This is a genomic window from Streptomyces sp. WG7, assembly GCF_049975785.1.
Lineage (GTDB): Bacteria > Actinomycetota > Actinomycetes > Streptomycetales > Streptomycetaceae > Streptomyces.
In genome coordinates this window covers 1-114322 of sequence record NZ_JBNGGE010000016.1, presented here as the reverse complement: position 1 = coordinate 114322, position 114322 = coordinate 1, and the positions used below count along the sequence as shown (strand labels likewise).

The window sequence follows — 114322 nt, the reverse complement described above, 5'->3', positions numbered from 1 at the left end:
TGGCGTTGGTCGGGTCGGGTGGGCCATCGGTCGCCCGTCACCGGTCGCCGGTCGCCGGTCGCCCGGCACCGGATGTCCGTCGCCGGTGGCCGGTCGTCCGCTGCGCGTCACCGGTCTTCCGGCACGGTCTTCCGGCACGGTCGTCCGTCATCCGTCCGCGGACGGCGCGGTGCCGCCCCGTCGCAGGACGAGCGCCGAGTTGGACCCCATGAGCCCGCGGCCGAGGACCAGGGCCGTGCGGGTCTCGGCGGGGCGGGCGCGGCCGGCCACCACGTCCAGGTCGTGGCACACGTCGAACACGTGCGGGGTGGGCGGGATCAGCCCGTGCTCCATGGCGAGCACCGCGGTCGCCACGTCCAGCACCGGTGCCGCGCAGTACGCCCGCCCGGTTCCGGTCTTGGGCGCGGTGACCGGCACGCGCCGGGCGTGCGGGCCGAGCGCGTCGGCGAGGGCCAGGGCCTCGGCCCGGTCGGCCTCCGGGACACCGAGGGCGTCCGCGAACACCACGTCCACCTCCTCGGGCCGGCAGCCGGCCTCGGCCAGCGCGCCCTGGATCGCGTGGGCCAGCCCGGCCCGGGACTCCGCCCACCGGGAGGGACCCGTGAAGGTCGCCGCGTGCCCGGCCACCGTCGCCCGCACGTCGGCCCCGCGGTCCCGGGCCGCCGCCTCCTCCTCCACCAGGAGCACGGCACCGCCCTCGGCCGGCGCGAACCCGCAGGCCGCGCCGGTGAACGGGCGGTAGGCCCGGTCGGGTTCGGTGGCGCGGCTCAGCTCGGGATAGCCCAGCTGGCAGACGATCGAGTACGGGGCCAGCGGTGCCTCGGTCGCGCCGCAGACCACCGTGTCCGTGCCGTTGCGTACGGCGAGCGCCGCGTGCGCCAGGGCGTCCAGGCCTCCCGCCTCGTCGGCGGCGACGACCCCGCAGGGGCCCTTGAAGTCGTTGCGGATGGAGACCTGGCCGGTGCTGGCCGCGTAGAACCAGGCGATCGACTGGTACGGGCCGACGTACCGCGACCCCTGACCCCACAGGTTCTGCAGCTCCCGTTGCCCGAACTCGCCGCCGCCGGACCCCGCGGCGGTGACCACGCCCACCGAGTACGGCGACTCGACGTCGGCGCGGCCGAACCGGGCGTCGGCCAGGGCGAGGTCGGTGGCGGCCAGCGCGAAGTGGGTGAACCGGTCGGTCTGGACGAGGTAGCGGTCCTCGACCGTGTCGGCCGCGTCGAAGCCGCGTACCTCGCCCGCGACCCGCAGCGGCAGGTGGTCGCAGCCCTCGCGGGTGACGGGACCGAGGCTGCTGGCGCCGTCCTCGACCGCCTTCCAGAACGCCTCGACCCCGATGCCGTGCGGGGACACCACACCGAGTCCGGTGACGACGGCCCGCCTGCGTCCGTCCTGCCGACGGCGCGTGGTCCGTTGTGGTCCGCTCATCGCAGCCCTCCTTCACAGCCGCTCAGTACGACGGCGGACTGGAAGCCGCCGAAGCCGCTGCCCACCGACAGCACGTGCCGCAGCGTCCGCTCGCGTGCCTCGCGCGGCACGTAGTCCAGGTCGCACTCCGGGTCGGGGGTCGTGTAGTTGGCCGTGGGCGGCACCACCTGGTGGGCCATCGCCAGCACGCACGCGGCCAGCTCTATCGAGCCGATCGCACCCAGCGAGTGGCCCACCATCGACTTGATCGAGCTCATCGGTGTCGCGTAGGCGTGCTCGCCCAGCGACCGCTTGACGGCCGCGGTCTCGTGCCGGTCGTTCTGCTGGGTACCGGAGCCGTGCGCGTTGACGTAGTCGATGGCGGTGCCGTCCAGCCCGGCCATGTCGAGCGCCGTGTCGATGGCCCGCGCCATCTCCAGGCCCTCCTTGGTGAGCCCGGTCATGTGGTAGGCGTTGCCGAAGGTGGCGTAGCCCGAGATCTCGCAGTACACGGCGGCACCACGGGCCCGGGCGTGCTCCAGGTCCTCCAGGACCAGCACGGCGGCGCCCTCTCCCATGACGAAGCCGTTGCGGTCGGCGTCGAAGGGGCGGGAGGCGTGCGCGGGGTCGTCGTTGTTCGGGGAGGTCGCCTTGATGGCGTCGAAGCAGGCCATGGTGATCGGGGATATCGGCGAGTCCGCCGCGCCCGCCAGACACACGTCGACGCGTCCCTCGGCGACGGCGTGATAGGCGTACCCCACCGCGTCCAGACCGGACGTGCACCCGGTGGACACCGTCTGCACCGGACCGTGGACGCCGAACTCCTCGGCGACGGCAGACGACAGCGTCGCCGGGGTGAAGGCCCGCTCCAGGTGCGGCTCGGCCCGCCGGTCGTCTACGTCCCAGCGGGAGCCGCGCTCGCTGACGAGAACGTAGTCGTGCTCCAGCCGGGTGGTGCCGCCGACCGCGGTGCCCAGCGTGGCGCCGGCCCGCCAGGGGTTCTCACGTGACATGTCGAGGTCGGCGTCCCGGACCGCCTCGGCGGCGGCGACGAGCGCGAACTGCACGTACCGGTCGCACCGCTGGACCGTGGCGAGGTCGAGCCCGTGCTCGGACGGTTCGAAGTCGCACTCGGCGGCGATCTGCGAACGCAGCCCGGCCGGGTCGAACAGGGAGATGCGGCGCGTCGCCGTACGGCCGTCGGACAGCAGGCTCCAGAACTGGGGCACGCCGATCCCGCCAGGGGCGACGACGCCTATGCCCGTGACGGCGACCCGACGCCGGCTCATGACACCGCCTCGGCCGCGGCGGCGGGACGCTCCTGACCGGCGTGACCGCCGTGCCCGCCGTGCCCGGCGCACCCCGCCCGGTCCGGATCGTGGGGGAGGGCGTTGCCCGCCGCGTCCTCGGTGTCGACATGTCCCAGCTCCGGCCGCGGGGCCAGCGGCCCCAGGTGGAAGACGATGCGTGCCTCGACGTCACCCACGTTGCGGAAGCGGTGGCGCATGTCCTGCGGGATCAGCAGCCCCTGCCCCTCGGAGAGGGTGTGGGGGACGCCGTCCAGGTCCACCTCGAGCGTGCCGTCGGTGACGTACACGAACTCCTCGGAGTACGGGTGGTAGTGCTCCGCGATGCGGTCGCCGGGCTGCACGATGGCCACGCCCATGAAGCCGCTGGTCGACCCGGCGGTGGTGGGCGTGAGAAGGGCGCGGAGGTCTCCGCCGCGGCGGCGGTTCGGCGCGATGTCGCCGAGGGAGACGATGCGTACCTGCTGGTCTGTCATGTCGTTCACTCCGGGATGACGGGAGGCGATGGGACGTCGGAGGGGTCGGAGAGGCGGGGAGGGTGAGGGGCGGAGAGGCGGGGAGGGTGAGGGGAGGAAGAGGTGCGGAGAGGTCGGAGCGGATGAGGGGAGGAGAGGTCTGAGATGTCGGAGCGGATGAGGGGCGGGGAGTTCGGGGAGGCCGGGGAGGCCGGGGAGGCGGAGAGGTCCGCGCGGACCAGCGGGCGCGCCGTCGGGCCCGGCCCGGTCCGCCCCGGTCACCCTCGGTCCACACCGCTTCGCCCCGGTTCGATCCGTTCCGCCCGCTTGATGCGCGCCTGGCTCAGGGGTCGTCCGAGCGCCGGTCGGTCAGGAGGGTCATACGGGCCCGCGCCAGCAGCAGCGACAGCGTGCGTTCGTCCGTCAGGGGCCCGTCGACGCCGGCGGCGGCGGTGTCCAGCAACTGCTCGGCCTCGGCGACTTCTGCGGCGGGGGTGGCCCCGGACGTGCCGGCGGACGCGTGCAGGCCCAGGACGAACGCGGGTGCGTCGGCCGGCTCGCCGACCACGTCGACGAGCCGTATGACGAAGTCGTCGCGGTGGAAGACGGTGGCGGCGCGGACCGGGCTGTCCGGGTCGTGCGCGGCCGCCGCGTCCCGGCCGGCCAGCAGCCGGGCCAGTTCCGGACCGGCGCCGGCCCGGGCCGGGTAGAACAGCGCGAGCCGCATGTCGCGCGCGTCGGCGCGGACGCAGGACGTCATGTGGTGGACGGCCGGCATGGCGGCCCGGGTGAAGAACCGCCGGGCGGACCGGGGATCGTGGAGGTCCCGGACCTGCTCCAGATACGGGTTGAGGGCCTCCTCGACGGCCCGCACCCCGGGCTGCCGGGCGACGTGGCGCAGCGCGGTCTGCAGGTCGCCCTGCACCTCCACGGCGCGCACGACCCGGTTGCCGTGCAGGAAGACCGAGGTGCGCAGCAGCCGGCCGGAGTCGTCGACACGGGCGTCGGGCGGCGCGTAGTCGGCCAGCAGCCGGGCGACCTCTCCTTCGCTGCCGGGCCGTACGGTGAAGGTCAGGGCGTGCCGTACGACGTCGCTCCCGATCCGGGGAGCGGCCTGCGGCGGCTCACCTGCCGTCGCGGACGGGTGCCGTTCGCCGGGGGTCTCCCGCAGGACGCTGTAGCGCAGGGAGTGCGTGTCGCGCACGAAGTCCTGCAGGGGCTCGACGGTGTCGAGGTGCTCTTCGCTGTTGACCCAGGCCAGGAAAGGTACCGCGCTCTCCCATTCGCTGGTGAGGAGCCACTGGGTGGGATTGTCCACAGACTGGCACAGCTGGTCGCTGACGTGTCCCGGAACGGCGGCGACCCGGTCGCGGATGCCGTCGTAGGCGTTCAGGAACTCCTGCTGCATTCCGTCGTGGATGTCCAGCATCAGGACGACCCGCACGCGGGATCCGTCGAACGCGGATATCGACACGCCGACCGCGTCCGCGGCGGCCGATGCCGCCGCTGCCGCCGTGGCGTCCGTGGCGTCCGTGGCGTCCGTGGTCCGGGCATCCGCCGACCCGGTACCCGTCGCTACGACGGGAGAGACCGTCATGCGGCCCACCTCTTCTCGGGGAACTTTCTCGTCGACTGGGCGCGATCGTCGCGGCGCGGGCCATGACTTCGGCGGCGCGGCGGTCGCAGTAAGCACGATCGTGAGCCGTGCCCGCGAGGACCGCGAACCGGGAGGGTTAAGCGGGTGAAGCCTGAGCCGCCGCGGGCCTCATCGGGCCGCACGGGGCATGCATGAAGACCCCCGGCGCACTCTGCCGCGGGGCGAGTCACGCGACGACGGTCCGGCACACGGAGGGCGAACGTCCGTCACGACGGAGGACCACGTCCGTCACAACGGAGGACGGCGACCGCCACGACGAAGGACCGCGTCCGTCGCAACGGAAGACGACGTCCGTCACGACACAGGACGAACGTGCGTCACAACGGAGGACGAACAATGAACGCAAGAGCCGACCGGTCCGGCGGATCCGCCCCCGGGGTCCACCGAGTCCCGGTCCTCATCGTCGGCGGATCCCTGGTGGGCCTGTCGACCTCGGTCTTCCTGGGGCGGCTGGGCATCCGGCACACCCTGGTGGAGCGCCACACCGGCACCTCCATCCACCCCCGCGGGCGCGGCAACAACGTCCGCACGATGGAGATCTTCCGCGTGTCCGGCACCGAGCCGGACATCAGGAAGGCCGCCGCCACCCTGGCCGGGAACCACGGCATCTTCCAGACACCCACCCTGGTCGGCGACGCGGGGGAGTGGCTGTTCAAGGAGATGGACGCGGGGGGCGGACTGGCCCGCTTCAGCCCCAGCTCCTGGTGCCTGTGCTCCCAGAACGACCTGGAGCCGGAGCTCCTCACCCACGCCACGAACCTCGGCGGCGACCTGCGCTTCGGCACGGAACTGCTGTCGTTCGAGGCCGACGCCGAGGGCGTCACCGCGATCGTGAAGAGCCGGGAGACCGGCGAGCACACCACCATCCGCGCGGACTACCTGGTCGCCGCCGACGGCCCCCGCAGCCCCGTCCGCGAGCAACTCGGCATCGGCCAGAGCGGCCCCGGCGACCTCTTCCACAACGTCAGCATCACCTTCCGCTCCCGCCGCCTCGCCGACATCGTGGGCGACCGCCGCTTCATCGTCTGCTACCTGACCAACGAGGACGCCGACGGAGCCCTCCTCCCGGTGGACAACCGGGAGAACTGGGTCTTCCACGCCCCCTGGCACCCCGAACAGGGCGAGACCGTCGAGGACTTCACCGACGACCGCTGCGCCGACCACATCCGCCGCGCGATCGGCGCCCCGGACCTCGACGTGGAGATCACCGGCAAGGCTTCCTGGCACGCGGCCCAGCGCGTCGCCCGCAGCTACCGCTCCGGCCGCGTCTTCCTGGCCGGCGACTCGGCCCACGAGATGTCCCCCACCGGCGCCTTCGGCTCCAACACCGGCATCCAGGACGCCCACAACCTCGCCTGGAAACTGGCCGCGGTCCTGGAGGGCTGGGCGGGCGACGGCCTCCTGGACACCTACGACGCGGAACGCCGCCCCGTCGCGGAGGCCACCAGCGCCCGAGCCGCGGGCCGCTCGGCGGAACACAGCCACCCGGGATTCGCGCCTCCGCCGGGCATGGGAGGCGGGGGGCCGGGTGCGGGGCCGGCCGGTGGCCCCGGAGGCGGTCCGGGCGGAGCACCGGCCGGCGGCCCGGGCGGTCCTGGTGCTGCTCCGGGCGGAGGTCCTGGCGGAGGCCCCGGTGGTCCCGGCGGTCCTGGTGCTGCTCCGGGCGGACGTCCTGGTGGTGGCCCGGGCGGTCCCGGCGGCCCTGGCGGCGCTGGCGGCCCTGGCGGCGCTGGCGGAGGCCCCGGTGGCGGCCCGCAGGCCGGCATCCTCAACGTCGCCCTCGGCTACCGCTACACCCAGGGCGCGGTGGTCGGCGCCGACCCGGGAGCACCGGTGGTGCCGGACGGCCTGGACCTCACCGGCGCCCCCGGCAGCAGGGCTCCCCACCTCTGGCTCCGCCACGGCGACGACGCCGCCCGCATCTCCACCCTGGACCTCTACGAGGACTCCCTGGTCCTGCTCAGCGACGCGGCACAGCCCACCGGCTGGCACGAGGCGGCGACGCGCCTGGCGTCCGACATGCGGGTCCCGCTGAAGTCGTACCGCGTGGGCGGGACACCGGAGGCGGACCTGACCCCGGACGACGAGGACACCGACTGGGCGAGGGCCCACGGAGTGACCCACGGCGGCGCGGTCCTGATCCGCCCCGACGGCTTCGTGGCGTGGCGCTCCCCGGGCCCGGCCCCGGACCCGGAGTCGATGCTGCGGCAGGTGGTGGGGACGGTACTGGCACGGCCGTGACGTGACTGGCTGCCCCGCCCGGACACGAACGTGGACCACTCCCCGGTCAACCTGCGGCCTCTCGTTCCGAGGCGAACCGGGGAGTGGTCTCCGTGGTGACGGTCGGTGCCGTGAGACGACTTTTACCTGACGAACCGTCAGAGCTGAGCCGTACGGACTACCGGGCGAAGGAGCCGGTCGTCCGACACCTCTGCCGAGTCATGACGTCAGAGCGTGATCATGAACTTGCCCTGGTCCCAGTAGGTGCCGTGGTTGGTGCGGACCGCGACCCTGCCGTCCTTGGTGTGGACGAACATGTCGGCCTTGCCGTCGCCGGTGGCGTCACCGAACTTGAGGGTGCCCAGCTGGGTGCCGTCGATGAAGAGTCCCCAGCCGCCGGACCAGTGCGTCCCCTGGTCCCAGTAGGTGCCGTGGTTGGTACGGACGGCGATCTTGCCGTCGTTGGTGTGGACGAGCATGTCGGCCTTGCGGTCGCCGTTGACGTCGGCGAAGTACAGCCGGCCCAGGTCCTTCCAGGTCACGAAGCGTCCCCAGCCGCCGGACCAGTGGGTGCCCTGGTCCCAGTAGGTGCCGCGGTTGGTGCGCACCTCGATGTTGCCGTCGTTGGTGTGGACGAGCATGTCGGCCTTGCCGTCGCCGTTGACGTCGGCGAAGTACAGCCGGCCCAGGTCACTGCCGTCGATGAAGCGTCCCCAGCCGCCGGACCAGTGCGTGCCCTGGTCCCAGTAGGTGCCGTGGTTGGTGCGCACCTCGATGTTGCCGTCGTTGGTGTGGACGATCATGTCGGCCTTGCGGTCGCCGTTGACGTCGGCGAAGTACAGCCGGCCCAGGTCCTTCCACGTCACGAAGAGGCCCCAGCCGCCGGACATGACCCGGCCCGGGGCGAAGGTGTCCCCCTGGTTGCGGTGGACCGCGACGTCGCCGTTCGAGCGGAGGACGACCAGGTCGGCCTTGCCGTCGCCGTCGACGTCGGCCGAGTGGCTCCGGTCGCGGTTGCGGACGTCCTTCACCCAGCCCGCCAAGCCGTCGACCCTGGCGTCCACGGCGCCGGTCCGGGTCTCCGTCCCGCCGAAGCACCCGCCCTGCCAGGAACGGCTGTGGATGGCGGTCAGCTCGACCCCACTGTCCGTGCGGCGCAGGGCAGGGCCCCCGGTGTCACCGGCGCAGACGGACACGCCGTCCTGACCGGTCAGCGCCACGGTGGTGTCGGTGGTGGAGTCCACCAGGAACTCACCGGTGTGCAACTGGTTCGGGACCCACTCGGTGCGGGTCCGTCCGAATCCGGCACCGAGCAGGGTCTCACCCGCCTCGGGGGCGTCGGCGGCCAGCCCCGCCGGCGCGACCGTGGTGACGGGCTCGGCGAGCCGGACCATGGCCACGTCCCGGTCGTCGCGCGGGACCACCTCGACGATGCCGAGGGTCCGCGTGCCCAGGGTCGCCGTGGTCTTCATCGCGGGCTTGCCCGACTTGACCTCGCCGCCCGGGGTGGCGGCGAAACAGCTCGTGGCGGTCAGCAGCCACTGCTGGTGCACCAGCGCGGCGGAGCAGCCACGCATGGCGTCACCCTCGCCGATGACGAGCCGGGCGGTGAAGGCATGTTCACCCGCGGCCGCGGGCTCGCCGGACACCGCCTGCGCGGTCGGCGCCGTGGTGAGCAGGCCGGCAGTGGCCGCCAGGACGATGCCGGCGGTCATGGCGCCGCGAGCCTGCCGGGTGCGGATTCTTATGGTGGGCAACGTACTTCACTCTCCTGTTGCGCAACGTTCACACTTGTCGGTTGATCGTAAAGGTGATCAGGACGATGTGACCCGCGGCCCGTCGAACTCGCGCGATGGCCACTGCGAGGTGGGATGCACACGTCCGCAAGAGAGTTGAGTCCAGCGAACGGCTACTGAGGCCGAACTCGTGATGTCGCGTCGCTCCCGTCCAGGTGACTCTGACGGACAGGCCCGCCTCGACGAGGCGGCCGTCCACGAGCCCCGACGGCCACGGAGTGGGGCTGAGCGACCGTCACGCACAACCGGGTGCGACGAACTCCTCACACCTGGCCCCTGGGAGGCCGGAACGACAGGTTGCCGCAGTCGGCCCCCGCCCGCCCGCTCAACGACCGTTCCGCATGGATGGACGGAGCGTGGAGACTCCGATCTCGGCCTTGACGGGGTGGATCGGTCAGATTCTGACGACGGTGACACGTCCACCGCACAGGGCGATGAGGTCCTCGGGGTCGGAGGTGAGGATCGTGACCGGCCCCGGTGCGGTCAGGGCGGTGGCGGCGAGCATGGCCTCGATGGCGTACTTGTGGCCGTGCAGACCGGCGGCAGCGAGGAGGGTGGCGGCGTGGCGGGCGATCGGTTCGGTGATCGGTTCGACGGCCAGGCGGGAGAGCGTCCACTCCAGGGCCGGGCGGTTGATGCGAGGGTGGACCACTTCGACGAGGGTGGCCGCCGAGGTGATCACGCGGAGGTCGTCGGCGCGGCCAGGGCGAGCCAGCCGGTGACCGTGCGGTCGCGCAGGACGGCCTTGGCCAGTCCTTCGCTGTCGAGGACGAGAGTGCCGCCGGGGACGCGTGCGACGGTGGGGAATAACCAGGCCGGTGCCGCGGTAGCCGCCGTCGGCGATCGTGGTGGTCTTCCCGACCGCCGCCTTGGCGCCGGACTCCTCCCATGCCCTGCAGTCGTTGCGGTTGCCCGTCGCGGGCCGACCGACCGCGACGACCAGGCAGGAGTCCGCGTCGATGACGACCTGGTGGTTGGTGGAGTACCGGTAGTTCTTCGACTGCTCGGCGACGGTGTGGTCGCGGGTGGGGACCAGGGTGCCGTCCACGATCAGCACGGTGTCTTTGCGGTAGCGGCGGCGCTGCTGCAGCGCCAGGCGCGGGCCGAGGTCGTTGATGATCCGGTCGGCGGCGGACTTCGAGACGCCGAACAGCGGGGCGAGCTGCCGCAGGGTCAGGTTGGTGCGCCAGTAGGCGGCGACCAGCAGGGCCCTGTCCTCCAGTGGCAGGCTCCACGGCCGGCCGCGCCGTACCGCATCAGCGCCCTCGCGGCGCAGCCCTGTCACCAGCTTCTGGAACAGCCGTGGGCTCAGCCCGGTGCACGGGGCTATCCAGGAAGGCTCCGACGCCGTGATCACACCAGTCACGCCAAGAGCTTCCCACGCAGCGGTGGTTGGCCTCTGGACCGCTCACGGACGTCGGTGCGCCTGCCTCCTCGCATGGTGACGGCGCGCCGCTGTCGCCAGTAGGGCGGCACCTGCAAAGCCGACCAGGAGGGTTCCCCACTCAGGCACGTGGGCTGCCCGCAGAAGGCCGGCGACACCGAAGCTTGTATCCCACCCGGCCTCCGTGATGGCGGAGCCGAACCCCTGGATGGCCAGGATGGCACCGAACAGCCAGAGCAGCCCCTCGCCTGAGCTGTTGTTCGACTTCTTGAGCTGCTTCCCCATGACAGGCTTCCTCTCCGCAGTGCGCACATCGTCCCGATGCGATCGCATCACATCGTGCAGCGCAGCCGGATACGATGCAAGTGCATCGGAAAACAGGAGGAGCTGAGCGTGCCCAAGCAGGTCGACTACGAGGACCGACGCCGCCGGATCGCCGAGGCAGTCTGCACTCTGATCGCGCGTTCCGGCATGGAAGCCGTCAGCCTCCGCGACGTCGCCGCTCAGGCGGACGTGTCCATGGGCGCCGTCCAGCGGTGTTTCCGCACCAAGGAGGACATGCTGCTCTTCGCGCTGGAGCACGTCTGCCAACACGTCAGCGAACGCGCCAGCCAGCGCATCGCCACAGCCTCCGCCCCTCAGGCCGCATCCACTTTGCTGTCACACACTCTGGCCGAACTCGCCTTGCTGAATGAGAAATCGAAGACGCAGGCGCACGTCTGGCTGGCCTTCGTCGCCCACGCACCGGCCAGCGAGAAACTAGGCGCCGTCCTGCACGACACTTATGCCAAGCTCCATGACCTCATCGCGTGGCTCATCCGCTATGGCCAGGACACCCAGGAAATCCCACAGCGCCTCGACCCCACCCGCGAGGCCCACACCCTCCTCGCTTTGGCTGATGGCCTCACGGTCCACGTCCTTGCAGGCCACCACTCTCCGGAGATGGCGCTGGCCATCCTTCAACGCCACATCGACCACCTGCTGCAAAGAGCATCCAGCCACGGATGACGCGCCCAGCCCCAATGTGTTGCGCACCGCACGCTTCTGACGCCCACAGCTTGCTCGGGGCTGGTCAGCAGATACGGGACAGCCCTTAGGAGTTGTTCACTATGATGCTCGCCCTGGCAGAGCGCTCAGCTGCCCGTGCCCTGGATAGAGAGGCCTGCGTGGAAGATATCTCGGAGTACGACGAAGACCTCTGGGAGGACTTCGAAGATGATTGGTTTGCGCCGCCTCCAATCACTTACCGGGAGGCTGTCGAACGCCTTCAGAGCCTCGCGAGTAAACGCACCGACGTCTGTGTCGAGTGGGATGGCAAACAGGAGCGGGACGGCCGGCGTTGGCGCAGCGATGTACGTGTCGTCTTTCCCGAGGCGGATGGTCTGCGTACGCATCTGAAGTCGGCAGTGCAGCTTGGCCACTTCGAGCGCATCGTCAGCGCAGGAATCCCGCTGCCTGAGCGCCACGCTATCTGGTACCCACAAGAAGGAGTGATCAAAGCTCGGCTTGTCGGCGACTTCGACCAGTTCCACAGTGCTCTGGTACGCAGCCTCATCCCACGGCAGAAGCGAGCCGCCGATCTGGAGGGTCCTCTGGGCGCTGACCTGGTCGCCATGCTTGCCTCGACGGGGGCGTTCTGCGTGAGCGAGGCGGCAGACGGCTCAGGTCGCTCGTTGCGGTTGGTCTCCGTCCCACCTGAGCTGTCCCTGCTGTACAACACGCGCCATGGAGGTGGCCTCTCGCCGAGTCTGGAACTCTCGGGGGTCTCGGTCTCGAACGCAACTGAGGCTCAGAACGTGCTGGTCGCGTACGGTACCTCGTACCTCTTCGGTCTCGCCAAGGCGCAAGGAGCGTCGCTGCGCCTTTGGGACACCGGGTATCGACTTGGGAGTCGGAGGGGACCCTCTTACTCAAAGAAGATTCGTTTCCCGCAGCGACAATACGACGCAGAGGCCGCCGAGCTTTATGGAGCGGGTAATACTACGGGGCGCCACCCTGTCGAGCGATACCTGAAGTACTACCAAGTACTTGAGTTCTACATGCCCAAAGCCGTCGACTGGGAGGTAACCCAACAAGGAGTCTCCGGACGGAATCAGGCGCAATCTCCGTATATGCGCCCTCAGAAGGACGGTAGCCTGAGGATCGAGCAGAACCAACTCGACGCCGTGATCAACCTGGCGGTGACACAGGCAGAAGTCGCAGGACTTCTGCGCGATCGGGAACTGTTCACGACGCTAAGTAACTCCCAGATCATCCAGCATGTCGAGACGCTCGAGCACGACGGCTCCGGTGCCCCGCTGCCCGGCAGTGACTACCGCAGAGCCATCTCTTCACGGGTGTACGGGATCCGAAACAGGATCGTGCACATGAAGGAGGGAGGTGGCGTGAAGGGCGCTCCTCTCCTCGGTCTGCACAGCCGAGAGGCACGAGACCTGGCTGCTGACCTCAGACTGCTCCGCTACCTGGCCGAGAAGGCCATGGAACGTTGGGCCACAGCGCTGCCGTAGGACTGTGGAGGTTGCTCCGCGAGCACCTGGACGAGTTCGGCACGGCGGATGACGGGCGGCTGTTCTCCTGCGAGCGGGGCAACGTGATCGCCGCGTCGTCGTACTCCCGTGCCTGGAAGCAGGCTCGGGAACTGGCGCTCCTCCCCGATCAGGTCTTCTCGGTCCTGGCGTTGCGGCCGTACGACCTCCGGCACGCGGGCGTCTCCCAGTGGCTCAACTCGGGTGTGCCCGCCCCAGAGGTCGCCGCGCGGGCCGGCCACTCCGTGGACGTGCTCCTAAAGATCTACGCCAAGTGCATCGGCGGCCAGGAGCAGGAGATGAACGACCGGATCATGCGAGGGCTGGAGGAGGACGACACCGAGAACTGAGGACAGTCACGATCAAAGGGCCGGGAGCCCCGGAGAAAACCGGGGCTCCCGGCCCTTTGGCGTCTGGTGTACAAAGCTGCGCCGAGGGCCCTTCGGGGGCCCGCTGACCTGCTGTAAAGCACTCCAAGATCAACACGCTATTACAACGTGATCACTGGCAAACGCCTGCTTCCGACCGCATCCGCCATACGCGAAGACCCCGTTCTCAGCGAACTCGCTGATGGCGGGGTCTTTGAGCACCTCATGCAAGGTGCCCCCGGCAGGATTCGAACCTGCGCACACGGCTCCGGAGGCCGTTGCTCTATCCCCTGAGCTACGGGGGCGTGTCCGCCGCGTTCGGTGTTGCTCGCGGCGACGGGTAGAACACTACCAGCTTCCCCGGGGTGGTCATGAACGGGTTTTCGCGGGTCGTGGGGTGTCTCGTGGGTGTCCCGTGGGTCTCCCGGGGCGTCAGCCGCGCGGGCGTTGTCCCTCGCACGGGGTGGAAGTGGGGAAAACCCGGACGCGGTGGCCGGTCCGGACCTACTCTCGAGTTGTGCCTAGGGCGTCTGGCCGAGTTCTTGTTGTGGACGACAACAAGGTCATCCGGCAGCTGATCAGGGTCAATCTCGAGCTGGAGGGCTTCGAGGTCGTGACCGCGGCCGATGGTGCCGAGTGTCTTGAAGTCGTCCATCAGGTGCAGCCCGACGCCGTCACGCTGGACGTGGTCATGCCCCGGCTCGACGGGCTCAGGACCGCCGCCCGGCTGCGTGCCGATCCGCGGACCCGGGATCTTCCGATCGCCATCGTCAGTGCCTGTACCCAGTACGAGGTCGACGCCGGCTTCGACGCCGGGGCCGATGCCTTCCTCTCCAAGCCCTTCGAGCCCGCCGAGCTCGTCGGCCTGGTCCGGCAACTGGTCGAGCGGAAGGCCTCGTCTTCCTTCACCAGCGTCCTCGGCCTCGCCGGGGAGAGCGAATCGCCTGCTCAGGCCTAGTCGGTCCCGGACGGGTGGGTGGCTCGCGGCAACGGCTGACGCGTGCGGGGCCGTCTCGACACGCCCGTTCCCGCACGGTCTCCGTCCACATCCCGGGACTGCCGCAAACCGGTTCGCCTACCCACCCCCCTCCTCCCATACGCTTGACCCGTGACCCCCGTAGAGCTCTCCCGTACCGTGCTGCACGCGGTGCGTCGCGCTGTCGACGCGGGTGAGCTGAACGTGAGCGTCCCGGAGCGAGCCGTGGTCGCGCCGCCGGGGCCCGGAGGGTGCGGGGACTACGCCACCAGCATCGCCCTCCAGCTCGCCCGGCCGGCCGGGCAGCCGCCCCGCCGGGTCGCCGAGGTGCTGCGGCCGTACCTCGTCGACGTCGACGGGATCACCGACGTCGTCCTGACCGGCCCCGGGTTCCTCAACATCAGCCTCCACGGCACCGCGCCGACCGACCTCGTCGAGGAGATCCTGCGGTGCGGGGCCCGGTACGGGCACGCCGACGGGACTGACAGGGCCAGCAGGGCTGGCAGGGCCGGCACGGCCGACAGCCGCATCGTGCCCCTGCACTGCCCCCACGACCTCCGTGCCGTCGTCGTCGCCGACGCCGCCGCGCGCATCCTGCGCTCCCAGGGCGCCCCGGTCCGCACCAGCTGTGTCGCCCCGCTCGAGCCCGAGTGGACCGCCATCCTCGGCGTACGCGTCGACGCGGCCGGCCCGGCGGTCGCGGCTCTGCCGGTGGACGTGCGGCCCGTCCCGGCCCCCGCCGACCCGCTGCCCCTCGGCCGTGACGCCGGCCGCTGGGCCCTGCTGCACCCCGCCGCCCACGACCGGCCCCGGATCGGCGACGAGCACCTCGTGCAGCGCGAGGGCAACCCCCTCTTCCGTGTGCGGTACGCCCATGCCCGCACCCGTGCCCTGACCCGCAACGCCGCGGATCTCCGCTTCGCCGCCGAGCCCGGCCCGGTGGCCGGCACGGCGCGGGACGTCCTCGCCGCCCTCGCCGACCACCCCCGGGTCCTCGCCGCCGCCGTGGCGCACCGCGCACCCGACCGGGTCGCCCGGCACCTCGTCACCGTCGCCGACGCCGCGCTGCCCCTCCTGCCGGCCGTGCTGCCCCGCGGTGGGGAGAAACCCTCGGCCGCCCACCGCGCCCGGCTGGCCCTCGCCGAAGCCGTCGGGGCGGTGCTGGCCGGCGGCCTGTCCCTCCTCGGTATCGACGCACCCGACCATCTCTGAGAGAGCGCAGTAGACGACATGAGCCGTTCCGCACACCCCGCCGGGCCCCGTCACGCCGACGTCCTTCCCGAGGGGCGCTCCGCGTCGAGCGCAGCCCCGCCCGCCGACCTCAACGCCCTCGACGCCAAGGTCTGGTCCCAGACCGTCGGCCGGGACGCGGACGGTGTCGTCACCGTCGGCGGGATCCCCGTCACGCGGCTCGCCGAGGAGTACGGCACCCCCGCCTACGTCCTCGACGAGGCCGACTTCCGGGCCCGGGCGCGGGCCTGGCGTACCGCCTTCGGCGCGGATGCCGACGTCTTCTACGCGGGCAAGGCCTTCCTGTCGCGCGCCGTCGTGCGGTGGCTGGACGAGGAGGGGCTGAACCTCGACGTGTGCTCGGGGGGTGAGCTGGCCACCGCGCTGTCCGCCGGGATGCCCGCCGACCGCATCGCCTTCCACGGCAACAACAAGTCGCCCGAGGAGATCGAGCGGGCCGTCCGCGCCGGCGTCGGGCGGATCGTGCTCGACTCCTTCCAGGAGATCGTGCGCGTCGCCCACATCGCCCAGTCGCAGGGCAAGCGGCAGCGGGTGCAGATCCGTATCACCGTGGGAGTCGAAGCCCACACGCACGAGTTCATCGCCACCGCCCACGAGGACCAGAAGTTCGGGATTCCGCTGGCCGGCGGGCAGGCGGCGGAAGCCGTGCGGCGGGCGCTCCAGCTCGACGGGCTCGAGGTCATCGGGATCCACTCGCACATCGGGTCGCAGATCTTCGACATGTCGGGGTTCGAGGTCGCCGCCCACCGGGTGGTCGGGCTGCTCAAGGACATCCGCGACGAGCACGGTGTCGAGCTGCCCGAGATCGACCTCGGCGGCGGACTCGGAATCGCGTACACCAGCGACGACGACCCCCGTGAGCCGCACGAGATCGCCAAGGCGCTGACCGAGATCGTCACGCGGGAGTGCGAGAGCGCCAGGCTGCGCACGCCCCGTATCTCCGTCGAGCCGGGACGTGCCATCGTCGGGCCCACCGCCTTCACGCTCTACGAGGTCGGCACCGTCAAGCCGCTCGACGGGCTGCGTACGTACGTCTCCGTCGACGGCGGCATGTCGGACAACATCCGCACCGCGCTGTACGACGCCGAGTACAGCGTCGCCCTCGTCTCCCGCACCTCCGACGCCGAGGCCATGCTCGTGCGGGTCGTCGGCAAGCACTGCGAGAGCGGGGACATCGTGGTCAAGGACGCCTTCCTGCCGGGCGACCTGGCACCCGGTGACCTCATCGCCGTACCGGCGACCGGGGCGTACTGCCGTTCCATGGCCAGCAACTACAACCACGTGCTGCGTCCGCCCGTGGTCGCCGTACGGGACGGCGAGGCGCGGGTCATCGTGCGGCGGGAGACCGAGGAGGACCTGCTGCGGCTCGACGTCGGGTGAGCAGCCGGGTGAGAACCGGCAGACGGACGGGCGGACGGGCGGACGTGCGGACGGACGGACGGGCGCGCAGGCGGACAGAGGACGAACCGGGCGGAAGATCTTCCGTCATCCGCCCGGCGAAAATGAAATAAACGTCTCACGATTCGGACGAAAGGCAGAAAGTCCCGTCCGGTGCGTGAGACTGGTCCAACCGTAGACGGTATGAGGAAACGAGGTCGGATGATGCGTACGCGTCCGCTGAAGGTGGCGCTGCTGGGCTGTGGAGTGGTCGGCTCAGAGGTGGCGCGCATCATGACGACGCACGCCGACGACCTCGCCGCCCGGATCGGGGCCCCGGTGGAGCTCGCGGGCGTGGCCGTACGGCGGCCCGACCGGGTGCGCGAGGGCATCGACCCCGCCCTCGTCACCACCGACGCCACCGCCCTGGTCAAACGCGGGGACATCGACGTCGTCGTCGAGGTCATCGGCGGGATCGAGCCCGCCCGGACCCTCATCACCACCGCCTTCGAGCACGGCGCGTCGGTCGTGTCCGCCAACAAGGCGCTCCTCGCGCAGGACGGCGCCACGCTGCACGCCGCGGCGGACGCGAACGGCAAGGACCTGTACTACGAGGCCGCCGTCGCCGGTGCCATCCCGCTGATCCGGCCGCTGCGCGAGTCCCTCGCCGGCGACAAGGTCAACCGGGTGCTCGGCATCGTCAACGGGACGACCAACTTCATCCTCGACGCCATGGACAGCACCGGCGCCGGGTACCAGGAGGCGCTCGACGAGGCCACCGCCCTCGGGTACGCGGAGGCCGACCCGACCGCCGACGTCGAGGGCTTCGACGCCGCCGCCAAGGCCGCCATCCTCGCCGGGATCGCCTTCCACACGCGCGTGCGCCTCGACGACGTCTACCGCGAGGGCATGACCGAGGTCACCGCCGCCGACTTCGCCTCCGCCAAGGAGATGGGCTGCACCATCAAGCTCCTCGCCATCTGCGAGCGGGCCGCGGACGGGGGGTCGGTCACCGCGCGCGTGCACCCCGCGATGATCCCGCTCAGCCATCCGCTGGCGAACGTGCGTGGCGCCTACAACGCCGTCTTCGTCGAGTCCGACGCGGCCGGTCAGCTCATGTTCTACGGGCCCGGCGCCGGCGGTTCGCCGACCGCGTCCGCCGTGCTCGGCGACCTCGTCGCCGTCTGCCGCAACCGGCTGGGCGGCGCCACCGGACCCGGCGAGTCCGCGTACGCGGCGCTTCCCGTCTCGCCGATGGGCGACGTCGTCACGCGCTACCACATCAGCCTCGACGTGGCCGACAAACCGGGCGTGCTCGCCCAGGTCGCGACCGTGTTCGCGGAGCACGGTGTCTCCATCGACACCGTGCGGCAGTCCGGCAAGGACGGCGAGGCATCCCTCGTCGTCGTCACCCACCGTGCGTCCGACGCCGCCCTCGGCGGTACGGTCGAGGCGCTGCGCAAGCTCGACACCGTGCGGGGTGTCGCCAGCATCATGCGGGTTGAAGGAGAGTAACCAGCAATGACCCACCAGTGGCGCGGAATCATCGAGGAGTACCGGGACAGGCTGCCCGTCTCCGACAGCACGCCCGTCGTGACGCTCCGCGAGGGCGGCACGCCGCTCGTGCCCGCGCAGGTGCTCTCCGAGCGCACGGGCTGCGAGGTCCACCTCAAGGTCGAGGGGGCGAACCCGACCGGGTCCTTCAAGGACCGCGGCATGACCATGGCCATCAGCAAGGCCAAGGAGGAGGGTGCGCAGGCCGTCATCTGCGCGTCCACCGGCAACACCTCCGCCTCCGCCGCCGCGTACGGCGTGCGGGCCGGGATGGTGTCCGCCGTCCTCGTGCCGCAGGGCAAGATCGCGCTCGGCAAGATGGGCCAGGCCCTCGTGCACGGCGCGAAGATCCTCCAGGTCGACGGCAACTTCGACGACTGCCTCACGCTCGCCCGCGCGCTCAGCGACAACTATCCCGTGGCGCTGGTCAATTCGGTCAACCCGGTGCGTATAGAGGGGCAGAAGACGGCCGCCTTCGAGATCGTGGACATGCTCGGCGACGCGCCCGACATCCACGTCCTGCCGGTGGGCAACGCGGGCAACATCACCGCGTACTGGAAGGGGTACAAGGAGTACGCCGCCGACAAGGTCAGCACGAAGGCGCCGCGCATGTGGGGGTTCCAGGCCTCCGGCAGCGCCCCGATCGTGCGCGGCGAGGTCGTCAAGGACCCGTCGACCATCGCCACCGCCATCCGCATCGGCAACCCCGCCTCGTGGGACTTCGCGCTCGCCGCGCGGGACGAGTCGGGCGGCGCCATCGACGAGGTGACGGACCGTGAGATCCTGCGCGCCTACCGGCTGTTGGCCTCGCAGGAGGGCGTCTTCGTGGAGCCCGCGTCCGCCGCGTCGGTCGCCGGTCTGCTGAAGGCCGCCGAGCAGGGCAAGGTCGACCCGGGGCAGCGGATCGTGTGCACCGTCACCGGCAACGGGCTGAAGGACCCGGACTGGGCCGTCGCCGGCGCCCCGCAGCCGGTCACCGTCCCGGTCGACGCGGCGACGGCGGCCGAGCGGCTCGGTCTGGTCTGAGGGACCCCGTCCCCGTCCCCGTCATCCCCGTCATCCGTCCCAGGGGTCCCGGGGTCCCGGGGTCCCGGGATCCTGTGGTCCCGTAGTCCCGTGATCCGGTGGTCCCGTGATCCGGTGGTCCCCGCGAAAACGCGCCCAGCGTACGGGGGCGTAAGCGACGTCCAGCCGGGCATGTCACTGACGGGGGGTGCACAGGGGGCTTACGACACGCATCGTGCGCCTCCTGTGCGCCCTATGTCGCCACAGAACCTTCCTTCGATAGGCTGTACCGAACCCGCCCGCCGCATATGCCGTGGTGCCGCGCCGTCTCCGCGGTCGGGAAGCGGCCGGGAGTCGTCGGGCAGGCGGTGGTCGGCCGTTGGGCAGGCAGCGGCGAGCCCGGGTTCCGTAAGTCATCGAATCTCATTCGACAGTCACGCAGCTCAAGGAGAGTCATCAAGCGATGGCCGGTCCAGCGTTCCGCGCCGCCGCCGTCCGGGTGCGCGTCCCCGCCACCAGCGCCAACCTCGGCCCGGGCTTCGACGCCCTCGGCCTCGCGCTGGGCTTGTACGACGACGTGGTCGTCCGGGTGGCCGACTCAGGGCTGCACATCGACATCGCGGGCGAGGGCAGCGAGACGCTGCCGCGCGACGAGAAGCACCTCCTCGTCCGCGCCCTGCGCACCGCCTTCGACCTCCTGGGCGGACAGCCGCGCGGCCTGGAGATCGTCTGCGCCAACCGCATCCCGCACGGCCGCGGCCTCGGCTCCTCCTCCGCCGCCATCTGCGCCGGCATCGTCGCGGCGCGCGCGGTGACCATAGGCGGCGAATCCCGCCTCGACGACGCCGCGCTGCTCGACCTCGCCACCGAGATCGAGGGCCACCCCGACAACGTGGCGGCCTGTCTGCTGGGCGGCTTCACCCTGTCCTGGATGGATTCCGGCGCCGCCCGGGCCATCAGGATGGAGCCCGCCGATTCCATCGTTCCGGTGGTTTTCGTGCCCGGAAAGCCGGTACTGACGGAGACCGCACGAGGTCTCCTCCCGCGCAGCGTCCCGCACGTCGACGCCGCCACCAACGCCGGCCGCGCCGCGCTGCTCGTCGAGGCGCTCACCAGGCGCCCCGAGCTGCTGCTGCCGGCCACCGAGGACCGCCTGCACCAGGAGTACCGCGCGCCGGCCATGCCGGAGAGCGCGGCGCTGGTGGAGCGGCTGCGCGGCGACGGCATCCCCGCGGTGATCTCGGGTGCCGGACCCACCGTGATGGCCCTGGCCGACGCCGACACGGCCGACAAGGTCGAGGCGCTGGCAGGTACGGACTGGGCGGCCAACCGGCTCAGCCTGGACCAGCAGGGCGCGAGCGTCCTGCCGCTGGCGCCCTCCAGCGACATTTAGAGGCATACGGTTGCCGGATTTCGAGAGGGGGAATATTTGTTGGATCCGGTAGTGTTAATCTCAAGTCTGCACCCGACCCCACCATGGCGAGGTGCCTCGTGTCCCCGTCCGGGACAGACATTCTTCCGGGAGCCCCCCAAGCCGCCTTGTGCCGTGGACGTCGTACGTGATCAGTACGGCCGACGCGGACACTGAGCGGCCCGCCGGGCACGCTTCGGAACCGGTGCGACCACGCCGCATGGCACAGACACTGGGTGCCACGGCTAGGGGAAGCGCCATCACCAGATATCTCTTCCGCCGTTCAGGCGGACCACCGCCCCGGCACGGTTCGCACAGCAAGGACCGAAGCCGGACAGCACAACCGGTCGCCGAGCCAGACAGGCCGACGTCCGCTCCAGGGAAGGACCCTTCGTGAGCGACACCACCGATCTGATGGGCGCACGTGTCGAGGAGACCGCTGCCGCGCCCTCCACGGACGCCTCCGCGCCTGCCACCGGTGCCGGCTCCCGGCGGCGCCGTGGTACCGGCCTCGAGGGCATGGTGCTGGCCGAGCTGCAGCAGGTCGCATCCGGCCTCGGCATCAGGGGCACCGCGCGTATGCGCAAGAGCCAGCTGATCGAGGTCATCAAGGAGGCGCAGGCCGCGGGCGGCGCCCCCGCCAAGGCCGCGCCCGCCGCGGCGGACGCCGCCGGCGAGACCAAGCCGAAGCGCCGCAGCACCTCCCGGGCCCGTACGGGTGACGAGGCCCCCGCCGAGAAGGCGGAGAAGGCCGGCCGGGCCGAGAAGAAGGCGGACAAGGCGGCCGCCGACAAGGCAGCCGCCCAGCAGCAGATCGACATCCCCGGCCAGCCGACCCCCAAGGTCTCGCCGACGGCCGACAAGGCCACCGACGACGCCCCCTCCGAGCGCCGTCGCCGCCGGGCCACCGCCGACGCGGGCAGCCCGTCCGCCGCCACCGAGACGGTGGCCGTCGAGACGAAGAGCGAGCCGAAGACCGAGCCCTCCGGCCAGCAGCAGGGCCAGGGCGACGCCCGCCTCGACGGTGAGGGCGGCGAAGGCCGCCGTCGCGACCGCCGTGACCGCGGCGACCGCGACCGTGACCGTGGTGACCGCGACCGCGGCGACCGCGGACGCGACCGCGACCGCCGGGGCAAGGGCGACGACCAGCAGAACCAGGGCGGCGGCCAGCAGCGCCGGCAGCAGGGCGGCGGCCAGGACCGCCAGCAGCAGGACGACGACGACTTCGACGGCGGACGCCGCGGCCGCCGTGGCCGCTACCGGGACCGCCGGGGCCGCCGCGGACGCGACGAGATCCAGGAGCCCCAGGTCAACGAGGACGACGTCCTCATCCCGGTGGCCGGCATCCTCGACATCCTCGACAACTACGCGTTCATCCGGACCTCCGGCTACCTGCCCGGCCCCAACGACGTGTACGTCTCCCTCGCCCAGGTCCGCAAGAACGGCCTGCGCAAGGGCGACCACCTCACCGGTGCCGTGCGCCAGCCCAAGGAGGGCGAGCGCCGCGAGAAGTTCAACGCGCTGGTGCGCCTGGACTCCGTCAACGGCATGGCGCCCGAACACGGCCGCGGGCGGCCGGAGTTCAACAAGCTGACGCCGCTCTACCCGCAGGACCGCCTCCGTCTGGAGACGGACCCCGGCGTCCTCACCACCCGCATCATCGACCTCGTCGCGCCCATCGGCAAGGGACAGCGCGGTCTGATCGTGGCCCCGCCGAAGACCGGCAAGACCATGATCATGCAGGCGATCGCCAACGCGATCACGCACAACAACCCCGAGTGCCACCTGATGGTCGTCCTGGTCGACGAGCGTCCGGAAGAGGTCACCGACATGCAGCGGTCGGTGAAGGGCGAGGTCATCTCCTCGACCTTCGACCGCCCGGCCGAGGACCACACCACGGTCGCCGAGCTCGCCATCGAGCGCGCCAAGCGCCTCGTGGAGCTGGGTCACGACGTGGTCGTCCTGCTCGACTCGATCACCCGTCTGGGCCGCGCGTACAACCTCGCCGCCCCGGCCTCCGGCCGCATCCTGTCCGGTGGTGTCGACTCGACCGCCCTGTACCCGCCGAAGCGCTTCTTCGGTGCGGCCCGCAACATCGAGGACGGCGGCTCGCTGACCATCCTCGCCACCGCACTGGTGGACACCGGGTCCCGCATGGACGAGGTCATCTTCGAGGAGTTCAAGGGCACCGGCAACGCCGAGCTCAAGCTCGACCGGAAGCTCGCCGACAAGCGCATCTTCCCGGCGGTGGACGTCGACGCGTCCGGCACCCGCAAGGAGGAGATCCTGCTCGGCAGCGAGGAGCTCGCCGTCACCTGGAAGCTGCGCCGGGTGCTGCACGCCCTCGACCAGCAGCAGGCGATCGAGCTGCTCCTCGACAAGATGAAGCAGACCAAGTCGAACGGCGAGTTCCTGATGCAGATCCAGAAGACGACCCCGACGCCGGGCAACGGCGACTGAGGGCCGGACTCCCGGCACGCATCGACGAAAGGGCCGCTCCCGCACCGGGAGCGGCCCTTCCGCGTCCGCCCGCCCACTCCACCCGCACACCGGCCGTTGCCGAAACGAGACCTTTGCCACACGCAACGTCACTGCGCTGATGACGGCCGTCAGCGGACACCCGGAGCAAAAGCGCAGGTGAAGGCCATGCGCGCGCGGCCCCCGCACAGCGCCCGGACGCGACTCGAACACACTCCGTACCCGTTCCGTGTCCGCTCCGTGCCCGCTGCGCACCGGGAGCCCACAGGGCGCTGTGCAACCCTGTGCCGGGTTTCTCCGTCCCTCCACGGAGGGACGATGGTGAGGTACCGGCCATATCGCCGGCGCCGGCCGGCCCGACCCCGAGCCCAGGGGGTAACCGACCGTACGAGAGCCGAGGAGCACATGTCCGCCGAGAGCACGCCGGATCCCGCCATACCCGGGAAGGCTTCCGGGTCCCGCCACCGGGGCAAGGGCCGCCGCCGCAGACCGCGCAGCGGGCGGCGCAAGGCCCTGCTGGTCGCGGCCTGGACCGCCGCGGGCGTCGTCGTCCTGGGCGGCACCGGCGCCGGGGTGCTGTTCTTCAAGCTCAACGGCAACCTCCAGAGCGTCGACATCGACCAGGTCCTCGGCACCGACCGGCCCGAGAAGGCCGGCAACGGCTCCGAGAACATCCTCGTCCTCGGCTCCGACACCCGCGCCGACGGCAACAAGGAGCTCGGCGGCGGCACCGACGACGGCACCGCCCGCTCCGACACGGCGATGGTCGTGCACGTCCACAAGGGCCACAAGAAGGCCAGCGTGGTCTCCATCCCGCGCGACACCCTCGTCGACCGCCCCGCGTGCACCGACACCGACGGCAATGAGCACCCCGCCGCCGAGGAGGTGATGTTCAACTCCGCCTACTCCACCGGCGGCGCCGCCTGTGCCGTGAAGACCGTGGAGTCGATCAGCGGTCTGCGCATGGACCACTACCTGGAGGTCGACTTCAGCGGCTTCCAGCAGCTCGTCGACGACCTCGGCGGCGTCGAGGTCACCACCACCGAGGCCATCAAGGACCCCGACAGCCACCTCGACCTGCCCGCCGGCACCCACACGCTGACCGGTGAGCAGGCCCTCGGCCTGGTCCGCACCCGGCACGGCGTCGGCGACGGCTCCGACCTCGGCCGCATCCAGCTCCAGCAGGCCTTCGTCAAGGCCCTGGCCGACCGGGTCAAGGACATCGGCCTGCTCGGCAACCCCAAGAAGCTGTACGACATCGCCGACACCGCCACCAAGACGCTGACCACCGACTCCGACCTGGGCTCGGTGAACTCCCTGATGTCCTTCGCGAGCGGCCTCAAGGGCATCGACGCCTCGAACATGAACATGGTCACGATGCCGGTCGTCTACGACCCCGCGGACGCCAACCGCGTCCTGGTGGAGAAGACCAAGGCCGAGCAGGTGTGGACCGCCCTCAAGAACGACAGGCCGGTCCCGGCGGCGGCGACGCGGGGCACGGCGTCGGGCGGCGCCGAGGGCGTGGTGAACAGCGCCCCGTAGGGGCGTCGGCAGGCCCGGGGAATAGACGGCCGCGGCCCCCGGTTTTGGGAGAGGACGCCAGTCCTGGCAGACTGGTACGTCGGCCCCGGTTCACGCCCCCGCAGCCCGCGGCGGCGACCCGGCGCCCTCCCGGAACAGTAGGAGACACCTTGAAGCGCGACATCCACCCCGAGTACGTCGAGACGCAGGTCAGCTGCACCTGTGGCGCGTCGTTCACCACCCGCAGCACCATCGAGTCCGGCACCATCCGGGCCGAGGTCTGCTCCGAGTGCCACCCGTTCTACACGGGCAAGCAGAAGATCCTCGACACCGGTGGCCGTGTGGCCCGCTTCGAGGCCCGCTTCGGCAAGGCTGCCGCCGGCTCCAAGAAGTAGCGAGCCTCCAACCGCCGGTCCACGGCCGCGCCCCCAGCCGGGGGAGCGCCGGGACCGGCGTTTTTGGTCGCCCGTCTTCCCCTTCCCAAGCAGTAGCAGGAGCCCAAGATGTTCGAGGCCGTCGAGGAACTCGTCGCCGAGCACGCCGACCTGGAGAAGAAGCTCGCCGACCCGTCGGTCCACTCCGACCAGGCCAACGCGCGCAAGCTGAACAAGCGGTACGCCGAGCTCACCCCGATCGTCGCCACGTTCCGCTCCTGGAAGCAGACCGGCGACGACATGGAGACCGCGCGCGAGCTGGCCGCGGACGACCCGGACTTCGCCGCCGAGGTCAAGGAGCTGGACAAGCAGCGCGAGGAGCTCACCGAGAAGCTCCGCCTCCTGCTCGTCCCGCGCGACCCCAGCGACGACAAGGACGTCATCCTGGAGATCAAGGCGGGCGCGGGCGGCGACGAGTCGGCGCTCTTCGCCGGCGACCTGCTGCGCATGTACCTGCGCTACGCCGAGCGGGTCGGCTGGAAGACCGAGATCATCGACGCCACCGAGTCCGAGCTGGGCGGCTACAAGGACGTCCAGGTCGCCGTGAAGACCAAGGGCGGCCAGGGCGCCACCGAGCCCGGACAGGGCGTCTGGGCGCGGCTGAAGTACGAGGGCGGGGTGCACCGCGTGCAGCGGGTGCCCGCGACCGAGTCCCAGGGCCGTATCCACACCTCCGCGGCCGGTGTGCTCGTCACGCCCGAGGCCGAGGAGATCGACGTCGAGATCAACCCCAACGACCTCCGCATCGACGTCTACCGGTCCTCCGGCCCCGGCGGCCAGTCCGTCAACACCACCGACTCCGCCGTGCGCATCACGCACATTCCGACCGGAGTCGTCGCCTCCTGCCAGAACGAGAAGAGCCAGCTGCAGAACAAGGAGCAGGCGATGCGTATCCTGCGCTCGAGGCTGCTCGCGGCGGCGCAGGAGGAGGCGGAGAAGGAGGCCGCGGACGCCCGCCGCAGCCAGGTCCGCACCGTCGACCGCTCCGAGAAGATCCGTACGTACAACTTCCCGGAGAACCGCATCTCGGACCACCGCGTCGGCTTCAAGGCGTACAACCTGGACCAGGTCCTGGACGGCGACATCGACCCGGTGATCCAGGCCTGCGTCGACGCGGACTCGGCGGCCAAGCTCGCCGCCGCGTAGGCACCGCCGCACCACCCGCACCGGACCACAGCTCAGCCCCCGGAGGACCAGCGTGAACCTGCTGCTCGCGGAGGTGGCCCAGGCCACCCAGCGGCTGGCCGACGCCGGCGTGCCCTCGCCGCGCACCGACGCCGAGGAGCTCGCCGCCCATCTGCACGGCGTCAAGCGGGGCGAGCTGCACACCGTGCCGGACGCGGACTTCGACGCCCGGTACTGGGAGGTGATCGCCCGCCGCGAGGCGCGCGAACCGCTCCAGCACATCACCGGACGCGCCTACTTCCGCTACCTGGAGCTCCAGGTAGGCCCCGGCGTCTTCGTGCCCCGCCCCGAGACCGAGTCCGTCGTCGGCTGGGCCATAGACGCCGTACGCGCCATGGACGTCGTCGAGCCGTGCATCGTCGACCTGTGCACCGGCTCGGGCGCCATCGCGCTCGCGCTCGCCCAGGAGGTGCCCCGCTCGCGGGTGTACGCCGTGGAGCTGTCCGAGGACGCCCTGGTGTGGACGCGGAAGAACATGGAGGGGTCCAGGGTCGAACTGCGCCAGGGCGACGCCCTGACGGCCTTCCCGGACCTCGACGGCCAGGTCGACCTGGTGGTCTCCAACCCGCCGTACATCCCGCTCACCGAGTGGGAGTACGTCGCCCCCGAGGCCCGCGACCACGATCCCGAGCTGGCCCTGTTCTCCGGCGAGGACGGCCTCGACCTCATCCGCGGCCTGGAACGCACCGCGCACCGCCTGCTACGCCCCGGCGGAGTGGTCGTCGTCGAGCACGCCGACACCCAGGGCGGCCAGGTGCCGTGGATCTTCACCGAGGAGCGGGGCTGGGCCGACGCGGCCGACCACCCCGACCTCAACAACCGCCCGCGGTTCGCGACCGCCCGCAAGGCGCTGCCGTGACCGTCCCCCTGACTTCAACCCCGCAGTACGTGTACGAGGAGGCCCGCTAATGGCACGGCGATACGACACCAACGACGCGACCGACCGTGTGACCGGTCTGCGCGAGGCCGCGTCCGCCGTCCGCCGTGGCGAGCTCGTGGTGCTGCCGACGGACACCGTGTACGGCATCGGAGCCGACGCCTTCACCGGGGAGGCCGTAGCCGACCTGCTGGACGCCAAGGGCCGGGGACGCAACATGCCCACCCCCGTCCTCATCGGCTCGCCGAACACCCTGCACGGCCTGGTCACCGACTTCTCCGAGCTGGCCTGGGAGCTGGTCGACGCCTTCTGGCCGGGCGCGCTGACGCTCGTCGCCAAGCACCAGCCGTCCCTCCAGTGGGACCTCGGCGACACCCGCGGCACGGTCGCCGTCCGCATGCCGCTGCACCCCGTCGCCATCGAGCTGCTCACCGAGGTCGGCCCCATGGCCGTCTCCTCCGCCAACCTCACCGGCCACCCGGCGCCCGAGGACTGCGACGCCGCCCAGCAGATGCTCGGCGACTCCGTCTCCGTCTACCTCGACGGCGGCCCCACCCCCGGCAACGTCCCGTCGTCCATCGTCGACGTCACCCGCGAGGTGCCCGTGCTGCTGCGTGCGGGCGCGTTGTCGGCGGAGGAGCTGCGCAAGGTGGTACCCGACCTCGAGGTGGCGAATTGACGGCCCCTGAGACGGGGCGTGGCATAGGCGACGGGGAACGCGCCGCGGAGATCACGACGACGTTCGGCTTCCCGCGCGACAGCTTCCGCATCCTCCACGTCAGCACCGGCAACGTCTGCCGCTCGCCCATCACCGAGCGGCTGACCCGGCATTTCGTGACGGAGCGGCTCGGCGTGCTGGGCGGCGGACTCATCGTGGAGAGCGCGGGCACCTGGGGCCACGAGGGCGCGCCCATGGAGTCGAACGCGGAGACGGTCCTCGCGGACTTCGGCGCGGACGCGGCCGGCTTCACCGGGCGCGAGCTGCTCGACGAGCACGTCATCCGCGCGGACCTCGTGCTGACCGCGACCCGGGACCACCGGGCGCAGGTCATCTCCATGGGGCACTCGGCCGGCCTGCGCACCTTCACCCTCAAGGAGTTCACCCGCCTGGTGAACGCCATCGACCCGGCGACGCTGCCGCCCCTCGAGGACGGGGTGGTCGCCCGTGCGCGCGCCCTGGTCCGCGCCGCCGCCGCGCTGCGCGGCTGGCTGCTGGCCCCCACGGTGGAGGCGGACGAGGTGTACGACCCGTACGGGGCGCCGCTGCCGTTCTTCCGGTCGATCGGGGACGAGATACACCAGGCGCTGGATCCGGTGGTGACGGCGCTGACGGGGGTCGCGGCGCGGACGTAGCCGGGACGCCCCGCGACGCCGGGCGGCTTCGGTCCTCCGGGCCTACATTGGTCGTACGTCACCGTCGACGCACGCCCGGAGCGCACCATGTCGGTCACCCGCGACCTCATCGAGGCCGATGACAGCATGCTCGGGGTCCTGCTGCGCCAGGACCCCGAACTGGCGGAGATCCTGCTCGCCGAACGCCGCCGGCAGTCGACGACGCTCCAGCTGATCGCCGCCGAGAACTTCACGTCCCCCGCCGTGCTCGCCGCCCTCGGCTCCCCGCTGGCCAACAAGTACGCCGAGGGCTACCCGGGCGCCCGGCACCACGGCGGCTGCGAGATCGTCGACGTCGCCGAGCGGCTCGCCGTGGAGCGGGCCCGGGACCTCTTCGGCGCCGAGCACGCCAACGTGCAGTCCCACTCCGGCTCCTCCGCCGTCCTGGCCGCCTACGCGGCGCTGCTGCGCCCCGGCGACACCGTCCTCGCCCTCGGCCTGCCCTACGGCGGACACCTCACGCACGGCTCGCCCGCGAACTTCTCCGGCCGCTGGTTCGACTTCGTCGGCTACGGCGTGGACGCGGAGACCGGACTCGTCGACTACGACCAGGTGCGCACCCTGGCCCGCACGCACCGGCCGAAGGCGATCGTGTGCGGTTCCATCGCCTATCCCCGCCACCTCGACTACGCCTTCTTCCGCGACGTCGCCGACGAGGTGGGCGCCTACCTCGTCGCGGACGCCGCGCACCCGATCGGGCTGGTCGCCGGGGGAGCGGCGCCCAGCCCGGTGCCGTACGCCGACATCGTGTGCGCCACCACGCACAAGGTGCTGCGCGGCCCGCGCGGCGGCATGATCCTGTGCGGTGGCGAACTGGCCGAGCGGGTGGACCGGGCCGTCTTCCCGTTCACCCAGGGCGGTGCGCAGATGCACACCATCGCCGCCAAGGCGGTCGCGTTCGGCGAGGCGGCGACCCCCGCGTACGCCGCGTACGCCCATCAGGTGATCGCCAACGCCCGGGCGCTGGCGGCGCACCTGGCCGCCGAGGGCCTGGTCGTCACCACCGGCGGCACCGACACCCACCTGATCACCGCCGACCCCGCCCCGCTCGGTGTCGACGGGAAGACCGCGCGGGGCCGGCTCGCGGCGGCCGGGATCGTCCTGGACTGCTGCGCGCTGCCGCACGGCGACGCCCGCGGGCTGCGGCTGGGCACGGCGGCCGTGACCACGCAGGGCATGGGGGAGCGGGAGATGCGGGCGGTGGCCACGCTGCTCGCGGAGGTACTGCGGGGCGGGGCGGACGCCGCCGCGGCACGGAACGACGTACGGGATCTGGTCACGGAATTCCCGCCCTACCCGGAGTGAGTCAGGGTAGGCGCACACGTGTGCACAGCCACACGTGCAACCATCGTCGATACCCGGAAGTCCTCAACCGTATGCGCGCATCGCTAGGGTGTGGGGTCGAGGATGGCCAGCGAGACCTGTGGGGAAGCCTGTGCGTGAATACCTGCTGACGCTCTGCATCACGGCCGCGGTGACGTATCTGCTCACAGGGCCGGTACGGAAGTTCGCGATCGTGGCGGGGGCGATGCCGGAGATCCGGGCCCGTGACGTGCACCGGGAACCCACTCCGCGGCTCGGCGGGATCGCGATGTTCTTCGGACTCTGCGCGGGCCTGCTGGTCGCCGACCACCTCACCAACCTCAGTGAGGTCTTCGAGAACTCCAACGAACCCCGGGCCCTGCTGTCCGGAGCCGCCCTGATCTGGCTGATCGGCGTCCTGGACGACAAGTTCGAGATCGACGCCCTGATCAAGCTGGGCGGTCAGATGATCGCCGCCGGCGTGATGGTGGTGCAGGGTCTGACCATCCTGTGGATTCCGGTGCCCTGGGTCGGCACGGTGGCGCTCACCCAGTGGCAGGGCACCCTGCTGACGGTGGCGCTGGTCGTCATCACCATCAACGCGGTCAACTTCGTGGACGGCCTGGACGGTCTCGCGGCCGGCATGGTGTGCATCGCGGCGACGGCGTTCTTCATGTACGCCTACCGGATCTGGTACTCGTACGGCATCGAGGCCGCGGCGCCCGCGTCGCTCTTCGCGGCCATCCTCATGGGCATGTGCCTGGGCTTCCTGCCGCACAACATGCACCCCGCCCGGATCTTCATGGGGGACTCCGGCTCGATGCTGATCGGGCTCGTCCTGGCGGCCGGCGCGATCTCGGTCACCGGCCAGGTCGACCCGGACCTGATGAACCTGTTCTCCGGTTCCGAGCGCGCCTCGGTGCACCAGATGGTGCCGGTCTACATCCCGTTGGTGATGCCGCTGACCATCATCGCCATCCCGGCCGCCGACCTGATCCTGGCGATCGTGAGGCGCACCTGGCGCGGCCAGTCGCCGTTCGCCGCGGACCGGGGGCACCTGCACCACCGGCTGCTGGAGATCGGCCACTCGCACAGCCGCGCGGTGCTGATCATGTACTTCTTCTCGGCGCTGATCGCCTTCGGCGCGCTCGCCTACTCCGTGAACGCCGCGTCGATGTGGATCGTGCTGAGCGTCGTCTTCCTCAGCGCGATCGGCCTGGTCCTGCTCCTGACGCCGCGCTTCACCCCCCGTGCCCCCCGCTGGGCCGAGCGCTTCGTGCCTCCCCGCTACCGCCGCCGCAAGGCGGCCGTCGCCGCGGTGGAGCCCGCCGTGGTCGTGGACGAGGGCGAGGGTGGGACCGATCAGGGCGCGAGTGACGAGGTCACGGCCGACGAGGCCACGACCGGCGACCGTGTTCCGGTCCCGGCGGGGGTCTCGGGCGTCAACGGGGCCACCGCCGTCGGCCCCCGTTCGCGCACAAGGTAAGAATCTGACTAGAGCATTGCCAACCCATGGGGAAGCGAATCGCCGCAATACCAGATAAAGCGGCGCTGTACTTGCACAAACGCGCACCGTCACTCTCATGTGTGACGGCCAGCACACCCTCAGGTAAAGACCTCATCAAATAGTTTGTGATACCGTTCACGAGAACCCCGGATGGAGCCGAAGGGCCGCAGTGCGACGGCCCATTGGTGAGAGTTCTGCACTCGACCCGGGGGACTACGCTCGTCCATGACGACACCCCCTGCCCCCTGAAAGCGGAGCTGCCGCCATGCCCTCCAACGACGTCCGGATCCTGGTCCAGGCTGCCGTGCCCACCGCTGTCGTCGGTGCGGTCGCAGTCGCGATCGGCGGTGCCGTCGAAGGGGGCAAGGGTGCGGTCGGGGCGGTCGTCGGAGCGGTCGTCGTGATCCTTTTCATGGGCGCGGGACTGTACGTCCTCCAGTGGACCGCGAAGTCGTTGCCGACGCTGTTCCAGGCAATGGCGCTGATGATGTACATGGCGCAAATTGCGCTGATGTTCATCTTCATCGTGCTCTTCAGGGACACGACGCTGTTCCATCCCAAGGTCTTCGCTCTCTCGTTGCTCGCCGGCACTCTCACCTGGGTCGCCGCGCAGGCGCGCGCCCAGATGAAGGCCAAAATCCTTTACGTGGAGCCCGAGTCGACGACGGGCGAGAAGAAGGAAACCCCGGGGCGTCCGTCGTGAGACGTAGGGGCGGGATAAAGGCGCATGAGAGACCCTGCTATCGTCCGGTGCCAACTGCGGCATCGCGGGCGCGGGCATCCCAGCTGACGCCTGCCACATCGCGAGGCGAGATGCCCCCCGGCCGCCCCCATACCCGTAACACCAGTCCCGTGCCGATCCGCGGCCCCGTGCCGCGCCGACACCACGAGGTTGCCGAATCCATGCGCCACGCTGAAGGAGCCCGCGGTGAGTGCTGACCAGACACAGGTGCTCGCCTTCGAGACCGACTGCCACATCTTCGACGGCTGTGGCTTCCCGTCTCCCGGGCTGCACTCGTTCCTGTTCGAGCCCATGTGGGGCGACGGCGACAGCAACGTGTACTTCAACAAGACGATGCTGCTGGCGCTGCTCGGCTCGATCATCATCGTCGGCTTCTTCTGGGCGGCGTTCCGCCGGCCCCAGGTCGTCCCCGGCAAGCTCCAGATGGTCGCCGAAACCGGCTACGACTTCATCCGCCGCGGTGTCGTCTACGAGACGATGGGCAAGCGCGAGGGCGAGAAGTACGTCCCGTTCGTCGTCGCCCTGTTCTTCTTCATCTGGATGATGAACCTCTGGTCGATCATCCCGCTCGCCCAGTTCCCGGTGACGTCGATCATCGCGTACCCGATGGTGCTCGCCCTGCTCGTCTACGTCGTCTGGGTCTCACTGACCTTCAGGAAGCACGGCTTCGTCGGCGCCCTGAAGAACTTCACCGGCTACGACAAGTCGCTCGGTGGGGCCCTGCCGGTCGTCATGCTGATCGAGGCCTTCTCGAACCTGCTCGTGAGGCCCTTCACCCACGCCGTGCGACTCTTCGCGAACATGTTCGCGGGACACATCCTGCTGGTGCTGTTCACCATCGCCAGCTGGTACCTGCTGAACGGGATCGGGATCGCCTACGCCGGCGTCTCGTTCGTGATGGTCATCGTGATGACCGCCTTCGAGCTCTTCATCCAGGCCCTGCAGGCATACGTCTTCGTCCTGCTGACCGTTACCTACATCCAGGGCGCGCTCGCCGAGCACCACTGAGCGTCCCGCCCCGCCCCCAGTCGTCCGGTGGCCCACCCCCACCGGCCCGTGAAGAAAAGGAAGAACTGGCATGTCCCAGCTTGCTGCCGTCAGCGGTTCGATCGCTTCCATCGGTTACGGCATCGCCGCCTTCGGCCCCGGCATCGGCGTCGGCATCATCTTCGGTAAGGGCACCGAAGCCATCGCCCGTCAGCCCGAGGCCGCCGGCCTGATCCGCGCCAACCAGATCCTCGGCTTCGCCTTCTGTGAGGCGCTCGCCCTGATCGGCCTGGTCATGCCGTTCGTCTACGGCACGTGATCATCTGATCCGCGACCGGCTCACTAGACGAAAGGCACTCTGATATGAGCCCACTGCTTCATATCGCGGCCGAGGAGGCGCAGAACCCCCTCGTCCCGCCGATTCCCGAGCTCGTCATCGGCCTGCTCGCCTTCGTCATCGTCTTCGGCTTCCTCGCCAAGAAGCTCCTCCCGAACATCAACAAGGTTCTGGAGCAGCGTCGCGAGGCGATCGAGGGCGGGATCGAGAAGGCCGAGGCCGCTCAGACCGAGGCCCAGAGCGTGCTGGAGCAGTACAAGGCTCAGCTCGCCGAGGCCCGGCACGAGGCCGCGCGTCTGCGCCAGGAGGCGCAGGAGCAGGGCGCCGTGCTCATCGCCGAGATGCGCGCGGAAGGCCAGCGGCAGCGTGAGGAGATCATCGCCGCCGGACACACGCAGGTCGAGGCCGACCGCAAGGCCGCCTCGCAGGCGCTGCGCCAGGACGTGGGCAAGCTCGCCACCGACCTGGCCGGCAAGCTCGTCGGCGAGTCCCTCGAGGACCACGCCCGGCAGAGCCGTGTGATCGACCGCTTCCTCGACCAGCTCGAGGAGAAGGCCGAGGCCGGACGATGAACGGAGCGAGCCGCGAGGCCCTGGCAGCCGCACGCGAGCGGCTCGACGCGCTGACGGACTCCACGTCCGTGGACGCCGCGCAGCTCGCCGACGAGCTGGCCGCCGTCACCGCGCTGCTCGACCGCGAGGTCAGCCTGCGGCGGGTCCTCACCGACCCGGCGCAGGCCGCCGACGCCAAGGCCGAACTGGCCGGGCGCATCTTCGGCGGTCAGGTCGGCGGTCCGGCCGCCGACCTGGTGGCCGGTACGGTGCGCTCCCGCTGGTCGCAGTCGCGCGACCTGGTGGACGCGCTGGAGGAGCTGGCCGCCATGGCCGACTTCACCGCGGCCCAGAAGGCGGGCACGCTCGACGACGTCGAGGACGAGCTGTTCCGGTTCGGCCGGATCGTCTCGTCCGACACGGGGCTGCGCTCCGCGCTGACCGACCGCGCGGCGAGCGCCTCGGCCAAGAGCGAGCTGCTGCACAGCCTGCTCGGCGGCCGGGCCAAGGCCACGACCGAGCGTCTGGTGACGCGGCTTGTGACCGCGCCCCGGGGACGTAGCCTGGAGACGGGAATCGAATCCCTGTCCAAGCTCGCCGCCGAGCGTCGCGAGCGCACGGTCGCCGTCGTCACCTCGGCGGTCCCGCTGAGCGACACGCAGAAGCGGCGCCTCGGTGCCGCGCTGGCGCGGCTGTACGGCCGGGCGATGCACCTCAACCTCGACGTGGACCCCGAGGTCCTCGGCGGAATCCGGGTGCGGGTCGGCGACGAGATCATCAACGGCTCGCTCGCGGACCGGCTCGAAGACGCCGCCCGCCGCATGGCGAGCTAGCACCAACCGCATACGTAGGACTACGGCCCGGGTTGGGCCGTGCAGAGGATTCACCTCTTTCAGGGGGGAGTCCCCATCCCCCCAAAGTGAAACTTCGGGCCCAACAAGGAGAGCAGGGAACTCAGATGGCGGAGCTCACGATCCGGCCGGAGGAGATCCGGGACGCACTGGAGAACTTCGTCCAGTCGTACAAGCCGGACGCGGCCTCGCGCGAGGAGGTCGGTACGGTCAGCCTTGCCGGCGACGGCATCGCGAAGGTCGAGGGTCTTCCGTCGGCCATGGCCAACGAACTGCTGAAGTTCGAGGACGGCACCCTCGGTCTCGCCCTCAACCTCGAGGAGCGCGAGATCGGTTGCGTCGTCCTCGGTGAGTTCAGCGGTATCGAGGAGGGCCAGCCGGTCACCCGCACCGGCGAGGTCCTGTCGGTCGCCGTGGGCGAGGGCTACCTCGGCCGCGTGGTCGACCCCCTCGGCAACCCGATCGACGGCCTCGGCGAGATCGAGACGTCCGGTCGTCGTGCGCTGGAACTGCAGGCCCCCACGGTCATGCAGCGCAAGTCGGTGCACGAGCCGATGGAGACGGGCTACAAGGCCGTCGACGCCATGACCCCGATCGGCCGTGGTCAGCGGCAGCTGATCATCGGCGACCGCCAGACCGGCAAGACCGCGCTGGCCGTCGACACGATCATCAACCAGCGTGACAACTGGCGCACCGGCGACCCGAGCAAGCAGGTTCGCTGCATCTACGTCGCCATCGGTCAGAAGGGCTCGACCATCGCGTCGGTCCGCGGCGCGCTCGAGGAGAACGGCGCGCTGGAGTACACGACCATCGTGGCCGCCCCGGCGTCCGACCCGGCCGGCTTCAAGTACCTGGCGCCGTACACCGGCTCGGCCATCGGCCAGCAGTGGATGTACGAGGGCAAGCACGTCCTGATCATCTTCGACGACCTGTCGAAGCAGGCCGACGCCTACCGCGCCGTGTCGCTGCTGCTGCGCCGCCCGCCGGGCCGCGAGGCCTACCCGGGTGACGTCTTCTACCTGCACTCCCGTCTGCTGGAGCGCTGCGCGAAGCTCTCCGACGCCGAGGGCGCCGGTTCGATGACGGGTCTGCCGATCGTCGAGACCAAGGCCAACGACGTCTCGGCGTTCATCCCGACCAACGTCATCTCCATCACCGACGGCCAGTGCTTCCTGGAGTCGGACCTGTTCAACGCCGGTCAGCGCCCCGCGCTGAACGTGGGTATCTCCGTCTCCCGAGTCGGTGGCTCCGCCCAGCACAAGGCGATGAAGCAGGTCTCCGGCCGACTGCGCGTGGACCTCGCCCAGTTCCGTGAGCTGGAGGCGTTCGCCGCCTTCGGTTCCGACCTGGACGCCGCGTCGAAGTCGCAGCTGGAGCGCGGTCAGCGCATGGTCGAGCTGCTGAAGCAGGACCAGTACCAGCCGATGTCCACCGAGGACCAGGTCGTCTCCGTCTGGGCCGGCACCACCGGCAAGATGGACGAGGTGCCGGTCGCCGACATCCGCCGCTTCGAGAAGGAGCTCCTCGAGTACCTGCACCGCCAGGAGCAGGGCCTCATGACCTCCATCCGCGAGGGCGGCAAGATGTCCGACGACACCCTGCAGGCCATCGCCGAGGCGATCGCGGCGTTCAAGAAGCAGTTCGAGACGAGCGACGGCAAGCTGCTCGGCGAGGACGCCCCGTCCGCCGCCAAGTGACGTAAGGAAGGGACCTGACTCATGGGAGCCCAGCTCCGGGTCTACAAGCGTCGCATCCGATCCGTCACCGCGACCAAGAAGATCACCAAGGCGATGGAGATGATCGCCGCCTCGCGCGTCGTCAAGGCGCAGCGCAAGGTGGCGGCCTCCACGCCGTACGCGCAGGAACTGACCCGCGCGGTCACGGCGGTCGGGACCGGTTCGGACACCAAGCACCCGCTGACCACGGAGGCGGACAAGCCGACCCGTGCGGCGGTCCTCCTCCTCACGAGCGACCGTGGCCTGGCCGGCGCCTTCAACTCCAACGCCATCAAGGCGGCGGAGCAGCTGACCGAGCGCCTCGAGCGCGACGGCCGGCAGGTCGACACGTACATCGTCGGCCGGCGTGGTCTCGCCCACTACAACTTCCGTGAGCGCAAGGTCACGGAGTCGTTCACGGGCTTCACCGACGAGCCCACCTACGCGGACGCCAAGAAGGTCGCGGCACCGCTGATCGAGGCCATCGAGAAGGAGACGGCGGAGGGCGGCGTGGACGAGATCCACGTGGTCTACACCGAGTTCGTCTCGATGATGACGCAGACGGCGGTCGACTCCCGGCTGCTGCCCCTGCGCCTCGAAGAGGTGGCTCAGGAGTCGGCGACGAAGGACGAGGTCCTTCCGCTGTACGACTTCGAGCCGTCGGCGGAGGACGTCCTCGACGCCCTGCTGCCGCGCTACGTCGAGAGCCGCATCTACAACGCTCTGCTGCAGTCGGCCGCTTCCAAGCACGCCGCCACGCGGCGCGCGATGAAGTCGGCCACCGACAACGCGGGCGAGCTGATCAACACGCTCTCCCGTCTTGCCAACGCGGCCCGCCAGGCCGAAATCACCCAGGAAATCAGCGAGATCGTCGGTGGCGCGAGCGCCCTGGCCGACGCGACCGCGGGGAGTGACAACTAATGACCACCACTGTTGAGCCGACCGCTGCGTCGGGCGTGGCCACCGGCCGCGTCGCGCGGGTCATCGGCCCGGTCGTCGACGTGGAGTTCCCCGTCGACGCGATGCCGGAGATCTACAACGCCCTCCACGTCGAGGTCGCCGACCCGGCGCAGGCGGGCGAGATCAAGACGCTGACCCTGGAGGTCGCCCAGCACCTGGGTGACGGCCTGGTCCGCACCATCTCCATGCAGCCCACCGACGGCCTGGTCCGCCAGGCCCCGGTGACCGACACGGGCTCCGCCATCTCCGTCCCCGTCGGCGACTTCACCAAGGGCAAGGTGTTCAACACCCTCGGTGAGGTGCTGAACGTCGACGAGGAGTACACCGGCGAGCGCTGGCCGATCCACCGCAAGGCGCCGAACTTCGACGAGCTCGAGTCGAAGACCGAGATGTTCGAGACCGGCGTCAAGGTCATCGACCTGCTGACCCCGTACGTCAAGGGCGGCAAGATCGGTCTGTTCGGCGGTGCCGGTGTCGGCAAGACGGTGCTCATCCAGGAGATGATCTACCGCGTCGCCAACAACCACGACGGTGTCTCCGTGTTCGCCGGTGTCGGTGAGCGCACCCGTGAGGGCAACGACCTCATCGACGAGATGAGCGAGTCCGGCGTCATCGACAAGACCGCGCTGGTCTTCGGTCAGATGGACGAGCCGCCGGGCACCCGTCTGCGCGTCGCGCTGGCCGGCCTGACCATGGCCGAGTACTTCCGCGACGTCCAGAAGCAGGACGTGCTGTTCTTCATCGACAACATCTTCCGCTTCACCCAGGCGGGCTCCGAGGTGTCGACCCTGCTCGGCCGCATGCCCTCCGCGGTGGGTTACCAGCCGAACCTGGCCGACGAGATGGGTCTCCTCCAGGAGCGCATCACCTCGACCCGTGGTCACTCGATCACCTCGATGCAGGCGATCTACGTCCCCGCGGACGACCTGACCGACCCGGCCCCGGCCACCACCTTCGCCCACCTCGACGCGACGACGGTGCTCTCCCGTCCGATCTCCGAGAAGGGCATCTACCCGGCCGTGGACCCGCTGGACTCGACGTCCCGCATCCTCGACCCGCGGTACATCGCGGCGGACCACTACCAGGCCGCGATGCGCGTGAAGAACATCCTGCAGAAGTACAAGGACCTGCAGGACATCATCGCGATCCTCGGTATCGACGAGCTCGGCGAGGAGGACAAGCTCGTCGTCCACCGTGCCCGTCGCGTGGAGCGCTTCCTGTCCCAGAACACCCACGTCGCCAAGCAGTTCACCGGCGTGGACGGTTCGGACGTGCCGCTGGACGAGTCGATCGCCGCGTTCAACTCGATCTGCGACGGTGAGTACGACCACTTCCCGGAGCAGGCGTTCTTCATGTGCGGTGGTATCGAGGACCTGAAGAAGAACGCGAAGGAGCTCGGCGTCTCCTGAGCCGCGTGCTCATGGTGAGCCCCAGGGCTCACACCGGAGGGGGCGGGCGCGTCCCGTCCCCTCCGTCACGCCCATTAGACTTGTAACCAACACCCGGCTCTCCCGCCGGGTGGTGACCCGAGGAGCCACCCTTGGCTGCTGAGCTGCATGTCGAGCTGGTCGCCGCCGACCGTCAGGTCTGGTCCGGCGAGGCCACCCTGGTCGTCGCGCGTACCACGTCCGGCGACATCGGCGTCATGCCCGGTCACCAGCCGCTGCTCGGTGTGCTGGAGTCGGGCCCGGTGACCATCCGTACGAGTGACGGTGGGACGGTCGTCGCCGCTGTGCACGGCGGTTTCATCTCGTTCGCCGACAACAAGCTGTCGCTGCTGGCCGAGATCGCCGAGCTGGCGGACGAGATCGACGTCCAGCGAGCGCAGCGGAAGCTCGAGCACGCGAAGGCGGAGGGCGACGCCCACTCCGAGCGTCGCGCGGACGTCCGACTGCGCGCGGCGGCGGGGCGCTGACCTACGGCGCTGTGCTATGACGTCACTCAGCCGCGGCTGGGACCGGAGCGATCCGGACCCGGCCGCGGCTGAGGCAGATCCGGGTGTTTTTTCCGTTCCGTTACCTAGGAGACGAGGAGGTCGGTGTCGATGGTCCTCGCTCTGACTGTGTGCGGAATTGTCGTCGCCCTGGTGGTGATCGGACTCTTCGTCTTCGGTCTGCGCCGTCGGCTGATCCAGCGATCGGGCGGCACCTTCGACTGCTCCCTGCGCTGGGAAGCCCCCGAGGAGGGCGACGCCGGCGGCAAGGGCTGGTCCTACGGCGTGGCCCGCTACAACGGCGACCGGGTCGAGTGGTACCGGGTCTTCTCGTACTCTCCCCGCCCGCGCCGGGTCCTGGAGCGCTCCGCGATCGAGGTGGCCGGCCGTCGTGTCCCCGAGGGCGAGGAGGAGCTGGCGCTGCTCTCCGACGCCGTCGTCCTGGCCTGCCTGCACCGGGGGACGCGCCTGGAACTGGCCATGAGCGACGACGCGCTGACCGGTTTCCTCGCGTGGCTCGAGGCGGCACCGCCCGGACAGCGGGTGAACGTGGCGTAACCGCGTCCGCCCTCCCCCAGGCAGCCCCGGGGGAGGGCGAACGCGGCTCGGAACCTGCCGGGACTACTTCAGACCGCTGTCGATGGCGCTCACCAGCTCGCCGTTCGCGGTGTCACCGCTGAACTCCCAGAAGAAGGCACCGCCCAGGCCCTGCTGCTCGGCCCAGTTCATCTTCGAGGTGATGGTCGCGGGGGTGTCGTAGGACCACCAGTTGGTGCCGCAGTGCGCGTACGCCGTGCCGGCGACGGTGCCGGTGGCCGGGCAGCTGTTCTTGAGGACCTTGTAGTCCTCGATGCCCGCCTCGTACGTGCCCGCCGCCGGGCCGGTCGCCGTGCCGCCGGGCGCGGACTGGGTGACGCCGGTCCAGCCGCGGCCGTAGAAGCCGATGCCGAGGAGCAGCTTGTCGGCCGGCACACCCTTCGCCTTGAACTTCGCGATCGCCTCGGCGGAGTTGAAGCCCTGCTGCGGGATGCCGTCGTACGAGGTCAGCGGCGAGTGCGGAGCGGTCGGGCCGTTCTTCGCCCAGGCGCCGAAGAAGTCGTACGTCATCACGTTGTACCAGTCGATGTACTGCGCGGCGGCGCCGTAGTCGGCGGCGTCGATCTTGCCGCCGTCGGTGGCGTCGGCGGTGGTGGCCGCGGTGACCAGGTCGTCGCCGAACTCGGCGCGCATGGCCTTCATCATGGAGCTGAAGGCGTTCGGGGCGCTGGTCTCGTCACAGCTGAGACCGCAGGCGTTCGGGTACTCCCAGTCCAGGTCGATGCCGTCGAAGACGTCGGCCCAGCGCGGGTCCTCGACCAGGTCGTGGCAGGACTTCGCGAAGGCGGCCGGGTTCTTCACGGCGTCGGGGAAGCCACCGGACCAGGTCCAGCCGCCGAAGGACCAGAGGACCTTGATGTGCGGGTACTCGGCCTTCAGCTTGCGCAGCTGGTTGAAGTTGCCGCGCAGGGGCTGGTCCCAGGTGTCGGCGACGCCGTCGACGGACTGGTCGGCGGTGTAGGCCTTGTCGTAGTCGGCGTACGCGTCACCGATGGTGCACTTGCCGCCCTGGACGTTGCCGAAGGCGTAGTTGATGTGCGTGATCTTCTCGGCGGAGCCGGAGGTGACCAGGTTCTTCACGTGGTAGTTGCGCCCGTAGACGCCCCAGTTGGTGAAGTACCCCAGCTTGACCTCTTCGCCGCCGCCCGGGTTGCCGCCGTCGTCGCCGCCGGTGGTGGTGACCTTCACCGAGCCGCTGGCCGGGCCGGTCTGGTCGGCGGTGTCGCGGGCCTGGACGGCGTACGAGTAGTCGGTGCCCTTGGTGAGGCCGTTGTCCGTGTAGGTGGTGCCGGTCACGGTGGCGACCTTGGTTCCGTCGCGCAGGACGTCGTAGTTCTTGACACCCTTGTCGTCGGTCGCCGCCGACCAGGACAGCTTCACCGAGGTGTCGGTGACGCCCGAGGCGGTGGGCGTGCCGGGTGCGGAGGGGGCCTCGTCGCCGGGGACGGAGGTGCCGTCGCAGCTGCCGCCGTTGAGCTTGCAGTTGGACGGGGAGCCGGGGCCGGTGCCGTTGAAGCCGAAGGTGACCGTAGCCCCGGGGGCGAGGGTGCCGTTCCAGCCGAGGTTCTTGGCGGTCCAGTGGTCACCGGAGTTGGTGACCGTGGCGTCCCAGGCGGAGGTGACCTTGGTGCCGGAAGGGAAGTCCCACTCGACGTTCCAGGAGCTGATGGTCGTGGTGCCGGTGTTCTTCACGGTCCACTTGCCGCCGAAGCCGGTGCCCCAGTCCGAGGTCTTGGCGAAGGTGGCCGTCGCGCTCGTGGCCGCCTGGGCCGGACTCGCCAGTCCGACCAGGCCGGCCATGGGGAGCGCCAGGGTCGCGGCGAGTGCCGCGGCTCTGTGTCTGAAGCGCATGATGCGCCTCCTTATGGGGAGTTGTTGTTGTGGGCATGACTGAGCCTCATACCCGCAGTGCCGCGAGAATAGAAAGGTCTGGACCATAGGTCAATAGGTCTGGACCACTGTTCCGGTGCGGTCTTCCCCGAGCCGCCCGTGGTGGTGACGGGACTGGGGCCACGCTCAACTCGTGCGCGACAGGTGGGGGGTTGGGAACCGTTCGGCGACGTGACCTCGGCTGACGGGCGGGGCGGCGGCCCGCACCCCGGGTGGCTGTGTGAGCCGTGCGCGCGGGGGACCCGGCGGGCCCGCCGTGGCCGTGCCGAGGTCCGGAAACGGCGGAGCGGCCCCCGGGCGTAAGAGCCCGGGAGCCGCTCGGCCTGCGATCAGCGAGTGCGGAGTCCACCGCGGCCCCTGTCGGTGCCGCGGTCGGGTGAAGCCGTCGGTGAGGACGGCTCGCCCGGTGGTCGACTCAGCGGTACTCGTGGTGCCGGTCCTCCGAGTCCTCGTCCGAGACGAGGAAGTTGGCCGTGGCGCTGTTGTCGTCCTCGTCGACGACGGTGACCTCGGTCTCCGTCTCCTCCTTGGTGTTCTCGGAGCAGTCGATGTTGTTGTTGGCAGACGACAGGATCGGGATGTCGATCACCTCGAGCGGCAGGCAGCTCAGGACCTGCGAGTTGTTCTCGAACTTCGAGGTGTCGTCGTCGGCGGCAGCGGCCGTGCCGGCGGCGCCGCCGGCCATGACCAGCGCGGTGACGGTGCAGGCGAGCGCCTTCTTGAGAGCCATGCGGGTTTTCCTCCTGAATGGGGTCTGTCGAACTCGAGACGGGTGAATTGCCTGAGGGCATCGCCCGCGCTCTGCGGTGACCGCGCCGTGCGGCTGCCAATCCGTCCTCCGGCAGCACGTTTCCGACGCGACTACTCAATGAACGAAGCCGCGGTCGGGCGGGTGTTGCTCCGACGGAGTGAAGCCTTATTCGGGTGCCACGTACGTGGTCGTCGTTTCCTCATGATGATCGGAACAATCGATGGTCGTTCCCGAAGTCGACGCGATCGGAAGGTCGAGAACTTCGATGTTCACGCAGGAGAGGATCTGGGTCTTGTTCACGTAGTACTTCACGGGCTCTTCTCCCGCTTGAGCGGTTCCGGCCTGCAGCGCTGCCAAGGGCACCGCGCACAAGGAGAGAAAGGCCAGACGAGTGCTCAACATTCCTTGGGTCCTGTCTGGTCGGGGACGGGGGCCGGGCACCTGCGCATGACAAGACGTTCTCACCGGCCGCAGTTGGCTGCGGCCGAACAATACTGAGCGTGCAGGCGGAGGCAAAGAAACGCGAAACCTGGTAGCCCGTTGGCGCCGGAGGTGAGGACCGCGTCCGAAGCCCGGGATGCGCAATTCACTCCGTTGGAGCAGAACTCGCGGGGTAAGGATTCGTTGCATTGGTAGCCGCACGGAAAGCCCAGTCAAGTCCGGCTGAGCTTGTCCAAGCCCGGTGCAACTGCCGATTGCCTGATGCTCATCAGTGGGCACATGCCGTCGGTGATCACACACCCCATTCAGGAGGAAACCCGCATGGCTCTCAAGAAGGCGCTCGCCTGCACCGTCACCGCGCTGGTCATGGCCGGCGCCGCCGCCGGCACGGCCGCTGCCGCCGACGACGACACCTCGAAGTTCGAGAACGACTCGCAGGTCCTCAGCTGCGACGTCGTCGAGGTCATCGACATCCCGATCCTGTCGGCGGCCAACAACAACATCGACTGCTCCGAGAACGTCAAGGAGGAGGACGAGCGGGAGCTCACCATCGTGGACGAGGAGGACAACAGCGCCACGGCCAACTTCCTCCTCCAGAGGGACTAGTACCCCTGACCGGTGGCCGGGCGAGCCGTCACTGACAGCTTTCCCGGCCCGGCACAGAGGCGACTGGTTGGCAAACCTTTCCCAGCGGCCCCCGTTCCTCTTCGGGGGCCACTTTCTTGTGCCCCGAGCATCGGGCAGGCGCTCGGCGCTCGGTGCTCGGTGCTCGGTGCTCGGCGCGAGCGCGCAGCCGGGGCGGCCGCTCCGGACCCGGCACCGGGGCGCGACGGGGACGGCGCCCTAGACGCCCAACTCCTGCGCCAGCACCGCAGCCTGCACCCGGCTGCGCAGCTCCAGCTTCCCCAGCAGCCGGCTGACGTGCGTCTTGACCGTGGCCTCGGCCATGCCCAGCCGCTCGGCGATCGCCGCGTTGGAGAGCCCCTCGCCGAGACAGGCCAGGACCTCGCGCTCGCGCCGGGTCAGGTCCTTCAGCACCGCCGGATCGGCGGTCCGCTCCCGGACCGGCTTCCCGGCGAACTCGGCGATCAGACGCCGGGTGACGGCCGGGGCGACGATCCCCTCGCCGCCCGCCACCGTACGCACGGCCGCCAGGAGGTCCCGCGCCTCCGTGTTCTTCAGCAGGAACCCGGCGGCCCCGGCCCGCAGCGCCCCGAAGACGTACTCGTCCAGGTCGAACGTGGTCAGCACCAGGACGTCGGCGAGCCGCTCGGCGACCACCAGCCGGGTCGCCGACACCCCGTCCATGCGCGGCATCTGGACGTCCATCAGCACCAGGTCGGGCCGCAACTCGCGGGCCAGCGCCACGGCCTGCTCGCCGTCCGCCGCCTCCGCGACCACCTCGATGTCCGGTGCGCTGCCGAGGATCAGCACCAGTCCCGCGCGGACGGCGGACTGGTCCTCGGCGACGAGGACGCGGATCATGGCAGGTCTCCTTCGGTCAGGGGCAGGGTGGCGCGGACGGTCCAGATCTTGCCGCCGGCCGAGTCGGGGTCCGCCACCGGCCCGGCCTCGAAGGTGCCGCGCAGCAGCGCGGCCCGCTCCCGCATGCCGACCAGACCGGCACCGGAGCCGGGCGCACGGGGGGCTTCCCCGTCGCCGTAGGGACTGGTCACCCGGACGCTCAGGACGCCGTCGCGCCGGGTGAGCGCGACCCGTACCGTCCCCTGCGCGGCGTGCTTGAGCGCGTTGGTGAGCGACTCCTGCACGATCCGGTACGCGGCCAGCTCGACCGGCGCGGGCAGCCCCTCGCCGGACACCGTCTCCAGGGTGACGTCGAGCCCGTTGGCGCGGGCGCCGTCGACCAGTGCGCCGAGGCCGTCGAGGGTGGGGGCGGCGGCCGGCTCCTTGTCCGCGCTGTCGTCCCGCAGGATGCCGATCAGCCGCCGCATCTCGGCGAGCCCTTCGACACTGTTCTCGCGGATGACGCCGAGCGCCTGCCGGGTGGTCGCCGGGTCGTCCAGGGAGAGGGCGGCCGTGGAGTGGATGGCGATGGCGGAGAGGTGGTTGGCGACCATGTCGTGCAGTTCGCGGGCCATCCGGGAACGTTCCGCGGTCACCGCCTGGACCCGGTCCATCTCGGCCAGCAGCGCGGTCTGCTCGGCGCGCAGCAGGGCGGCGTCGGCGGTCTCCCGGTGGTTGCGCACGATCAGTCCGGTGGAAGCGGGCCCGAACGACACCACCCCGACCGCGACACCGATCAGCAGCGCCTCGGGCACCCGCCAGAGCGTGAACGGCACCACCGTTCCGGCCACCGTGAGCAGCCCGGTGATCCACGGGACGCGGCGGGCCATGGCGGGCGGGCCGTACAGCACGGCGGCGTACATCACGTCGGTGTACATGATCACCGTGACGAGGCTGCCCTGGGTGAAGAGGTCCGAGATCAGCGCGGCCGTGCCGACCTGCAGGGCGGTGCGCGGTGCGGCCCGGCGCAGCAGCTCGCAGCCCGCCATGACGGCGAGCGGGACCAGCAGGGGCCAGCCGCCGGCGAACAGCACGTACGGCTCGTCGCCGGGCCGAACGCCCAGACCGATGCCCCACAGCAGCAGCCCGCCGAGCAGACCGGCCGACGCGGCGTACACGTCGAAGCGGTGCGGGCGGGGGAGTCGTACGGCCATGCCACCATCCAACACGGCCCGCGTCCCGCTCGCTTTGTCCCGGAGTAGGGTCCCGCGCTGCATCTTTCGATGTACCGGAGGTTCGTCACCGGCGACGACGACCCGGCCCGATCCGGACGGCAGCCTGGAAGAGCGATCGAAAGGAGCGAACCGTGATCGTCACACTGATCATCGTCTGCGAGATCGGCTTCTGGGTACTTCTGGCGGCCGGACTGTCCGTCCGATACCTGCTGAAAAAGGAACGCGCGGGTATGGCGCTGCTGCTGTGCGAGCCGCTGCTGGAGGTCGTGCTCCTGGTCGTCACGGCGCTGGACCTGAAGAACGGTGCCGACCCGAGCTGGAAGCACGGTCTGGCGGCCGTGTACATCGGCTACACCGTGGGGCACGGCCACCGCACCGTGAAGTGGCTCGACGGCCACGCCGCCCACCGGCTGGGCGGCGCGCCGAAACCGGCCGGCCCGCCGCGCTACGGCATGGCCCGCGCCCTGCACGAGGGCAAGGTGTGGCTCGGCACGCTGATCGCCGCCGCCGTGGCGACCGCGCTGCTCCAGGCCGCCATGTGGTACGTCGACGACCCGAGCCGCACCGGCTCCCTGGAGAGCTGGCAGTACACGGCCTGGCGCGCGGCCGGCATCCACGGCCTGGTCGCACTGACGTACGCGATCTGGCCGAAGAAGGCCCCGGCCGGTCCGACGGCCGCGCCCGAGTGGGAGAAGGAAGGCGCGGGCCGGTGAGGCATCTGTGGGAGGGCGGGGCCACCTTCCTGGCCGGCCTCGTCCTGTCGCTGTTCGCCGGGGACGTGGACGTCCCCGGCGTCGACCTGGCCAAGGTCGGCATCGTGATGATGTGCGTCGGCGGCGCGCAGACCGCCTGGGGTCTGTACCGGTCGGCGCGCCGGCCGCTCTAGCGCTCCCCGCCCGGCACCCACAGCACGTCCCCGACCTCCTTGTTGGCCACGCGGGCCAGGATGAAGAGCAGGTCGGAGAGGCGGTTGAGGTAGGTCGCGGTGAGCGGGTTCATCGTCTCGCCGTGGACCTCCAGCGCCGCCCACGTGGAGCGCTCGGCCCGGCGGACCACCGTGCACGCCTGGTGCAGCAGGGCGGCGCCGGGCGTGCCGCCGGGCAGGATGAAGGAGCGGAGCTTCTCCACCTCGGCGAGGAAGCGGTCGCAGTCCGCCTCCAGCTTGTCGACGTAGAACTGCTCGACCCGCAGCGGTGGGTACTCCGGGTTCTCCACCACCGGCGTGGACAGGTCCGCGCCCACGTCGAACAGGTCGTTCTGGACGCGGACGAGGACCTTGACGACCTCCTCGCGCAGGCCGCCGAGGGCGATCGCCGTGCCGATCACCGCGTTCGCCTCGTTGGCGTCGGCGTACGCGGAGATCCTCAGGTCGGTCTTGGGGACCCGGCTCATGTCACCGAGGGCGGTGGTGCCCTGGTCGCCGGTCCGGGTGTAGATGCGCGTCAGGTTGACCATGGGGCCAGCGTAGTTACGCCCCGGCGGTACGGAACACGCGTGTGCCCACCGTCACGGCCGGTGCGGTGAAGGCTGCGGCGACCAGGGCGCCGTAGCGCGTGTGCGCCGGCGCGTAGCCGCAGGCGTAGGCGTCCCGCACCGCGTCGACCGGATGGCGGAACGGCATCAGGGTGCGAGAGCACGTCCGGACGACGACACGACGCCCGCCCTGATGACAGGTCAGGTCGACCGGCTCCCCGGAACGGTCGTCGCGGCCATCGGGGAGCGCGTGCTCGCGGGCGGGCAGCCGCCGGAGGTCTCCCGCGGCACGCTCGTGCTGCTGGACGAGACGGAGGAGCTGCTGAGCGAGAAGGTGCTCAACTACGCCGTACGGGGCGCGGGCTGACGCCCGGGCGCCATCCCTCGGTGTGATGTCCGTCATTTGAGACGTGACGCGCGTTACTAACCGGTCACACAGCCCTTCGCTCCCGATAATCTCCGGCCGAGAAGACATGAGCCTGTGCGGCGGACCAGGACGCTGGAAAGTGGCGGACCCCGCGGATGCGGCACGATGTGCCCGGCAGGCCCTCAAGGACAGCCTGTATCAGGGGAGTCGCACAGTGGCACGGAAGCTCGCCGTCATCGGAGCCGGTCTCATGGGGTCCGGAATCGCCCAGGTCTCCGCCCAGGCGGGCTGGGACGTCGTCCTGCGCGACGTCACCGACGAGGCGCTGCGGCGCGGCACCGACGGCATCAGGGCCTCGTACGACAAGTTCGTGGCCAAGGGGAAGCTCACCGCCGACGACGCCGAGGCCGCCCTCGCGCGCATCACCCCGACCACCGACCTGGACGCCGCCGCCGACGCGGACGTCGTCGTCGAGGCGGTCTTCGAGAAGCTGGAAGTCAAGCACGAGATCTTCCGCGCGCTCGACAAGCTGGTGAAGGACGAGGCGATCCTCGCGTCCAACACCTCCGCCATCCCGATCACCAAGATCGCGGCCGTGACGGAGCGCCCCGAGCGGGTCGTCGGCGCCCACTTCTTCTCACCGGTCCCGATGATGCGGCTGTGCGAGCTGGTGCGCGGCTACAAGACCAGCGACGAAACGCTCGCCACCGCGCGGGAGTTCGCCGAGTTCACCGGCAAGACCTGCATCGTCGTCAACCGCGACGTCGCCGGCTTCGTGACCACCCGGCTCATCTCCGCCCTCGTCGTCGAGGCCGCGAAGCTGTACGAGTCGGGCGTCGCCACCGCCGAGGACATCGACCTCGCCTGTAAGTTGGGCTTCGGCCACGCCATGGGACCGCTGGCCACCGCCGACCTGACGGGCGTCGACATCCTGCTGCACGCCACCGGCAACATCTACACCGAGTCCCAGGACGAGAAGTTCGCCCCGCCGGAGCTGATGCGCCGGATGGTGGACGCCGGTGACATCGGCCGCAAGAGCGGGCAGGGCTTCTACAAGCACTGAGGTCGCATCAGCCCCGGGAACGTCACACGCCGGGGTGAATTCGGTATCGGTTCGCTTACAGGCGGCAACCTCCGGTCGTTTCGGCCAGTCAGAGGTTGCAACACCCGATGCCGCAGAGAGAACCAGACGAAGAACCGTCACGAAGAATCGAAGAGACGACAAAGACGCACGCCGGGGAGCGCATATGCACATCAGGGGCGACCACGTCGAGCTGGTCGTCGGGGGCCGCCTCGACGTCCGTAGCGCGGCGGACGCCCGTACGGTCCTGCACTCGGCCGTCGACGACGGAGTCGGCGACCTGGTGCTGGACCTGACCGAACTGGACTCCTGGGACGCCACCGGACTCGGCGTGATCATGGGGGCCCACCGGCGGGCCGGGCGCTGCGGCCGGCGGCTGGTGCTGCGCGGTGTGCCGCCGCAGATGCAGCGCCTGCTGGTGGCCACCCGGCTGCACCGGATCCTGGCCATCGAGGGCGGCATCGGCGTGGAGACCCTGCCCCGGGTGTGACGCCGCGGGCCGGTGTGGCGCGGTGGACCGGGGAGGCCGGACACCACTCGGCGAACCGGCCGACAAACGCCCGACACACGCAATCCTCACGAGACTGTGACGTCTTGGACGGGTCGGCACCCCGGACTGTCGGAGATACTGAGCGAAGGTTTAGGGTCTGGCTGCCCGCTGTCTTGAGAACCCACTGGCGGGCCCGGACCAGAAGCGACAGCGCGGTGTGCGGCAAGGCCGGGAGGGGTGGCCCCGACCGGGGCCCGCACACGACGCTTTTGGGGGGCTTGAACCTATGGACCCGAACAACCGGGGACCCGAGGAGCACGGCCAAGACGGCGACCACCGGCCGCCGCGCCCGCGCCCGCCCAGGGACCCGCTCACATCCGACTTCGGACAGCACGCGCCCGCGCTCGCCCGCACGGTGCAGCTGGTGTCCGGCGACTTCCTGCTCACCGTCAACCCCGTCGACGGCAGCGAGATCGAGGTCTGCCCGCCCGCGGAGCGGCCCGCCCGGCCCGAGAAGCTCACCACGGCCGAACGCGCCGAGGCCGAGCGCGCCGCGAGGCCGCCCGTCCCACCGGGACCGGTCCGGACCGTGCTGGGGCTGCTGGCCCGCGAGGACGAACGCGAGCGACTGGTGCGGCTGCTCGCCCGCGGCCGTTCCGTCCGCCTCACCGGCCCCGCCGGCTCCGGCCGCACCAGCCTCCTCGACGTCGTCGCCGAGGACTGCTCGGGCCTCGCGCCCGACGGCGTCGTCCGGCTCAACGGCTTCCACCGCACGGCCGACGACCTGCTCCACGACCTCTTCTACGCCGTCCACCGCGCGCCCCTGCACCGCCCGGACCGCGACGACCTGCTCGGCCGGCTCCGGGAGGTCGGCGCGGTCGTCGTCCTGGACGACATCGAGTTCGGCGGCACCGCCCTCGACGAGCTGCTGGACGCCACCCCCGAGTGCGCCTGGCTCATCGGCGCCACCCCGGAGGTGCCCGCCCCGTCCGCCGACTCGGCCGTCGAGGAGGTCTTCCTCGCCGGCCTGGACCGCTCGGACGGCGTGGAACTGCTGGAACGCGCCGCCGGCCGGACCCTCACCGAGGAGGAGGCCAACTGGGCCGGCGACCTCTGGTTCGAGTCCGAGGGCCTGCCGCTGCGCTTCGTCCAGGCCGGCGCCCTGCTGCGCCGGCGCGACCGGCAGCGGGCCGGCGCCGACGCCGTCGACGAGTTCGGCGTCTTCGCCGACGCCCGCCCCGCCGACGACACCCCCTACGACGCCGCCGAGGCCGACGAGGTGCCCCTGCCGTCCCTCGGGGAGGCCGCCGCGCCCGCGCCGCTCCTCGCCTCCCGGCTGAGCGCCTCCGCGCGCACCACCCTGGAGCTCGCCGTCGCGCTCGGCGGCGAGGTGCCGCACCAGGCGCACCTGCCCGCCCTGGTCGGCGACACCCACGCGGACGCCGCCCTCGGTGAGCTGACCGACTGCGGGCTGGTCTCGCCGGTCGGCTCCCGCTACCGGCTCGCCGCCGGGGTGCTCACCCAGCTGGAGAGCGCCGGATACGCCGACGGCGTACGGGAGAACGCGCTGGCCGCCGCCCAGCACTACGCCTGGTGGGCCGGGCACCCCTCGGTCACCCCGGAGCGGGTCTGCGCCGAGGCCGACGCCGTCCTGGCCGCCCTCACCGTGCTGGTGCCGGCGACGACCCCGCCCGCGGACGGCACGGAGAGCCCCGCCGTCCTGCTGGCCCGCACCGCGGCACCGGCGTTCGCCGCCGGGCTGCACTGGAGCGCCTGGGAACGGGCGCTGCGCTCCGGCACCGAGGCATCCCGGCTCGCCGGTGACGTCGCCGAGCAGGCCTACTTCCACCACGAGCTCGGCGTCCTCGCGCTGTGCGAGGGACAGCTCGACCGGGCCCGCGCCGAGCTGGAGGCCTCCATCGGGCTGCGCGGCGCGCTCTCCGACAAGCGCGGCGCCGTCGCGGGCCGCCGTGCCCTCGCGCTGGTCGCCGACCGGAGCGGGGACACGCCCGGCCTCGGCACCGGCGCGGGCGCGTTCGGAGGAGCGGGGGCCGCTGCCGGACTCGGCGTCGTCGGCCTCGGCCCGACCGCGGGGGAGGAGGTGCCCGACGCACGGAACGAGGAGTCGGCGTCGCCGCCCGCGGGCGTGCCCGCGCCCTTCCCGCCGCTCCAGGCGCCCGTGCAGTCACCGACCCTGGTCACCAGCCGGGACCCGTCCACCGGGCCGTCCCGCAAGGCGGGCGTGAACATCAAGGGCTTCGCGCGGCGCAATCTGGTGGCCGCCGGAGCGGGCGCCCTGCTCGTCGCCGTGCTCGGCACGGTGGTGACGCTCGGCGCCACGTCCGAGAACGACGCCGGTGATCCGTCCGACCAGGTCGGCGTCAACCCGTCGGCCAGCCAGGGCGTCGACGACGGCAGTCTGGGCGCGGACCGGCCGAGTGACGACGGCGAGGGCTCGGGCGACACCCGCGGGGCCACCGCCCGGCCGACCGACCCCGGCCCGGACGGCACCCTCGGCACGTCGGACGACCCGACGCCGACGGATTCGGCACTGCCGTCGGACGACGCGAGCACGTCGGGCGAGCCCGACGACCCGGGCTCGGAAGACCCGGGCGACTCGGGCGAGCCGGACGACCCGACCTCGTCGTCCAAGCCGCCCACGTCCAACGAGCCGCCGCCGGACCCGACCTCGCCGAAGCCCACCGACACCGAGCCGGACCCCGACCCCACCACGACGACGGAGGAGCCCACCACCCCCGGGGGCACCCCCACCGACACGGAGCCGCCCGCGCCGTCGAGCCCGGAGACGTCCAACAGCGCCAGCGGCCCCGTCACGCCGCCCAGCTCCCCGGCCGGCACCGTGACCGCCTCGCAGAGCAGCACCGGGACGAGCGGCACGGGCCCCGGCACGCCGAGTGGATCGGGACCGGCGACGAACCAGATCATCTGACCGTCGCCGGGGCGGCGGGTGACCGCACGAGAGGGCCGGGTCCGTCGCACGGACCCGGCCCTCTCGCGGGTGATGTGACGCGACGCGGAAGCTCAGAACAACCGCAGCTTGTCGTCCTCGATGCCCCGCATGGCGTTGTAGTCCAGTACCTGGCAGCCGATGCCGCGGTCCGTGGCGAGCACGCGGGCCTGCGGCTTGATCTCCTGCGCGGCGAAGACGCCGCGCACCGGGGCGAGATGGGGGTCGCGGTTCAGCAGCTCCAGATAGCGGGTGAGCTGCTCCACGCCGTCGATCTCGCCGCGCCGCTTGATCTCCACCGCGACGGTCCGGCCTTCGGCGTCCCGGCACAGGATGTCCACGGGGCCGATGGCGGTCATGTACTCGCGGCGGATGAGGGTGTAGCCCTCGCCCAGCGTCTCGATACGGTCGGCGAGCAGCTCCTGGAGGTGCGCTTCCACGCCGTCCTTGATCAGACCGGGATCGACGCCCAGCTCGTGCGAGGAGTCGTGGAGGATCTCCTCCATCGTGATGATGAGCTTCTCGCCCGCCTTGTTGACGACGGTCCAGACGCCTTCCTCCTCGCCCGTGCCCTCCTTCAGGGTGCAGGGCGGCGACATCCAGTTGAGGGGCTTGTAGGCCCGGTCGTCGGCGTGGATCGAGACGCTGCCGTCCGCCTTGACCAGGATCAGCCGGGGAGCCGAGGGCAGGTGGGCGGTGAGCCGTCCGGCGTAGTCGACGGAGCAGCGGGCAATGACGAGACGCATGGTCGGCAACGCTACTCGACGCGCCCGGTCCGACGCGATTCGCCCGTGCCGCGGCGACTCCGCGCGCTGTCCCACTTCTCCCATTGGCCCCACCTTGCACACTGGCCGATTGTGCGCCTACCCGATGGTGCCCATATAGCCATTCTCCTGGTGCGGTCACGATCGGTTGCTTACGGTATTGAACGGGAGGTCGCGAGGTGTGTACACAGTGTGTTCAATATCGCGCCCTCCCTCAACTGTCCGGCAACCCCTGCCAGTCGGGGGTGCGAGAGGAGAACTCATGTCGCTCGACGTCTCACCGGCCCTACTCGAACAGGCCGAGCGAGGCGAGGTCGACGAAGCAGCCTTCGTCGACTGCGTCCGGACTTCCCTGCCCTACGCATGGGAGATGGTCAGCTCCCTGGTGGCACAGCTGAAGGTCGACGGCGGTGCGTTCGCCGACAACCAGACGCCCCCGCCGGACGAGCAGGCACGCGGTCAGCTGCTGCGTGCGCTGGCCAGTGACGCCATACGCGGTGCACTGCAGCGGCACTTCGGGGTGCGGCTGGCCTTCCAGAACTGCCACCGGGTGGCGGTGTTCCCGTTGGACTCCTCCGTCGACGAGAAGCTGACCCGATTCACCTCGGTACGCAGCCAGGTACTGAACCAGTCGCCCGAGTTCCGCGACTGCTGACGCGGCGTGGTCCGCTTGCCGTTCCGTACGAGGGAGGTGCAGTTCGTACCGGAGCGGCAAGCTGTCCGGCAGAGGGCGGGGCCCCTCGCCGGCGGCGCCCGGGTGACCGTCGCCGGCGCGGTCAGCGGAGCTGGGGGAGTACCTCGGCCCCGAGCCGCCGGACGTTCTCCTCGGTCGCCGCGAGATCTCCGGACCCCTCGACGAGCAGGGCGAAACGGCTGATTCCGGTCCGCTCGCCGGTCGCTGCGAGCCGGTCCGCGCACAGTCGGGGCGGGCCCACCGGGTGCAGTCCGCAGAGCAGTTCGGTGTACGCGTACGGGTCGCGCATCCGCCGGGTGCGGCCGTCCACCGTGACGTGGGCGTCCAGCCCCTGCCGCAGCCAGCCCGGCATCGCCTTGAGCAGGGTCTCGGCCGCGTCCGTGCGGCGGTCCGCGATCTGGCAGACGCCGGCCGACACATGGGCCGCGCGGTGGATCTCCGCCGCCGGCCGCCCGGCCGCGCGGGCGTGCTCGCGCCACAGGGCGACCATCTCGGTCTTCTCCTCGTCCCCGACGTGCATGCCGAGCAGCATCGGCAGCCCCCGCTCGGCCGCCGTGCGCACGCTCGCCGGGGACGTGCAGGCGACGACGACCTCGGGGCCCGCGCCCTCCGTCAGGGACTCCGACGGGCGCGGGACGACGGGTACCTCGCGGAACCGGAAGCGTTCGCCCGAGGCGCCGACGGACGGTTCGCGCAGCCAGCGGACCAGCAGATCGAGTGACTCCGGGAAGCCCTCCTCGTACGCCTCCAGGCCCGCGCCGAACACCTCCAGGTCCACCCACGGGCCGCCCCGGCCCACGCCCAGCGAGAACCGGCCGCCGCTCGTGACGTGCAGCAGCGCGGCCTGCTCGCCGAGCGTCACGGGGTGGGCGGTGGGCAGGACGCTGACCGCGGTGCCGACCCGGATGCGGCGGGTACGGCCCAGCAGCAGTGCGGCCAGCGTGACGGCCGACGGGCACGTGCCGTAGGGCACGAAGTGGTGTTCGGCCAGCCAGACCGTGTCGAGCCCCGCCTCCTCGGCGACCTCGGCCGAGCGGACCGCGCGGTGCAGCGCCTCCCCCTGGCCCTGGCCCGGGAACTGGGCGCCCAACACGAAACTTCCTACGCGCATCGCTCTTCCTGCTTCCTCGGCTCCGACACGGAGCTCCCCCGCAGGGCATAACCGTCTGACACGTGCCGAGGACACGGCCGGGCGGAGGGATTGACGGATTGTCTACAGAATCGGCCGTTGTGGAGGGGCCGCCAGGGCCCCCGCGGCAGCCCGGCACGGGGGGAGTCGGGGCGGTCGCGGGCGTACGTGTACCCCTGTCCGTGCCGCGTAGGCTGGACGCCGCCCGTACTTCCTGTATAGCTCCGTGAGGTGTTCTGTGTCCCCGCGTCGCAACCGACCCAAGGGAGCCGGTTCGTCCGGCCGGAGCGCCGAGGAGGACAGCTCCGGCCGCTACGGCGGCTGGCAGTCGTCGGAGAGCTGGCAGGGCGACGACTGGAGCGTACGGCATGTGGCGGGCGCGAGCGCCCAGGGCAAGTCGTACCGCTGCCCGGGCTGCGACCAGCTCATCCCGGGCGGCGTCCCGCACGTGGTGGCCTGGCCGGCGCACTCGGGTGTCGACGACCGCCGGCACTGGCACAAGGCCTGCTGGAACGCGAAGGACCGCCGCACCACGAGGGTGCAGCGGTCCCGTAACGCGCCGAGGTTCTGAGCGTTCCTACACGTTCCGCTCCTACACGTCCCGCTTCTCCAGCAGCGCGCACGCGCCGGCGAACGCGGCGGCCGTCACGCCGAGCATGATCCACAGCGGGTCCCAGCCGGACGGGCCGGAGTCGCTGAGCGAGTTGGCGTAGAAGATGCTCATCTGGTTGGGGATCGAGTACTCGAACAGTGCCTGCTGCACGTCCTTGAGCGACTCCGTGAACATGAACAACGCGATCACCAGCGGGGCGAGCAGCGTCCCGATCATGATGGTGATGGCGCCCGCGGAGTGCCGGATGACCGAGCCGACGGCGAGCGACAGCAGTCCGAGCAGCGCGATGTAGAGCGAGACGCCGACCGTGGCCTTCAGCCACTCGCCGCCGGTTGGGGCCTCGGCTCCGGTGCTGCCGTCCAGGAGCGCCGTGTGCACGAGGGCGACGAGCGCCGTGCACACCAGCGTCACGGCGAACGCCACGAGGAAGAACACGATCGCCTTCGCCGCGAGGACCCGGCTGCGGCTCGGACAGGCCGTCATCGTGGTCCGTACCATGCCGGTGCCGTACTCCGAGGCGGTGGTCAGCACACCGAGCGTGATGACGCAGATGCTGCCGAGGAGCAGTCCGAAGAAGCCCAGCTCCAGCCCGTTCGCTCCGGAGAGGTCGGGCGAGGAGCTCGCCACCACCAGGCCGGTCAGCAGCCCGATACCGAGGACCAGCAGGACGAACACGCCCAGCGTCCACATCGTCGAGCGCACCGACTTGATCTTCGTCCACTCGGAGGCGACCGCGTGCCCGAGGTGCGTGCGCACCACCGGGATCGGCGACGTGTAGGTCGGGTACGGCGAACCGGGCGCCGCCTGCCAGTCGGGTGCGGCCTGCTGCGTCGGGGGCTGGGGCGTGCTCATCGGGCGTCCTCGGGCTTGGGCGGGTCGGTGACGGGCGCGGGCGCGGGCGCGTGGGCGGGTGAGGGGGCGGTGCCGGGCGGTGCGGCGGCCGGTGCGGGCGCCTGGGGAGCCTGCGGTGCCGCGTACGGGTTGACGGGCGGGCTGCCCGGAACCGCGCCGGGCGCGACCGGGGCGCCGCCGTACGCTCCCGCCGGGGCCTGGCCCGGCGCGCCCGGGGGCGCCGCGAAGGGCTGACCGCCCTGCTGGGGCGGGGGCGGGGCGTACCAGCCGGGCTGGCCCTGGCCGGGCACCGGCATCGGCGGCTGCGCGCCGGGCGGCAGCGGCTGCTGGAGTCCGGCCTTCTGGTCGGTGGTCGACCGGTAGTCGACGGCGCCCTGGGTCATCCGCATGTACGCCTCCTCCAGCGAGGCCTGGTGCGGAGACAGCTCCCACAGCCGTACGTCGGTGTCGTGCGCGACGTCGCTGATCCGCGGGAGCGCCAGCCCGGTCACCCGCAGCGCGCCGTCCTGCTCGGGCATCACGTGCCCGCCGGCCTCGGTCAGCGCGGACGTCAGCTTCTCGCGCAGCTGCGGCTCGCCGTCCGGTGTCCGCACGCGCGCGAAGTCGGCGGAGTTGGCCGAGATGAAGTCCTTCACGCTCATGTCGGAGAGCAGCCGGCCGCGCCCGATGACGATGAGGTGGTCGGCGGTCAGCGCCATCTCGCTCATCAGGTGCGAGGAGACGAAGACGGTACGGCCCTCCGCCGCGAGCGCCTTCATCAGGTTGCGCACCCAGTGGATGCCTTCGGGGTCGAGGCCGTTGACCGGCTCGTCGAACAGCAGCACCTGGGGGTCGCCGAGCAGTGCCGCGGCGATGCCGAGCCGCTGGCCCATGCCGAGGGAGAAGCCCTTGGAGCGCCGCCTGGCCACGTCCTGGAGGCCGACCACGCCGAGCACCTCGTCCACGCGCCGGGCCGGGATGCCCGACAGCTGGGCCAGGCTCAGCAGGTGGTTGCGGGCGGACCGGCCGCCGTGCACCGCCTTGGCGTCGAGGAGTGCTCCGACCTGCCGGGCGGCGTTGGGCAGCTTGCGGTACGGGTGGCCGCCGATCGTCACGTGGCCGGAGGTCGGGTTGTCCAGGCCGAGGATCATGCGCATCGTCGTCGACTTGCCCGAGCCGTTGGGCCCGAGGAAACCGGTGACGGCGCCGGGCCGCACCTGGAAGGAGAGGTCGTACACAGCGGTCTTGTCGCCGTAGTGCTTGGTCAGGCCGACAGCCTCGATCATGCTCCGCACCCATCGGAAGGTTCAGGGACAGCAGGGCACACGCCCCCGTAAGGGTTAGGAGGATATCGAGGCGCTGACGGTTCCGTTCAAGCCCGGGCAGAATCCGGGCGCGGAGGGAACCCTTCCAGCGTCTGCCCGGTCCTCATGCGTCCCGCCTCTTCAGCACAAGGTACCCCCCGACGAGCGCCGCGATCACCCACAGCGCCATGATCCCGAGTCCGCCCCACGGGCCGTAGGGGACGTCGTCGTCGACCGGCGCGACCACCTGCATGATCTTGCTGCCGGCCTGGTCGGGCAGGAACCGGCCGATCTTCTCCGTCGCCGGGACGTTGCCCAGGATGTTGGAGATCAGGAAGAAGAACGGCATCAGGATGCCCAGGGACAGCATCGGCGAGCGCAGCATCGCGGCGACGCCCATCGAGAACATCGCGATCAGGGTCATGTAGAGGCCGCCGCCGATGACCGCGCGCAGTACGCCCGGATCGCCGATCGACGCCCTGAGATCGCCGAGCATCGCCTGACCGAGGAAGAAGGTGGCGAAGCTGGTGACCATGCTCACGATGAGGGCGAGCCCCGTGGCCACCGCGAGCTTGCTGAACAGGAAGGTGCCGCGCTGCGGCACGGCGGCCAGCGAGGTGCGGATCATGCCGGAGCTGTACTCGTTCCCCACGACCAGCACCCCGAACACGATCATCGCCAGCTGGCCGAGGCTGGTCCCGGCGAAGCTGATGAAGGTCGGGTCGAAGGAGAGCCGGTCCTGTTCGCTCAGGTTGTCGAACTCGCTCTTCGACAGCGCCGAGATCAGCATGCCGAGGGCGATGGTGACGACCACGGCGAGGCCCAGCGTCCACACGGTGGACGCGACCGACCGGATCTTGGTCCACTCGGACCGGACGACCTGTGCCGCCGCCATGCTCATCCCTTCCTCCAGTCGCTGCCCCACTGCTGCCGTTCCTGCTGCCGCGGCGGCGCCGCGCCGGGCGGCTGCCCGTCGTGCGCGTGGTACTCCACGGACTCCGCGGTCAGCCGCATGAACGCCTCCTCCAGCGAGGCCCGCTGCGGGCTCAGTTCGTGCAGCACGATCTGGTGCCGCGCCGCCAGTTCCCCGATCGCCTCGGACGTGTCGCCGTCCACCTCCAGGGCCTCGGCGCCGGCCTCGACGACCGTGATGCCGTCGCCGTGCAGTACGTCGAGCAGCCGCTCGCGCTGCGGGGTGCGGATCCGGACGTAACTGCGCGAGTTCTCCGCGATGAACTCGGCCATCGAGGTGTCCGCCAGCAGCCTGCCCTGGCCGATGACCACCAGATGATCGGCGGTCAGCGCCATCTCGCTCATCAGGTGGGAGGAGACGAAGACCGTGCGGCCCTGGGAGGCCAGTGTCTTCATCAGGTTGCGGATCCAGTGGATGCCCTCGGGGTCGAGGCCGTTGACCGGCTCGTCGAACATCAGGATCCGCGGGTCGCCGAGCAGCGCGCCGGCGATGCCGAGCCGCTGGCCCATGCCGAGGGAGAAGCCCTTGGTCTTCTTGCGGGCGACCGCGGTGAGCCCGACCGTGTCCAGGACCTCGCGCACCCGGGTCGCCGGAATGCCGTTGCTCTGGGCGAGGCAGAGCAGGTGGTTGTAGGCGCTGCGCCCGCCGTGCCAGGCCTTGGCCTCCAGCAGGGCGCCGATGTACGTCAGGGGGTCCTTGAGCTGGTCGTAGTGCTTGCCGTCGATCCGGACGTCCCCCGCGGTGGGCCGGTCCAGGCCCAGCACCATCCGCATGGTGGTCGACTTGCCCGCGCCGTTGGGACCGAGGAAGCCCGTGATGATGCCGGGTCTGACGGTGAAGGAGAGGTTGTTGACCGCCACCTTCTCGCCGTACCGCTTGGTCAGCCCCTCGAGCTCGATCATGGCGCCCACGCTAGAACGGGACGAAGCCCTCTGCCACCCCAGTGACAGAGGGCTTCGCCCTCGTTCCGTACGTGTTCGGCCGGCGTTCGCCCCGTGTCAGCGGGACTGCTGGGCCGGCACCCCGCGGGAGACCGGCTCGTCCTCGGCCGGCGTACCGGCGGCGGCCACCGCGGCGCCCGTGAGGGTCGCCAGCATCTCGCGCACGTTGGTCAGCTGCGCGTTGATGGAGTCGCGGCGGTTGGTGAGGGCCGCGAGCTCGCGCTCCGATTCCGAACGGATCCGGTCCGCCTTCGCGTTGGCGTCGGCCACGATGTCCTCGGCCTGGCGCTGCGCCGTCTCGACGGTCTGGCGGGCGCGGCGCTCGGCGTCCGTGCGCAGCTTCTCCGCCTCCAGACGCAGCTGCTCCGCGCGGTGCTCGATCTCCGCGAGGCGCTTCTCGGCCTTGGCCTGACGGGAGGCCAGGTCGCGCTCGGACTGCTCGCGGCGCTTGGCGAGGTTCGTCTCGAAGTCGGCGGCGGCCTGCGCGGCCTTGGCGCGGGTCTCCTCGAAGAGGGCGTCCGCCTCCTCGCGCTTGGACTGCGCGTCCTTCTGCGCCTCGGAGCGCAGCTGCGAGGCGTCGCTCTTGGCCTTCTCGACGATCCGGACGCCCTCGTCCTCGGCCTTGGCCTTGCGCTCCGCGGCGTACGACTCCGCGTCGTTGCGCACCTGCTGGGCCGCCGACTCGGCGAGCTCGCGGTGCTGCTCGGCGGCGCGCCGGGCCTCCTCACGCAGGTCCTTCGCCTCTTCCTCGGCGAGACGCAGGATCTTCTCGACCCGGGCGCCGAGACCGGCGTACGACGGCTCGGCGTCGTTGACCTGGGCCTGGGCGTTCTGGGTCTCGAGGTGGAGCTCCTCGATGCGCTTTTCCAGAGCGGTGATGCGGGCGAGAGCGCTGTCACGGTCGGAGACGAGCTTGGAGATCCGTTCGTCCACCTGAGCGCGGTCGTACCCACGCCGCACAAGCTCGAAGCCGTAGGGGGAAGTGTCGCTCATGGGGTTCCTGTCGAAAGAGACCGGGTGAGGTGATAGAGGGAATCCTAGGCGCCAACGCGGTGTGTCATCGAGCGGATGCGCGTTTGGTACGGAGAATGACACCTCTTTCGGGTGGCTGACCCTCGGATGGCTTGCCAAAGTTCTGGTCAAGGGTTGGTCGGAAAAGCAGCCAAAGATCTCCAGGAGACACCGAATCCGTCCCGAACGCTAGCCGTCTGACGACTTGCCACCCGAACGTGGGGCACCGACCGTGGCTCCGGCCTTGACCCCGTTGTCCTTGCCGCCCGCCGGCGCCTCGAAGGACTCCAGCGCCTCCAGCACGTCCTGCACCCGGGAGATCTCGGCGTTGATGTCCTCGCGGCGCCGCACCAGGACCTCCAGCTCGCGCTTGCCCTCCTCGACCGTGCGCCGGGCCTCCTCGACCGCTTCGGCCTTGAGCTCCTCGGCCTCCCGGACCAGGGACGCCTTCTTCTGCTCGGCCTCCTTGAGCAGTCCCTCCGCCTTCTTGACGGCGGCGATGCGCACCTTGCCGGCCTCGGAGTTGGCCTCCGACACCAGCTCCTTGGCCTTCGCCTCCGCCTTGGCGAGCTGCTCCTCGGCGGCCTTGACGAGCGCGTCGCAGCGGTCGCCGGCCGACTTCATCGTCTCGGCGGCCTCGCGGCGGGCCCGTTCGTGCAGCTCCTCGATCTCGGAGGTGAGCCGCTCGCGCAGCTCCTCCGCGCGCTCCCTGATGGCGGTCGCGTCCCGGCGGGCGCCGACCAGCAGCTCGTCCGCGTCCGTACGGGACTTCTCCACCCGCTTGTTGCCCTCGACCGTCGCCTCCGCGACGATCCGGTCCGCCTCCGCGCGGGCCGCGCCGACCATGGTGTCGGCCTGCGACTCGGCGTCCGCGGTGGCCTTCTGGGCCTGCTGCTGGGCCTCGGTGAGCAGCTTGTCGGCCTCGGCCGTGGTCTCCGTGATGAGCGTGTCGACCTGCTCGGCCGCCTCCGAGCGCCGCTTGTTGGCGTCCTTGCGGGCCTCGTCGAGGGTGCGTTCGGCCTCCTCGCGGGCGGCCGTGGTCACCCGCTCGGCCTCCGCCGCCGCCTCGGCCCGGACGCGCTCCGCCTCGGTGCGGACGCGCTCGGCGTGCTGCTGGGCGGAGCCGACCGTCTGGGCGGCCTCGGCGCGCAGCCGCTCCGCCTCCCCGGTGGCGTCCGAGACCAGCTGCTCGGCCCGGGCGGTGGCCTCGGCGCGTACCCGCTCGGCCTCCGCGACCGTCTCGGTCCGCAGCCGCTCCGCCTCGTCGGCCGCCTCCGTGCGTACCCGCTCGGCCTCGGTCGCCGCCTCGGTGCGGACGCGCTCCGCCTCGGCGAGCGTCTCCGTGCGGATCCGGTCGGTCTCGGCCGCCGTCTCCGTGGTGAGCCGCTCCGCCTCGGAGCGCGCCTCGGTGATCAGGGTGTCCGCCTGCGTCGCCGCGTCGGACCGGATGCGGTTGGCGTCCTCGCGGGCGTCCGCCCGGGTCCGCGCCGCGGACTGCTCGGCCTCGGCGATGGTGTCGGAGGCCTCCGTGCGCACCCGCTGGGCGTGCTCGGACACGTCCGAACGGATCCGGTCGGCCTCCGCGATGGCCTCGGACATCGTCCGCTCGGCCAGCGCCTTGGCGGCCTCCGTCTCCTCCTGCGCCTCGCGCCGCAGCCGCGCGGCGTCCTCGCTCGCGCGTTCCCGCTCGGCGTAGGCGTCGGCGCGGACCCGGTCCGCCTCCTCCTCGGACTCGCGCCGGACGCGCTCCGCCGCGTGCTCGGCGGCGCTGCGCAGCCCGGTGATCTCCTCCTGGGCCTGCTCGTGCAGCCCGGCGACCGACTCCCGTACCTGCGTCGCGTGCTGTTCGGCGGCCGACACCATCTCGGTGGCGCGCCGGTCGGCCTCCTCGACCAGCCGGACCGCCTCGGCCTGCGCCTCCTCGACGCGCTTGCGCGCCGAGGCCAGCAGCTCCTCGCTCTGCTCGCGGGCCCGCTCACGCTCCTGGTCCGCCTCCTGCCGGGCGTCACCCAGCAGCTCCTCGGCCTCGCGGCGGCGCCGGGCGGCCTCCTCCTGGGCGGCGGCCAGCGTCTCGGAGGCCTCGGCGGCGATGCGCTCGGCGGCGGTCTGAGCCTCCGCCCGCACCCGGTCGGCGCTCTCCTGCGCCTCCGACTTCAGCCGCTCCGCCTCGCCCGCGGCCTCGGACCGCAGCCGTACGGCGACGGCCTCGCCCTCCGCGCGGGAGGCGGAGGCGTCCGCGGCGGCCTCGGTGCGCAGCCGCTCGGCCTCCGTCTCGGCCTGCTGCTGGAGCGTACGGATCCGCTCGGCGGCCTCCGTGCGCAGCCGCTCGCTCTCCTCGGCGGCCTCGCGGCGGATCCGCTCGCCCTCCTCACGGGCCTCGGTCAGCGCCTGCTCGGCGGCGGTGCGGCGCTCCTCGGCCTCGGTCTGCAGCCGCGTCAGCTCCCCGGCGGCCTCCGCCTGCCGGGCCTCGACGGCACGCTCGGTCTCCTCGCGCAGTTCGCGGGCGGCCCGCTCGGCGTCCGCCTGGAGCTCCTCGGCGCGCTCGACGGCCTCCACCCGGTGCCGCTCGGCCTCGGCGCGGGTGCGCTCCAGGGTCTCCTCGGCCTGCCGGCGCAGGGTCGTCGCCCGCTCGATGGCCTCGGTGCGGACCTTCTCGCTGTCGGCCGTCGCGGTCTGCCGCAGCTCGTCGGCGTCCGCCTTGGCCTTGGCGAGCAGCTCCTCGGCGGTCTTCGCCGCCTCCTCGATCTGCGCCACGGCCTCCTTGCGGGCCTCGGCGCGGATCTTCTCGCCCTCGGCGACGGCGTCGGCACGCAGCTGCTCGGCGTCGCCGCGCAGCCGGCGCGCCTCCTCCTGCAGCTCGACCGTCTTGGCGCGGTACTCCTTGGTGTCGTCCTTCGCCGCGCCCTTGAGCTCGGCGGCGATGTCGTGCGCCTCGGCACGCAGCCGGTCCGCCTCGGCCTCGGCCTCGGTACGGATCCGCTCGGCCTCCTCGGCGGCGGCCTTCGTGGTCCGCTTGGCGTCCTCGGACGCCTTGTTCAGCACGTCCTCGGCGGTCTTGGCGGCCTTGGACAGCTGGGTGGCCGTCTCCTCGGCGGTGAGTGTGCGGGCCTTCTCGGTGGCCTCGGTGACGATCTTCTCGGCCTCGGCGCGGGCGTCCGCGACCAGCTGCTCGGCCTCGGTCCTGGTGGACTCGGCGTCCTTGGTGGCCTCGCCGACCAGCCGGGCGACCTGCTCCTTGGCGGTGCGGGTGCGCTGCTCGTTGGTCTGCTCGGCGCTCGCGAGGGCCTTGGACGCGGCCTCCTTGGCCTCGGCGACCACCTTCTCGGCCTCGGCCTGCGCCTTGCGCAGCGCCTCCTCGGCCTCGGACATGCGCTGTTCGGCGGCCCGGCTCAGCTCCTGCACCTGGCGGCGGGTGGCCTCCGACTCGGTGGCGGTGGAGGTGCGCAGCTGCTCGGCGTGGTCGGTGGCCTCCTGCGCCTGCGTGGAGGCCGCGTTCAGCAGCCGCTCGGCGTCGGCGCGGGCCCGGCGCAGGATCTGCTCCGCCTCGGCGCGGGCGCTCTCGGCGTCGTTGCGCAGCCGCTGCCGGGCCTCGGAGGTGAGCCGGTCCGCCTCCGCGCGGGCCGCGGCCATGGCCTGCTCGGCCTCGGCCCGGGACTCGTCGAGCAGCCGGCGGGCCTGCTGCTCGGTGCGGGCGCGCAGCTGTTCCGCCCAGGCCACGTTCTCGTTGACGTGCGACTCGACGGTCTGCCGGCGCTCGGCCAGCTCCTGGTCCAGCTGCTGGCGCCGGGTCACCGCCTCCTGGTGCAGCTCGGCCTGGAGCCGGGCGGCCTGCTCGGCGTGCTCCTGGAGGATGCGCTGGGTCTGCGCCCGCGCCTGGCTCAGCTCCCGCTCGGCGTCCGCGCGCAGCTGCTCGGCCTGCGTCTGCGCGTTGCGCAGCAACTGCTCGGCCTGGTACCCGATGTCGCCGCCGTCGAAGGCGGGCCGGGACATGATGGTGCGCCGCGCCTCGTGCAACTTGGCGCGCAGCACCTCGACCTGGTAGCCGAGGTCCTCGGCGTGCTGGATCGCCTTTTCCCGCTCGGTCTTCAGCCGCTTCATCTCGGCCTCGAACCGAGAGAGGTGGTCGACGTCAGCCGCCGGCTCTCGCTCCTGGCTCTCGTAGCCCCGCACTGCGCGGTCCCATCCGTCCCCTGGTCGCAAATCTTCCCGAACGAGCTCCGTCCGTCCACCGGACGGGGCCCCCGGGGAATGGTGTCAGATCAACGGCGGAGCACGTGCTTCTGCCCCGGCGTCCGCCCCCCGAAACACGACCCCGGCGGTCCCGCCACCACTGACGGCAGGACCGGGTCACCCTGGACTGAGCGGCGACCGCACCCAACCCTACCGGCCCCTATGTACGAGAGTCAGTGCTCAGGTGACTCAACGGCCGCCGAAGTGACCAGTTCTGTCAGTACGCCATGGCAGTCCTTGGGGTGCAGGAAGGTGATCCGCGACCCCATGGAACCGCGCCGGGGCTCGTCGTACAGGACGCGTACGCCCTTGCCCCGGATGTCCGCGGCGTCCGCGTCCACGTCCGCCGTGCCGAACGCGATGTGGTGAACGCCCTCGCCGTTCTTGGCGAGCCACTTCCCGACCGCGGAGTCCTCGCGGACGGGCTCCAGGAGCTGGAGGTACGAGGCGCCGCCGTCCGACGTATCGTTGATCTTGAGCATGGCCTCGCGCACGCCCTGCTCCTCGTTGACCTCGGTGTGGAACACCTCGAAGCCATAGGTGGCACGGTAGAACTCGACAGTCGCGTCGAGGTCACGGCAGGCGATTCCGATGTGGTCGATTCGCGTCAGCATGCATTGATTGCAGCGCTCCGGAGGTGGTTACGCAACGTGCGCGCGATCACACCGACAGCCCGGTGACGGGCGGGATACCGCTCAGTACATTCGAGTAAACCCTCGTTCACTCCTCGGCCTGTGCGGGCCGGAAAAGGGGATCGCAGCTCATGTCTTCTGGAACCTCTGGAACCACTGGAACGAACCGCACGACCTCCGTCATCGTCGCGGGTGCCCGCACCCCGATGGGGCGGCTGCTCGGCTCGCTGAAGTCCTTCTCCGGGGCCGACCTCGGCGGCTTCGCGATCAAGGCCGCCCTCGACCGTGCGGGGATCGGCGGCGACCAGGTCCAGTACGTGATCATGGGGCAGGTGCTCCAGGCCGGCGCCGGGCAGATCCCCGCCCGCCAGGCCGCCGTGAAGGCCGGCATCCCCATGAACGTCCCGGCGCTCACGATCAACAAGGTCTGCCTGTCGGGCCTGGACGCGATCGCGCTGGCGGACCAACTCATTCGCGCCGGCGAATTCGACGTGGTCGTCGCCGGCGGCCAGGAGTCCATGACCAACGCCCCGCACCTGCTGCCGAAGTCCCGCGAGGGCTACAAGTACGGCGCGGTCCAGATGCTCGACGCCATGGCGCACGACGGTCTGACCGACTCCTTCGAGGGCATCGCCATGGGCGAGTCCACCGAGAAGCACAACACCCGCCTCGGCATCGAGCGCGCGGCCCAGGACGAGATCGCCGCCCTGTCCCACCAGCGCGCGGCCGCCGCCCAGAAGAACGGCGTCTACGAGGCCGAGATCACTCCGGTCGAGATCCCGCAGCGCAAGGGCGAACCGGTGCTGTTCAGCAAGGACGAGGGCATCCGCGGCGACACCACCGCCGAGTCGCTCGGCAAGCTGCGGCCGGCCTTCTCCAAGGACGGCACGATCACCGCGGGCTCCTCCTCGCAGATCTCCGACGGCGCGGCGGCCGTGGTCGTCATGAGCAGGGCCAGGGCCGAGGAGCTCGGCCTGGAGTGGATCGCGGAGATCGGCGCCCACGGCAACGTCGCCGGCCCGGACAACTCTTTGCAGTCGCAGCCGTCCAACGCCATCCGGCACGCCCTGAAAAAGGAGGGCCTGGAGGTCGGCGACCTGGACCTGATCGAGATCAACGAGGCGTTCGCGGCCGTCGCCGTGCAGTCAATGAAGGACCTCGGCGTATCCACCGAAAAGGTGAACGTCAACGGCGGCGCCATCGCGCTGGGTCACCCCATCGGCATGTCCGGCGCCCGGCTCGTGCTGCACCTGGCGCTGGAGCTGAAGCGGCGCGGCGGCGGGGTCGGCGCGGCGGCGCTGTGCGGCGGCGGCGGCCAGGGTGACGCGCTGATCGTGCGGGTACCCAAGGCCTGACGCCGCGTTACCGCGATACGACCTTCACCGACCGGGTGACGACTTCCCACTGAACTGAACGGAGCTGTGATGCAGGACGTCTCCTCGCTGGTCGCCCAGGCCAGGGAAGGCCGGCCGCGGGCCGTGGCCCGGCTGATCTCCCTGGTCGAGGGGGCGTCCCCGCAGCTCAGGGAGGTCATGCGGACGCTCGCGCCGCTGACCGGCGGGGCGTACGTGGTCGGTCTGACCGGCTCGCCGGGCGTCGGCAAGTCCACCTCCACCTCGGCGCTGGTGACGGCGTACCGCAAGCAGGGCAAGCGGGTCGGCGTCCTCGCCGTCGACCCGTCCTCCCCCTTCTCCGGCGGCGCCCTGCTCGGCGACCGCGTCCGGATGTCGGAGCACGCGTCCGACCCGGGCGTCTACATCCGCTCGATGGCGACCCGCGGCCACCTCGGCGGCCTCGCCTGGGCGGCACCGCAGGCGATCCGCGTCCTCGACGCGGCCGGCTGCGACGTGATCCTCGTCGAGACGGTCGGCGTGGGCCAGTCGGAGGTGGAGATCGCCTCCCAGGCCGACACCTCCGTCGTCCTCCTCGCCCCGGGCATGGGCGACGGCATCCAGGCCGCCAAGGCCGGAATCCTGGAGATCGGCGACGTCTACGTCGTCAACAAGGCCGACCGCGACGGCGCGGACGCGACCGCCCGCGAGCTGAACCACATGCTGGGCCTCGGCGAGACCCGCGGCCCCGGCGACTGGCGCCCGCCCATCGTCAAGACGGTCGCCGCGCGCGGCGAGGGCGTCGACGAGGTCGTCGAGGCCCTGGAGAAGCACCGCGCGTGGATGGAGGAACGGGACGTCCTCACCGAACGCCGCCGGGCCCGCGCCGCCCGCGAGGTCGAGACCATCGCCGTCACCGCCCTGCGCGAACGCATCGGCGACCTGCACGGCGACCGCCGCCTCGGTGCGCTGGCGGAACGCATCGTCGCGGGCGACCTGGACCCGTACCGCGCGGCGGACGAACTGGTGGCGGGGCTGACGAACGGCTGACGGGGGCCGACGAGCGGCTGACGGGCTGACGAGCGGCTTGACGGGCTGACGAGCGGCTGACGGGCTGACGAGCGGCTGCCGCCGGGGCCCGAAAAGCCGGTGCGGCCGCGCAACCGCGCTGCTACGTTGACCCGCGTGTTCCTCCTCTTGGCATAGGGCCCGCCCCGCACGCGACCGCCGGAGAACGGCCGTCGCGCGCTTCGGCGTCCCCTCGTTGCCTCCCTTTGAGGAACCTTCTCCGTGTCCACGCACGCTTCGCGGCCCTCCTATGCCGCCGTCCTCCGTGTCCCCCATGCCCGCCGCACCTTCCTGGCCGCCCTCGTCGGCCGGCTGTCGTACGGCACTGTCTCCCTCGCCCTGATGCTCTCCCTGACCCGGTCCACCGGGTCGTACGCCGTGGCCGGCACGGTCATGGCGCTCTTCGGCGCCACCAGCGTCTTCCTCTCCCCCTACCGCGCGGCCCTGGTCGACCGGCACGGCCCGCGCCGGGCCCTGCTCCCCATGGCACTGCTGTACGCCGCCCTGCTCTGCGCGCTGGCGGCGGTCTGCCGGTACCCGGGCACGCCCGCGGCCGTCCTCGCGGTGACCGCCGCGTTCGCGGGCGCCTGCACGCCGCCCCTCGGCCCCACGATGCGCGCGGTGTGGGCAGGGCTGCTGCCCGACCGGGCCATGCTGCAGCGCGCCTACAGCCTGGACGGCGTCGCCGAGGAACTCCTCTTCGTCTCGGGTCCGCTCCTGGTCGGCGTGGTGGCCGGTGTCGCCACACCTGATGTCGGGGTGCTGCTCAGCGCGCTGCTGGTGGCGGTGGGCACCCTCGCCTTCGTCACGTCACCGGCCGTCGGCGTGCTGCCTCCGGCGGAGGGCGCGAAGGACGGCTCCGCGCCGGCCGGCCGAGGGTCGGCGGGGCAGGGGCGTGCCCTGCTGCAACCCGTCGTCGTCGCCGCGGGCGTCGGCATCTCGCTGAGCGCCGTCGACCTTCTCGTCGTCGCCTTCGCGGAGCAGCGCGGCCTCGGCGGCTCCACCGTCGCCTGGGTGCTCGCGGCCCTGTCGGCGGGCAGTGCGGTCGGCGGGCTGCTGAACGGCGCCGTCACCTGGACGTCGTCCGCCCGCGCCCGGCTGCCGTTCCTCGCGGCCGGCCTCGGCCTCTGCCTGATCGCCGCGGGCCTCGCGTCCGGCGTCGGGACGCTCGTCGCGGCCGTCGCCTGCGCGGGCCTGTTCGTGGCACCGGCGCTGACGACGGCGTACCTGATCGCCGACGAGAGCGCGGCGCCGGGATTCCGGACCCGGGCGGGCGCCTGGGTCAACACCGCGGTGAACGCCGGAGGTTCCGCCGGTGCCGCCTCGGTGGGCCTGCTGGTGGAACGGCTGCCGCTGCCGGTGTGCTTCGCGGTGTCCGGCGCGGTCGCCGTGGCGGCGGCGCTGGTGCCGGGGCGCCGCCGCGGTCGGTCCGTCGGGCGGACGGGGCTGCTCAGTCGTCGTCCGAGCCGGAGTCGTCCGAGTCGTCCGAGCCGGAGTCGTCCGAGTCGTCCGAGTCGTCGGAGTCCGTGTGGTGTGAGCGATCGGCGGTGACCTTGCCGTTCTTCGGGTCGACCCGCCAGTCCTGCTCGCCCCCGCCGGAGGACCGGGTCTCGACCTCCCAGGCCGCCTCGCCGTCGCCGTGGTCGCCGTCGTCGTCCAGCTCCACGGAGGTCACGGTCCCGTGGCCGGCCGCGGCCTTCGCGGCCTCGGCGGCGTCCACGGACGTGCCCTTCAGGGCGGCCCGCACCTCGTCGGTGTCGTCCTCGTCGTCCGTCTCCGAGCCGAGGACCTTGCCGTCGGCCGGGTCGATCCACACGCTGTGCCAGGTGCCGTCACCGGAGAGGACGTCGACCTCCCAGGCCGCGCGCTCGCCGTCGTCGCCGTCGTCGTCCGCGTCGTCCAGTTCGGCGGAGACGGCGGTGCCGGGGGCCTTCTTCAGGGCGGCGGCGATGGCGTCGGCCGCCGTCACCTTCACCGAGGACACGCGGGAGGCGTCGTCGTCGCGGTCACCGTCGCGGGAGTCGTCCCGGTCGTCGTCGGCGTCGTCCGCCCGGTCGCCCGCGTCGTCGTCCGAGGCGCCGCGCACGTCCGTCTGACGCGTCGTCGTACCCGGGTCGTCGTCCGTGGTCGCCAGAGCCGTCGCCGTACCGCCTCCGATCAGTGCGGCGGCGGTGACGGCGGCGATCACGATGTTGCGCTTCATGCGAGTTCCTCCCGAGTCGTACGGAATCACTTCGATTTCGACGCCTTCACTGTCGTCCACCGACGCTGAGGCCAAGCTGAAGCCGCCTGAAGGGATCTTCAGCTTGGTTTTGGGACCCTCTACCCATGCGTCTGTTGATCGTGGAGGACGAGAAGCGGCTTGCCCTCTCGCTCGCCAAGGGCCTCACCGCCGAGGGCTACGCCGTGGACGTCGTCCACGACGGCCGGGAGGGCCTGCACCGGGCCGGCGAGGGCACGTACGACCTGGTCATCCTCGACATCATGCTGCCCGGCCTCAACGGCTACCGGGTCTGCGCCGCCCTGCGCGCCGCCGGGCACGACGTGCCGATCCTGATGCTCACCGCCAAGGACGGCGAGTACGACGAGGCGGAGGGCCTGGACACGGGCGCGGACGACTACCTCACCAAGCCCTTCTCGTACGTCGTCCTCGTCGCGCGCGTGAAGGCCCTGCTGCGGCGGCGGGCGCAGGGCACCGGGGCGTCGCCCGTGCACGTCCACGGCGACCTGAAGGTCGACACCGCCGCCCGCCGGGTCTTCCTGGCCGAGCGGGAGGTCACCCTCACCGCCAAGGAGTTCGCCGTCCTGGAGCAGCTCGTCGTGCGGGCCGGACACGTCGTGTCCAAGGCGGAGATCCTGGAACACGTCTGGGACTTCGCCTACGACGGCGACCCCAACATCGTCGAGGTGTACGTCAGCGCCCTGCGGCGCAAGCTGCGCGCCGGTCTCATCCGCACCGTGCGCGGCGCCGGCTACCGGCTGGAGGGCGAGCGATGAGCCGGCTGTTCGGGTCGGTCCGGGCCCGGGCCACGCTCGGCGCCACCCTCGTGGTCGCCGTCGCCCTCGTCGCGGCCGGCACCGCCGTCCTGCTGTCCCTGCGCTCCAACCTGCTCGGCGAGGCCGGCACCCAGGCCGAGCGCTCCGCGCGGGAGGTCGCCGCCGAGCTGTCCGTCGGGACGCGGTACACCGAGCTGTCCCTGGACGTGGACGACCGCCCGGTGCAGATCGTCGACGAGGAGGGCACGCTCGTCGCCGCCAGCGAAGACCTGGAGCGGATCAGCGGCACGGGCGTCGACGCGGTGCAGCCGCAGCCGACCCCCACCGGCGACGACGGTGGCGACGATGACGGCGACGACGACGGTGGCGACTCGGACGACGCCGGCGATTCGCTGGAGCCCGGTGAGATCGGCGAGCGGACCACCGTCAGCGACGGTTCGGCGACGATCGGCGGCGACACGGAGGACTACCGCTTCGCCGCCGTACCCGTGGAGACCCGGAACGGTGACCAGCTCACCGTCTACGCCGGTGCCCCGCTGTCCGCCGAACACGGCGCCGTGAACACCGCGCTGACCGTCATGCTGATCGGCTTTCCGCTGCTCCTCGCGGTCGTCGGGTGGGTGACCTGGCTGGTCACCGGGCGCGCGCTGCGCCCCGTGGCGGGCATCCGCCGGGAGATGGCCGCGATCACCGCCAGCGAGGACCTCGCGCGCCGCGTCCCGGTGCCGGACACCCACGACGAGGTGGCCCGGCTCGCCTCGACCACCAACGAGACGCTGGCCGCGCTGGAGTCCTCGGTGGAGCGGCAGCGGCGCTTCGTCGCCGACGCCTCGCACGAGCTGCGCAGCCCCATCGCCTCGCTGCGCACCCAGCTGGAGGTGGCCGCCGCCCATCCGGAGCTGCTCGACCTCGACGGCGCCGTGGAGGACACCGTACGGCTGCAGCGGCTCGCCGCCGACCTGTTGCTGCTGGCCAGGCTGGACGCGGGGGAGCGGCCCGCCGACGCGCGCGTCGACCTCGCGGCGCTCGCGCGGGAGGAGACCGGGGGCCGGCCGGGGGTGAGCGTGCGGTCCCAGGGCGACGGAGCGGGCGAAGGAGCGGCTGATGGGGCGGCTGATGGAGCGGGCGAAGGAGCGGGCGAAGCGGGCGAGGTGACGGTGGCCGGGTCGCGGGGGCAACTGGGGCGGGTGCTGGCCAATCTCCTCGACAACGCGCAGCGGCACGCCCGCTCGGCGGTCGAGGTGTCCGTGCGCCGCGACGGCGACCTGGCCGTGGTCGCGGTGGCCGACGACGGGGAGGGCGTGCCGGCCGGCGACCGGGAGCGGATCTTCGAGAGGTTCGTCCGGCTCGACGCCGCCCGCAGCCGCGACGACGGCGGGGCCGGGCTGGGGCTGGCCATCGCCCGTGACGTCGCCGTGCGGCACGGTGGCACGCTCACCGTCCACGAGGCGCCGGCGGGCGGCGCCCTGTTCGAGCTCCGCCTGCCGGCCGCCCAGACCCTCACGCCCCCGCGGACGTGATCAGGGGCGTGAGGTCGGGGACGCGAGATCAGGCGTGATCAGGGACGCCCCCGCTGCCCGCGCAGGTGCTCCGCGATCGGCTTGAGCGCCTTGTCGAGGCCGGTCAGGGCCTCGGGGGCCAGCAGGTCGATGAAATGCCTGCGGACGGATGCCACATGGTGCGGCGCGACCTTCCGCATCGTCTCCAGACCGTGCTCGGTGAGGACGGCGTAGAGCCCGCGGCGGTCGGACTCGCAGTTCTCCCGCCGGACCAGGTTCGCGTTCTCCATGCGGGTGATCTGGTGGGAGAGGCGGCTCTTGGACTGCATCGTGGCGGTGGCCAGGTCGCTCATCCGCAGCCTGTCGCCTTCCGCTTCGGAGAGGTTCACCAGGATCTCGTAGTCGTTCATCGTCAGGCCGAACGGCTGCAGGTCCTTCTCGAGCTGGTGCGTCAACAGCCTGTTGACCTCCAGGTGGGTGCGCCAAGCACACTGCTCCGTATCGGTCAGCCAGCGGGTGGCCGTCTCGGTCTCCATGAATGAAGTCTACCTAAAATGTTGAAAGGCGAACTAGTAAGGGTTTTTCCGTGACGGGGACGGTGCGCACGCGTTCGACGTCACACTCCGCAGGTTACCGCTCACAGCCCGAAGCGGCGCTGGAGGTCCCCCAGCTGTCCGGGAAGCCCCGGTACCCCGGACCGGCCGCCCTGAGGCGCGGAGGGTCCGCCGCCGGGCACCCCCGGCTGCTGCGGAGCGGCTCCCGTGGACTGCTCCGCCATCAGCGCCTCGCTCGACTGCAGCAGTACCGTCCCTGCCCCCACGAACTCGAACTGGTGCTCCTCCCCGGAGGCCCCGCCGAGGCCCGTCATCGCACGTAGACCGCCCAGTAGGCCGGTCATGTACCCGTGGTCGTAGTGATGGCACGGAGACGGGCAGTCGGCCCAGCCGACCAGGGCCTGCGGGTCGACCCGGATCGGGGGTTCCATGAACACCACCGGCCCGTTCGACGCGGCCACGAACTTCCCGGTTCCGATCAGTGTCAGGAAGCCCGGCACGATCGACTGCTTGAGGGCGAGACTTGGCTGAAAAGCAAGCAGGTTGCCTGAGCGAATGGTCAGGTTGCCGTCTTCCAGGTCATACGAATTCACATCGAAGGCCCGGTCGGCGAGGAGCATCTTGCCCGAGCCCTCGGCCACCACCCAGTCGCTCGCGTGCAGAGGCGAATGGAAGGACGTCCGCACCAGACGGTCCAGCCGGCCGTGCCCGATCCCGTTGAACTCGATCGTCCCGTAGTAGGCGATCATCTTCCCCTTCTGCAGGAACCACTGGCTCCCCTTGAGCTCCACGCAGAAGGTGTACGCGTTGACGTTGTCGTCGGCCGGCAGCGTCGCCGGGTCGTGGTGAACGGTGCTCACAGCTTCTCCTCGGACGCCTGGACGTACACCGTGCCGCTGCCGCTGAGCTCCAGCTGGAACGCCTCGCCGGAGCCGCGCCCCACCATGTCCCGCCAGCCCATCGCCGTGGACAGCTTGTTGCGTACGTCGCCGTGGTGGGCGACGTACGCCTGCGGGTCGACGCGCACCGGGCGCTGCGGGGTGATGGGGATGGCGAAGACGCCCCCGTGGGCCATCACCGCGACGGAGCCGTGGCCCTTCAGCGTCGTCGTGAACAGCCCCTGCCCGCTGACCTGGCCGCGCACCATGCCCATGACCCCGCCCTGCGAGCCCAGGAACACCGTGCCCTGCTCCAGGGTGCCCTCGAAGGCGAGGAGGCGGTCCGCCTCGACGTACAGGGTGTCGCCGGCGAGGGCGATCACCTGGACGTGGTGGCCGCCGTGCCCGAAGAGCACGGTGCCGCTGCCCTCGACGGTCATCAGCGGCGTGTCCTCGTTCGCCACCCGGCGGCCGATCATCGACATGACGCCGCCCTGGCCGCCCCGCAGATTGGGGGTGAAGGACACCTCGCCCTGGTAGGCGAGCATCGCGCCGCGCTGACTGAACAGCCGCTGCCCGGGTGCCACGGTCGCCTGCACCATCTTGGAGTTGATCTCCCGGAAGGCCATCTCACACATCCCCCGCGATCGTGTTCCGCTCGCTCGGCTGCACGTACACCAGGCCGTCGCCCTCGAAGCGGATCTGGAAGGCCTCCCCGCCGCCCTCCCCGAACAGCGTGCGGAAGGTCACACCCGACTGGAAGGACTGCCGCAGGTTCCCCTGGTGCGCGACGTACGCGCCCGGGTCGACCGTCAGCGGGTACTGCGCGCTGACCCGCAGCACCACCGCCGGCCCGTCCGACATGATCGCCACCTGCCCGTGCCCCTGCACGGTGGTGGTGAACAGCCCGTTGCCCTGGGAGGCGCCGCGGGTTCCCGTGAAGCTGGTGCCGGTCCGCAGCCCGGCGTCGGCCGCCAGGAAGTTGCTGGACTCGACGTACAGCGTGTCGCCCTGGAGACCCACGAGGCTGATCTCCGAGGCCCGGTCCGCGAACCAGCAGGTCCCGTGCCCCTTCACCTCCATCACCGTCATCTGTTCGCCGGTGATCCGCCGGGTCACCATCCCCCGGATCCCCTCACCGCCGCCGCTCAGCTTCTTGAAGGCCATTTCCCCGTCGTACGCGACCATCGAGCCGTTCTTCGCCTTCACGGCGTCCCCGGTCATGTCGACGGCGAGTACCTTGCTGTCTTGGAGTCGGAACATCGCCACAAATGGGAAAGGTAGCCCGCCGAGTGGGCCCGCCGACAGATCCCACGGGCACGGACGCTCCTCCGGCCGTCCCCGCGGGCCGGTGCCGCCGCCCCCCTCGCCCGGGCGCGTCGGCGGTTTGCCACAATGGACGCGCGCTTGTGCGCACGTTCACAAACCCCCAGTTCGCCGATGCCCGGCGACTCTCCCACCGAAGGTGACCCGTGGACCTCAAGACCGCCTCCGCCCTCCGCCGCCTCCGCCTGGTCTCCGGCCCCGAGGCGATCTCCTTCCTGCTGCTGTTGGTCTGCTCCGTCCTGAAGCGGACCACCGACTTCAACGCGGTGCCCGTGATGGGCGCGGTCCACGGTTTCCTCTTCGTCGTCTACGTCATCTTCTGGGCGGACGCCTGGAACCGCGCCAAGTGGTCGTTCGGCACCGCCGCCTTCTACTTCGTCATGTCGGTCCTGCCGACCGGCGGCTTCTTCGCCGACCGCAGGCTCAAGCGTGAGGCCGAGGACGCGGTCATCGCCTCCCGCGCCCGCCAGGAAGGCGTGGTGGGAGCATGATCGTCGCCTTCTCCGTGACGCCGCTCGGCGTCGGCGAGGACGTGGGGGAGTACGTCGCCGACGCCGTACGGGTGGTCCGCGAGTCGGGCCTGCCGAACCGCACCGACGCGATGTTCACGTCGGTCGAGGGCGAGTGGACGGAAGTCATGGACGTCGTCCGGCGCGCCGTCGCCGCCGTCGAGGCGCGGGCTCCGCGCGTCTCCCTGGTCCTCAAGGCGGACATCCGCCCCGGCGTGACGGACGGCCTCACGTCGAAGGTGGAGACGGTGGAGCGGCACCTCGCGCAGTAGCGGCGCGCCGTGGGCGGTGGTATCGAAACGCGAGACGGGGCTGGACGGGATATGACCGGCCGGTAGGGTCTGGTGCCGTGCCGAAGCCCCTCAGTCTCTCCTTCGATCCCATCGCCCGTGCCGACGAACTCTGGAAGCAGCGCTGGGGCGCCGTGCCCTCCATGTCCGCGATCACCTCGATCATGCGGGCGCAGCAGATCCTGCTGGCCGAGGTCGACGCGGTGGTCAAGCCGTACGGGCTGACCTTCGCGCGCTACGAGGCGCTGGTGCTGCTCACCTTCTCCAAGTCGGGCGAGCTGCCGATGTCCAAGATCGGCGAGCGCCTCATGGTCCACCCCACCTCCGTCACCAACACCGTCGACCGGCTGGTGAAGTCCGGCCTGGTGGACAAGCGCCCCAACCCCAACGACGGCCGCGGCACCCTCGCCACCATCACCGACAAGGGCCGCGAGGTGGTCGAGGCGGCCACCCGCGACCTCATGGCGATGGACTTCGGGCTGGGCGTGTACGACGCCGAGGAGTGCGGGGAGATCTTCGCGATGCTCCGGCCGCTGCGGGTCGCCGCGGGGGACTTCGAAGAGGCCTGAGCGAGTCGCGGGCCCGCTCGAAGATCGCGCGAAACGGACGGTTACGCTCGGACCCATGAAAAAGAGCGTGCTGACCCGCTACCGGGTCATGGCGTACGTCACCGGTGTGCTGCTGATCCTGCTCTGCCTCGGCATGATCGCCAAGTACCTGCTGGACATGGACGGTGCCGCCGACTTCACCCACGTCGTCAGCCTCGCGCACGGCTGGCTGTACGTCGTCTACCTCGTCTTCGCCTTCGACCTGGGCTCCAAGGCGAAGTGGAAGGTCAGCAAGCAGCTGTGGGTGCTGCTGGCCGGGACCGTCCCGACCGCCGCGTTCTTCGTGGAGCGCAGGATCAGTCAGGAGCTGGACGCCAAGTTCGCCGCCGCGGAGGCACCCGCGGCCGCCAAGGCGTAGCCGGCCCCCGCCGGGCCCTCTCACCGCCGTGCGGACACCCGTACGGCGGTACCCCATCGACATTTACTTGGACGTCCTAGTAAATTCGAGGGTATGGACGCTGACGCCATAGAGGAGGGCCGCCTTCGCTGGCAGGCCCGGTACGACGCGGCGCGCAAGCGCGACGCGGACTTCACCACGCTCTCCGGCGACCCCGTGGAGCCGGTGTACGGGCCCCGCCCCGGGGACGCGTACGAGGGCTTCGAGCGGATCGGCTGGCCGGGGGAGTACCCCTTCACCCGCGGCCTGCATCCGACCGGCTACCGGGGGCGGACGTGGACCATCCGGCAGTTCGCCGGGTTCGGGAACGCCGAGCAGACCAACGAGCGCTACAAGATGATCCTGCGCAACGGCGGAGGCGGGCTCTCGGTCGCCTTCGACATGCCGACGCTGATGGGCCGCGACTCCGACGACCCGCGCTCGCTCGGCGAGGTCGGGCACTGCGGGGTGGCCATCGACTCGGCCGCCGACATGGAGGTGCTGTTCCAGGACATCCCGCTCGGGGACGTGACGACCTCCATGACGATCAGCGGGCCCGCGGTGCCCGTGTTCTGCATGTACCTGGTCGCCGCCGAACGGCAGGGCGTCGACCCGTCCTCGCTCAACGGCACGCTCCAGACCGACATCTTCAAGGAGTACATCGCCCAGAAGGAGTGGCTCTTCCAGCCCGAGCCGCACCTGCGCCTGATCGGCGACCTGATGGAGTACTGCGCGGCCGGCATCCCCGCCTACAAGCCGCTCTCCGTCTCCGGGTACCACATCCGCGAGGCCGGCTCGACGGCCGCGCAGGAGCTCGCGTACACGCTGGCGGACGGTTTCGGGTACGTGGAGCTGGGCCTGTCGCGCGGCCTGGACGTCGACGTCTTCGCCCCCGGCCTCTCCTTCTTCTTCGACGCGCACCTCGACTTCTTCGAGGAGATCGCCAAGTTCCGCGCGGCGCGGCGGATCTGGGCCCGCTGGATGCGGGACGTGTACGGCGCGCGGTCCGACAAGGCGCAGTGGCTGCGCTTCCACACGCAGACCGCGGGTGTCTCGCTCACCGCGCAGCAGCCGTACAACAACGTCGTCCGTACGGCCGTGGAGGCGCTCGCGGCGGTGCTCGGCGGCACCAACTCCCTGCACACCAACGCGCTCGACGAGACCCTCGCGCTGCCCAGTGAGCAGGCCGCCGAGATCGCCCTGCGCACCCAGCAGGTGCTGATGGAGGAGACCGGCGTCGCCAACGTCGCCGACCCGCTGGGCGGGTCCTGGTTCGTCGAGCAGCTGACGGACCGGATCGAGGCCGACGCGGAGAAGATCTTCGACCAGATCAAGGAGCGGGGGCTCCGGGCCCACCCCGACGGACAGCACCCCATCGGGCCGGTCACCTCCGGCATCCTGCGCGGCATCGAGGACGGCTGGTTCACCGGCGAGATCGCCGAGTCCGCCTTCCGCTACCAGCAGGCCCTGGAGAAGGACGACAAGAAGGTCGTCGGCGTCAACGTGCACACCGGTTCCGTCACCGGCGACCTGGAGATCCTGCGGGTCAGCCACGAGGTGGAGCGCGAGCAGGTGCGGGCCCTGGGCGAGCGCAGGGCCGCCCGCGACGACGCGGCCGTGCGTACGGCCCTGGACGGCATGCTCGCCGCCGCCCGGTCCGGCGGCAACATGATCGAGCCGATGCTGGACGCCGTACGCGCCGAGGCGACGCTCGGGGAGATCTGCGGGGTGCTGCGGGAGGAGTGGGGGGTGTACACGGAGCCGGCGGGGTTCTGACCGCCCGGCCGGAGCCCGGTCCGGCACGGCGGGCGACTCCCCGTCGGCCCGCCGCGGCCCGGTGAGCGGCGTCAGCCGGAGGCACGGAACGTGCGCCGGTACGCCGACGGGGCGACCCCCGCCTCCGCCGCCAGGTGCCGCCGCAGCGAGGTGGCGGTGGCGAAGCCGACCTCGTGGGCGATCCGCTCCACCGGGAGATCGCTGGACTCCAGCAGGTGCCGTGCCCGCCGCAGCCGCTGCTGGGTCAGCCACCGGCCGGGGCTCAGACCGGTCTCCTCCCGGAAGCGCCGGGCGAAGGTGCGCGTGCTCATCGCCGCGTGCCCGGCCAGGTCGTCCAGCGACAGGGGCAGTTCCAGCCGCCGCAGCGCCCAGTCGCGGGTGGGCCCGGTGCCGGTCGCGCCGGCCGGCGGCAGCGGCCGCTCGATGTACTGCGCCTGCCCGCCGTCGCGGTACGGCGGCACGACGCAGCGGCGGGCGACCTGGTTGGCCACCTCGCTGCCGTGGTCCTGGCGTACCAGGTGCAGGCAGACGTCGACGCCGCTCGCCGCGCCCGCGGAGGTCAGCACGTCGCCGTGGTCGACGAAGAGCACACCGGCGTCCAGCTCGACCCGGGGGAACAGCTCCTGGAAGTGGTCGCTGAGCGCCCAGTGGGTGGTGGCCCGGCGCCCGTCCAGGAGGCCGGCGGCGGCCAGCAGGAAGGCACCGGTGCAGATGGACACCAGACGGGTGCCGGGGCGGACGCGAGCCAGGGCGGTGAGGGCCTGCGGGTCCGGGACGGCGGCCGAGGCGGCGGTGATGGCGTACGGGGGGATGACCACGGTGTCCGCGCCGGCCAGTACCTCGGGACCGTGCCCGGGGGTGACGGTCAGGTCGGAGTCGGTGCGCACGGGCCGTCCGTCCACGCTCGCGGACAGCACCTCGTAGCGGCCGTCGGCGGAACCCAGGACCCGGTGCGGGATGCCGAGCTCGAAGGGGTAGACGCCGTCCAGCGCGAGGACGACGACCTTGTGGGAGCCGGGCAGCGGGTCCGGGCGCATCCGGCTCTCCAGTTCGGCGGCGCGGGCGGCGGAGTCGACGGTCATGGCAGGAATGTATCGGAGGATGACCTTCTTGCCATCGCCCCGGGTCGCGTCGTACCCGCACGATCGGGGCATGACCTCGACGGACACCTCTGCGAACCCCACCTCCTCGGATCCGGCGGCCGCCCAGGACGGCGCCCCCGTGATGCTCGCCCTGCACCAGACGGCCCTCGGCGGACCCGAGGTACTGCGGCTGACGGCCCTGCCCCGGCCCACGCCCGGCCCCGGCGAGATCCTCGTCGCCGTGCACGCGGCCGGGCTCAACCCCACGGACTTCAAGCACCGCGCGCTGACGGTCTTCCTGCCCCCGCCGCCGCTGACCCTCGGCTGGGACGTCTCCGGCACCGTGGTGGAGACCGGCTTCGGCGTCACCCTCTTCCAGCCCGGCGACGAGGTGTTCGGCATGCTGCCCTACCCGCACGGGGCCGGCTCCCACGCCGAGTACGTGACCGGACCCGCCCGCGCCTTCGCCGTGAAGCCCGCCGGGATCGACCACGTCCAGGCGGCCGCCCTGCCGCTGGCCGCGCTCACCGCCTGGCAGGCCCTCGTCGACACCGCCGGCCTCCGGGCCGGGCAGCGGGTGCTGATCCACGCCGCGGCCGGCGGCGTCGGTCATCTCGCCGTACAGATCGCCAAGGAGCGCGGCGCGCACGTCACGGGGACGGCGAGCGCCCCCAAGCACGACTTCCTGCGCGAGCTGGGCGCGGACGCCTGCGTCGACCACCGCACCGAGGACTTCACCGACACCGGCGAGCCCTACGACGTCGTCCTCGACGCCCTCGGCGGGGAGACCGCCACCCGGTCCGCGGGCGTGCTCCGACCCGGCGGTGTCCTCGTCTCCCTGCTGCCGGGCGCCGCGGACACCCGGGCAGCGGCCGAGAAGGCCGGGATCCGCGCCGTGAACCTGCTCGTCGAGCACGACCGGGCCGGGATGTGTGCCGTCGCCGACCTCGTCGAACGGGGCAGGCTCCGCGCCCACGTCTCCGGCACCTTCCCGCTCGCCGAGGGCGCCCGGGCGCACGCCCAGGGCGAGACCGGCCGCACCACGGGGAAGCTGGTCCTCACCGTGCGCTGAGAGGGTGCCCGCCGGCCGTGTCCTGCCGGGGCGCGGCCGGCTCCTCCGCCGAGCCGGCCAGGCCGGCCAGCAGGACCCGGGTCAGGCCGCGCACCCACTCCTCGTCAGCGGCTTCCGCGCTGACCAGCGTGCGGTGCACCACCGCGCCCGCGACCAGGTCGAAGATCAGGTCCACGGTGCGTGCCGCCTCCGCGGCGTCCGGCTCGGGCGGCAGTTCGCCGCGTGCCTGGGCGCGGGCCCTTCCCTCCAGCACCAGGCGCTTCTGGCGTTCGACGATCGACGTGCGGATGCGCTCGCGCAGCGCGTCGTCGCGGGTGGACTCGGCGACCACCGCCATCAGGCCGCTCTTGGCCTCCGGGCGGTCCAGGATCGCCGCGAACTGGAGCACGACGCCCTCGATGTCGGCGGCGAGGGACCCGCGGTCGGGGAGCCGGAGCTCGTCGAAGAGTTCGGCGACCGCGTCGACCACCAGTTCGTTCTTGCCCGTCCAGCGGCGATAGAGCGTCGTCTTGGCAACCCCGGCCCGCGTGGCGACGTCTCCCAGGGTGAGCTTCGACCAGCCCAGGTCGACCAGGGCCGCCCGCGTCGCGGCCAGGATCGCGGTGTCCGCCGCGGCACTGCGCGGGCGCCCGGTACGGCCGGCGGGGGTACTGCTCTGCATTCCCCGACCTTAACCGGCGGGTAACCCGTTGAATCGCCGTGATGCAGATCACGGAAGCCGGGTGCTTCGGGGGTCACTTGTGGCATTACGCTACGGGTCGTAGCGAAAGTACGGGTCCGCCCGTACCGCAGCGACGACCACAGGCGTGGGGTGGGGACCCGGCGTCAACGGAACACTTCAGGGCGGGCTTTCGACCCGCTTTTCACGCACGCGCGGAGTACGGGGGAGGATAGGCCCATGCAGCCACGGAACATGTCCATGAGCGGGGTCGTCGACCTCGCCGCGGTGAAGGCGGCCCAGGAGGCCAAGGCGAAGGCGGAGCAGGCGCGCGCCGAGGCGGCCCGGCACGGCGGGGCGGGGGCCGTCTCCCCGGCCGATCTCGTCATCGACGTCGACGAGGCCGGCTTCGAGAGTGAAGTCCTGCAGCGGTCCACCGAGGTCCCGGTCGTCATCGACTTCTGGGCCGAGTGGTGTGAGCCCTGCAAGCAGTTGAGCCCGGTGCTCGAACGGCTCGCCGTCGAGTACAACGGCCGCTTCCTCCTCGCCAAGATCGACGTCGACGCCAACCAGATGCTGATGCAGCAGTTCGGTGTCCAGGGGATCCCGGCCGTGTTCGCGGTCGTGGCCGGACAGGCGCTGCCGCTCTTCCAGGGTGCCGCCGGTGAGGCGCAGATCCGCCAGACCCTGGACCAGCTGGTGCAGGTCGCCGAGGAGCGCTTCGGCCTGACCGGTCTCGCCGTCGACCCCGAGGCGGAGCCGGGCGCCCAGCCCGCCGCCCCCGAGCGTCCGGCCGGCCCGCACGACGCGGCCCTCGAGGCCGCCGTGCGGGCGCTGGACGCGGGCGATCTGGCCGGAGCGGTCCAGGCGTACCAGAACGTGCTGAGCGAGGACCCGGGCAACACGGAGGCCAAACTCGGCCTGGCCCAGGCCGAGTTGCTCCAGCGCGTGCAGAACGCCGACCCGCAGCGGGTCCGTCAGGACGCGGCCGACAAGCCCGGTGACGTCGAGGCGCAGATCGCCGCCGCCGACCTGGATCTGGTGGGCGGTCACGTGGAGGACGCCTTCGGGCGCCTCATCGACACGGTGCGCGTCACGGCCGGAGACGACCGGGAGACCGTACGGGTGCGGCTGCTGAAGCTGTTCGAGGTGATCGGCGCCGACGACCCGCGGGTGACCGCGGCCCGCAGGGCGCTGGCTCGCGCCCTGTTCTAGGGGCGGTTCGGGCGCCCGTAACCGAGCGGTCGGCGACCGTTCGTCCGGGTGATGCCCGTGTGAAAGAGCTGTCGACGGAACGCCAGTGCGGCCGCGCTTTGCCAAATCTTGGCAATCGCGGCCGCTGTTACTGCGAGTAAGTCGGTCTCGCCGATCTGTCGGACTCTGTCCGGCGATCCATGGTTTTGTTCCATCCGTATGACACACCCTGCGTCGCCGTTCGGGGCCGGTGTGTCGTCCCCCGGCGGCCCGTCCGTTACCAGCGAGTAACGAACCCCCTTGTGTCGACGGCGAGAATGCACCACGATCGGCGACGCTCGGTCCGTTCCCGTACCCCGAAAGCCAGTCGGGTCGCGGGGGTTCCTGGGTCCCCACCGAGCAGGGCCGGCGGCAGTGGAGCCGGCTCTTGGGCAGGGGGGTCTTCGCCCACCCGGCGAAGCCTGTCCAGCAGGGTTGTGCGTGATCGTGTCAGGCGCGACCAGTGGTTGTCGCTCGGGGGTGATCGCCGGTGATTCGGGCGCGTCGTACGCGCCGCCGAGCGCGGGCGCTCTCCTTCCCGAGGACGTAGCACTTCTCCCATCCCTGCCCGGCCGAGCCGCCGATCCCGGGGCCGGCCGAGGCCAGGAGATGTACGTCCGAGAAGGAGGAAATATGGAGTCCCAGGTGCGTGGCGGGACCAGATGGAAGCGGTTCGCTGTGGTCATGGTGCCCAGCGTTGCCGCGACGGCGGCGATAGGCGTCGCGATGGCGCAGGGCGCTCTCGCCGCGTCGTTCAGTGTGTCGGGGCAGTCGTTCAAGGTGACGGCGAAGGAGCTCCGCGGTGAGGGCTTCACGCAGTACGGCGCTCTCACCGAGGGCTACACGCTCACCGGCGACAAGGTGCGCCACCCCGTGGCGGTCTCGTCGTTCCGCGAGGCGCACATCGAGAAGATGTGCCAGTCGGTCGTCACGCCGAACATCCCGGTGATCGGCTCTGTCACCCTCCGGCTGGAGGCGGGCAACAGCCCGAAGGAGGACGAGCAGGTCTTCGCCAAGAACCTGCAGCTCGACGTCGAGAAGCTCGAAGCCGACGCCACCTTCGAGGGCATGGAAATCGGCGTGGCCGCCGGTGACCTGAACAAGGGCCCCGGCATGCAGGGCGGCAAGGAGCAGGCCAACAGGTTCGGCTTCGCGCAGCAGTCCGACAGGGCCGTGCTCAAGGACGTGAAGCAGACGGCGTGGGCCACCACCGCCGGAACCTTCAAGCTCCCCAATCTGAGCATGTCTCTGCACAAGGGCAAGGGCAAGGACATCGAGTGCTACTGAGCGCTCGCTGACGGGCGGGGGCCCCTGGCGCCCCGCCCGTCTTCCCACCGGCCGCGCCGTCGTGCGCGGCCCGCTTCTCCACCACAGCAAAGCCGTACCAGGGAGCTGTTTTCCATGAGCGCCGAGACTCCTGCCGCCGTACCCGGCCAGTTCACCCGCCGCAGGCTGCAGTTCCGTGCCTGGCGAGGCACGCGGCCGTTCTGGGCCGGCCTGTTCGTCGCGCTGGCCGGATTTCCGATCATGTACTTCCCGTACGCGAATCTGCAGATCGGTCACCTGACGCTGGCGATGTCGACCACCGCGGGCGCCGGGTCCCTGATCATCGGCGTGCTGCTCGTGGTCCTCGGACTGAGCCTGTGGTTCCAGCGGCACATCAGGGTTTTCGCGGGCGTCGCGGCGATCCTTCTGGGCCTGGTCTCCATTCCGGTGTCCAACTTCGGCGGTTTCGTCATCGGGTTCCTGCTCTCGCTGGTCGGCGGGGCGATGGCGGTGTCGTGGGTGCCGGGCACGCCCCCCGAGACCGAGCCGCCGGCCGCGGGCAGGGGAACGGACGACACCCCCGAGGGCGCGGTCCTCGACGGCCCGGAGCCCGACACCGCCATGCCGCGGCCGCGGACGGGAGCCGGCATGCCGGAAGAGCCGAACGACCTGTCAGGAACGAGCCCGGGCAACGGGGCGAACGGGAGGCACAGTGCCGGCTGACGAGGCGACCCGCGGAACTGACGCGGAGGCGTCCCGCGCGAGAACCGGGCCGCGCCACGCGGCTCCCAAGAAGCCGCTGCTCACGAGGCTCCACATGCCGGCCGGGAAGGCGATCGCCCTGGCGGCGATGCCCACGGCGGTCCTCATGGGGCTGGGGTTCACGCCGACCCTCGCCGTCGCGGACGGCAACGACCAGGGGGCGCCGCCGGCCAACAGCCTGACGGCCGAGGAGTACAAGGCCTGTGTGGAGGCCATGACGGGCGCCGACAAGGGATCGTCCGCCTCTCCCGCCCCCTCTGCGTCGGCGACCGGCAAGGCCGACGACGCCGAGGGTGACGACGCCGAGGGTGACGCGGGCGAGCCGAGCCCCTCGACCTCGGCAGGGGACTCCGGCAGCGACAAGGGCACGGAGACGGGTGCTGCCTCTTCGTCGGATTCAGGTTCCGACGACAAGGCCGAGCCCGCCCCGAGCGCCTCCGCGTCGGCGTCGCAGGAGAACGAGCCGCGGAGCGAGGAGGCGTCCCCCTCGGCGTCCGAGAGCGGCGGCGGCGGTCTGCTGGAGGGCCTCGGCGACGCCATCGAGGGCATCTTCACCGGCGGCGGGAAGGCCGAGGAGAGCCCGAGCCCCACGCCGTCCCCCTCGGCGTCCGGGAGCGCCGGCGAGGACGCGTCCGACCCGGCGAAGGACGGCACGGGGAAGGCCACCGGCACGGCGTCCGGGGCGGCCGGGTCCACCGAGGAGCCGCGGGACGAGGCGACCGGGGAGGCGAAGGACGGGGCCAAGGACCAGGCGAAGGACGAGGCGAAGGACGAGGCGGAGGAGACGGCCGGGGAAGCCACCGCCTCGCCCGGCCCCAGCGCCTCCGAGAGCGCCGGCACGGACCCGGAGGACTGCCCGGTCGCCACCGACGAGGTGGGCGGGGTCGACAACTCCATCCCGGTGCCGGACGACCCCTGGCACCTCGAGGCCAGCTCGCTGCTCCTCAAGGGGGCCTCGTACAAGGGCATCGTCGAGGTGAAGACGGCGAGCGGCAAGACCAAGAAGGCGCTGAAGTACGTCATATCGAAGGGCACCGACATCGGTGACCTGCACCAGATCGTGAAGGACGAGCAGATCGGCAAGACCTACCACGTGCAGGCGGCCAAGGGGTCGACGTCCACGATCACCAACGGGGACACGGTGATGTACACGGAGAGCATCTCGGGCAACCTGCTCGGGCTGATCCCGATCACCTTCGACCCGGAGCACCCGCCGCCGCTGGACATCCCGCTGATCTACTTCACCGACGTGAAGGTGGTGCAGGCCGGTCAGTTCGGCGGGACCCTGCACATCCCCGGGCTGCATCAGTACATCACCGACTGAGAGCGGCCGGGACGCGACCGAGGGCGCCCCCTGCCACAGGGGGCGCCCTCGGTCGCGTACGGGACGGGACGTCAGCCGCGCCGCGTCTCCCCCAGGTGGTGCACGCGGACCATGTTGGTGGTGCCGGGCACGCCGGGGGGCGAACCGGCGGTGATCACGACGATGTCGCCGTCGCTGAACCGGCCGAGGCGCATCGTCTCCTGGTCCACCAGGTCGACCATCTCGTCGGTGCTGTTCACGAACGGCACCACGTGCGGCTCCACGCCCCAGCTGAGCGCCAGCTGGTTGCGGGTGGACTCGTCGGTGGTGAAGGCGAGGATCGGCTGGGCCGCGCGGTAGCGGGACAGCCGGCGGGCGGTGTCACCGGACTGGGTGAAGGCCACCAGGCCCTTGCCGCCGAGGAAGTCGGCGATCTCGGCGGCGGCGCGGGCCACCGAACCGCCCTGGGTGCGCGGCTTCTTGCCCGGCACCAGCGGCTGCAGGCCCTTGGAGAGCAGTTCCTGCTCGGCGGCGGTGACGATCTTCGACATCGTCTTGACGGTCTCGATCGGGTACGCGCCCACCGACGACTCCGCCGACAGCATGACCGCGTCCGCGCCGTCCAGGATCGCGTTGGCCACGTCGGAGGCCTCGGCGCGGGTCGGACGCGAGTTGGTGATCATCGACTCCATCATCTGGGTCGCCACGATCACCGGCTTGGCGTTGCGCCGGCACAGCTCGATGAGGCGCTTCTGCACCATGGGGACCTTCTCGAGCGGGTACTCGACGGCCAGGTCGCCACGGGCCACCATGACGGCGTCGAAGGCCGCGACGACGCCCTCCATGTTCTCCACCGCCTGCGGCTTCTCCACCTTGGCGATGACCGGGACCCGGCGGCCCTCCTCGTCCATCACGCGGTGCACGTCGGCGACGTCCTTGGCGTCCCGGACGAAGGAGAGCGCGACCAGGTCGCAGCCCATGCGCAGCGCGAAGCGGAGGTCCTCGATGTCCTTCTCGCTCAGCGCGGGCACGTTCACGGCCGCGCCGGGCAGGTTGATGCCCTTGTGGTCGGAGATGACGCCGCCCTCGATGACGATCGTCCGCACCCGGGGGCCCTCGACCTCGGTGACCTTCAGCTCGACGTTGCCGTCGTTGATGAGGACCTGGTCGCCCTTGGTGACGTCGCCGGGCAGGCCCTTGTACGTCGTGCCGCAGATCGTCCTGTCACCCGGCACGTCCTCGGTGGTGATGGTGAACTCGTCACCGCGCACCAGCTCGACGGGACCCTCCGCGAAGGTCTCCAGGCGGATCTTCGGACCCTGCAGGTCGGCGAGGACACCGATGGCCCTGCCGGTCTCCTTGGCGGCGGCCCGGACACGGTCGTAACGCCCCTGGTGCTCGGCGTGGGTGCCGTGGCTGAAGTTGAAGCGGGCCACGTTCATGCCGGCCTCGATCAGCGCTACGAGCTGCTCGTGGGAGTCGACCGCGGGGCCGAGAGTACAGACGATTTTCGAACGGCGCATGGGGCGATCCTATCGGTTTGTTTCGCTGCGGAATATTCCGTCTGGCGGAATGTACAAAAGGGCGGGATGCCGCTCAGGTGAGATTCCCCGAACCATTTACCAGCGCGTAGGTCTGTGTCGCGATCTCCATTTCCTCGTCCGTCGGCACCACGGCCACCGCCACCCGCGCGCGGGCCGGTGAGATCAGCCGCGCCCCGTCGCCGCGCGCGGCGTTCAGCTCGCCGTCGACCGCCAGGCCGAGCTCCTCCAGGCCCGCCACCGCGGCCTCCCGCACCGGCGCCGAGTTCTCCCCGACCCCGGCGGTGAAGGCCACCGCGTCCACCCGTCCGAGAACGGCGTAATAGGCGCCGATGTACTTCTTCAGCCGGTGAATGTAGATGTCGAAGGCCAGCCGCGCCCGCTCGTCGCCGGCGTCGACACGGCGGCGGATCTCCCGCATGTCGTTGTCGCCGCACAGTCCGATCAGACCGCTCCCCTTGTTGAGAAGAGTGTCGATCTCGTCGGCGGACATTTCGCCAACACGCATCAAATGGAAGATGACGGCAGGGTCCATGTCTCCCGAGCGCGTACCCATCACGAGCCCCTCCAAAGGCGTCAGCCCCATGGAGGTGTCCACGCAACGCCCGCCCCGCACCGCCGAGGCGGACGCCCCGTTGCCCAGGTGCAGCACGATGACGTTCACGTCCTCGGGCGCCTTGCCCAGCAGCTTCGCGGTCTCCCGGGAGACGTACGCGTGCGAGGTGCCGTGGAAGCCGTAGCGGCGGACGCGGTGCGCGTCGGCGGTCTCGACGTCGATCGCGTAGCGGGCCGCGGCCTCCGGCATCGTCGTGTGGAAGGCGGTGTCGAAGACGGCGACCTGCGGCAGGTCCGGGCGCAGCGCCTGCGCGGTGCGGATGCCGGCGAGGCCCGCCGGGTTGTGCAGCGGGGCGACCGGGATGAGGCGCTCGATCTCGGCGAGCACCGCGTCGTCCACGACGGTCGGCTCGGTGAACCGCTTCCCGCCGTGCACCACCCGGTGCCCTATCGCGGCCAGCTCCGGCGAGTCCAGGCCGAGGCCGTCCTTGGCCAGCTCCGCCGCGACGGCCTTCAGCGCCGCGTCGTGGTCGGGGACGGCCCCGCTCCACTCACGGGCCCCGCCGCCCGCCGGCGTGTGCCTGAGCCGTGAGGTCTCCTCCCCGATCCGCTCGACGAGGCCCACCGCCAGCCGTTCGCCACCGCGCATGTCGATCAGCTGGTACTTCACCGACGACGAGCCGGAGTTGAGGACGAGGACGCGGGTAGCGCTCACAGATCGGACGCCTTCTCGGTGGGGGACTCGGTGGGGGACTGCTGGGCCTGGATCGCCGTGATGGCGACGGTGTTGACGATGTCCTGGACGAGCGCGCCCCGGGACAGGTCGTTGACCGGCTTGCGCAGACCCTGGAGCACCGGGCCCACCGCGATCGCGCCGGCCGAGCGCTGCACGGCCTTGTACGTGTTGTTGCCGGTGTTCAGGTCCGGGAAGATCAGGACGCTGGCCTGCCCGGCGACCTCCGAGCCGGGCAGTTTGGTCGCGGCCACCGACGGCTCGACGGCGGCGTCGTACTGGATCGGCCCCTCGACCCTGAGGTCCGGCCGGCGCGAGCGGACCAGCTCCGTCGCCTCGCGCACCTTGTCGACGTCGGCGCCGGAACCGGACGTGCCCGTCGAGTACGACAGCATCGCGATCCGCGGATCCACCCCGAACCGCGCCGCCGTGGAGGCCGACTGGGTCGCGATGTCGGCGAGCTGTTCCGCGTTCGGGTCGGGGTTGACCGCGCAGTCGCCGTAGACCAGGACCTTGTCGGCCAGGCACATGAAGAAGACGGACGACACGATCGACGCCTGCGGCCTGGTCTTGATGATCTCGAAGGCCGGGCGGATCGTCGCCGCGGTCGAGTGCACCGACCCCGACACCATGCCGTCGGCCAGCCCCTCCTGCACCATCAGCGTGCCGAAGTAGTTGACGTCGGAGACGACGTCGTACGCCAGTTCCACCGTCACGCCCTTGTGGGCGCGCAGGGCGGCGTACTTCTCGGCGAAGGAGTCGCGCAGCTCGCTGGCGGCCGGGTCGACCAGCTGCGCGTCGCCGAGGTCGATGCCCAGGTCGGCGGCCTTCTTGCGGATCTGCTCGACCGGGCCGAGGAGGGTCAGCTCGCACACGCCCCGGCGCAGCAGCACCTCGGCCGCGTGCAGCACCCGCTCCTCGGTGCCCTCCGGGAGGACGACCCGGCGCAGGTCGGAACGGGCCTGCTCCAGCAGCTTGTGCTCGAACATCATCGGCGTGACGCGGTCGCTGCTCGGCGCGGAGACCCGCTTGCTGAGGTCGGCGGTGTCGACGTACCGCTCGAAGAGGCCGAGGGCGGTCTCCGCCTTGCGCGGGGTGGCGGCGTTGAGCTTGCCCTCCAGGGAGAAGAGCCGCTCGGCGGTGGGGAAGCTGTTGCCGGTCACCGAGAGCACCGGCGTGCCGGGGGCGAGGCGGTCGGCGAGGGTGAGGATGCCCGCGCCGGGCACCTCGTCCAGGGTGAGCAGGACGCCGGCTATCGGCGGGGTGCCGGCGCTGTGCGCGGCGAGCGTGCCGACGACCAGGTCGGCGCGGTCGCCGGGGGTGACGACCAGGCAGCCGGGGGTCAGGGCGGCCAGCAGGTTGGGCAGCATGGCCCCGCCGAAGACGAAGTCCAGCGCGTCGCGGGCGAGCCCCGAGTCGTCGCCGAGGACCACCTCGGCGCCGAGGGCGTGCGCGATCTGGGAGACGGTCGGCGCGGACAGGGCGGGCTCGTCCGGCACCACCCAGCACGGCACCGGCAGCCGGTCCGTGAGCCGCTCGGCGATCTCGTCCCGGTCCTCGCGGGCGACCCGGTTGGTCACCATGGCCAGGACGTCGCAGCCCAGCCCGTCGTAGGCGCGGAAGGCGTTGACGGTCTCGGCGAGCACGGACTCCGCGGGCTGCTTGCGGCCGCCCACCACCGGCAGCACCGAGGCACCGAACTCGTTGGCCAGCCGCGCGTTCAGCGACAGCTCGTCCGGGAACTGGGTGTCGGCGAAGTCGGTACCGAGGACGAGGACGACGTCGTAGTCGCGGGCGACCAGGTGGAACCGGTCGACCAGCGCGGACACCAGCTCGTCCGTGCCCTGTTCGGCCTGGAGGGCGGACGCCTCCTGGTAGTCCATGCCGTACACGGTGGCGGGGTCCTGCGCGAGCCGGTAGCGGGCGCGCAGCAGCTCGAAGAGCCGGTCGGGTCCGTCGTGGACCAGGGGACGGAAGACGCCGACCCGGTCGACCTGCCGGGTCAGGAGCTCCATGACCCCCAGTTCGACGACCTGGCGGCCGTCGCCGCGGTCGATACCGGTCACGTACACGCTGCGCGTCACGCGTGGTCTCCGTTTCGTCTGGTGGCGGCTGTCCCGTGCACAGAGATCACCCACCGGGGTGAGCAGAGCCCTCTTGACAATACCTCCGGGGGTGGCTAAGGCGCCCGTCAGCGTCCGTGAGTGCCCGCCGGGGGGCCGGTCATGAAAGAATTGGATCGGCTCACCGGTGTCAACAGCGAGCAGGAGACACAGCACGATGCGTATCGGAGTTCTCACCGCAGGCGGCGACTGCCCCGGCCTGAACGCAGTGATCCGGTCGGTCGTGCACCGAGCGGTCGACAACTACGGCGACGAGGTCATCGGCTTCGAGGACGGCTACGCGGGCCTGCTGGACGGCCGTTACCGCGCCCTCGACCTGAACGCGGTCAGCGGCATCCTGGCCCGCGGCGGCACCATCCTCGGCTCCTCCCGGCTGGAGCGCGACCGGCTCCGCGAGGCCTGCGAGAACGCCGGCGACATGATCCAGAGCTTCGGCATCGACGCGCTGATCCCGATCGGCGGCGAGGGCACGCTGACGGCCGCCCGGATGCTGTCCGACGCGGGCCTCCCGGTGGTCGGCGTGCCGAAGACCATCGACAACGACATCTCCTCCACCGACCGCACCTTCGGCTTCGACACGGCGGTCGGCGTGGCCACGGAGGCGATGGACCGCCTCAAGACCACCGCCGAGTCCCACCAGCGCGTGATGGTCGTCGAGGTCATGGGCCGGCACGCCGGCTGGATCGCCCTGGAGTCCGGCATGGCCGCCGGCGCCCACGGCATCTGCCTGCCCGAGCGCCCCTTCGACCCCGCCGACCTGGTCAAGATGGTCGAGGAGCGGTTCTCCCGCGGCAAGAAGTTCGCCGTCGTCTGCGTCGCCGAGGGCGCCCACCCCGCCGAGGGCTCCATGGACTACGGCAAGGGCGCGATCGACAAGTTCGGCCACGAGCGCTTCCAGGGCATCGGCACGGCACTGGCGTACGAACTGGAGCGCAGGCTCGGCAAGGAGGCCAAGCCAGTCATCCTCGGCCACGTCCAGCGCGGCGGCGTACCGACCGCGTACGACAGGGTGCTCGCCACCCGCTTCGGCTGGCACGCGGTGGAGGCCGCGCACCGGGGCGACTTCGGCCGGATGACCGCGCTGCGCGGCACGGACGTCGTCATGGTGCCGCTGGCGGAGGCCGTGACCGAGCTGAAGACGGTGCCGAAGGACCGGATGGACGAGGCGGAGTCGGTCTTCTAGCTTCCTGGTCCCCAGATCCTGTCGCAGCAGGGAGGGCCGGGGGCGTCGCCCCACCGTTCGACCTGGCTGATCCAGGGCGAGGTAAATCTGGAGCGGCTGTTCTCGATACCCGCGGGACGGTCCTGAGCAACGACTGAGGCCCCGCCCTTCCGCCACGTGGGAGGGCGGGACGGACGGGGCCGCACAGGGGAGGCGTCAGGGCGTGGGCCAGGTGACCCGCTGCCCTTGGGGCGTGATCACGATCTCGAAGCGGTCCAGGGCCGGAGAGCCGTCCGTCTGCCAGCGCAGCAGGTGATCCTCCATGGCGTCCCACAGCGGCACCGGCCCGCCTTGTCGGACGGTCCACTGCTCGCGATCCAGAGCGAGGGCTGCCCAGGCGCCGGCCTCCACATCGACGAGGACGTGCCGGGTTCCGTCAGCCGACGTCAGGCTCAGCCTCTGCGTACGCGGCGCCGCGAGCTGGGCGACGAACCGCGCGTCCCAGTCGTCCAGGACGTCAGCGCCGACCCGCGTCGACCGTTCCTCGCCGGACTCGAAATCGGGCAGTATCCCGAGCGGCGGCGGCAAGTGCGGCCGGGCAAGCATGAAGGACACCTGCCTCCCGAGAAATCGGCCGTGCGCCACCCCGTCATGACCGACGGTAAGCTGGGCCAGCTCCGAAGAATGCATCCACCCGCACAGGGTGGCGAGGACCATGCCGCCCGGTTTGGTCTGCTCGAGCCAGGTGTGCGGCACCTCCCGCACGCCGCACGTCGCGACGAGCCGGTCGTACGGGGCGCCGTCCGGGTGTCCGGCCAGGCCGTCACCGACGACCAGGTCCGGGAAGTAGCCGCACGCCCCCAGGCCGATGCCGGCGCGACGGGAGACCTCGGCGTCCACCTCCACCGACGTCACCAGGCCGTCGCCGAGCCGGTGGCAGAGCAGGCCGGTGGAGTATCCGGTGCCGGTGCCGGTGCCGATCTCCAGCACCCGGTCGCCGTCCTGGACCTGGAGGTCTTCCAGCATCTGCACCACCAGGCTCGGCAAGGTGCTGGACGAGGTGGGTTCGCGCAGGATCTCGCCGCGGATGTCGCCGGGCACGATGGTGCCCGCGATCTGGGTGACCAGCGACTCGTCCGTGTAGCAGTGCTCCAGCCAGTCTTCCCGGTCGGCAGGCACCGGCTGCCAGGCGTCGCCGAAGCGCCGGAAAAAGCCGTCGCGCAGGAACTTGTGGCGGGGCACGGCTTCGACGGCCGCGCGCCAGGGCTCGCTGCGCAGGGCACCGTCTGCGGTGAGCCGGTCGACGAGCTCCCGACGCAGGGCTGTGGAGTCCGTGACGGTCATCAGCGGCTCCTTCTTTCCAGGAGGTCGGCCATGGCCGCGAGCATGGGCAGGCTGGTCTCGAGCTCCAGCCAGTACCACTGGCCGGAGGGATTGCACTCCAGGAACCACCATCGGTCCTCGCGGTCGATGGCGAAGTCGAAAGCGCCGAAGACGAGACCGAAGTGGGACAGGTAGGCGTACAGCGATGCGGCGGCGCCGTGCGGGAGCGGGACCACGGTGTAGGTGAGGCGGTCGTAGGCGGTGCGCCAGTCCAGCAGGTCAGAGTCGATACGGACGGCGAAGACCTGTTCCCCGATGACAGTGACCCGTACGTCTGCGGTCTTGTCCACGCGCTGCTGGAACAGGTGCGCGGTGCCGGCCACGGCTTCGTCGATGTCGTCGGCCGCGACTTCGGCGACCTTCACCGTGGAGGAGATGCCGTCGAGGCGGTACAGCGGCGCCGACAACGGCTTGTAGATCACCGGGCCGTGCTGCTTGATGAAGGCCCGGGCTGCATCAGGGTCGCTGGTGATGGTCGTGGGCGGAAGACGGAAGCCCGAACTCGCCGCTGCGGCGAGACCGGACGGCTCGAATTCGGCATCGCCGATGCGGTGGGGATGGTTGACGTACCGGCAGTCCGGCAGGGAGGCAAGGACGCCACCGAGACCGTAGCGGGCCTGAGCGACGGCGAACCGTGCGTCCTGATCGTTCAGGTGGGGGAACGCGAAGCCGGAAGGCCGGCGGTAGTACAGGGACCGGACCTTGGCGAGGTCGGCGGTCCGGGACGGCGTGGAGAGTGTGCCTTCCACACCGGTCGACGTGATCGTGGCCGCGACCGACAGTGCGTAGGGGAAGTCCCCCGAGTCGAGCCTCACGACCGGGACTTCCCGGTCGTGAAGCTCGCTGATCACCACGTCGGCCGTGGGGTCGTCCAGGTTGGTGACGACCAGCACCGGACCGGCATCGGTCACTGGTCGGTGTCGTTCCCGGTGTCGGTGTCCTGCGTGGAGCCGTTGCCGTCAGGGCTCGTGCCCGTGGCCGGGTTGGTGCCGGTACTGGTGCCGTGTCCGCCCATCTCCATGACGCGACCGTCGGCGTCGAAGTACCGGGTGGTCTGCGTGGCAGGGTCCAGGAGGGCCCGGGCGTAGCCGGGGGCGGGCGATGGGTAAGGGGCCATGCGGCGCACGCCCCAAGGGACCGGGGTGAGTGTGCCGGACGGCAGCGGCGTCCCGGTGGGCAGGCGGTCAGAGTGTGCGAACAAGGGATCGTCCTCTCTCGTGATCTTTCGGTGGTTCCGCCCGGGCTCGACCTCTCCGGGTGGGGCGGGCGGGAGTCTCGGGACCTGTTTCGCCGGTGTCGTGCGCACCACCAGCGAGACGGGCGTTCTCGGGGGGTGCGACCGTGACCCTGCGGTCGCCGTGGGTCCCCCTGGGGCGCCGGGAGGCGCTGGGCGGTCACTCGCCTCTCGGGAGGCGCGCGCGAGCAGGGTGTGTGTCGTGGCATGGACGGTCACCGGATGCGGCTCGGTGATTCGATCGGCGTGCGTGCGGTGGGTCCGCACGTGCCGGCCGGGCCGGAGCTGCCGGCCTCCTGTGTGATCAGGACCGCGTCATCCGGGCCTGCCGCACATGCGTTCGTGGTGCTCGCACAGGGCGTGCAGGACGCGGGCCAAGCGGCGGGCGTAGGCGACGGAGCCACCCGGTCGCGGGACCGGCTGTGTGCGGAGCTTGTCGCGGGCTTCGCCGATGCAGGCGAGCGCGCAGTAGCGTGCAATGCTGTCCGGCAGCGTCCCGACCGCTGCCTCCACTTCGGGGGCCAGCATCTGGAGGTGGCCGCGCAGCAGCTCGGTCAGCGTCGCCGCTTCCGGGTCCGCCGGTTCTGGGACGGCCGGGCTGCCGTCGGGGTTCAGGAGGGCGAGGACGGTCTCACGCATCTCCTCCAGGTCGACGGCGGTCGCCTTGCTCCGTTGCGTGGCGTTCACCGTGCCGTCGTCGTCGGTGACCGTGCCATGGGTGGTGACGCGGCAGACGCGCAGGGTCATCTTGACCCCGGCCGTTCTGCGGGCTGTAGCGTTCATGATGTTGGCGCTCCCTCGTTGAGCGTTGGCCGCGCCCCGGTGCCGTTCGCCCGGCCGCCGGGGTCTTCGAACATCCGCGCACCGGTTACGTGGAACCCGCCGTGAACACCTGCCACACGCGGTTGCCGCCTCGGACCGTGACGTGCCCAGCTACGCGCAGGGTCTTGTGGACGGCCCCGCAGTCGAAGCAGGCCTCGCCACGCAGTCGGACAACGCTCGCGCGCCCGTGAAGGATCGTGGGCGCGAACGGGAGTACGTCAGGCATCCCGGTTCCCGTCTGCTGGTTCCTGCGCGTGCAACAGATGGTGAGGGCCGGTGAAGGTCACAAGTACCCCGACAAGGGGTACTGGGGCAGGCCGCTCAGGTCGCGGCGCACCACTCAGCGAAGTGCGTGAGTGTTTCCGCATCCGCTCGCTTCAGGCGGCGCAGCTTGGCCGCGTCCTCGCGGACCCACGGGTGTTCCCTCGTGTGCTGCGGCGCGATGTGCCGGGCGACCTTCAGGGATGCGAAGGCGTCATCGGGGAGTCCGGTCCACAGCTGGGCGCGGGCGAGTTCGATGTAGAAGCCGCTGCGGCGCTCCGCCGGCATGCCTTCGGGAGGCTTCCACTCGCGGGCGATGTCCAGGGCGCGGCCGACGTGTACGTCTCCGAGGCTGACGGCCACCGACACCTCGTGGGTACGCACTGAGTCGGGGCCGAACGCGGTGCCGCAGTACACGCCCTCCGGCACCTGGTCGGCCATCTCCCGGGCGTCGTCGAGATGGCTGGTCGCAGCAGCGGAGTCGTGCGCCCGGCCGGCGATGACCGCGGCTCTCATGTGAAGTGCACCGCGGGCGGCGATGGCCGACGCGCCCACCGGAGCAGGGGCCGCGTCCAGTGCCTGCTCCAGTGCCCGCAGACCGGCAGCGTGGGCGCGAGCCGCGAAGAACGTCTCCGTGCGAACGTAAGCGACGGACGCGGCCAACGTGGGATCGCCTGCCTCGGGGGCTGCCCACCGCATCAGGTCGACGAGGCGAGCAGACAGGTCCTGGGCGCCGAACTTGTAGGCGACAGCGTCCGCGGACCGGTAGGCCTTGACCAGCAGCCCGGCCGACTCGGCTCGGTCTTCGGCGGGCGCGTCGTGGAAGGCGCGGGCGAGTTCGACCAGCAGGCCGGGAAGCGAGCGGACGATGCGCGTGTACTGCGCGGCCAGCCTCCATCGTGCTGCTTCAGCTACCTCAGTACGCAGGTCGCGCAGCGGGCGGACCGGCCCGTCGTCGGGAAGATCGTAGGTGGCGATGGCAGCGGAGAGCGCAGGCAGCGCGGCCCGGACACGAGTGTGCGCCGCACCGCGATCGGAGCGCAGACGGGCAGGGTCGACCCCGAGGGCATCCGCGATGGCTTCCAGGGTGGCGTCGGTGACGCCCCGCTCGCCCCGCTCGATCTTCCGGACGGTGCCGAGTGCGACACAGGCCGCGTCGGCGAGCTGCTGCTGCGTCATCTTGGGTCGGATCACGCTGCGGTAATAGGCGATCCGCCGACCCACCCCGTCGTCCGTGAGTGCAGGCATACTGACTCCAGTTCGGTGCGCCCAGTTCGAACGGTACTCGCGTCCACACGCTGCGTGCCCACGAGCGGCTACCGACCTCGGGTGGTGGGGCTGTTCCTTCCGGTCAGCCGCGGATGACTCCGATGAGGTCGGTGAGGCTGTCGATTCGCCAGTCCGCCGCCGCTACCACGTCCGGGTGGTCCGCCCACAAATGCCCCCAGGGGCCGCGGCGAAGCTGCGCGCATCGCAGCCCGGCTGCTTTCGCCGGGAACACGTCGTTGGCCGGATGGTCGCCGACGTACAGGGTTGCTCCTGGGGTCGCCTGCGCTACCTCCAGTACGCGGTGAAAGAACTCGGGTTGTGGCTTCGCCACACCCAACTGCTCCGAGGTGGTGATGAGATCCGCCGGGAGGTCCAGGTCGCGCAGCAGTTCCCCAGCGCGTCGAGTCTGGTTCCCCGCGATGATCACGCGTACGCCCAGTTTCCGCAGCTGCGACAACGCAGGTCGCACGTCATCGTAAAGGTCACTCTCGTCCAGATACTCGCCGCGGCCGGCGGCGTCGCGGGCGCGGTACTCGGCAGCGATGTCGATTCCCGGCCGTGCGAGATGGAGAGCTTCGGCGTTGTCCTTGCCCTGAGCGACGACGGCACCGACGAGGGCTGACAGGGTATGCCGGGGAATCTCCAGCCAGTCAGCCCACGATGCCCAGTAACGGTCGTCCCGGGTGAGCGTCTCGCCGACGTCGAACACGATTGTTTCCATCACGACCGGAAGCGTAGGGCCTGTCCGACGGGTCCCGTGCGGGTGATGAGCCCGAGGTCAGTGCAGGTCTGCTTGGAAGGCGTGACGGTGGTCGGCGGGGCAGCCTCGTCGAACCGCGAGGGAGCCGGCGGGGCCGGCAACAGACTGGTCACGTCAGCGGCTCGGCGCCATCGAACCTTGATCACGGGGCTGACGTCCGCCTGCTGGGCCGGAGGGTCCCCGTGTTCGTTGGGGCACCAGAGGATCTGCAAGAGGTCGGTGCCGGCAGGCCAGCAGGGTCCCGGCGCGTCGTGCTGGAAGATCTGTGCGACCGGCGCCATGGCCGTGGCAGGCACACCGGCAGGGCTGCCTTCGTCGGGCAAGGAGCACGTGGGCCACGGTTCATCAGCCGGCCACAGCAGGGGTCCGCCGATCGAACTGTTCCGGCAATCCGGCTCTGCCCGTTCGGGGTGGAGCACGACTGCTGCGCGCGCGTGGGGGGGCGAGTTCCGGAAGCACGGCGAGTATCGCTTCGAGTGAGGGCCTGGAGGTGTGCGCCATTGGGTCTTCCGGGACGAGTACGACTGTCCCGCGTGGAGGCGGTTCAGAAACGGGATCACCTGTGTCGCGCCGCCCCGCAGGCCCGGCAAGATCAGCAGTGCTGGCGGGGCGCCGCCTCCTCTGTGTCACCGCTCACGGGTGCTTCTCGACCGCCGCCCAGAAGTGCTCCACGATCCGGTCGAGGAAGTCGCGGCCCCCGGCGTTCGAGTCGGGGCCGCCGCCGCCCCAGCTGAGGGTGGCGGTCATGTGCCCCTGGTAGTCCTGGTGCAGTACCTGGAGGACGTTCGCCAGGACCCGCCGGTCCAGGGGCGTTACCTTGGCGACGGGGCGCACGTAGCCCTGCCAGCGGGTGGTGACCGCGCTCGTCAGCAGGCCGGCGAGCTTCTCCTCGCGCCCCGTGACGGCCACGAAGTCGGGCGGGGCGAGGGCGAGCACGTCGGCGAGGGCGGCCGACTGGCGGTCGGTGCCGCGCCAGCCGTCCGTCTCCTCCATCCGCAGGTAGGTCGGGAGCGCGATCCCGACGGCGCGGGCCACGTCCTCCGGCGCCAGGGAACGGGCGACGCGGTGCTCGCGCAGGGTCTGCGGCCGGCCGATCAGATCACCGGGCGAGCACCACAGCACCCCCGCGAGCGCGGTCAGCTCGGAGTTCCGGGGGGAGGCGACGCCCCGCTCCCAGGCGACGACGAGGTCCGGGGTGACGTACGGCAGCCCGTACGAGACCCGCATGCCGTGGGCGACGTGCTCGGGCCCCATGTTGAGGGCGGCGCGGAGCCGGCGGGCGGCGAGGGCGTTGAACGGGGGACCCGACTGGTTCGGGTGGGGTGAGGGTCGGCGCACGCGCCACACCGTAGGGGGCCGGGCGATCCTTGACTACGGGCTGTTCAGCCAGCGATACGGATCGTATGAACCTACGGATGCGTACGGGCGCGTACCGGCGCATGCGGACGCCCGCGCGCGCCCCGCGCACGCCTGCGGGAGCCGCCCCCGCTCACCCCGTGACCGCACCGCTTGTCCGTGACCGCTCCGCTCGCCCGTGACGGCCTTGCTCATCCCTTGACCGCCCCGCCCAGCGCGAACCCGCCGCCGAGCCGCCGGGAGATCAGCACGTACAGCAGGATGACCGGCGTCGAGTAGACGATCGAGAACGCCGCCAGCTGCCCGTACGCCACCATGCCCCGGTTGCCGAAGAAGTCGTTGATGCTCACCGAGGCGGGCATCTGGTCCGGGGTGAGCAGCAGCATGAACGGGACGAAGAAGTTCCCCCACATCATCACGAACGAGAACACCGTCACCACCGCCACCCCCGGCCCCATCAGCGGCAGCACGATCCGCAGCAGGGACTGGAACGACGACGCGCCGTCCGTCCACGCCGCCTCCTCCAGTTCCCTGGGCACGCCGTCCATGAAGTTCTTCATCAGCCAGATGGCGAAGGGGAGCTGGGAGGCGGCGAAGAAGAAGATCGTCCCCTGCATGGTGTCGATCATGTTCACCCGCACGAAGAGGGCGTAGACCGGCACCATGATCGCCGTGATCGGCAGGCTGGTCGCGAACAGGATGGTCAGCAGGAACGGCCGGTTCAGCCGCGACCGGAAACGGGAGAGCGGATACGCCGCGAGCGCCGCGCACACCACCGTCAGCAGGGTCGCCCCGCCGCACAGGACCAGGCTGTTGAGCAGCGGGGTGAAGGTGATCTCCGGGGTGAGGATCGCGTCGAAGTTGTCCAGCGTCACCCCGTCGGGGACCTTGACCCTCAGGCTCGCGTGCGGGTCCAGGGCGGACAGCACCACCCAGGCCAGCGGCAGCACGAAGGCCGCGGCCGCCACCAGCAGCCCCGCGTCGGCGGCCAGCCGGCGCCGGCCGCGGCGGGAGGCGGGGGTACGCCGGGAGGCGGAGGTGCGGCGGGCAGTGTGGGACGTGAGCGTGGACGCCATGTCAGACCTCCGTCCGCAGCAGGCGCAGGTACACGACCGAGAACAGCGAGCCGATCAGCAACAGCAGCAGCGCCACCGCCGTGCCGTAGCCGATCAGACTGTTCTGAAAGGCCTGCTCGTACATGAACAGCGGCAGCGTCTGGCTCTTGCCGCTCGGGCCGCCCCGCGTCATCACCCAGATCAGGCCGAAGACCGACAGGGTCTGCAGGGTGTTGAGCATGAGGTTGGTGCCGATGGACCGCCGGATCATCGGCAGCGTGATGTGCCACATCCGGCGCCAGCCGCTCGCCCCGTCCACCTCGGCGGCCTCGGTGACCTCCTTCGGGATCTCGTTCAGGGCGGCCGAGTACACCAGCATCGAGAACGCGGTGCCCCGCCACACGTTGGCGAAGGACACCGCGAGGATCGGCAGCGTGAACAGCCAGTTCTGGGACGGCAGATGGAGCCAGTCCAGGATGGCGTTGAGGGTGCCCTCGCGGCGGAAGAAGGCGTAGAGCAGGAAGCCCGCCACCACCTCCGGCAGCACCCACGCCGTGACGACGATGCCGCCGGTGAGCGTACGGACCGGCTTCGAGGCCCGCTGCATCAGCGAGGCCAGCGCCAGCCCCAGCGTGTTCTGCCCGATCAGCGACGACACCACCGTGAACACCAGGGTCAGCCACACGGCGTTGAGGAACGCCTCGTCCTGGAACGCCCGCCGGAAGTTCTCGAGGCCGACGAAGGACTCCTCGGCCTGCCCGGTGAGCTGGAGGTCGGTGAAGGCGATGACGACGCAGTACGCGATCGGGCCGGCGAGGAAGAGCAGCAGCAGGACGACGGCGGGGGAGACGGGCAGGGCGCGGACCAGGGAGCGGCGGACGGTGCCGGGACGACTGCCGGAGGCCGGGGGCGCCGGGGCCTTCCGGGCCTCCGGACCCGCCTGCCGCGGCGCGGCCGCGGTCACCTGCCGACCACCTGGTCGCCGGTCGCCTCCTTGAGCGCCTCGTCGTAGTCGCGCGCCGCCTCCTCCACCGACTTGTCGCCGGTCGTCACGCCCTCCATCGCCTCCTGGATGGCGACGGACACCTTCGGATACGCCGGGTAGGCGGGCCGGTAGTGGGTGACGGCGACGAGGCCGGTGAAGAACTCGATGCCGGGCTGGGCCTCGACGTAAGCGGGGTCGTCCGCGACGTCCTCGCGGACCGCGATGCCGGAGTTGGCGATGTACCACTGCTGGGCGTTGGCCTTGGTCTGCATCGTCTTGATGAACTCGAAGGCCAGATCGGGGTTGCCCGCCTTGTCCGGGATCGCCCAGGTCCAGCCGCCCGACATGCTCACCCTGCCCGGAGCCTGACCGTTCTGGGTGGGCATGGCGGCCAGTCCCAGCTCCGTCGACCACTCGGGCCACTCGTGCCCGCTGCCCTCCAGCCAGTCCTGCGGCAGCCAGGAGCCGTCCAGGGCGATGCCGAGCTTGCCCTGCGGGAGCAGTTCGCCGCGGACCGTGGTGGCGAAGTTGGGGTCGAGCGCGTCGGAGACCTCCGGGCCGAGCTTCTCCTTGTAGACCGTCTCGACGAAGGCGAGGGAGTCCCTGAACCCCTGCCCCGCCGTGATCCACTTCTTGCTGCCCTTGTCGTACAGCGGGTCGGAGCCGCCGTCACCCGTGCCGTACAGCAGCATCTGGAAGCCCTGCATGGTGGCGGCCTCGCCGGCCGGCTTGCCCGTGTACACGTTGAGGGGCACGACGCCCGGCACCTTCTCCTTGATGGTGCGGGCGGCGTCGAGGACCTCGTCCCAGGTCTTCGGCTGCCAGTCGGCGGGCAGACCCGCCTTGGCGAACACGTCCTTGCTGAACCACAGGCCCCGGGTGTCCGTCCCGTCCGGAACGCCGTACGTCCTGCCGTCCTCGCCCTTCGCCGCCGCCTTCGCCGTGTCGATGAACCGGTCCCAGTCCTTCCACTCGGCGAGGTAGTCGTCGAGCGGCTTCAGATACCCGCTGGTGATGTCGGAGTTGATGAGGAAGGTGTCCTCGTAGACCAGGTCCGGCGCGGTCTTGGGGGAGCGGAGCATCTGCTGGAGCTTGGTGTAGTACTCCGAGTCCGGGGCCTTGATGGGGACGAGCTCGACCTTCTTGCCCGGGTTGGCCTTCTCGAACTGCTTCTTGATGCCGGCGAGGTAGGTGTCCATCACCTTGATGGAGTTGTCCGTCGACTGCTTGAAGGAGACCTTCACCGTGTCCGGGTCGCCGCCGGAGCCGCTTCCGCAGGCGGCGAGGGCGGTGGAGGCGAGTGCGGTGAGGGTGAACAGAGCGGTGAACCGGACGGTGGGACGCACGGTGGGACGCACGGGCACGACCTCCTACGGGCACGACGCTGTGGCCGGGACGGCTGCTCGGCGAACGTAAGAGGAGTGGTCTAGTCAGGTCAATGCGTGTGCGGTGGACAACCTGTGTTCATCGGCCCCGCTCGGCCTCCCGGACCCACCGGTACACCAACTCGGGCCGCCCCACCTGCCCGTACAGCGGCCTGCGCCCCGCCCGTCCCGCCTCCACCAGGTGCTCCAGGTAACGCCGGGCGGTGATCCGCGAGATGCCCACGGCCTCGGCGACCCCGGCCGCCGTGAGGCCCTCCTCCGAGCCGCGCAGCGCGCCCGTCACCCGCTCCAGAGTCGGCGCGCTCAGCCCTTTCGGCAGGGCGGCCGGGCCCGGCGCCCGCAGGGTGGCCAGCGCCCGGTCCACCTCCTCCTGGCCGCTCGCCTCCCCGGCGGCGTTCCGGAACTCGGCGTACCGCACCAGCCGGTCCCGCAGGGTGGCGAACGTGAACGGCTTCAGCACGTACTGCACGACGCCCAGCGACACGCCCTCCCGGACGACCGCCAGGTCCCGCGCCGACGTCACCGCTATCACGTCGGTGTGATGCCCCGCCGCCCGCAGCGAACGGGCCAGCTGCAGCCCGTGCACGTCCGGCAGGTGCAGGTCGAGCAGGAGCAGGTCCACCGGCGTACGGTCCAGCACGCGCCGCGCCTCCGCACCGGTGTGCGCCTTGCCGACGGCCGTGAACCCCGGCACCCGGCCGACGTACATCACGTGCGCGTCGGCGGCGACGGGGTCGTCCTCGACGACCAGGACACGGATGGGTTCCGGGCCGGTCATACGGCGCCTCCCCCGTCCGGTCTGCCCGTCGGGGCGTCCGGCGCCGGCGCGCGGCCCCCGGTGCCGTCCAGCGGCAGCCGGGCCTCGAACCGGGCGCCGCCGCCCTCGGCCTCCGTCACGGTCAGGGTGCCCCCGTGCCGCCGCACCGCCTGCCGGGCCAGCGCCAGCCCGAGGCCCCGCCCGCCCTCACCGGCCGGCTTCGTCGAGAAACCCCGCTGGAAGACCAGGTCCGCATGGGCGGGATCGACCCCGGCGCCGGTGTCCGACACGCACAGCACCAGCTCGGAGCCGCCGCCCCGCGCCGCGCCCGTGTACGCCGCCACCGTCACCCGCGAGGGAACACCGCCCTGGGCCGCGTCCACCGCGTTGTCGACCAGATTGCCCAGGATCGTCACCAGGTCCCGGGCGGGCAGGGACGGCGGCAGCAGCCCGTCGTCCAGTCGGCTGTCCTGCGACACCACCAGCTCCACTCCCCGCTCGTTGGCCTGCGCCGTCTTGCCCAGCAGCAGCGCGGCCAGCACGGGCTCGCCGACCGCCGCCACCACCTGGTCGGTGAGCGCCTGCGCCAGTTCCAGTTCGGCCGTCGCGAAGTCCACGGCCTCCTCCTCGCGCCCCAGCTCGATCAGCGAGACGACCGTGTGCAGCCGGTTGGCCGCCTCGTGCGCCTGCGAGCGCAGCGCCTGGGTGAAGCCGCGCTCCGAGTCCAGCTCGCCCGTCAGCGACTGCAGCTCGGTCACGTCGCGCAGCGTCACCACCGTGCCCCGGTGCTCGCCGCCGGAGACCGGCGAGGTGTTCACCACCAGCACCCGCTCCGCCGCCAGGTGCACCTCGTCCACCCGCGGCTCCGAGGACAGCAGCGCCCCCGTCAGCTGCGCCGGCAGCCCCAGGTCGGCGACCGAGGTGCCCACCACGTCACCGGTCACACCGAGCAGCTCCCGTCCGCCGTCGTTGATCAGCGCGACCCGGTACCGACCGTCCAGCATCAGCAGGCCCTCCCGTACCGCGTGCAGCGCCGCCTGATGGTAGTCGTGCATCCGGCTCAGCTCGTCCGCGTTCATGCCGTGCGTGTGGCGGCGCAGCCGCGCGTTGATCACGTACGTGCCGACCGCGCCGAGCAGCAGCGCACCGGCCGCCACCCCGACCAGGGCCGCCAGCTGCTCCCGCGCCCGCTTGCTGATCTCCTCGACCTTGATGCCCGCGCTGACCAGGCCCACGACCCGGTCGCCGTCCAGTACGGGCGTGACCGCGCGTACCGACGGCCCGAGCGTGCCCGTATAGGTCTCGGTGAAGGTCCCGCCGCGCTGCGCGCGCTCGATGTGACCGCGGAAGAGATGGCCGATTTGCTCCGGGTCGGGGTGGGTCCAGCGGATGCCCTCCGGATCCATGATCGTCACGAAGTCCACGTCGGTGTCCCGCATGACCCGCACCGCGTACGGCTGGAGCCGCGCCGTCGGGTCGGGGGTGCGGATCGCCTCCAGCACGGAGGGCGAGTCGGCGATCGCGAGCGCCACCGACCTGGCCTGCCGTCCGGCCGCCTCCTCCGCCTGCCGCCGGTCACTGACGTAGGTGAACAGCGCGTAACCGGCGACCACGACCGCGATCAGCACGGCCTGCATGGCGAAGAGCTGACCGGCCAGGCTGCGGGGTCCGGGGACACGGAGGAGCATGCCGCCAGTCTCTCGCGTGGCTGGATTGTGAACTAAATGAACGCAAGGGTGACCGCGCTCACAACACGGGAGATAGTCACCAGATCCCCGATGCAAACCCCCGGACGTGAGCCGCACGCCGGTGATGCCGACGACGTCGTCAAGGAGGGCCGCCGTGACCAGCGAAGCCGCTACGGCACCTGCCGCACCCAAAGCCAAGCGCGACCGCACGCACTTTCTCTACATCGCGGTGATCATCGCGGTCGCCCTCGGTATCGCCGTCGGTCTGATCGCGCCCGACTTCGCGACCGAGCTGAAGCCACTGGGCACCGGCTTCGTGAACCTGATCAAGATGATGATCTCGCCGATCATCTTCTGCACGATCGTGCTGGGCATCGGTTCGGTGCGCAAGGCCGCCAAGGTCGGCGCGGTCGGCGGTATCGCCATGGTCTACTTCCTGGTGATGTCGCTGGTGGCCCTCGCCATCGGCCTGGTCGTCGGCAACATCCTGGACCCGGGCACGGGCCTCGCGGTCACCGACGCCATCAAGGAGACCGGTCAGGCGCAGGTCGACGCGGAGGCCAAGGGCACCACGGAGTTCCTGCTCGGCATCATCCCGACCACGATCGTCTCCGCGTTCACGGCCGGCGAGGTCCTGCAGACCCTGCTGATCGCCCTGCTCTGCGGCTTCGCCCTGCAGGCCATGGGCTCCGCCGGGCAGCCCGTCCTGCGCGGCATCGAGCACATCCAGCGGCTGGTCTTCCGCGTCCTGGCCATGATCATGTGGGCCGCCCCGATCGGTGCCTTCGGCGCCATCGCCGCGGTCACCGGCTCGGCCGGCGTCGACGCGCTCAAGAGCCTGGCCGTACTGATGCTCGGCTTCTACGTCACCTGCTTCCTCTTCGTCGTCCTGGTGCTGGGCGCGATGCTGCGCTTCATCGCCGGTGTGAACGTCCTCTCGCTCTTCAAGTACCTGGGCCGCGAGTTCCTGCTGATCCTGTCCACCTCCTCGTCGGAGTCGGCGCTGCCGCGCCTCATCGCGAAGATGGAGCACCTGGGCGTCAGCAAGCCGGTGGTCGGTATCACCGTCCCGACCGGCTACTCGTTCAACCTCGACGGCACCATGATCTACATGACCATGGCCTCGCTGTTCATCGCCGACGCCATGGGTACGCCGATGGCGATCGGCGAGCAGATCACGCTGCTGCTCTTCCTGCTGGTGGCCTCGAAGGGCGCGGCCGGCGTCTCCGGTGCCGGTCTCGCCACGCTGGCCGGCGGCCTCTCCTCGCACAAGCCGGCCCTGGTGGACGGCATCGGCCTCATCGTCGGCATCGACCGCTTCATGAGCGAGGCCCGCGCCCTGACCAACTTCGCGGGCAACGCCGTCGCCACCGTGCTGATCGGTACCTGGACCAAGGAGATCGACAAGGCGCGGGTGGACGAGGTGCTCGCCGGGCGGGCCCCGTTCGACGAGAAGACGCTCCTGGACGACCACGTCGGCGCCGACGACGGGGACGACCGGGACGACACCCGGGCGGTGCCCGACCAGGGCGGCGAGAAGGAGCTGGCCAAGGCCTGAGGCCTGAGGTCTGCCCTTGAGGCGAGGCCCTGAGGCGAGGCCCTGAGCCAGGGCCTGAGGCCAGGGCGACGCCCACACACTCCGGGCGGCTGAGGTGCTCCCCCCGTTGCTCAGCCGCCCGGTCTCCCTCTTCCTCCCGTTCTCCCCTTCCCCTCCCTCTCTCCGGTCCTCCGGCCCCGCGCTTTCCGGCGCGGGGCCTTCTTGCCTTGACGTCCGCGTCAAGGCTTACGTTCGTCCGTATGCGAATCGGCGAGCTGGCCGCACGCGCCGGGACCACGACGCGGACGCTGCGGTACTACGAGTCGCGCGGGCTGCTGTCCGCGCGGCGCACCGGCAACGGTTACCGGACGTACGACGAGGACGACCTGAAGCTGCTGCGGCAGATCAGGACGCTGCAGGACTTCGGGTTCGACCTGGAGGAGACCCGTCCGTTCGTGGAGTGCCTGCGCGCCGGGCACCCCGAGGGCGACGCGTGCCCGGCGTCCCTCGTCGTCTACCGGAGCAAGCTGGCGGAGCTGGACACGCTGATCGAGGAGCTCACGTCGGTGCGGGCGCAGGTCGCCGCGCAGCTGGCGCGGGCCGAGGCGGCGGTTCCGGGGGGTCCGGAACCCAAGTGCGAACTGGGAGGGCACGTATGACGGGCGCAGGGGTGGCCGAGGTGACGGACGCGGATTTCGCGGCGGAGGTGATCGAGGCGGAACTGCCGGTGCTGGTCGAGTTCACCGCGGACTGGTGCCCGCCGTGCCGGCAGATGGCCCCGGTGCTCAGCGCCCTGGCAGAGGAGGAGGGCGACCGGCTCCGGGTGGTGCAGTTGAACGTCGACCGGAACCCGGCGACCACGAACGCGTACAAGGTGCTGTCGATGCCGACGTTCATGGTGTTCCGCGGCGGTGAGCCGGTGAAGTCGATGGTGGGCGCCCGGCCCAAGCGGCGGCTGCTGGAGGAGCTGTCCGACGTGCTGTAGGCAGGGGCTCACCAGCGGTGGCCCGCAACAAGAAATCCCCCGAGCAATTGCGCTCGGGGGATTTCTTTGCGTATATTCGTTGATTCGTGACTTCAACAAGGCGAAGGCGCGAAGAAGTTCATGAGCACAGTATATCCGGGCGGGAGTGGAATTGTCAAACACCGAATTTCCGGACGATGAATTGCGGCACGAGCAGGAATTCATCGACGGACTCTACGCACGCGTGGACGCGTTGCGCGGCGACACCGAGGGCTCGGTCACGGACGCGCTCGCGCAGGGCAACACCCCCATGCAGGCCCGGCTGGAGCGGGACATCCTGGTCGCCGAGCGCTCCGGGCTGCTCGCCGCGCTCAACGCGGTGGACGGCTCCCTCTGCTTCGGCCGCATCGACCTCACCTCCGGGGCAGGGCACCACATCGGCCGTATCGGGCTCCGTGCCGACGACGCCGAACGCACCCCGGTCCTGATCGACTGGCGGGCCGACGTCGCCCGCCCCTTCTACCTGGCCACCGGCCACACCCCGATGGGCCTGCGCCGCCGCCGGCACATCGCGAGCGAGGGCCGCACGGTCACCGCCCTGCACGACGAGATCCTCGACCTCGGCGACGAGACGCGGACCGGCCACGAGGACCCGTCGGGCGACGCCGTGCTGCTCGCCGCGCTGAACTCCGCGCGCACCGGCCGCATGGGCGACATCGTGCAGACCATCCAGGCCGACCAGGACCGCATCATCCGCGCCCCGCACCGCGGCGTCCTGGTCGTCGAGGGCGGCCCCGGCACCGGCAAGACCGCCGTGGCCCTGCACCGCGCCGCCTACCTCCTCTACGAGCACCGCGAGCTGCTCGCCAAGCGCGCCGTCCTCATCGTCGGCCCCAACCCGGCCTTCCTCGGCTACATCGGCGAGGTGCTGCCCTCCCTGGGCGAGACCGGCGTACTCCTCGCCACGGTCGGCGAGCTGTTCCCCGGCGTGAAGGCCACGGCGGCGGACACGCCGGAGGCGGCGGCGGTGAAGGGCCGCGCCGGCATGGCCGACGTACTCGCCGAGGTGGTCCGCGACCGGCAGGCGCTGCCCGACCCGGTCATCGCGATCGAGCACGACCGTGAGGTCCTGATGCTGGACGACGGCCTGGTCGGCGTCGCCCGCGAGCGCACCCGCGCCGCGAAGCTGCCGCACAACGTCGCCCGCGAGCACTTCGAGGGCCACATCCTCAACGCCCTCACCGACATGGTCGCCGAACGCATCGGCACCGACCCCTACGACGGCTCCAACCTCCTCGACCCCAGCGACATCACCCAGATCCGCGACGAACTCGCCGAGAACCCGGAGGTCTGGTCGGCCGTCGACCAGCTCTGGCCCCGGCTCACCCCGCAGCGCCTCGTCGCCGACTTCCTCGCCGCCCCCGAGGGCTACCTCCCCGCCGAGGACGCCGCCGCCGTCCGCCGCCCGGTCACCCGGCACTGGACCGTCGCCGACGTCCCCCTGCTGGACGAGGCGGCCGAACTGCTCGGCGAGGACGACCGGATCGCCCGCACCCGCGCCGAACGCGAACGGCAGCAGCAGATCGCCTACGCGCAGGGCGTCCTGGACGTGTCGTACGCGTCCCGGACCTACGAGTTCGAGGACAAGGACGAGGAGGAGGCGGAGGTGCTGTCGGCGCACGACATCATCGACGCCGAACGGTTCGCCGAGCGCCAGGAGGAGGACGACCACCGCAGCGCCGCCGAACGCGCCGCGGCCGACCGCACCTGGGCCTTCGGGCACATCATCGTCGACGAGGCACAGGAGCTGTCCCCGATGGCGTGGCGGCTGCTGATGCGCCGCTGCCCGACCCGCTCGATGACCCTGGTCGGCGATCCGGCCCAGACCGCGGAGGCGGCCGGCGTCGGCTCCTGGTCGAAGATCCTCGCCCCCTACGTCGAGGACCGCTGGGAACACACCCGCCTGGGCGTCAATTACCGCACCCCGGCCGAGATCATGGACGTGGCGGCGGCGGTGGTCCGGGCCGAGGACCCGTCCTTCGCACCGCCGAGTTCGGTCCGGTCCACGGGCGTACGCCCCTGGATCCGCGCCACCGACGACCTCCCCTCGGCCGTCGCCGAGGCCGCCCGGGAGCTGACCCCCGAGGAGGGCCGCCTCGCGGTCATCGCCCCGCGCGATCTGCACCCGGCCCTCGCGGCCCGGCTGGACGGGGTGACGGCGGACGCCGAGCCGGACCTCACCCGTGGCGTCGTCCTCCTCGACCCGCGCCAGTCCAAGGGCCTGGAGTTCGACTCCGTCCTGGTCGTCGAGCCCGGCCGCTACGGCACGAGCGACCTGTACGTGGCCCTCACCCGGGCCACCCAGCGGCTCGGCGTCCTGCACACCGGGCCGCTGCCGAAGGGACTCGTGGACGCGGCCTGACCGTCAGCGCCCTGACCGTCAGCGCCCTGACTGCCAGCGCTGACCGTCAGGCCGGACGCAGCCACACCGTCGCCAGGGGCGGCAGGGTCAGCCGGATGCTCGCCGGCCGGCCGTGCCATCCCTGCGGCTCCGGCTTGACCGGGTCCGGGTTGCCCACCTCGCCGCCGCCGTACCGCGCGGCGTCGGTGTTGAGCACCTCGTGCCAGGCGGGGACGTCGTCGGGGACGCCGAGGCGGTAGTCGGTGCGGACGACCGGGGAGAAGTTGGCCACCGCGAGCAGCGGGGTGCCGTCGGCGTCCAGGCGCAGGAACGCGAGGACGTTGTCCTCGGCGGCGTCCCCGGCCACCCACGCGAAACCGGAGGGGTGGGTGTCGCGCTGCCACAGCGCGGGCGTGGCCCGGTAGACGGTGTTCAGGTCGCGGACCAGGTCCAGCACCCCCCGGTGGTCCGCCGCCGCCCCGTACTGCGGGTCGAGCAGCCACCAGTCGGGACCGTGCGCCTCGGACCACTCCGCGCCCTGCGCGAACTCCTGCCCCATGAAGAGCAGCTGCTTGCCGGGGTGCGCCCACATGAAGCCGAGGTACGCCCGGACGTTCGCGCGCTGCTGCCACCAGTCGCCGGGCATCTTCGACACCAGCGACTTCTTGCCGTGCACCACCTCGTCGTGGGATATCGGCAGCACGTAGTTCTCGCTGTACGCGTACACCATCGAGAAGGTCATCTCCCCGTGGTGGTACTTGCGGTGCACCGGCTCGTGGCTCATGTACTGCAGCGAGTCGTGCATCCAGCCCATGTTCCACTTCAGCCCGAACCCGAGCCCGCCGAAGCCGCTCGGCCCCTTGTGGTGCGTGGCCCGCGTGACGCCGTCCCAGGCCGTCGACTCCTCCGCGACGGTCACGACGCCCGGCACCCGCCGGTACACCGTCGCGTTCATCTCCTGCAGGAACGCCACCGCGTCCAGGTTCTCCCGGCCGCCGTGCTCGTTCGGCGCCCACTGGCCCGGCTCGCGCGAGTAGTCCAGGTAGAGCATCGAGGCGACCGCGTCGACGCGCAGCCCGTCGATGTGGAACTCCTCGCACCAGTACACGGCGTTGGCGACGAGGAAGTTGCGCACCTCCCGGCGCCCGAAGTCGAATTCCAGCGTGCCCCAGTCCGGGTGCGCGGCCCGCAGCGGGTCGGAGTGCTCGTACAGCGGACGCCCGTCGAACTCGGCGAGCGCCCAGTCGTCGCGCGGGAAGTGGGCCGGCACCCAGTCCATCAGGACGCCGATGCCGGCCTGGTGGAGCCGGTCGACCAGGTACTTGAAGTCGTCCGGGTCGCCGAGGCGGGCCGTGGGCGCGTAGAAGCCGGTGACCTGGTAGCCCCAGGAGCCGCCGAAGGGGTGCTCGGCGACCGGCATCAGCTCGACGTGCGTGAAGCCCAGGTCCGCGACGTACGCCGGGAGCTGCTCGGCCAGTTCCCGGTACGTCAGCCCCGGTCGCCAGGACGGCAGGTGGACCTCGTACACCGACATCGGCGCCTCGTGCGCGGGGGCGTCCGCGCGGCGGGCCAGCCACTCCCCGTCCCCCCACGTGTAGTCCGAGGCGTGTACGACGGAGGAGGTGGCGGGCGGGACCTCCGCGCGGCGGGCCATCGGGTCCGCGCGGAACGTACGGGAGCCGTCCGGCCGGGTGATCTCGAACTTGTACAGCTCACCCACGCCGATCCCGGGCAGGAACAGCTCCCACACGCCGGTGCCGCCCAGCGACCGCATGGGGTGCCCGGTGCCGTCCCAGAAGTTGAAGCCGCCGGCCACCCGCACCCCCCGCGCGTTCGGCGCCCACACCGTGAAGCGGGTGCCCGCGACGCCCTCGTGGACCGTCGGGTGCGCGCCGAGCGCCTGCCACAGCTGCTCGTGCCGGCCCTCGCCGATCAGGTGCAGGTCCAGGTCGCCCAGCGTGGGCAGGAAGCGGTACGGGTCCTCGACCTCCTGGACCGTCCCCTCGTACGTCACGAGGAGCCGGTGGACGGGGGCCTCCCGGAGCGGCAGCAGCCCGGAGAAGAACCCGTCCCCGTCGTCGTGCAGCTCGACCCGCGCCTCCCCGGTCAGGACGGTCACCGCCAGGGCGTACGGCCGCAACGCCCGGAAGGCGACTCCGCCGGGCACCCGGTGGGCGCCGAGCACGGAGTGGGGATCGTGGTGCGTACCGGCGAGCAGCCGCTCCCGGTCGCCGGCGTCCAGGGACGGGGAGGCGGCGCTCCCGGCCGGTACCGCCGCCTTCACCGCCGTCCTCGCGGCCTTCCCGGCGGCCTTCTTGGCGGCCGGTTTCCTGGGAGGCGTGTTCTTCGCGGCCGTCTCCTTCGCCGTCGTCTCCTTCGCCGTCGTCTTCTTCTCGGCGGCCTTCTTCGCGGTCGTCTTCCTGGCGGCGGCCTGCTTCCCGACCGCCTTCTTGGCCACCGCCTTCCGAGGCGGCACCGCCTTCTTCGCGGCGCTCCTCTCCTCGGCCGTCTTCTTCGGGTCGGGACCGCTGGTCGAGGGGCGGGGGGTCACGGGTGGGGCCTCCTGGGCGACGTGGGATCAGGAAGGGCGGGCGGGAGGCGGCGTCAGGCCGGTCCGGGCGAGGACAGGCGGTGCACCGCGGACAGGGGTACCGGAAGCCAGTCGGGACGGTGCCGGGCCTCGTACAGGACCTCGTAGACCGCCTTGTCCGTCTCGTGGGCGCGCAGCATCACCGGGTCGGTGCGCGGGTCGGTGCCGGCGACCTCCGCGTATCCGGTGCAGTACGCGGCGCGGCAGGAGTCGGCCCAGCCCGGCACCGGGGCGTCGGCCGAGTGTGCGGCGTAGTCGAAGGAGCGCAGCATGCCGGCGACGTCCCGTACCGGCGGCTGCGGCATCCGCCGCTCGGCCAGTGGTTTCGCCGGTTCCCCCTCGAAGTCGATCAGCGACCACTCGCCGGAGGGTGAGCGCAGGCACTGGCCGAGGTGCAGGTCGCCGTGGACGCGCTGCGCGGTCCAGGTCCGGCCCTCGGCCGCCAGGTCTCCCAGCGCGGTGAACGCCGTACGCAGCGCCGGCGTGTACGGCCGGAGCAGGGGCACCGCGTGGGCGGCCTCCTCCAGTCGTCCGATCATGCCGTCGGCGAGCTGCCGCAGCTGTCCGTGGCCGAGGGTGACGGTCGGCAGCGCGCGGGCCAGCGCGGTGTGCACCTCGGCGGTGGCCCGCCCGAGGGCGCGGGCCTCGGCGGCGAAGTCCTCCCCCTTCGCCAGCTCGCGCAGGGCCAGCTCCCAGCCGTCGGTGGCGCCCTGCACATAGGGCTGGAGCACGCCCAGCACCCAGGGCCGGCCGGCCAGGTCCGCCACCATCCATCCGGTCGGCGCCGGCACCCGCGGGCAGCCCTCGCGGGCCAGCGCCAGCGGCAGCTCCAGGTCGGGGTTGACGCCGGGCACGATCCGGCGCAGCACCTTGAGGATGAACGTATCTCCATAGACGACCGACGAGTTCGACTGCTCCGCGGTCATCAGCCGGGGCACCAGTCCGGCGCGTATCTCCGGGCTCCGTTCCCGCTCGAAACGGAGCCCGCCGACGCGGGCCCCGGTGCGCAGCGCCTCCAGGAGCACCTCGGTGGGCCGGGTGTCGTACAGGGCGTCGTAGGCGGTGCGGCCGGCCAGCGGGCCCTCGGTCACGTGTCCGATGAGCGCGGGCGCCAGCCGGGGCGGCAGCGCCTCGCGCGTGCCTATGAGGAGCTGGTAGCAGTCGCCGGGGTCCTCGGGTCCGCCCGGAGCCGGTGCGAGCTGCTGGCGGGCGCGCACCAGCACGTGGTGGAGGCCGAGGCGGGCGTCGGCCGGGAGCAGCTCGGTGGCGGCGACCAGCGAGAACCCGGTGACCGGGCGGCCCTTGCCCGCGAACCAGCGCTGCCGCGGCAGCCAGTCCCGCAGCAGTGGATCGAGTGACGCAAGGAGGCCTGGCGGGCTCGTGACGGTGCGTGTGACGGCTTCCGACATGGCGTCGCGTCCTTTCCCCGGGTCGTCGGGGTGCTACTGATGCGTGCCCCGGGCGGGGCGGCAGAAACCGCCCCGCGCCGGGGATCGGGCCGGTGCGGCCTAAACGGCGTCCTTGCGGAGCCGGAACCAGAAGAAGCCGTGCCCCCCGAGGGTCAGCAGGTACGGCAGTTCGCCGACCGCCGGGAAGCGGACCCCGCCGAACAGCTCGACCGGGTGGCGTCCCTGGAAGGCGCTCAGATCGAGTTCGGTGGGCTGGGCGAACCGGGAGAAGTTGTGGACGCACAGCACCAGGTCGTCCCCGTCCTCCCCGTTCGGCGGGGCCTCCCGAAGGAAGGCCAGTACCGCGGGGTTGGAGGACGGCAGTTCGGTGTAGGTGCCGAGGCCGAAGGCGGGGTTCTGCTTGCGGATCTCGATCAT

General features: G+C 71.2%; 103 protein-coding genes, 1 tRNA gene and 4 pseudogenes. 58 read left to right on the top strand and 50 right to left on the bottom strand.

What is annotated here, in order from left to right; translation table 11 throughout:
- Positions 1-147 precede the first annotated feature (147 nt).
- From ACP4J0_RS18615 to ACP4J0_RS18600, 4 genes are all read right to left on the bottom strand, one after another.
- Positions 148-1431: a beta-ketoacyl synthase N-terminal-like domain-containing protein gene (locus tag ACP4J0_RS18615; protein WP_426599779.1), complete on the bottom strand. Its 1284-nt coding sequence runs from the start codon at positions 1429-1431 to the stop codon at positions 148-150.
- Entirely contained in the window at positions 1428-2699 is a 1272-nt protein-coding gene (locus ACP4J0_RS18610; RefSeq protein WP_426599778.1) for a beta-ketoacyl-[acyl-carrier-protein] synthase family protein, read from the bottom strand. The genes ACP4J0_RS18615 and ACP4J0_RS18610 overlap by 4 nt, the downstream gene beginning before the upstream one ends.
- Positions 2696-3193 (bottom strand): cupin domain-containing protein, encoded by a 498-nt coding sequence (locus tag ACP4J0_RS18605; RefSeq protein WP_426599777.1) that lies wholly within the window; start codon positions 3191-3193, stop codon positions 2696-2698. Before ACP4J0_RS18605 ends, ACP4J0_RS18610 begins: the two co-directional genes overlap by 4 nt.
- Before the next feature lie 322 nt (positions 3194-3515).
- Positions 3516-4769: a SchA/CurD-like domain-containing protein gene (locus ACP4J0_RS18600; RefSeq protein WP_426599776.1), complete on the bottom strand. Its 1254-nt coding sequence runs from the start codon at positions 4767-4769 to the stop codon at positions 3516-3518.
- 396 nt (positions 4770-5165) lie between these two features.
- Here ACP4J0_RS18600 and ACP4J0_RS18595 point away from each other — a divergent pair, with 396 nt between their 5' ends.
- A complete protein-coding gene (locus ACP4J0_RS18595; protein WP_426599775.1) occupies positions 5166-7070 on the top strand; it encodes an FAD-dependent oxidoreductase in 1905 nt (634 codons plus the stop codon).
- Between the two features lie 206 nt (positions 7071-7276).
- Here the strand turns inward: ACP4J0_RS18595 and ACP4J0_RS18590 are convergent, their stop codons facing one another.
- From ACP4J0_RS18590 to ACP4J0_RS18575, 4 genes and pseudogenes are all read right to left on the bottom strand, one after another.
- Positions 7277-8806 carry an FG-GAP-like repeat-containing protein gene (locus ACP4J0_RS18590; RefSeq protein WP_426599774.1) on the bottom strand — a complete coding sequence of 510 codons (1530 nt, stop codon included), beginning with the start codon at positions 8804-8806 and terminating at the stop codon, positions 7277-7279.
- A 433-nt stretch (positions 8807-9239) separates the two neighbouring features.
- Positions 9240-9598, bottom strand: a pseudogene (locus ACP4J0_RS18585) (DNA-binding protein).
- Between the two features lie 34 nt (positions 9599-9632).
- A pseudogene (locus tag ACP4J0_RS18580) lies at positions 9633-10211 on the bottom strand (transposase family protein); the annotation flags it as partial.
- Between the two features lie 42 nt (positions 10212-10253).
- A complete protein-coding gene (locus tag ACP4J0_RS18575; RefSeq protein ID WP_356558157.1) occupies positions 10254-10514 on the bottom strand; it encodes a hypothetical protein in 261 nt (86 codons plus the stop codon).
- Between the two features lie 108 nt (positions 10515-10622).
- Here ACP4J0_RS18575 and ACP4J0_RS18570 point away from each other — a divergent pair, with 108 nt between their 5' ends.
- The 3 genes and pseudogenes from ACP4J0_RS18570 to ACP4J0_RS18560 form a co-directional block, all read left to right on the top strand.
- Positions 10623-11237 carry a TetR/AcrR family transcriptional regulator gene (locus ACP4J0_RS18570; RefSeq protein ID WP_426599773.1) on the top strand — a complete coding sequence of 205 codons (615 nt, stop codon included), beginning with the start codon at positions 10623-10625 and terminating at the stop codon, positions 11235-11237.
- A 101-nt stretch (positions 11238-11338) separates the two neighbouring features.
- Positions 11339-12736 carry a hypothetical protein gene (locus ACP4J0_RS18565; protein WP_426599772.1) on the top strand — a complete coding sequence of 466 codons (1398 nt, stop codon included), beginning with the start codon at positions 11339-11341 and terminating at the stop codon, positions 12734-12736.
- 2 nt (positions 12737-12738) lie between these two features.
- Positions 12739-13104, top strand: a pseudogene (locus ACP4J0_RS18560) (tyrosine-type recombinase/integrase); the annotation flags it as partial.
- A gap of 251 nt (positions 13105-13355) precedes the next feature.
- On the opposite strand, the gene ACP4J0_RS18555 reads toward ACP4J0_RS18560, so the two are convergent.
- Positions 13356-13427, bottom strand: a tRNA-Arg gene (locus tag ACP4J0_RS18555).
- Between the two features lie 212 nt (positions 13428-13639).
- Between ACP4J0_RS18555 and ACP4J0_RS18550 the strand changes: the two genes are divergently transcribed.
- From ACP4J0_RS18550 to ACP4J0_RS18430, 25 genes are all read left to right on the top strand, one after another.
- A complete protein-coding gene (locus ACP4J0_RS18550) occupies positions 13640-14080 on the top strand; it encodes a response regulator (RefSeq protein WP_426599771.1) in 441 nt (146 codons plus the stop codon).
- Between the two features lie 150 nt (positions 14081-14230).
- Entirely contained in the window at positions 14231-15310 is a 1080-nt protein-coding gene (gene nrtL, locus ACP4J0_RS18545; RefSeq protein WP_426599770.1) for an ArgS-related anticodon-binding protein NrtL, read from the top strand.
- 18 nt (positions 15311-15328) lie between these two features.
- A complete protein-coding gene (gene lysA, locus ACP4J0_RS18540; RefSeq protein ID WP_426599769.1) occupies positions 15329-16729 on the top strand; it encodes a diaminopimelate decarboxylase in 1401 nt (466 codons plus the stop codon).
- A 222-nt stretch (positions 16730-16951) separates the two neighbouring features.
- Positions 16952-18241 carry a homoserine dehydrogenase gene (locus ACP4J0_RS18535; RefSeq protein WP_426523588.1) on the top strand — a complete coding sequence of 430 codons (1290 nt, stop codon included), beginning with the start codon at positions 16952-16954 and terminating at the stop codon, positions 18239-18241.
- 6 nt (positions 18242-18247) lie between these two features.
- Entirely contained in the window at positions 18248-19306 is a 1059-nt protein-coding gene (gene thrC, locus ACP4J0_RS18530; protein ID WP_384694018.1) for a threonine synthase, read from the top strand.
- A 442-nt stretch (positions 19307-19748) separates the two neighbouring features.
- The gene (thrB, locus tag ACP4J0_RS18525) at positions 19749-20678 is read left to right on the top strand and encodes a homoserine kinase (protein ID WP_426599768.1); all 930 of its coding nucleotides are present in this window, start codon (positions 19749-19751) and stop codon (positions 20676-20678) included.
- 411 nt (positions 20679-21089) lie between these two features.
- Positions 21090-23156, top strand: a complete 2067-nt coding sequence (gene rho / locus ACP4J0_RS18520; RefSeq protein ID WP_426599767.1) for a transcription termination factor Rho — start codon at positions 21090-21092, stop codon at positions 23154-23156.
- A 423-nt stretch (positions 23157-23579) separates the two neighbouring features.
- Entirely contained in the window at positions 23580-24716 is a 1137-nt protein-coding gene (locus ACP4J0_RS18515) for an LCP family protein (protein WP_426599766.1), read from the top strand.
- Between the two features lie 149 nt (positions 24717-24865).
- On the top strand, positions 24866-25090 hold the full coding sequence (gene rpmE / locus ACP4J0_RS18510; RefSeq protein ID WP_019326867.1) for a 50S ribosomal protein L31: 225 nt from the start codon (positions 24866-24868) through the stop codon (positions 25088-25090).
- 108 nt (positions 25091-25198) lie between these two features.
- Positions 25199-26275 (top strand): peptide chain release factor 1, encoded by a 1077-nt coding sequence (gene prfA / locus ACP4J0_RS18505; RefSeq protein WP_426523577.1) that lies wholly within the window; start codon positions 25199-25201, stop codon positions 26273-26275.
- A 52-nt stretch (positions 26276-26327) separates the two neighbouring features.
- Entirely contained in the window at positions 26328-27173 is an 846-nt protein-coding gene (gene prmC, locus ACP4J0_RS18500) for a peptide chain release factor N(5)-glutamine methyltransferase (RefSeq protein ID WP_426599765.1), read from the top strand.
- Positions 27174-27222: 49 nt separating this feature from the next.
- Positions 27223-27870 (top strand): L-threonylcarbamoyladenylate synthase, encoded by a 648-nt coding sequence (locus ACP4J0_RS18495; RefSeq protein ID WP_053137111.1) that lies wholly within the window; start codon positions 27223-27225, stop codon positions 27868-27870.
- A complete protein-coding gene (locus ACP4J0_RS18490; protein WP_426523575.1) occupies positions 27867-28544 on the top strand; it encodes a protein-tyrosine-phosphatase in 678 nt (225 codons plus the stop codon). The genes ACP4J0_RS18495 and ACP4J0_RS18490 overlap by 4 nt, the downstream gene beginning before the upstream one ends.
- Before the next feature lie 87 nt (positions 28545-28631).
- Positions 28632-29888: a serine hydroxymethyltransferase gene (glyA, locus tag ACP4J0_RS18485; protein WP_426599764.1), complete on the top strand. Its 1257-nt coding sequence runs from the start codon at positions 28632-28634 to the stop codon at positions 29886-29888.
- A gap of 130 nt (positions 29889-30018) precedes the next feature.
- Positions 30019-31371, top strand: coding sequence for an MraY family glycosyltransferase (locus ACP4J0_RS18480; RefSeq protein WP_426599763.1), 1353 nt, complete (start codon positions 30019-30021; stop codon positions 31369-31371).
- A 286-nt stretch (positions 31372-31657) separates the two neighbouring features.
- Positions 31658-32095, top strand: coding sequence for a hypothetical protein (locus tag ACP4J0_RS18475; RefSeq protein WP_426599762.1), 438 nt, complete (start codon positions 31658-31660; stop codon positions 32093-32095).
- Positions 32096-32320: 225 nt separating this feature from the next.
- The gene (atpB, locus tag ACP4J0_RS18470; protein ID WP_426599761.1) at positions 32321-33142 is read left to right on the top strand and encodes a F0F1 ATP synthase subunit A; all 822 of its coding nucleotides are present in this window, start codon (positions 32321-32323) and stop codon (positions 33140-33142) included.
- Positions 33143-33212: 70 nt separating this feature from the next.
- Complete coding sequence (gene atpE, locus ACP4J0_RS18465) at positions 33213-33440, top strand: ATP synthase F0 subunit C (RefSeq protein WP_426523570.1); 228 nt, start codon at positions 33213-33215, stop codon at positions 33438-33440.
- A 44-nt stretch (positions 33441-33484) separates the two neighbouring features.
- The gene (locus tag ACP4J0_RS18460; protein ID WP_043379868.1) at positions 33485-34030 is read left to right on the top strand and encodes a F0F1 ATP synthase subunit B; all 546 of its coding nucleotides are present in this window, start codon (positions 33485-33487) and stop codon (positions 34028-34030) included.
- Positions 34027-34842 carry a F0F1 ATP synthase subunit delta gene (locus ACP4J0_RS18455; RefSeq protein ID WP_426599760.1) on the top strand — a complete coding sequence of 272 codons (816 nt, stop codon included), beginning with the start codon at positions 34027-34029 and terminating at the stop codon, positions 34840-34842. Before ACP4J0_RS18460 ends, ACP4J0_RS18455 begins: the two co-directional genes overlap by 4 nt.
- 125 nt (positions 34843-34967) lie before the next feature.
- On the top strand, positions 34968-36557 hold the full coding sequence (atpA, locus tag ACP4J0_RS18450) for a F0F1 ATP synthase subunit alpha (protein ID WP_426599759.1): 1590 nt from the start codon (positions 34968-34970) through the stop codon (positions 36555-36557).
- Between the two features lie 21 nt (positions 36558-36578).
- A complete protein-coding gene (locus tag ACP4J0_RS18445) occupies positions 36579-37496 on the top strand; it encodes a F0F1 ATP synthase subunit gamma (protein ID WP_426599758.1) in 918 nt (305 codons plus the stop codon).
- Positions 37496-38944 (top strand): F0F1 ATP synthase subunit beta, encoded by a 1449-nt coding sequence (atpD, locus tag ACP4J0_RS18440; protein ID WP_426599757.1) that lies wholly within the window; start codon positions 37496-37498, stop codon positions 38942-38944. The genes ACP4J0_RS18445 and atpD overlap by 1 nt, the downstream gene beginning before the upstream one ends.
- A gap of 131 nt (positions 38945-39075) precedes the next feature.
- Complete coding sequence (locus ACP4J0_RS18435) at positions 39076-39450, top strand: F0F1 ATP synthase subunit epsilon (RefSeq protein ID WP_043379861.1); 375 nt, start codon at positions 39076-39078, stop codon at positions 39448-39450.
- Positions 39451-39579: 129 nt separating this feature from the next.
- Entirely contained in the window at positions 39580-40026 is a 447-nt protein-coding gene (locus ACP4J0_RS18430; RefSeq protein WP_426599756.1) for a DUF2550 domain-containing protein, read from the top strand.
- Positions 40027-40089: 63 nt separating this feature from the next.
- Here the strand turns inward: ACP4J0_RS18430 and ACP4J0_RS18425 are convergent, their stop codons facing one another.
- The 3 genes from ACP4J0_RS18425 to ACP4J0_RS18415 form a co-directional block, all read right to left on the bottom strand.
- Positions 40090-41916 carry a glycosyl hydrolase family 18 protein gene (locus tag ACP4J0_RS18425; RefSeq protein WP_426599755.1) on the bottom strand — a complete coding sequence of 609 codons (1827 nt, stop codon included), beginning with the start codon at positions 41914-41916 and terminating at the stop codon, positions 40090-40092.
- Between the two features lie 454 nt (positions 41917-42370).
- Complete coding sequence (locus tag ACP4J0_RS18420; protein ID WP_426599754.1) at positions 42371-42685, bottom strand: hypothetical protein; 315 nt, start codon at positions 42683-42685, stop codon at positions 42371-42373.
- 186 nt (positions 42686-42871) lie between these two features.
- Positions 42872-43108, bottom strand: a complete 237-nt coding sequence (locus ACP4J0_RS18415) for a hypothetical protein (RefSeq protein WP_426599753.1) — start codon at positions 43106-43108, stop codon at positions 42872-42874.
- 360 nt (positions 43109-43468) lie between these two features.
- Between ACP4J0_RS18415 and ACP4J0_RS18410 the strand changes: the two genes are divergently transcribed.
- Entirely contained in the window at positions 43469-43753 is a 285-nt protein-coding gene (locus ACP4J0_RS18410) for a hypothetical protein (protein ID WP_426599752.1), read from the top strand.
- A 237-nt stretch (positions 43754-43990) separates the two neighbouring features.
- On the opposite strand, the gene ACP4J0_RS18405 is transcribed toward ACP4J0_RS18410, so the two are convergent.
- Together ACP4J0_RS18405 and ACP4J0_RS18400 are read right to left on the bottom strand one after the other, a co-directional pair.
- Complete coding sequence (locus ACP4J0_RS18405) at positions 43991-44632, bottom strand: response regulator (protein ID WP_426599751.1); 642 nt, start codon at positions 44630-44632, stop codon at positions 43991-43993.
- Entirely contained in the window at positions 44629-45825 is a 1197-nt protein-coding gene (locus tag ACP4J0_RS18400) for a sensor histidine kinase (protein WP_426599750.1), read from the bottom strand. The genes ACP4J0_RS18405 and ACP4J0_RS18400 overlap by 4 nt, the downstream gene beginning before the upstream one ends.
- Positions 45826-45977: 152 nt before the next feature.
- Between ACP4J0_RS18400 and ACP4J0_RS18395 the strand changes: the two genes are divergently transcribed.
- Positions 45978-46559 carry a hypothetical protein gene (locus ACP4J0_RS18395; RefSeq protein ID WP_426599749.1) on the top strand — a complete coding sequence of 194 codons (582 nt, stop codon included), beginning with the start codon at positions 45978-45980 and terminating at the stop codon, positions 46557-46559.
- Positions 46556-46732, top strand: a complete 177-nt coding sequence (locus ACP4J0_RS18390; protein ID WP_426599748.1) for a DUF5708 family protein — start codon at positions 46556-46558, stop codon at positions 46730-46732. The genes ACP4J0_RS18395 and ACP4J0_RS18390 overlap by 4 nt, the downstream gene beginning before the upstream one ends.
- On the opposite strand, the gene ACP4J0_RS18385 is transcribed toward ACP4J0_RS18390, so the two are convergent.
- Together ACP4J0_RS18385 and ACP4J0_RS18380 are read right to left on the bottom strand one after the other, a co-directional pair.
- Positions 46729-47301, bottom strand: a complete 573-nt coding sequence (locus tag ACP4J0_RS18385) for a cob(I)yrinic acid a,c-diamide adenosyltransferase (protein WP_395573232.1) — start codon at positions 47299-47301, stop codon at positions 46729-46731. The genes ACP4J0_RS18390 and ACP4J0_RS18385 overlap by 4 nt on opposite strands.
- Before the next feature lie 13 nt (positions 47302-47314).
- Positions 47315-47486, bottom strand: a pseudogene (locus ACP4J0_RS18380) (ABC transporter permease); the annotation flags it as partial.
- 26 nt (positions 47487-47512) lie between these two features.
- On the opposite strand from ACP4J0_RS18380, the gene ACP4J0_RS18375 reads away from it, so the two are divergent.
- The 4 genes from ACP4J0_RS18375 to ACP4J0_RS18360 all read left to right on the top strand — a co-directional run bounded on the left by ACP4J0_RS18375 (position 47513) and on the right by ACP4J0_RS18360 (position 52207).
- Entirely contained in the window at positions 47513-47686 is a 174-nt protein-coding gene (locus ACP4J0_RS18375; protein ID WP_426599747.1) for a hypothetical protein, read from the top strand.
- 214 nt (positions 47687-47900) lie between these two features.
- Positions 47901-48749, top strand: coding sequence for a 3-hydroxyacyl-CoA dehydrogenase family protein (locus ACP4J0_RS18370; RefSeq protein ID WP_426599746.1), 849 nt, complete (start codon positions 47901-47903; stop codon positions 48747-48749).
- A gap of 184 nt (positions 48750-48933) precedes the next feature.
- Positions 48934-49257 carry an STAS domain-containing protein gene (locus tag ACP4J0_RS18365; protein ID WP_279561763.1) on the top strand — a complete coding sequence of 108 codons (324 nt, stop codon included), beginning with the start codon at positions 48934-48936 and terminating at the stop codon, positions 49255-49257.
- Positions 49258-49543: 286 nt separating this feature from the next.
- Positions 49544-52207, top strand: a complete 2664-nt coding sequence (locus ACP4J0_RS18360; protein WP_426599745.1) for an ATP-binding protein — start codon at positions 49544-49546, stop codon at positions 52205-52207.
- A 92-nt stretch (positions 52208-52299) separates the two neighbouring features.
- Here ACP4J0_RS18360 and nucS read toward each other — a convergent pair whose 3' ends face one another.
- Positions 52300-52971, bottom strand: coding sequence for an endonuclease NucS (gene nucS, locus ACP4J0_RS18355; protein WP_053137172.1), 672 nt, complete (start codon positions 52969-52971; stop codon positions 52300-52302).
- Positions 52972-53251: 280 nt separating this feature from the next.
- Between nucS and ACP4J0_RS18350 the strand changes: the two genes are divergently transcribed.
- On the top strand, positions 53252-53644 hold the full coding sequence (locus tag ACP4J0_RS18350; RefSeq protein WP_055421911.1) for an SCO5389 family protein: 393 nt from the start codon (positions 53252-53254) through the stop codon (positions 53642-53644).
- A gap of 121 nt (positions 53645-53765) precedes the next feature.
- Here the strand turns inward: ACP4J0_RS18350 and ACP4J0_RS18345 are convergent, their stop codons facing one another.
- Complete coding sequence (locus ACP4J0_RS18345) at positions 53766-54794, bottom strand: LLM class flavin-dependent oxidoreductase (RefSeq protein WP_426599744.1); 1029 nt, start codon at positions 54792-54794, stop codon at positions 53766-53768.
- A 256-nt stretch (positions 54795-55050) separates the two neighbouring features.
- On the opposite strand from ACP4J0_RS18345, the gene ACP4J0_RS18340 reads away from it, so the two are divergent.
- Entirely contained in the window at positions 55051-55383 is a 333-nt protein-coding gene (locus tag ACP4J0_RS18340) for an ATP/GTP-binding protein (protein ID WP_426599743.1), read from the top strand.
- 21 nt (positions 55384-55404) lie between these two features.
- Here ACP4J0_RS18340 and ACP4J0_RS18335 read toward each other — a convergent pair whose 3' ends face one another.
- From ACP4J0_RS18335 to mce, 7 genes are all read right to left on the bottom strand, one after another.
- On the bottom strand, positions 55405-56277 hold the full coding sequence (locus ACP4J0_RS18335) for an ABC transporter permease (protein WP_426599742.1): 873 nt from the start codon (positions 56275-56277) through the stop codon (positions 55405-55407).
- Positions 56274-57542 carry an ABC transporter ATP-binding protein gene (locus ACP4J0_RS18330; RefSeq protein WP_426599741.1) on the bottom strand — a complete coding sequence of 423 codons (1269 nt, stop codon included), beginning with the start codon at positions 57540-57542 and terminating at the stop codon, positions 56274-56276. The genes ACP4J0_RS18335 and ACP4J0_RS18330 overlap by 4 nt, the downstream gene beginning before the upstream one ends.
- A gap of 142 nt (positions 57543-57684) precedes the next feature.
- The gene (locus ACP4J0_RS18325) at positions 57685-58461 is read right to left on the bottom strand and encodes an ABC transporter permease (RefSeq protein ID WP_426599740.1); all 777 of its coding nucleotides are present in this window, start codon (positions 58459-58461) and stop codon (positions 57685-57687) included.
- Positions 58458-59435 (bottom strand): ABC transporter ATP-binding protein, encoded by a 978-nt coding sequence (locus ACP4J0_RS18320; RefSeq protein WP_426599739.1) that lies wholly within the window; start codon positions 59433-59435, stop codon positions 58458-58460. Before ACP4J0_RS18320 ends, ACP4J0_RS18325 begins: the two co-directional genes overlap by 4 nt.
- 96 nt (positions 59436-59531) lie before the next feature.
- The gene (locus ACP4J0_RS18315) at positions 59532-60467 is read right to left on the bottom strand and encodes a cellulose-binding protein (RefSeq protein WP_426599738.1); all 936 of its coding nucleotides are present in this window, start codon (positions 60465-60467) and stop codon (positions 59532-59534) included.
- 207 nt (positions 60468-60674) lie between these two features.
- Entirely contained in the window at positions 60675-64655 is a 3981-nt protein-coding gene (scy, locus tag ACP4J0_RS18310; RefSeq protein WP_426599737.1) for a polarized growth protein Scy, read from the bottom strand.
- A gap of 233 nt (positions 64656-64888) precedes the next feature.
- Positions 64889-65329, bottom strand: coding sequence for a methylmalonyl-CoA epimerase (gene mce, locus ACP4J0_RS18305; RefSeq protein WP_426523544.1), 441 nt, complete (start codon positions 65327-65329; stop codon positions 64889-64891).
- Positions 65330-65478: 149 nt separating this feature from the next.
- On the opposite strand from mce, the gene ACP4J0_RS18300 reads away from it, so the two are divergent.
- The 3 genes from ACP4J0_RS18300 (at position 65479) to ACP4J0_RS18290 (ending at position 69297) form a co-directional block, all read left to right on the top strand.
- On the top strand, positions 65479-66702 hold the full coding sequence (locus ACP4J0_RS18300) for an acetyl-CoA C-acetyltransferase (RefSeq protein ID WP_426599736.1): 1224 nt from the start codon (positions 65479-65481) through the stop codon (positions 66700-66702).
- A 69-nt stretch (positions 66703-66771) separates the two neighbouring features.
- On the top strand, positions 66772-67728 hold the full coding sequence (meaB, locus tag ACP4J0_RS18295) for a methylmalonyl Co-A mutase-associated GTPase MeaB (protein WP_426599735.1): 957 nt from the start codon (positions 66772-66774) through the stop codon (positions 67726-67728).
- Between the two features lie 240 nt (positions 67729-67968).
- Entirely contained in the window at positions 67969-69297 is a 1329-nt protein-coding gene (locus tag ACP4J0_RS18290) for an MFS transporter (protein ID WP_426599734.1), read from the top strand.
- Here ACP4J0_RS18290 and ACP4J0_RS18285 read toward each other — a convergent pair.
- Positions 69197-69949, bottom strand: a complete 753-nt coding sequence (locus tag ACP4J0_RS18285; RefSeq protein WP_426599733.1) for a PepSY domain-containing protein — start codon at positions 69947-69949, stop codon at positions 69197-69199. The genes ACP4J0_RS18290 and ACP4J0_RS18285 overlap by 101 nt on opposite strands.
- A gap of 125 nt (positions 69950-70074) precedes the next feature.
- Here ACP4J0_RS18285 and ACP4J0_RS18280 point away from each other — a divergent pair, with 125 nt between their 5' ends.
- Positions 70075-70743: a response regulator transcription factor gene (locus ACP4J0_RS18280; protein ID WP_426599732.1), complete on the top strand. Its 669-nt coding sequence runs from the start codon at positions 70075-70077 to the stop codon at positions 70741-70743.
- Complete coding sequence (locus tag ACP4J0_RS18275) at positions 70740-72263, top strand: sensor histidine kinase (RefSeq protein WP_426599731.1); 1524 nt, start codon at positions 70740-70742, stop codon at positions 72261-72263. Before ACP4J0_RS18280 ends, ACP4J0_RS18275 begins: the two co-directional genes overlap by 4 nt.
- A 38-nt stretch (positions 72264-72301) precedes the next feature.
- On the opposite strand, the gene ACP4J0_RS18270 is transcribed toward ACP4J0_RS18275, so the two are convergent.
- From ACP4J0_RS18270 to ACP4J0_RS18255, 4 genes are all read right to left on the bottom strand, one after another.
- On the bottom strand, positions 72302-72778 hold the full coding sequence (locus ACP4J0_RS18270) for a MarR family winged helix-turn-helix transcriptional regulator (RefSeq protein ID WP_426599730.1): 477 nt from the start codon (positions 72776-72778) through the stop codon (positions 72302-72304).
- 101 nt (positions 72779-72879) lie between these two features.
- On the bottom strand, positions 72880-73656 hold the full coding sequence (locus ACP4J0_RS18265) for an AIM24 family protein (protein ID WP_426599729.1): 777 nt from the start codon (positions 73654-73656) through the stop codon (positions 72880-72882).
- The gene (locus ACP4J0_RS18260) at positions 73653-74303 is read right to left on the bottom strand and encodes an AIM24 family protein (RefSeq protein WP_426599815.1); all 651 of its coding nucleotides are present in this window, start codon (positions 74301-74303) and stop codon (positions 73653-73655) included. Before ACP4J0_RS18260 ends, ACP4J0_RS18265 begins: the two co-directional genes overlap by 4 nt.
- Position 74304: 1 nt before the next feature.
- On the bottom strand, positions 74305-74937 hold the full coding sequence (locus ACP4J0_RS18255) for an AIM24 family protein (RefSeq protein WP_426599728.1): 633 nt from the start codon (positions 74935-74937) through the stop codon (positions 74305-74307).
- A gap of 209 nt (positions 74938-75146) precedes the next feature.
- Here ACP4J0_RS18255 and ACP4J0_RS18250 point away from each other — a divergent pair, with 209 nt between their 5' ends.
- From ACP4J0_RS18250 to ACP4J0_RS18230, 5 genes are all read left to right on the top strand, one after another.
- Positions 75147-75491 carry a DUF3817 domain-containing protein gene (locus ACP4J0_RS18250; RefSeq protein WP_426599727.1) on the top strand — a complete coding sequence of 115 codons (345 nt, stop codon included), beginning with the start codon at positions 75147-75149 and terminating at the stop codon, positions 75489-75491.
- A complete protein-coding gene (locus tag ACP4J0_RS18245) occupies positions 75488-75781 on the top strand; it encodes an MTH1187 family thiamine-binding protein (RefSeq protein ID WP_426599726.1) in 294 nt (97 codons plus the stop codon). The genes ACP4J0_RS18250 and ACP4J0_RS18245 overlap by 4 nt, the downstream gene beginning before the upstream one ends.
- A 77-nt stretch (positions 75782-75858) precedes the next feature.
- Positions 75859-76368 (top strand): MarR family winged helix-turn-helix transcriptional regulator, encoded by a 510-nt coding sequence (locus ACP4J0_RS18240; RefSeq protein ID WP_426599725.1) that lies wholly within the window; start codon positions 75859-75861, stop codon positions 76366-76368.
- A gap of 55 nt (positions 76369-76423) precedes the next feature.
- Positions 76424-76765 (top strand): DUF3817 domain-containing protein, encoded by a 342-nt coding sequence (locus ACP4J0_RS18235; protein ID WP_426599724.1) that lies wholly within the window; start codon positions 76424-76426, stop codon positions 76763-76765.
- A 93-nt stretch (positions 76766-76858) separates the two neighbouring features.
- Complete coding sequence (locus ACP4J0_RS18230) at positions 76859-78559, top strand: acyl-CoA mutase large subunit family protein (protein WP_426599723.1); 1701 nt, start codon at positions 76859-76861, stop codon at positions 78557-78559.
- Between the two features lie 71 nt (positions 78560-78630).
- Here the strand turns inward: ACP4J0_RS18230 and ACP4J0_RS18225 are convergent, their stop codons facing one another.
- Positions 78631-79641, bottom strand: a complete 1011-nt coding sequence (locus tag ACP4J0_RS18225) for a GlxA family transcriptional regulator (protein WP_426599722.1) — start codon at positions 79639-79641, stop codon at positions 78631-78633.
- A 70-nt stretch (positions 79642-79711) separates the two neighbouring features.
- On the opposite strand from ACP4J0_RS18225, the gene ACP4J0_RS18220 reads away from it, so the two are divergent.
- On the top strand, positions 79712-80713 hold the full coding sequence (locus tag ACP4J0_RS18220; RefSeq protein WP_426599721.1) for an NADP-dependent oxidoreductase: 1002 nt from the start codon (positions 79712-79714) through the stop codon (positions 80711-80713).
- On the opposite strand, the gene ACP4J0_RS18215 is transcribed toward ACP4J0_RS18220, so the two are convergent.
- The gene (locus ACP4J0_RS18215; protein ID WP_426599720.1) at positions 80700-81374 is read right to left on the bottom strand and encodes a TetR/AcrR family transcriptional regulator; all 675 of its coding nucleotides are present in this window, start codon (positions 81372-81374) and stop codon (positions 80700-80702) included. The genes ACP4J0_RS18220 and ACP4J0_RS18215 overlap by 14 nt on opposite strands.
- 237 nt (positions 81375-81611) lie before the next feature.
- On the opposite strand from ACP4J0_RS18215, the gene ACP4J0_RS18210 reads away from it, so the two are divergent.
- The 4 genes from ACP4J0_RS18210 (at position 81612) to ACP4J0_RS18195 (ending at position 85956) form a co-directional block, all read left to right on the top strand.
- A complete protein-coding gene (locus tag ACP4J0_RS18210) occupies positions 81612-82586 on the top strand; it encodes a tetratricopeptide repeat protein (protein ID WP_426599719.1) in 975 nt (324 codons plus the stop codon).
- A gap of 651 nt (positions 82587-83237) precedes the next feature.
- The gene (locus ACP4J0_RS18205) at positions 83238-83891 is read left to right on the top strand and encodes a DUF6230 family protein (RefSeq protein ID WP_426599718.1); all 654 of its coding nucleotides are present in this window, start codon (positions 83238-83240) and stop codon (positions 83889-83891) included.
- 114 nt (positions 83892-84005) lie between these two features.
- Positions 84006-84593, top strand: a complete 588-nt coding sequence (locus ACP4J0_RS18200) for a DUF6114 domain-containing protein (RefSeq protein ID WP_426599717.1) — start codon at positions 84006-84008, stop codon at positions 84591-84593.
- Positions 84583-85956 (top strand): hypothetical protein, encoded by a 1374-nt coding sequence (locus ACP4J0_RS18195; RefSeq protein WP_426599716.1) that lies wholly within the window; start codon positions 84583-84585, stop codon positions 85954-85956. The genes ACP4J0_RS18200 and ACP4J0_RS18195 overlap by 11 nt, the downstream gene beginning before the upstream one ends.
- Positions 85957-86027: 71 nt before the next feature.
- Here ACP4J0_RS18195 and pyk read toward each other — a convergent pair whose 3' ends face one another.
- The 3 genes from pyk to pta form a co-directional block, all read right to left on the bottom strand.
- Positions 86028-87458, bottom strand: coding sequence for a pyruvate kinase (gene pyk, locus ACP4J0_RS18190; RefSeq protein WP_426523522.1), 1431 nt, complete (start codon positions 87456-87458; stop codon positions 86028-86030).
- Between the two features lie 73 nt (positions 87459-87531).
- Complete coding sequence (locus tag ACP4J0_RS18185) at positions 87532-88746, bottom strand: acetate kinase (protein ID WP_426599715.1); 1215 nt, start codon at positions 88744-88746, stop codon at positions 87532-87534.
- Complete coding sequence (pta, locus tag ACP4J0_RS18180; protein ID WP_426599714.1) at positions 88743-90848, bottom strand: phosphate acetyltransferase; 2106 nt, start codon at positions 90846-90848, stop codon at positions 88743-88745. Before pta ends, ACP4J0_RS18185 begins: the two co-directional genes overlap by 4 nt.
- A gap of 196 nt (positions 90849-91044) precedes the next feature.
- Here pta and ACP4J0_RS18175 point away from each other — a divergent pair, with 196 nt between their 5' ends.
- Positions 91045-92070, top strand: coding sequence for an ATP-dependent 6-phosphofructokinase (locus tag ACP4J0_RS18175; RefSeq protein ID WP_426523519.1), 1026 nt, complete (start codon positions 91045-91047; stop codon positions 92068-92070).
- Positions 92071-92265: 195 nt separating this feature from the next.
- On the opposite strand, the gene tgmC is transcribed toward ACP4J0_RS18175, so the two are convergent.
- The 12 genes from tgmC to ACP4J0_RS18115 all read right to left on the bottom strand — a co-directional run bounded on the left by tgmC (position 92266) and on the right by ACP4J0_RS18115 (position 105004).
- Complete coding sequence (gene tgmC / locus ACP4J0_RS18170; RefSeq protein WP_426599712.1) at positions 92266-93393, bottom strand: ATP-grasp peptide maturase system methyltransferase; 1128 nt, start codon at positions 93391-93393, stop codon at positions 92266-92268.
- Entirely contained in the window at positions 93393-94343 is a 951-nt protein-coding gene (gene tgmB, locus ACP4J0_RS18165) for an ATP-grasp ribosomal peptide maturase (RefSeq protein ID WP_426599711.1), read from the bottom strand. The genes tgmC and tgmB overlap by 1 nt, the downstream gene beginning before the upstream one ends.
- Complete coding sequence (gene tgmA / locus ACP4J0_RS18160) at positions 94340-94633, bottom strand: putative ATP-grasp-modified RiPP (protein WP_426557163.1); 294 nt, start codon at positions 94631-94633, stop codon at positions 94340-94342. The genes tgmB and tgmA overlap by 4 nt, the downstream gene beginning before the upstream one ends.
- Before the next feature lie 348 nt (positions 94634-94981).
- Entirely contained in the window at positions 94982-95449 is a 468-nt protein-coding gene (locus ACP4J0_RS18155) for a DUF6415 family natural product biosynthesis protein (protein WP_426599710.1), read from the bottom strand.
- Between the two features lie 360 nt (positions 95450-95809).
- The gene (locus ACP4J0_RS18150) at positions 95810-96997 is read right to left on the bottom strand and encodes a helix-turn-helix domain-containing protein (RefSeq protein ID WP_426599709.1); all 1188 of its coding nucleotides are present in this window, start codon (positions 96995-96997) and stop codon (positions 95810-95812) included.
- Positions 96998-97100: 103 nt separating this feature from the next.
- A complete protein-coding gene (locus ACP4J0_RS18145; protein ID WP_426599814.1) occupies positions 97101-97739 on the bottom strand; it encodes an HAD family hydrolase in 639 nt (212 codons plus the stop codon).
- Between the two features lie 672 nt (positions 97740-98411).
- On the bottom strand, positions 98412-99125 hold the full coding sequence (locus ACP4J0_RS18140; RefSeq protein ID WP_426599708.1) for an XRE family transcriptional regulator: 714 nt from the start codon (positions 99123-99125) through the stop codon (positions 98412-98414).
- 200 nt (positions 99126-99325) lie between these two features.
- Positions 99326-100210 carry a carbohydrate ABC transporter permease gene (locus ACP4J0_RS18135; protein ID WP_426599707.1) on the bottom strand — a complete coding sequence of 295 codons (885 nt, stop codon included), beginning with the start codon at positions 100208-100210 and terminating at the stop codon, positions 99326-99328.
- A 1-nt stretch (position 100211) separates the two neighbouring features.
- Positions 100212-101153: a carbohydrate ABC transporter permease gene (locus tag ACP4J0_RS18130; RefSeq protein WP_426599706.1), complete on the bottom strand. Its 942-nt coding sequence runs from the start codon at positions 101151-101153 to the stop codon at positions 100212-100214.
- Positions 101150-102520 (bottom strand): extracellular solute-binding protein, encoded by a 1371-nt coding sequence (locus tag ACP4J0_RS18125; RefSeq protein WP_426599813.1) that lies wholly within the window; start codon positions 102518-102520, stop codon positions 101150-101152. Before ACP4J0_RS18125 ends, ACP4J0_RS18130 begins: the two co-directional genes overlap by 4 nt.
- Positions 102521-102638: 118 nt before the next feature.
- Positions 102639-103337: a response regulator gene (locus ACP4J0_RS18120; protein ID WP_426599705.1), complete on the bottom strand. Its 699-nt coding sequence runs from the start codon at positions 103335-103337 to the stop codon at positions 102639-102641.
- Complete coding sequence (locus ACP4J0_RS18115; RefSeq protein WP_426599704.1) at positions 103334-105004, bottom strand: sensor histidine kinase; 1671 nt, start codon at positions 105002-105004, stop codon at positions 103334-103336. Before ACP4J0_RS18115 ends, ACP4J0_RS18120 begins: the two co-directional genes overlap by 4 nt.
- Positions 105005-105158: 154 nt before the next feature.
- Between ACP4J0_RS18115 and ACP4J0_RS18110 the strand changes: the two genes are divergently transcribed.
- The 4 genes from ACP4J0_RS18110 to ACP4J0_RS18095 all read left to right on the top strand — a co-directional run bounded on the left by ACP4J0_RS18110 (position 105159) and on the right by ACP4J0_RS18095 (position 109927).
- Positions 105159-106562: a cation:dicarboxylate symporter family transporter gene (locus ACP4J0_RS18110; protein ID WP_426599703.1), complete on the top strand. Its 1404-nt coding sequence runs from the start codon at positions 105159-105161 to the stop codon at positions 106560-106562.
- Between the two features lie 239 nt (positions 106563-106801).
- Entirely contained in the window at positions 106802-107200 is a 399-nt protein-coding gene (locus ACP4J0_RS18105; protein ID WP_426557155.1) for a MerR family transcriptional regulator, read from the top strand.
- A gap of 11 nt (positions 107201-107211) precedes the next feature.
- Positions 107212-107526, top strand: a complete 315-nt coding sequence (locus ACP4J0_RS18100; protein WP_426599812.1) for a thioredoxin family protein — start codon at positions 107212-107214, stop codon at positions 107524-107526.
- A 181-nt stretch (positions 107527-107707) separates the two neighbouring features.
- Entirely contained in the window at positions 107708-109927 is a 2220-nt protein-coding gene (locus ACP4J0_RS18095) for a HelD family protein (RefSeq protein ID WP_426599811.1), read from the top strand.
- Positions 109928-109973: 46 nt separating this feature from the next.
- Here the strand turns inward: ACP4J0_RS18095 and glgB are convergent, their stop codons facing one another.
- The 3 genes from glgB to ACP4J0_RS18080 form a co-directional block, all read right to left on the bottom strand.
- Positions 109974-112457, bottom strand: a complete 2484-nt coding sequence (glgB, locus tag ACP4J0_RS18090; protein ID WP_426599702.1) for a 1,4-alpha-glucan branching enzyme — start codon at positions 112455-112457, stop codon at positions 109974-109976.
- 53 nt (positions 112458-112510) lie between these two features.
- Complete coding sequence (locus ACP4J0_RS18085) at positions 112511-113905, bottom strand: maltokinase N-terminal cap-like domain-containing protein (protein ID WP_426599701.1); 1395 nt, start codon at positions 113903-113905, stop codon at positions 112511-112513.
- A gap of 99 nt (positions 113906-114004) precedes the next feature.
- The coding region (locus tag ACP4J0_RS18080; RefSeq protein WP_426599700.1) for an alpha-glucosidase C-terminal domain-containing protein at positions 114005-114322 on the bottom strand (318 nt) is incomplete at its 5' end.

Bases quoted from the DNA above. Each gene is read 5' to 3' on its own strand.
- ACP4J0_RS18615 (WP_426599779.1), bottom strand. From the start codon at position 1,431: ATGAGCGGACCACAACGGACCACGCGCCGTCGGCAGGACGGACGCAGG.
- ACP4J0_RS18610 (WP_426599778.1), bottom strand. From the start codon at position 2,699: ATGAGCCGGCGTCGGGTCGCCGTCACGGGCATAGGCGTCGTCGCCCCT.
- ACP4J0_RS18605 (WP_426599777.1), bottom strand. From the start codon at position 3,193: ATGACAGACCAGCAGGTACGCATCGTCTCCCTCGGCGACATCGCGCCG.
- ACP4J0_RS18600 (WP_426599776.1), bottom strand. From the start codon at position 4,769: ATGACGGTCTCTCCCGTCGTAGCGACGGGTACCGGGTCGGCGGATGCC.
- ACP4J0_RS18595 (WP_426599775.1), top strand. From the start codon at position 5,166: ATGAACGCAAGAGCCGACCGGTCCGGCGGATCCGCCCCCGGGGTCCAC.
- ACP4J0_RS18575 (WP_356558157.1), bottom strand. From the start codon at position 10,514: ATGGGGAAGCAGCTCAAGAAGTCGAACAACAGCTCAGGCGAGGGGCTG.
- ACP4J0_RS18565 (WP_426599772.1), top strand. From the start codon at position 11,339: ATGATGCTCGCCCTGGCAGAGCGCTCAGCTGCCCGTGCCCTGGATAGA.
- lysA (WP_426599769.1), top strand. From the start codon at position 15,329: ATGAGCCGTTCCGCACACCCCGCCGGGCCCCGTCACGCCGACGTCCTT.
- ACP4J0_RS18535 (WP_426523588.1), top strand. From the start codon at position 16,952: ATGCGTACGCGTCCGCTGAAGGTGGCGCTGCTGGGCTGTGGAGTGGTC.
- thrC (WP_384694018.1), top strand. From the start codon at position 18,248: ATGACCCACCAGTGGCGCGGAATCATCGAGGAGTACCGGGACAGGCTG.
- thrB (WP_426599768.1), top strand. From the start codon at position 19,749: ATGGCCGGTCCAGCGTTCCGCGCCGCCGCCGTCCGGGTGCGCGTCCCC.
- ACP4J0_RS18515 (WP_426599766.1), top strand. From the start codon at position 23,580: ATGTCCGCCGAGAGCACGCCGGATCCCGCCATACCCGGGAAGGCTTCC.
- prfA (WP_426523577.1), top strand. From the start codon at position 25,199: ATGTTCGAGGCCGTCGAGGAACTCGTCGCCGAGCACGCCGACCTGGAG.
- ACP4J0_RS18495 (WP_053137111.1), top strand. From the start codon at position 27,223: ATGGCACGGCGATACGACACCAACGACGCGACCGACCGTGTGACCGGT.
- glyA (WP_426599764.1), top strand. From the start codon at position 28,632: ATGTCGGTCACCCGCGACCTCATCGAGGCCGATGACAGCATGCTCGGG.
- ACP4J0_RS18475 (WP_426599762.1), top strand. From the start codon at position 31,658: ATGCCCTCCAACGACGTCCGGATCCTGGTCCAGGCTGCCGTGCCCACC.
- atpE (WP_426523570.1), top strand. From the start codon at position 33,213: ATGTCCCAGCTTGCTGCCGTCAGCGGTTCGATCGCTTCCATCGGTTAC.
- ACP4J0_RS18460 (WP_043379868.1), top strand. From the start codon at position 33,485: ATGAGCCCACTGCTTCATATCGCGGCCGAGGAGGCGCAGAACCCCCTC.
- ACP4J0_RS18455 (WP_426599760.1), top strand. From the start codon at position 34,027: ATGAACGGAGCGAGCCGCGAGGCCCTGGCAGCCGCACGCGAGCGGCTC.
- atpA (WP_426599759.1), top strand. From the start codon at position 34,968: ATGGCGGAGCTCACGATCCGGCCGGAGGAGATCCGGGACGCACTGGAG.
- ACP4J0_RS18445 (WP_426599758.1), top strand. From the start codon at position 36,579: ATGGGAGCCCAGCTCCGGGTCTACAAGCGTCGCATCCGATCCGTCACC.
- atpD (WP_426599757.1), top strand. From the start codon at position 37,496: ATGACCACCACTGTTGAGCCGACCGCTGCGTCGGGCGTGGCCACCGGC.
- ACP4J0_RS18430 (WP_426599756.1), top strand. From the start codon at position 39,580: ATGGTCCTCGCTCTGACTGTGTGCGGAATTGTCGTCGCCCTGGTGGTG.
- ACP4J0_RS18425 (WP_426599755.1), bottom strand. From the start codon at position 41,916: ATGCGCTTCAGACACAGAGCCGCGGCACTCGCCGCGACCCTGGCGCTC.
- ACP4J0_RS18420 (WP_426599754.1), bottom strand. From the start codon at position 42,685: ATGGCTCTCAAGAAGGCGCTCGCCTGCACCGTCACCGCGCTGGTCATG.
- ACP4J0_RS18415 (WP_426599753.1), bottom strand. From the start codon at position 43,108: ATGTTGAGCACTCGTCTGGCCTTTCTCTCCTTGTGCGCGGTGCCCTTG.
- ACP4J0_RS18410 (WP_426599752.1), top strand. From the start codon at position 43,469: ATGGCTCTCAAGAAGGCGCTCGCCTGCACCGTCACCGCGCTGGTCATG.
- ACP4J0_RS18405 (WP_426599751.1), bottom strand. From the start codon at position 44,632: ATGATCCGCGTCCTCGTCGCCGAGGACCAGTCCGCCGTCCGCGCGGGA.
- ACP4J0_RS18400 (WP_426599750.1), bottom strand. From the start codon at position 45,825: ATGGCCGTACGACTCCCCCGCCCGCACCGCTTCGACGTGTACGCCGCG.
- ACP4J0_RS18385 (WP_395573232.1), bottom strand. From the start codon at position 47,301: ATGGTCAACCTGACGCGCATCTACACCCGGACCGGCGACCAGGGCACC.
- ACP4J0_RS18375 (WP_426599747.1), top strand. From the start codon at position 47,513: ATGACAGGTCAGGTCGACCGGCTCCCCGGAACGGTCGTCGCGGCCATC.
- ACP4J0_RS18365 (WP_279561763.1), top strand. From the start codon at position 48,934: ATGCACATCAGGGGCGACCACGTCGAGCTGGTCGTCGGGGGCCGCCTC.
- ACP4J0_RS18360 (WP_426599745.1), top strand. From the start codon at position 49,544: ATGGACCCGAACAACCGGGGACCCGAGGAGCACGGCCAAGACGGCGAC.
- nucS (WP_053137172.1), bottom strand. From the start codon at position 52,971: ATGCGTCTCGTCATTGCCCGCTGCTCCGTCGACTACGCCGGACGGCTC.
- ACP4J0_RS18350 (WP_055421911.1), top strand. From the start codon at position 53,252: ATGTCGCTCGACGTCTCACCGGCCCTACTCGAACAGGCCGAGCGAGGC.
- ACP4J0_RS18345 (WP_426599744.1), bottom strand. From the start codon at position 54,794: ATGCGCGTAGGAAGTTTCGTGTTGGGCGCCCAGTTCCCGGGCCAGGGC.
- ACP4J0_RS18335 (WP_426599742.1), bottom strand. From the start codon at position 56,277: ATGAGCACGCCCCAGCCCCCGACGCAGCAGGCCGCACCCGACTGGCAG.
- ACP4J0_RS18330 (WP_426599741.1), bottom strand. From the start codon at position 57,542: ATGATCGAGGCTGTCGGCCTGACCAAGCACTACGGCGACAAGACCGCT.
- ACP4J0_RS18325 (WP_426599740.1), bottom strand. From the start codon at position 58,461: ATGAGCATGGCGGCGGCACAGGTCGTCCGGTCCGAGTGGACCAAGATC.
- ACP4J0_RS18320 (WP_426599739.1), bottom strand. From the start codon at position 59,435: ATGATCGAGCTCGAGGGGCTGACCAAGCGGTACGGCGAGAAGGTGGCG.
- ACP4J0_RS18315 (WP_426599738.1), bottom strand. From the start codon at position 60,467: ATGAGCGACACTTCCCCCTACGGCTTCGAGCTTGTGCGGCGTGGGTAC.
- mce (WP_426523544.1), bottom strand. From the start codon at position 65,329: ATGCTGACGCGAATCGACCACATCGGAATCGCCTGCCGTGACCTCGAC.
- ACP4J0_RS18300 (WP_426599736.1), top strand. From the start codon at position 65,479: ATGTCTTCTGGAACCTCTGGAACCACTGGAACGAACCGCACGACCTCC.
- meaB (WP_426599735.1), top strand. From the start codon at position 66,772: ATGCAGGACGTCTCCTCGCTGGTCGCCCAGGCCAGGGAAGGCCGGCCG.
- ACP4J0_RS18285 (WP_426599733.1), bottom strand. From the start codon at position 69,949: ATGAAGCGCAACATCGTGATCGCCGCCGTCACCGCCGCCGCACTGATC.
- ACP4J0_RS18280 (WP_426599732.1), top strand. From the start codon at position 70,075: ATGCGTCTGTTGATCGTGGAGGACGAGAAGCGGCTTGCCCTCTCGCTC.
- ACP4J0_RS18275 (WP_426599731.1), top strand. From the start codon at position 70,740: ATGAGCCGGCTGTTCGGGTCGGTCCGGGCCCGGGCCACGCTCGGCGCC.
- ACP4J0_RS18270 (WP_426599730.1), bottom strand. From the start codon at position 72,778: ATGGAGACCGAGACGGCCACCCGCTGGCTGACCGATACGGAGCAGTGT.
- ACP4J0_RS18260 (WP_426599815.1), bottom strand. From the start codon at position 74,303: ATGGCCTTCCGGGAGATCAACTCCAAGATGGTGCAGGCGACCGTGGCA.
- ACP4J0_RS18255 (WP_426599728.1), bottom strand. From the start codon at position 74,937: ATGTTCCGACTCCAAGACAGCAAGGTACTCGCCGTCGACATGACCGGG.
- ACP4J0_RS18245 (WP_426599726.1), top strand. From the start codon at position 75,488: ATGATCGTCGCCTTCTCCGTGACGCCGCTCGGCGTCGGCGAGGACGTG.
- ACP4J0_RS18235 (WP_426599724.1), top strand. From the start codon at position 76,424: ATGAAAAAGAGCGTGCTGACCCGCTACCGGGTCATGGCGTACGTCACC.
- ACP4J0_RS18230 (WP_426599723.1), top strand. From the start codon at position 76,859: ATGGACGCTGACGCCATAGAGGAGGGCCGCCTTCGCTGGCAGGCCCGG.
- ACP4J0_RS18225 (WP_426599722.1), bottom strand. From the start codon at position 79,641: ATGACCGTCGACTCCGCCGCCCGCGCCGCCGAACTGGAGAGCCGGATG.
- ACP4J0_RS18220 (WP_426599721.1), top strand. From the start codon at position 79,712: ATGACCTCGACGGACACCTCTGCGAACCCCACCTCCTCGGATCCGGCG.
- ACP4J0_RS18215 (WP_426599720.1), bottom strand. From the start codon at position 81,374: ATGCAGAGCAGTACCCCCGCCGGCCGTACCGGGCGCCCGCGCAGTGCC.
- ACP4J0_RS18210 (WP_426599719.1), top strand. From the start codon at position 81,612: ATGCAGCCACGGAACATGTCCATGAGCGGGGTCGTCGACCTCGCCGCG.
- ACP4J0_RS18205 (WP_426599718.1), top strand. From the start codon at position 83,238: ATGGAGTCCCAGGTGCGTGGCGGGACCAGATGGAAGCGGTTCGCTGTG.
- ACP4J0_RS18200 (WP_426599717.1), top strand. From the start codon at position 84,006: ATGAGCGCCGAGACTCCTGCCGCCGTACCCGGCCAGTTCACCCGCCGC.
- pyk (WP_426523522.1), bottom strand. From the start codon at position 87,458: ATGCGCCGTTCGAAAATCGTCTGTACTCTCGGCCCCGCGGTCGACTCC.
- ACP4J0_RS18175 (WP_426523519.1), top strand. From the start codon at position 91,045: ATGCGTATCGGAGTTCTCACCGCAGGCGGCGACTGCCCCGGCCTGAAC.
- tgmC (WP_426599712.1), bottom strand. From the start codon at position 93,393: ATGACCGTCACGGACTCCACAGCCCTGCGTCGGGAGCTCGTCGACCGG.
- ACP4J0_RS18155 (WP_426599710.1), bottom strand. From the start codon at position 95,449: ATGAACGCTACAGCCCGCAGAACGGCCGGGGTCAAGATGACCCTGCGC.
- ACP4J0_RS18150 (WP_426599709.1), bottom strand. From the start codon at position 96,997: ATGCCTGCACTCACGGACGACGGGGTGGGTCGGCGGATCGCCTATTAC.
- ACP4J0_RS18145 (WP_426599814.1), bottom strand. From the start codon at position 97,739: ATGGAAACAATCGTGTTCGACGTCGGCGAGACGCTCACCCGGGACGAC.
- ACP4J0_RS18135 (WP_426599707.1), bottom strand. From the start codon at position 100,210: ATGGCGTCCACGCTCACGTCCCACACTGCCCGCCGCACCTCCGCCTCC.
- ACP4J0_RS18120 (WP_426599705.1), bottom strand. From the start codon at position 103,337: ATGACCGGCCCGGAACCCATCCGTGTCCTGGTCGTCGAGGACGACCCC.
- ACP4J0_RS18115 (WP_426599704.1), bottom strand. From the start codon at position 105,004: ATGCTCCTCCGTGTCCCCGGACCCCGCAGCCTGGCCGGTCAGCTCTTC.
- ACP4J0_RS18105 (WP_426557155.1), top strand. From the start codon at position 106,802: ATGCGAATCGGCGAGCTGGCCGCACGCGCCGGGACCACGACGCGGACG.
- ACP4J0_RS18085 (WP_426599701.1), bottom strand. From the start codon at position 113,905: ATGTCGGAAGCCGTCACACGCACCGTCACGAGCCCGCCAGGCCTCCTT.